Source organism: Plantactinospora endophytica (assembly GCF_016862915.1).
GTDB lineage: Bacteria > Actinomycetota > Actinomycetes > Mycobacteriales > Micromonosporaceae > Plantactinospora > Plantactinospora endophytica.
The window spans coordinates 346029-461371 of the sequence record NZ_BONW01000016.1; the positions used below are offsets into that span (position 1 = coordinate 346029).

A 115343-nucleotide genomic window follows, 5' to 3' on the forward strand; every position below is an offset into this window, starting at 1 on the left:
AGCTGACCCGGTCCACCGGCGCGGTGTCGGCGACCCGCTTCTACGACCTCGGCGAGGTGACCGCGGTCCGCACCAGCTCCAGCGGGCTCGCCTTCGAGGTCGCCGACCGGCTCGGCACCGCGCAACTCTCGATCGGCGCGGCCGACCTGGCGGTCACCCAGCGGCGCTACCTGCCGTTCGGCGAACTCCGGGGAGCGGGGAGCGGAAGCTGGCCGACCGAGCGGGGGTACGTCGGCGGCACCGTCGACTCCGCCACCGGGCTGACCCATCTCGGCGCCCGGGAGTACGACCCGGACCTCGGGCGGTTCCTCTCGGTGGACCCGCTCATCGACCCGGAACAGCCCCAGCAGATGAACGGGTACGCCTACGCCGACAACACCCCGGTGACGATGAGCGACCCGGACGGCGAGTGGCGGGTACTGCCCGGCGGGCACTACTGCGACGGCTGCGGCGGTTACAACAACCCGCCGCCGAAGAAAAAGAAGAAGGCGAAGAAGAAGTCCAGCGGGAAGAGGTCGAGCGCCGGCAAGAGCCCGGCCCGCAGCTACTACTGCGACAGCTGTCACTACAGCAAGCCGAAGCCCAAGGTGTACCCGGGTGACCTGCGCAAGCACGACCAGGCGATCGCGGCCGAGGCACGCCGGCTGGCCCGGGAGTACGCCGCGAAGCAGCAGCGGAAGGAGCAGGCGAAGAAGGCGCGGGAGGCGGCGGCCAAGCGGAAGAAGAGCAGTAGTTGCAAGTGGACGAGTTTCTGGAGCAGTGCCTGCCGTAAGTCCGCCGGCCGGGCGGTCAAGGCGGTCGGTCGGGGCGCGGCCAAGGTCGGCAAGTGGGCCTGGAAGAACAGGTCGACGCTGCTGGCCGCCTGCTCGGTGGTGGCGGTGGTGGTCTGCGGGGTCGGTGCGGCGATCAGCAGCGGCTTCGACGCGTACCGCGACTTCAAGGGCGGCAACTACCGCTCCGGGGTGATCAACCTGCTCTCCGCAGGTACCGGCGGCGCCGGTGCGGCCTTCGGCGCCGGGGCGAAACTGGCCGGCCGGGGCGCGAAGGCGGTGAGCAAGATCCGGAGTCCCAACCTGCCGACCCGGTTGGGTCATCGGGCCAGCGGCGCGATGAGCCGGGGACTGGGGCGGGCCGAGGCGGCGCTGAGCCGGGGTCACATCGGCGCCAGCTACCACTCCAACGCCTGGGGCGGCGCGAGCATGGGACTCACCCTCACCAACGGCACCTGGGGCATGTGGTGATGCGCTGACCTGGACCGCGATTCTCGGCCGACCCGACGACGGGGGCCACCGCCGAACCATCCGGCGGTGGCCCCCGGCGCATGTGCGGCTCCGATCACGACGACGCTGGTCCGGGTACGGTGACCTGATGTGCTTTTGGGCAGTAATATCCTGGTCCGGACACCCGGCCCGATTCGACCACCGGTGTGCTGGGTAGCGACCAGTCAGCAGACCGACAGAGGAAGGACAGACGTGTCCGACAAGAAAGATGCGACCCAGAGCGTCAGCGAGAGCGAGAATCCCGCAGTTCCCGCCCCCACCGTCAAGCAGACCCGGCCCAGGACCAACCGGGACTGGTGGCCGAACCAGCTCGACCTCTCGGTCCTGCACCAGCACTCACCCCGGTCCAACCCGATGGGCGCGGACTTCGACTACCCGGAGGAGTTCAAGAACCTCGACGTCGAGGCGCTCCGGCAGGACCTCTTCGCGCTGATGACGACCTCGCAGGACTGGTGGCCGGCCGACTACGGCCACTACGGACCGCTCTTCATCCGGCTGAGCTGGCACGCCGCGGGCACGTACCGGATCGCCGACGGCCGGGGTGGTGGCGGCAGCGGCTCGCAGCGGTTCGCGCCGCTGAACAGTTGGCCGGACAACGCGAGCCTGGACAAGGCGCGTCGGCTGCTCTGGCCGATCAAGCAGAAGTACGGCCAGCGCATCTCCTGGGCCGACCTGCTGGTCTTCGCCGGCAACTGCGCGTACGAGTCGATGGGGTTGCGGACCTTCGGGTTCGGGTTCGGGCGCGAGGACATCTGGGAGCCCGAGGAGATCTTCTGGGGACCGGAGGACACCTGGCTCGGCGACGAGCGCTACAGCGGGGACCGGGAGCTGACCGGCCCGCTCGGGGCCGTACAGATGGGCCTGATCTACGTGAACCCGGAGGGACCTGCTGGCCACCCGGACGCGTTGGCCTCGGCCCGGGACATCCGGGAGACCTTCGGGCGGATGGCGATGAACGACGAGGAGACGGTGGCGCTGATCGTCGGCGGCCACACGGTCGGCAAGGCACACGGTGCCGTCGACCCGCAGTACCTCGGTCCGGAGCCGGAGGGCGCCCCGGTCGAGCAGCAGGGCCTCGGCTGGCGGAACTCGTACGGCACCGGCAGCGGCGCCGACACCCTCACCAGCGGCCTGGAGGGTGCCTGGACCACCGAACCGATCCGGTGGGACAACGGCTACCTGGACAACCTGTTCCGGTACGACTGGGAGCTGACGACGAGCCCGGCCGGCGCGAAGCAGTGGAAGCCGAAGGACGCCTCGGCCGAGGGCACCGTGCCGGACGCGCACGATCCGTCGAAGCGGCACGCCCCGATGATGCTGACCTCGGATCTGGCGCTGAAGATCGACCCGATCTACGAGCCGATCGCGCGGCGCTTCTGGGAGAACCCGGACCAGCTCGCGGAGGCGTTCGCCAAGGCGTGGTTCAAGCTGCTGCACCGCGACATGGGGCCGGTCTCGCGTTACCTCGGCCCGTGGGTGCCCGAGCCCCAGCTCTGGCAGGACCCGGTTCCCGCCGTGGACCACGAGCTGATCACGGACGAGGACGTCGCCGCGCTCAAGGACACGATCCTCCAGTCGGGCCTCACCCTCGCCCAACTCGTCAGCACGGCTTGGGCGTCGGCGGCCAGCTTCCGGGGCACCGACAAGCGTGGCGGGGCCAACGGGGCCCGGGTCCGCCTCGCCCCGCAGCGGGACTGGGAGGTCAACAACCCGGCCGACCTGGCCGGCGTGCTGCGTACGCTCGAACGGATCCAGCGGGACTTCAACGACGCACAGTCGGGCGGCAAGAAGGTGTCGCTGGCCGACCTGATCGTGCTGGGCGGCTGCGCGGCGGTCGAGCAGGCGGCCAGGAACGCCGGGCACGACACCACGGTCCCGTTCAGGCCGGGGCGTACCGACGCGTCGCAGGAGCAGACCGACGTGGAGACGTTCGCCGTCCTCGAACCGAGGGCCGACGGGTTCCGCAACTACCTGCGCGCCGGGGAGAAGCTGTCCCCGGAGACCCTGCTGCTGGACCGGGCGTTCATGCTGAACCTGAGCGCACCGGAGATGACGGTGCTGATCGGCGGCATGCGGGCGCTGGACGCCAACGCGGGGCAGTCCCCGCACGGTGTCCTCACCGACCGCCCCGGCACGTTGACGAACGACTTCTTCGTCAACCTGCTCGACGCGCGCACCGAGTGGAAGCCGGCCGAGTCGGCGGAGAACGTGTACGAGGGTCGGGACCGGGCCACGGGTGAGGTCCGGTGGACGGCCACCGCCGTCGACCTCGTCTTCGGTTCGCACTCCCAGCTCCGGGCCAACTCGGAGGTCTACGCGACCTTCGACGCGCAGGAGAAGTTCGTCCGTGACTTCGTCGCCGCGTGGGACAAGGTCATGAACCTCGACCGGTACGACCTCCGCTGATCTCCCGGTCCGGGCCGGTCGCTGCGCGGCCGGCCCGGACCTGTGTCGCCCGGGTCATGCGCCCGTCTCGCCGGAGCCGGACTCCCGCCCTGGACGACCGGGTTTTCCTGGCCGCGCACGCCGGTCGCCAGGAGCAGGTCGCCCAGCCGCAGCGCCGGTGTCGGCGTCACCATCGGGCCGGGTTCTCCGGATCCGGCTGGAGGAACTCGAGGCGGTTGCCGAGGTTGTCGTAGGCGTAGCAGCGGCGGTGTCCCGGGAAGTTGTCGTCCCAGGTCACCTCGACGCCGTGCGTGCCGAGCCGGGCGGCCAGGGCGTCCAGGTCGCCCACCAGGATGCCCGGGTGTGCCTTACGGGCCGGCTGGAAGTCCTGCTCCACTCCGAGGTGGATCTCCAACCGGTCCCCGCGTACCCAGAGGCCGCCCCGGGCGGCGAGGGCCGGTGGCTTCCGCACCTCGACCAGGCCGAGTACCCCGACGTAGAACGCCCGGCAGGCGTCCTCGCTGCCCGGCGCGATGGCGAGTTGGACGTGGTGCAGGCCGAAACCGAGACCGGAGTCGCACTCGGGTCCGTAGCCGAAGGTCGAGGTCTCGGTCTCGGTCATCTGCGTGCCTCCCGTCGGTCGGGCCGGTGCGGCCCAGGTACCGGAGACTAGACGAGAAGGTCCGAAGTCCGGCCGGTGGTCGGGTCCCGGCGCGGCCCCAGTGCTGCTCGCGCTGCGACCGGCACACGGGGCGTGGTCGGCGGAAGGGCGCTAGCCGACCTGGCAGGGCAGGTCGTTGACGGTGAAGTCGGTCGGGGTCGGCGCGGGCAGGACGGTGAGGTAGCCGATGGTCACCGTGCCGCCCGGCGGGACCACGGCGTTGTACCCGAGATCCTGGGTGGTGACGGTCCCTCCGGCGCGGCTGACCAGCTCCGCTCCGATCATCCGCAGCGGCTGCCGGTCGGGAAAGGAGAAGCGCAGCGTCCAGCCGTTGATCTCGTTCTGGCCCAGGTTGCTGATCACCAACTGGGCCTGTACGGCGGGCGGGAACGATCCGGCGACCCGGTACCGCACGCCACAGGCGGGCTCCGCCGCCGCCGCGTACGCGACCGTGCCGGAGGCCCCGGCCAGGGCGGCGGCGAGCACGGGTACGAGCAGGATCCGGGCCCAGCGGGCCGGGCGGGATGGACGGCTGTGCATGACTGACCTCGCAAACGGCTCAAGCCGGCGGCGGGGTGCCCCCGACACCCAGACATCCATGATGGTCGGACGAACGCCGACCGTGGTACCGCCGATCAGTCAACGATGACCCGGACCGTGTTGTCGGTGCCGGGCGCCCGGCTCAGCCGGCGTCCTCAAGGTCGCCCTCGATCCGCAGGTACGTCTCCCGCAGCGCCGCCATCGTCGCCGGGTCGGGCTTCGCCCACAGTCCCCGGTCGGCCGCCTCGGAGAGCCGCTCGATGATGTTGCGCAGTGCCCACGGGTTGGACCGGCGCAGGAACTCCTGGTTCTCCGCGTCGAGCGCGTACGTCTTCGCCAGGTCCTCGTACATCCAGTCGGCGACGACTCCGGCGGTGGCGTCGTACCCGAAGAGGTAGTCGACGGTCGCGGCCAGCTCGAACGCGCCCTTGTAGCCGTGCCGGCGCATCGCGGTCAGCCAGCGCGGGTTGACCACCCGGGCCCGGAACACCCGGGCGGTCTCCTCGGTCAGCGACCGGGTCCGTACCGCGTCCGGAGTGGTGCTGTCCCCGATGTACGCCCTCGGCGCCTGCCCGGTCAGCGCCCGCACCGTGGCGATCATCCCGCCGTGGTACTGGAAGTAGTCGTCCGAGTCGGCGATGTCGTGTTCCCGGGTGTCGGTGTTCTTCGCCGCCACCGCGATCCGCCGGTACGCGTCCTCCATCTCCTCCCGGGCCGGCCGCCCGTCCAGCCCGCGCCCGTAGGCGAACCCGCCCCAGACCGTGTAGACCTCGGCGAGGTCGGCGTCGTCGCGCCAGTTCCCGCTGTCGATCAGCGGCAGCAGCCCGGCCCCGTACGCGCCCGGCTTCGAGCCGAAGATCCGGCTGGTGGCCCGCCGCTCGTCGCCGTGCCGGGCGGCGTCGGCCCGGGCGTGCGCCCGCAGGAAGTTCTGCTCGTCCGGCTCGTCGAGCGCGGCCACCGCCCGGATCGCGTCGTCGAGCAGCAGCACCACGTGCGGGAACGCGTCCCGGAAGAAGCCGCTGATCCGGACGGTCACGTCGATGCGCGGCCGGCCCAGCTCGGGCAGCGGGATCACCTCGAACCCGTTCACCCGGCGGGACGCCTCGTCCCAGGTCGGCGCCACGCCGATCAGTGCGAGCACCTCGGCGACGTCGTCCCCGGCGGTACGCATCGCCGAGGTGGCCCAGGCGGAGAGCCCGACCGAGCGGGGCCACTCGCCGGTGTCCCGCCGGTACCGCTCGACCAGCGAGGTCGCCATCGCCTGCCCGGTCGCGTACGCCAGTCGGCTCGGGATCGCCTTCGGGTCGACGGTGTAGAAGTTCCGGCCGGTGGGCAGCACGTTCACCAGTCCGCGCAGCGGCGACCCGCTCGGCCCCGCCGGCACGTACCCGCCGTCGAGCGCGTGCAGGAGGTTGGTCAGCTCGTCGGTGGTCCGGGCCAGCCGGGGCACCACCTCGGTCGCGGCGAACTCCAGCACCGGGCGTACCGCCGCCACGCGCGGGTCGTCGGCGTCGAGCAGGTCGCCCAGCACCGCCGGTACCGCGTCCACCACCCAGTCTCGCTGCTCCATCGCCTCCACCAGGGACCGGGCCACCGCCTCGACCCGGTCCACCTCGGCGGACTGCTCGGAGCCGGACTCGGTCAGGCCGAGCGCGGCGCGCAGCCCGTCGACGGCGCCGGCCTGCCCGCCCCAGACCTGCCGGGCGCGCAGGATCGCCAGTACCAGGTTGACCCGGGCCGGACCGGTCGGCGGCTCGCCGAGCACGTGCAGGCCGTCCCGGATCTGCGCGTCCTTCACCTCGCAGAGCCAGCCGTCCACGTGCAGCAGGAACTCGTCGAACTCGGCGTCGTGCGGGCGCTGGTCCAGACCCAGGTCGTGGTCGAGCCGGGCGGCCTGGATCAGCGTCCAGATCTGGCCCCGGATCGCCGGCAGCTTGGCCGGGTCCATCGCGGCGATGTTTGCGTACTCGTCGAGGAGCTGTTCCAGCCGGGCGATGTCGCCGTAGCTCTCCGCCCGGGCCATCGGCGGCACCAGGTGGTCCACGATCACCGCGTGCGCCCGCCGTTTGGCCTGGGCACCCTCGCCGGGATCGTTGACCAGGAACGGATAGACCAGCGGCAGCGAGCCGAGCACCGCGTCCGGCCCGCAGGAGGCGGAGAGCCCGACGGTCTTGCCGGGCAGCCACTCCAGCGAACCGTGCTTGCCCAGGTGTACCACCGCGTCCGCGCCGAACTCCTCGTCCAGCCACCGGTACGCCGCCAGGTAGTGGTGGGTCGGCGGCAGGTCGGGGTCGTGGTAGATGGCCACCGGGTTCTCGCCGAACCCGCGCGGCGGCTGGATCATGACGATCACGTTGCCGGCCCGCAGGCAGGCCAGCACGATCTCGCCCTCCGGGTCGCCCGAGGTGTCGACGTAGAGCTGTCCGGGCGGCGGACCCCAGTGCGCGATCATCGCCGCCCGCAGCTCCGCCGGAAGCGCCTCGAACCAGCGCCGGTAACGGGACAGCGGGACCCGCACCGGGTTGGCGGCGAGCTGCTCTTCGGTGAGAAACTCCTGGTCCTGGCCGCCAGCCGCGATCAGCGCGTGGATCAGCCGGTCACCGTCCGGCAACTCAGTGTCGGCGAGCAGCTTCGGGCCGGCTGCCAGCTCCGGGTCGGCGGGCAGCTTCGGGTCGGCGAGCAGCTTCGGGCCGGCTGCCAGCTCCGGGTCGGCGGGCAGCTTCGGGTCGGCGGTCAGGTCCGCGTCGGCCGGCGGTTTCGCGTCAGTCGGCGGTTTCGCGTCAGTCGGGGGTTTCGCGGCGGCCGTCGGTACCAGGCCCGGCAGCGCGTCCGGGCCGTCGACCGGCCCGACGTCGTAGCCGAGGTCGCGCAGGGCCCGGAGCAGGCGTACCGCGCTGGCCGGGGTGTCCAGCCCGACCGCGTTGCCGACCCGGGCGTGCTTGGTCGGATAGGCCGACAGCACCAGCGCGATCCGGCGCCGCTCGGCCGGGGTGTGCCGGAGCCGGGCCAGCCGGACGGCGACACCCGCCACCCGGGCGGCCCGTTCCGGATCCGCCACGTAACGCGGCAACCCGTCGACGTCGGTCTCCTTGAACGAGAACGGCACCGTGATCAGCCGCCCGTCGAACTCCGGCACCGCGACCTGGGTCGCCGCGTCCAGCGGGGAGAGGCCGTCGTCACTGTCCGACCAGGTCTGCCGGGTGGAGGTGAGACAGAGCGCCTGGAGGATCGGCACGTCCAGTGCGGCCAGCGCACCGACGTCCCAGGACTCCTCGGTGCCGCCCGCGCTGGCGTCCGCCGGTCGGGTGCCACCGGCCGCCAGCACCGTGACCAGCAACGCGTCGGCCGCACCGAGCGTCGCCAACAGCTCCGGTTCCGGGGTACGCAGACTCGCGCAGAAGACCGGCAGGGCCTGTCCACCGGCCTCCTCGACCGCCTCGGCCAGCGCGTCGACGAACCCGGTGTTCCCGCTGAGCTGGTGCGCCCGGTAGTAGAGGATGCCGACCACCGGCCCGGTCGTCGAGCGGGGCGCCCGGGGCAGCACGCCCCAGTTCGGCTGGGCGACCGGTGGGGCGAAGCCGTGCCCGGTCAGCAGCACCGTGTCGGAGAGGAAGGCGTGCAGCTCGCGCAGGTTCTCCGGCCCACCCTGGGCCAGGTACGCGTGCGCCTGGGCGGCGGTACCGGCCGGCACCGTGGACCGGGCCATCAGGTCGGCGTCCGGGGTCTGCTCGCCGCCGAGCGCCACCACCGGCCGGGTCCCGGAGCAGAGCGCCGTCAGCCCCTCCTCCCACATCCGGAAGCCGCCGAGGATCCGTACCACCACCAGGTCGACGCCGTCGAGCAGGTCGGGCAGTTCGGCCAGATCGATCCGGGCCGGGTTGGCCAGCCGGTACGCCGCTCCGCCGGCCCGGGCCGAGAGCAGATCGGTGTCCGATGTGGACAGCAGCAGGATGGTGGTGGCAGCGTCCGCCGCAGGCATGGGTGGCTCCTCCCCGGGTCCGCGCCCGTGGTCGTGGTCGAGTCCGACGGTGGTCCGGAGTGTCTGGCTCCCGACCCGCACGCAGGTCGGTGACAGTGGCGGGACCGCCCCGGACTCGCACCGGGTTCCTCCGGGTCCACCGCGTGATGCTTTTCTCGCCGCAGGGAGCGCCGAGGACCACGACTCTACGATGAGCCGGTGTCCGCCCTCGTCACCCCGTCCCCCCGGCCGCCGGAGGACCGCTGTCCCGGCGCGCTCCGGGCCCACCAGGCCGCCGACGGGCTGCTGGTGCGGGTACGGCTGCCGGGTGGCCAACTGCGCCCCGTCCAACTGCGCGTCCTCGCCGACCTCGCCCGTACCGACGGGGACGGCGCGCTGGAGTTGACCTCCCGGGCCAACCTCCAACTGCGCGGCCTCGCCGACGACACCGCCGTGCGCCGGGTCGCCGACCGGGTCGCCGCCGCCGGACTGCTGCCCACCGCCACCCACGAGCGGGTACGCAACCTGCTGGCCTCCCCGCTGAGCGGACGGGACCGGGCCGGGCGGCTCGACGTACGCCCGATGGTGCGGGACCTCGACGCGGCGCTGCGTGGCGCCCCCGACCTGGCGTCGCTCAGCGGCCGGTTCCTGTTCGCCCTCGACGACGGCCGGTACGACGTCGCCGCCCTCGGTGCCGACCTGTGCTGGACCGGCGGCTCCGGGATCCTCTTGCTCGCCGGCACCGACACCGGCCTGCGGGCCGGCCCGGACGACGCGGTCGAGCTGCTGATCGCGGCGGCCCGCGCCTTCCTCCGGGTACGCGCCGACCGGCGCGACCTGTGGCGGCTGGCGGACCTGCCGGACGGCCCGGCCCGGGTGACCGCCGCACTCGACCGCCCCACCGAAGCGGCCCCGCGACCGACAGCCCCGGCCACCGTCGGATCGCCGAGTGGGATGTCGACCGTCTCGCTGTCGACAGGGTCGACCACCGTCGGGCCGTCGAGTGGGATGTCCGGCGTCGGGCTGCCGCCAGGGATCTCCGATGTCCGTTCGCCGCATGGGACGTCCGACGACGGGTCGCCGGACCGGTCGGGGCCGGCACCGGTGGTGGGCGGTTACCCCGGCGGGGTCGTGGTGGCCGCCGCCCGGCTCGGCCGGCTGACCGCCGAGCAGGCCCACCTGCTGGCCGAGATGGCCAGCACGGACGAGATCATCATCACCCCGTGGCGCAGCCTGGTGCTCGACACCGGCGGACCCGATATCGTCGGCCGGCTGGCCACGGCCGGACTGCTGGTCGACCCGGCATCGCCGTGGCTCGGCGTGACCGCCTGCACCGGCCGGCCCGGCTGCGCCAGCGCTCTCGCCGACGTACGACGGGACGTCACCGACGCGCTGTCCGAAGTCGGTGTCGGCGTCGGTGTGGGTGTCGGTGCCGGCCCGGCGACCGGTGCCGTGCTTCCGGTGCACGTCGTCGGCTGCGAGCGACGGTGCGGCCGGCCAGTCGGGCCGGCGGTACTGGCGGTCGCCACCGGCGCCGGATACCGGATCGAGGCGCCTGGACACAGCGGGTCGGGTACCCCGTCGGCCGCCCTGGCCGCACGGGCAGAAAGGCAGACGTGAGCTACGAGTACATCCGCGACGGGGCGGAGATTTACCGCCGGTCGTTCGCGACCATCCGGGCCGAGGCCGACCTGTCCGGACTGCCGCCCGAGATCGCGCCGGTGGTGGTCCGGATGATCCACGCCTGCGGCAGTGTCGACCTGGTCGACGACGTCGAGGTGGCGCCCGACCTGGTATGCGCCGGTCGGGCCGCGCTGCGCGCCGGGGCGCCGATTCTCTGCGACGCGGCGATGGTCGCCGCCGGCATCACCAGGGCTCGGCTGCCCCGGGACAACGAGGTGCTCTGCACCCTGCGCGACCCGGCGGTGCCCGACCTCGCCCGGCGGCTCGGCACCACCCGCAGCGCGGCGGCGCTCGAACTGTGGCGGGACCGGCTCGGCGGTGCGGTGGTGGCGATCGGCAACGCGCCGACCGCACTGTTCCGGCTGCTGGAGATGCTCGACGAGGGCGCCCCTCGGCCGGCGGCGATCGTCGGCGTGCCGGTCGGCTTCATCGGTGCGGCCGAGTCGAAGCAGGCGCTGGCCGTGCACCACGCCGGCATTCCCTACCTGGTGGTGCACGGCCGGCGCGGCGGCAGCGCCATCACCGCCGCCGCGCTCAACGCGATCGCGAGCGAGGTCGAATGAGCGCGAACGTGGCCGCTCTGACGAGTGCGGACGATGCCGCTCTGACGAGTGCGGACGATGCCGCTCGGACGAGCGCGGACGATGCCGCTCGGACGAGTGCGGACGATGCCGCCCGGGTGAGCGCGGACGACGCCGCTCGGACGAGTGCGGACGACGCCGCCCGGGTGAGCGCGGACGTTGCCGGTCGGATGAGCGCGGACGATGCGGACGGTGCGGCTCGGAGGAGCGCGAACCTGCCCGACAGTGGATCGGTCCCGACCGGCGGAAAGCGGCCGGGCACCTTGCGCGGCGTCGGCGTCGGCCCCGGCGACCCCGAGCTGGTGACGGTCAAGGCGGCCCGGCTGATCGGCGCCGCCGACGTGGTCGCGTACTACTCGGCCCGGCACGGACGCAGCATCGCCCGGAGCATCGCCGAGCCGTACTTCCGGGATGGCCAGCGGTACGAGCCGCTGGTGTATCCCGTCACCACCGAGACGACCGACCATCCGGGCGGCTACGAGGCGGCGATCACCGAGTTCTACGACGCCAGCGCCGAGCGGCTGGCCGGGCACCTGTCCGCCGGCCGGGACGTGGTGGTGATCTGCGCCGGCGACCCGATGTTCTACGGCTCCTACATGTACCTGCACGAGCGGCTGGCGCACCGGTTCCCCGCCGAGGTGGTACCCGGGGTCACCTCGATCAGCGCCGCCACCGCCGTACTCGGTCGGCCGCTGGTCGAGCGGGACGAGGTGCTGACCGTGCTGCCCGGAACGCTGTCGCCGGACGAGCTGACCCGGCGGCTGGCCGACACCGACGCCGCCGCCGTACTCAAGTTGGGGCGGACGTTTCCGCAGGTACGGGCGGCGTTCGCCGATGCCGGACGGCTGGACGACGCCTGGTACGTCGAACGGGCCACCACCCGGACCGGCCGGGAACTGCCGCTGGCCGAGGTCGACCCGGACGGGGTGCCGTACTTCTCGCTGGCGGTGTTGACCAGCCCCACCGGCGCAGCCGTGGCGGCCGGCGTCGACGCGGCACCCGGCACCGACACCCCGACGGATAAGTCCGATCGCGCCGAGGCGGCAGTGGCGGTCGAGGCGGCCGTGCCGACCGAGGCGCCGACCGGCGGGGTGACCGTGGTCGGCCTCGGTCCTGCCGGCACGCGCTGGCTCACTCCGGAAACGAGCCAGGCGCTGCGCGAGGCGGAACACCTCGTCGGCTACGGCCCGTACGTCGACCGGGTGCCGCACCGGCCGGGACAGCACCGGCACACCTCCGGCAACCAGGTCGAGATCGACCGGGCCCGGCACGCCCTGGAACTCGCGCTCGGCGGCGCCCGGGTGGCCGTGGTCTCCTCCGGTGACCCGGGAGTCTTCGCGATGGCCACGGCGGTGCTCGAAGCGGCCACTTCCGACCAGCGCTTCGACGCGGTCCCGGTACGGGTACTGCCCGGCCTGACCGCCGCCCAGGCAGCGGCGAGCCGGATCGGTGCCCCGCTCGGCCACGACTTCGCGGTGCTCTCGCTCTCGGACCGGTTGAAGCCGTGGGCGGTGATCGAGCAGCGGCTGGCCGGCGCCGCCGCCGCCGACCTGGTGCTGGCGCTCTACAACCCGGCCTCGGCCAGCCGGCGCTGGCAGGTCGAGGCGGCCCGGAAGGTGCTGCTCCGGCACCGGGCGGCCGGGACGCCGGTGGTGATCGCCAGGGACGTCGGCCGGCCGGGGGAGCGGATCACCGTGGTACCGCTGGCCGACCTCGATCCCTCCGATGTGGACATGCGCTGCCTGCTGATCGTCGGTTCGTCCACCACCCGGGCGGACCGGCGGGCGGACGGCTCGACGGTGGTCTGGACGCCCCGCACCTATCCCGGCTGACCCGGAGGACGTCCGGCTACCGGGCGGAGCGGCGCGGTCGTCTGTCCGTCCGTCCGTTCGTTCGTCAGGATGACCGTGACGGCGGATGTCCGGACGAACGTGACGGCGGACGTCCGGACGAACGTGACGGCGGACGGGACGGTCACGTCGACGGCGTCAGCGTCGCGGCGGCGCAGTCTCCAGCCAGGCCAGCGCCGCCGCCACCTCGGTGACCGTCGCCGGCAGGGCGACCGGCGCGGGCCGGTCCACCAGCACCACGGGCAGCCCCAGGTCGCGGGCGGCGTCCAGCTTCGCCATCGTGTACGTGCCACCGCTGTCCTTGCTGACCAGCACGTCGATCCGGTGCGCCGTCAGCAGTTCCCGTTCCGCCGTCACCCGGTACGGTCCACGGTCGCGCAGTACCGTCACGTTCTCCGGCAACGGGATCGTCGGCTCGTCGACCACCCGGACCAGCAGGTGTGCCCCGGTCAGGTGCAGGAAGGCGGCCAGCCCCTGCCGGCCGGTGGTGACGAAGGCCCGCCGCCCCAACCGGGGTACCAGCTCGGCGGCGGCGTCGAGATCGGGTACCCGGTGCCACCGGTCGCCGGGACCTTCCGTCCAGCCGGGACGCTCCAACCGCAGGTACGGCACCCCGGTCTCGCCGGCCGCCCGTACCGCCGACGACCTCATCCGGGCCGCGTACGGGTGTGTGGCGTCGACGAGTACGTCGATCCGGTGGGTGTCCAGCCAGCGGGCCAGTCCGGCCGGACCGCCGAACCCGCCGATCCGCACCTCACCGACCGGCAGCCGAGGATCGGCGACCCGGCCGGCCAGCGAGGAGACCACGATCGTGTCGGGGCGGTCGACCAGCGCGGCGGCCAGTTCCCGCGCCTCGGCGGTACCGCCGAGCAGCAGCACCCGGGTCGTCACGGCGCGACGGTATCGGCCGGCCCCGGTCGACACAATCGGCCGGCCTCCGGCCGGTGACCTCCGACACCCCGCCCGGTACCGCCAAGTCCGGGCACCGCCGTCCGCCCGCCGTCCCGGTTGACCGGCGGGTACGGCCCGGTTACGGTCGACTGGCCATCTGCGGCGGTGCGAGGGAAGCCGGTGAGAATCCGGCGCGGTCGCGCCACTGTGAGCGGTCCCGACCCCGGTCGGGTGCCGCGAGCCAGGACGCTCGGTCGTCGCAGCCTGTCGAAGGGGACGCGTCATCCCCAAGGAGGTCCTACGCGCATGTCCAACCCCACCTCGGCCCGTCCGCTGCGCCAGCCGGCGGTCTCCGCCCGGCTACTGTGGACGGCCCTCGCCGTCGTCGCCGTGCTCGCCCTGCTGACCTACCTGGTCGCGTTCGACCAGGGGGCGGTCTCCCGCAACGGGATGTTCCTGCACGAGCTGATGCACGACGGCCGGCACCTGCTCGGCGTCCCCTGCCACTGAGCATCCCCGTTCCCGTGCCGACGTTTCCGTCAGTACTGCTGCGTGGCCTGCTCGCGGGCCTGGTCGCCGGCCTGGTCGCCGGGACCTTCGCCTACTTCGTCGGCGAGCCGCGGATCGACGCCGCGATCGCCATCGAGGAACGGGCGAGCCACTCCGCGCCGGAGGCCGACGCCGGCCACCACGAGGAGGAACTGGTCGGTCGGGACGGGCAGCGCGCCGGCCTGTTCCTGGCCACCGGGCTGTTCGGCGCCGCGATGGGCGGCCTGCTCGCCACCGGGTACGTCCTGCTGCGCCGCCGCCTCCGGACCGTGGACGACGGCCGGGCCGCCCTGCTGCTCGCGGGTGCGGCGCTGCTCGGCGCGGTGGTCGTACCGTTCGGGAAGTACCCGGCGAACCCACCGGCGGTCGGCAACCCGGACACGATCGACCAGCGGACCGGCAGCTATCTGCTGCTGGTGGTCCTCGGTCTGGTGGCCGTCTGGGCCGCCGCGCTCGGCCACCGATCGGTCCGCCCGGACGCGCCGTACGGGCTCCGGGCGGCAGCCTCGGTCGGTGGGTTCCTGCTGGTGACGGCGGTGGCGTACACGGTGTTGCCGTCGTTCGCGGAGGTGCCGGCGGACTTCCCGGCGACCCTGCTGTGGGAGTTCCGGCTCGCCTCCCTCGGTACCCAGGTGGTGCTCTGGACCGGGATCGGCCTGCTCTTCGCCGTCCTGCTCGGCATGTCCGGCGGCAACCGGCGCCCGACCGTGCAAGGTGGACCGGGGCGGTCCGCCGGGACACCGGACGGTGCCGACGCGCCGGCCGGACGGTGAGCCCGACCAGCCTCTACCTGGTCGCGCACGCGCACACCGCCGCCCTGCGGCGCGCGGTGTTCGGCGGTGGCGACGACGATCTCGACCCGGGCGGCCTACGGGCGGCCCGGGCGCTCGTACCGGCGGATCCGGGCCGGCGGGGACCGTTCGGCCGGGTCGACACCTGCCTGAGCAGCCCGGCTGCGGCGGGCCGACAGACCGCGTACGCGTTGGGCCTGCGACCGGTCGACGAGCCCGCGCTGGCCGACTGCGACTACGGCCGGTGGACCGGACTTTCCGTCGCCGAGGTCGGCGCCCGGGAACCTGACGCGCTGCGGGACTGGCTCGGTACGCCGGACGCCGCCCCGCACGGCGGCGAGTCCGTCGGGATGCTGCTCGACCGGGTCGACCGCTGGCTGACCGGGCAGCGCGACCGGGGCGGGCGGATCGTCGCCGTCACCCATCCGGTGGTGGTCCGGGCGGCGCTGGTCGGGGCGCTGCGGCTGCCGGCCGACACCTTCTGGCGGCTGGACGTGGCACCGCTGGCAGTGGTTCGCCTGCTCGGACGCGGCCCGGACTGGCAACTCCGGCTGCCCGCCCCGACACCGTCCGCCCCGACGCTATAGTTGACGCGTCAATGAAAAAGAGGCTGGGCCGGAGAATCATGACCGAATCGGACAGGATGCCCGGATCGTTGCCGTTGACGGTGCCCGGATCGCTGCCTCGGATCGCCGTGCTCGGCGCCGGGCACGTCGGCCCGGCGATCGCCCGGGTCGCGCTCGCCGCCGGCTACCCCGTGACGCTCGCCGCCTCCGGCGACCCGGAGAAGATCGCCCTGATCACCCAGATCCTGGTGCCGGGGGCCGAGCCGCGCTGGGCCGTCGACGCCGTCCGGGACGCCGACCTCGTGGTGCTGGCCATCCCGCTGCACCGCTTCCCGTACTTCGACGCCGGGCTGGTCGCCGGGAAGCTGGTCGTCGACACGATGAACTACTGGCCGCCGACCGACGGCGTACAGGAGATGTTCGAGGATCCCCGGTACGGCAGCAGCGAGATCGTCGCCCGGCGGCTCGCCGGGTCGGTGGTGGTGAAGACCTTCAACCACACCGGCTACCACGAGCTGGAGGAGCAGCGCCGGCCGACCGGTGACCCGCAGCGGCGGGCGCTCGGCGTCGCCGGCGACGACAAGGGCGCGACGGATCTGGTCGCCGAACTCGTCGAACGCGTCGGCTACGACGCCGTACGCGTGGACAGCCTGGCCGCCGGGCGCCTGTTCGAACCCGGGGGGCCCGTCTTCGGTGCCTCGCTGCGCCGACCCGACTTCGAGTCGGCCGTGGGCGCCGTACCGCTGCCCGACCCGATGCGTACCGACGACGGCCGGGACGACTCCGACTGACCGACCAACCGTCGCCAACCGCCGCGCCGTAGGCACCGGCGGCCCTACGGGGAACGGTGGCACTGCGGGCATCGGTGGCCCTGTGGGGGAACGGTGGCGCTGTGGGGGAACGGTGGCGCTGTGGGGAACGGTGGCACTGCGGGCGTCGGCGGTGCGGCGAGGGACGGCGGATCACCGGGTGCGGCACTCGCCACCCGCGACGTCGACCCGCCGGGTGCCGTCGATCATCTGACGGCTGCGGCGAGCAGGTCGGCCACGGCGGCGCGTACGGGGTCGGGGTCGGCCCAGCTCCAGTTCGGGTGGGCCCGGTTGGTGAGCAGCGCGAGGACGAGCCTGCGACCGGGGTGAACCAGGAGCGAAGGGCCGGCGAAGCCGGTGTGGCCGAAGGTGCGGGGCGAGGAGAGCCTGCCCATGAACCAGGGTTGGTCGAGGACGACGCCGAGGCCGTGCGCGGAGGTGCGCTGCGGCCGGTCGGGGTCGACGGCGGGTTTGCCGGCGTTGTGGTTGGTGAGCATCCGGGTCACGGTGTCGGCGGAGAGGATGCGCTTGCCCCGGTAGGTGCCGCCGTCGAGCAGCAGTTGGCCGATCGCGGCGAGGTCGGTGGCGGAGGCGAAGATGCCCGCGTGCCCGGCGATGCCGCCGAGATGGTTGGCGACGTCGTCGTGCACCGTGCCCCGGAGCAGCCCACGGGACGATCGGGCGTCGGTGGCGACGAGGCGGTCGGCCCGGGCCCCGGCGGAGAGCCAGGTGTTGGGGTTGAAGCCGGTGTCGCGTAGGCCGAGCGGACCGGTGAGGTTGATCTTGAGAGCCTGGTCGAGGCGTTGACCGGTGACCTTCTCCACGATCTTGCCGGCGACCATCAGGCCGACGCTGGAGTAGCGGAACGTGTCGCCGGGAGTGGCTCCCGCGAGCAGTGGGGTGGCCAGGACGGCGTTCCAGCGGGCGGTGTTGTCCGGCAGGCCGGTGACCTTGGCGCCGACCGGCAGACCACTGGTGTGGGTGAGCAGCATCTCGACGGTGACCCGGTCCTTGCCCGTGCCGGTGAACCCGGGCAGGTAGTCCCGGACCGGGGCGGCGAGGTCGACGCGGCCCTTCTCGACCTGCTGAAGCAGCAGGATGGTGGTGTAGACCTTGGTGACCGAGGCGAGGTCGAAGATCGAGTCGGGGCGCATCCGGACCCGCTGGGCGGCCGGCAGCAGCTTCGGTCCGGCGCCGTAGCGCAGCGCCTCGCCGACCGCGGTGTGCGCGGTCGTCACGCCTCTGACCAGGACCAGGGCGACCGCGCCGGGAAAGCCGCTGTGCTGGAACGTCGACGCGGTGGCCGGGAGGTGCCGGTCGAGCAGGGCGGTCACGTCGGCCGCGTACCGGAACCGGCTGCCCGGCACCGGATCGGGTACGGCCGCCGGACCGGCCGCGCCGGTGGCGGGCGCCGCGCCGGTAGGGCCCGTGCCGGGCGTACCGGCGGTGTTCCCGGCCGGGCTTCCGCCGGTGGTCACGCTCGCCGTCCCGCCGGGGCCGCCGGCCGCCTTGGAATGCCCGGGGTCGGGTCTGTCGCAGGCGGTGAGACCGGCGGTGGCGGCGGCGAGGCCGGCACTGACCAGGGTACGACGGGTGATGCCCATGGCGGTGATCCTGGCAGCCGCGTTCCGTTTACACCACCCGGCAGTCTCGCCCGGACGGCGCACCCCGGGTGCGGTCAGGCGTCCCGGTCGGTGTCGCGCCGCTCCGCCTCGTTCCACGGCACCGGGGTGGCAGCCACGGGTGGCAGCGAGAAGCGTGGATCGGTGGACTGGACCAGGCAGACGAGGTGTTCACCGGAGAGCAGGGCGTCCCGGGACCGCAGGGCGAAGATGTCGAGCAGGCCGTGCGCCAGCTCGGGAAACTCCCGGGCGAACGTGTCGTAGCCGGTGAGTACGAGGACGAGCCCGGTGGCATCGGAAGGGAATCCGTACGCCCGCTCGGCGACGTCGCCCAGACAGTCGTTGAACGCGTCGAGGTTCTCGCCGTAGTAGTCCGGAAAGTGCAGGAGGCGGGCGAGTTCCCGGTGCATGTCCTTCGGGGTCCGCCACTGCGTGGCCGATGCCCGTAGCACGTGGTAGCCGGCTTCCCGGAGCGTCGCGAGTGTCCGGTCGAGGACGTCGACGCGATGGAACAGGGTCACCGGAGAACTGCCCAGCAGGTGCTCACCCATGGCGCGGCGCGCATCCCGGTCACCGACCGTCATAGGTGATGATCTTAACGCAGGTGCTGGCCGCCGACCGGCCCACATCCCCGATCCCGCTCACCGATCACGGCGGAGGCGGCCGGTACGGCGACCAGCACGTCGGTTCAGCCGGCGTACCGTCCGGGGCCGGGTGGCAGCGCGATGGTCACCGCGTCGAGCCGGGCCCGGTCGCCGACCACCTCGATGATGGCGATCCGTCCCGCCTCGACGGTGAGCCGCAGCACGGCCATCAGCCGGCCACCCGGCGCGATGACGATCCCGGGACCGCCGTCGGCCCAGGCGACGCTGCCCATCCGGGCCCGGGCGGCGAAGTGCCGGGTCTCCTCGGCCACCGTCCGCGCCCCGCGCAGTTCCGTCGGCATGCCGGGCGGCAGCAGCACCGGGTCGGCCCGGCGGACGACGTCGGGCGCCAGCAGGTCGAGCAGGGTCTCCAGGTCACCGCCCCGGGACGCGGCAAGGAAGGCCGCCACCAGTGGAAGGTGCCGGGCGGCTGGCCGCCGGTCGGCCGGAGCGGCGCCGTGCACCTGGTTCCTTGCCCGGCTGGCCAGTTTCTTCGCCGCCACCGCCGAACGATCCAGCACCCGGCCCACCTCGTCGAACGGGACCGAGAAGAGGTCGTGCAGCACGAAGGCGACCCGCTGTGCCGGGGAGAGCCGGTCCAGCACCACCAGCAGCGCCAGCCCGACCGACTCGGCGAGGAGTACCTCCTCCTCCGCCGTCCGCACCGGCGTGCCCCCGGGACCCGCCTCGGGCGCCGGGAACTCCGGCTCGGGAAGGGCGACCTCGGCGCGGCGTCGCCGGGTCCGTAGCAGGTCCAGGCACTCCCGGGCCGTCACGGTGGTGAGCCAGCCGGTCAGGTTCCGCACCTCGCGCAGGTCGGCCCGACTGGCCTTCAGCCACGCCTGCTGGACGGCGTCCTCCGCGTCGGGCAGCGAACCGACCATGCGGTAGGCGACCGCCCTCAGATGCGGCCGGTCGCGGGCGAAACGGTCGGCGAGGAGTTCGTCGGCACTCATGGGTCACCTTCTGGAGGTATCGGACGTCATGGGGGTGACCAGCCCGAGACGACCGTACTCGCGAACCGAGGAGACCGACGCTGTGAGAGTACCGACGCTGTGCCGTCCCACCCACCCGAGCCTGCCGCCCCGGAACAGCCTGCCGCCCGGAGGTCTGCCGTGCTGACCGCGTACGTCGTGGTGGTCGTCGTGACCGCCGTCGCCTGCCTCTGGAGCGCCGCCGTCGACCTGGCCCGGACCCGGTCGGTGCTGGCCAACTCCGCCGAGGTGGGCGTGCCGCCGTCCTGGCTGCCGCCGCTCGCCGCGCTCAAGGCCGCCGGAGCGGCCGGCCTGCTGCTCGGTCTGCTCGGCGTGCCCCTGGTCGGGCTCGCCGCCGCGATCGGGCTGGTGCTGTTCTTCGTCGGCGCGGTCACCGTGCACCTGCGCGCCCGAGTCTTCCACAACGTCGGCTATGCCGGCGGTTTCCTGGCACTCGCTCTCGCCTGCCTGGTGCTGGACGCCGCCGCGACCGGCTGACGGCCGCCGCCACACCGGTCGGCCGCCCGGGGCGGGGTGCCCCGGGGCGGCACGGGACGCCGCGCAGGTAGTTCGGGCGGCACGGGACGCCGCGCAGATGGTCCGGGGCGACGTGCCTTGACAAGGCCATCGGGAATCCACAATCCTCAGTGGATTGTATCGTTTCAGCCCGGTCGGTTCGTCCCACCCGAGGATCGGGTCGCACCCACATTGGAGACCCATGAGATCTCGAACCAGGGGAGGCCGGACGCTCACCGTGCTGCCCCGGGCCGTCGTCGCGGGCGTCGCGGTGACCACGTTGCTGGTCGCCAGCCCGACGGCGGTCACCGCCCAGCCCGGCGGCGCAGGGAAGCCCGGACCAGGCCTCGAACAGCTCGACCGTGGCCTGGTCGCGGTCGCCACCGCCGACGGAGTGTTCCTGAGCTGGCGACTGCTCGGCACCGAGGCGACCGGACGGAGCGGCGCCGGCCTGACCGGCACCGACTTCTCCGTCTACCGGGACGGGCGGCGCATCGCCACCGTCACCGACAGCACCAACTACCTCGACCGGGCCGGCACGGGCACCGCCAGCTACCAGGTCGCGGCCGTGGTCCGGGGCCGGACCGCCGCCCGCAGCGCGCCCGCCGCCCCGTGGGCCGCCGGCCACCGCGACCTGCCGCTGCGCAGGCCGGCCGACGGCGTGACCCCGACCGGTGAGGCGTACACCTACTCGGCCTCGGACCTCAGCGTCGGGGACGTCGACGGCGACGGGCAGTACGAGTACGTCGTCAAGTGGGATCCGTCGAACTCCAAGGACGTCTCCCAGGTCGGCTACACCGGCGAGGTGTTCCTCGACACCTACGAACTCGACGGCACCCTGCTGCACCGGATCTCGCTGGGCGTCAACATCCGGGCCGGGGCGCACTACACGCAGTTCCTGGTCTACGACTTCGACGGCGACGGCCGGGCCGAGACGATGCTCAAGACCGCCCCCGGCACCAAGGTCACCCGGTACGACCGGCGCGGCGGGATCGTCTCGGAACGCTTCGTCACGATGCCCCGCGAGGACGTACGGGCCGGCTACGCGCACACCGACGACTACCGGCTGACCCCGGAGAAGTACCGGCAGAAGCTGGTCGACCTGTTCCTCGGCTGGCACCGCCACCCGGAGGTGCTGGCCGGACGCTGGCCGGCGACCCTGGAGCAGGCGTTCGGGATCACGCCGACCTACTCCTACCCGCTGTCCCGGGCCGACGCCGAGACGCTGGTCGACCACTTCGTCGACGTCTACGCCCCGGCCCGGAGCACCCGCAACGCGCTGCGGGCGTTCCAGGGCTTCGTCGTGGACGGACCGGAATACCTGACCGTCTTCGACGGCGCCACCGGCCGTGAGTTGCAGACCATCCACTACAAGCCCGGCCGGCACGACGACGGGCTGATGTGGGGCGACTACGCGATGAGCCGGATCGAGCCGGCCAACCGGGTCGACCGGTTCCTCTCCGGGGTGGCCTACCTGGACGGCCGGCACCCGTCGGCGATCTTCGCCCGGGGCTACTACACCCGGGCCACCCTGGTCGCGTACCGGTGGGACGGCCGGCGACTGCGCGAGGACTGGTACGTCGACAGCGGCTGGGTGCCGATGAGCAACCCGTTCAACGACGGACCGCACGGCCGGGAGGGTACCGACCCGGAGTACGGCACCCTGACCACGCAGGGCGCGCACTCGCTCAGCGTCGCCGACGTGGACGCCGACGGCAAGCAGGAGATCGTCTACGGCGGCGCCACCATCGACGACGACGGCAGCCTGCTCTACAGCTCCTACGGGATCCTGCCGCCGGGCAGCGCCAACCCGGGTGCCCGGGCGAAGGTCGGGCACGGCGACGCCATGCACGTCACCGACATCGACCCGGCCCGTCCCGGGTTGGAGATCTTCATGGTGCACGAGGGCGCGAGCGGTGCGCCCTACGGCTACGCGCTGCGGGACGCCGCGACCGGTGAGGTGATCTACGGTGGCTACACCGGCGTGGACACCGGGCGCGGCATGGTCGGCGACGTCGTACCCGCCGAGCCGGGGTTGGAGACCTGGGCGACGGTGGTCGGCGGCCAGCCGGACGGCCCCGGGCTGCGTACCGCCGACGGGGACCTGCTCGGCACCGTGATCCCGGGTACCAACCAGAGCATCAGGTGGGCGGCCGACATGACCACCCAGATTGTCAACGGTGCCGGGGAGGTGACCCCGAGCATCGACGACTGGCAGCGGGGTCGGCTGCTCACCGCCGACGGCACCCGGACCAACAACGGCACCAAGGGCAACCCGGGGCTGGTCGCCGACGTGCTCGGCGACTGGCGGGAGGAACTGCTGACCCGCACCGTGGACAGCTCGGCGATCCGGATCCACCTGAGCACCGAGCTGACCGACCGCAAGCTCTACACCCTGATGCACGATCCGCAGTACCGGGTCGAGGTGGCCCGACAGCAGACCACCTACAACCAGCCGTCGTACCCGAGCTTCTATCTCGGCTCGGACATCGACTGGGCCCGGGTGCCGCTACCCGGCCGCTGACCGGCGCCGACGGGCCTGGTGCCGCCTCCACGGCGCCGGGCCCGTCGGCGTGCTCGCGGCCACCCCGACCGGCCGGCGGATCGGCGCGGCCGTCCCGGGAACCGGGCGGCGGGTACGCGGCTCGTCCCCGGTGGAGGTGGTCAACCATGCGTACCCGTCGGATTCTCGCCGCCGTCGCCGCGATCCTCGTCGGACTGGCCGGCGCCCCGCTGCTGACGTCGGCACCGGCCCGGGCCGGCAACTTCGCCGTGACGCTGCTGGACCCGCTGCCGGAGCGACTGGAGCCGGGCCGGGGCTACACGGTCGGACTCTGGGTGCTCCAGCACGGCTTCCATCCCTACGAGGGTGACCTCGGTCGGGTGGCCCTGCGGCTGGTCGGCGCCGACGGCGAGTCGGTGTCGTTCCCGGCGTCGGCGCTGCCGGAGCCGGCGCACTACGCGGCGGCGGTCGCGGTGCCTCGCTCCGGGGTGTGGACGGTGGTCGCCGTGCAGGGCCGGTTCGCCGACTACCGGATCGGCACCCTCACCGCGCCCGGGAAGCTGACCGTGCTCGGCGTGCCGTCGCCGCTACAGTCGGCCGAGACCGAGAAGCACTGGCCCGGCGCGATCCGCCCGCCGACGGTGCCGGTCGACCTGGACCGTGACCCGTACAGCGAGGTGGCCGCCCCGGCACCGGTCGAGGAGAGCGGTGCCGCCGCCGCGCCGGCCGGATCCCGGGCGGCGCCGGACCCGGCCGAGGCGACGTCGCGGCGGACCTTCCTGGTCGGTGGCACGCTGCTGGTCGTGGCCCTCGTCGGGCTCGGCCTCGTCGCGGGCCGCCGCCGACTCCGACCCCGCCGCCCCGAGCGCCCCACCACCGCCTGACATCCGCGCCGGCCCGGCCATCCGGTCGGCTCGCCGGAATCGGGTACGTCGACAGGGCGGCCCGCCGCTGCTCAGTCCGGGTCGGGCAGCAGCCCCTGCTCCCGTAGTTGCTGGCAGTGCAGCTCCGGCGGCGGCTCAGGGTCCCAGTCGGACGGTCGGGGCCCCTCCGGACCGTCCGGGCCGACCCGGACGAACCGCTCCACCCGGGTCACCCGGCAGCGGACGCCCCGGATCTCGAACTCGTCCGTCCGGGGAGCCTCGAACTGCTCCAGCGCCCGGGTGTACGCGGCCCGGATCTCGTCCAGCGAGGCGTCCTCGTTCGGCACGATGTCGCTGAACCGGAAGGCAGCCGAGTCACGCGCGGCCTGCGGGGTCGGGTACGTGGTGAACGACCGGGGCTGCCAGGCCCGGTCGACGTACTCGCCGACGGTGAAGCCGACCGGCAGCAGTACCACGTTCGGATGGGTGGCCAGCGCTCGGCGGGAGTCGGCCCGTACCTCGTCCGGGACGATTCCGGCCTGGTAGCACGCGGGGACCATCTCCAGACGGAGCAGGCCGTCGGAGAGGCCGGTGGTCGCGGTCGGGTCGATGACGAAGCCCTCCTCCGGCGACCGGGCGCTCCGCGTCCGGCCCGGCGGGTACGGGTCCGGGTCGGTGGGCCGGGGCGGTTCGGGCCCGTCCGGTCCCATTCGGACGAACGGCTGGGCGCGGATGATCCGGTAGCGGCGGCCGTCGACGGTGAGGTCGTCGACCACCTCCCAGTCCAGCAGCCGGATCGCCGCCTGGTACTCCCTCCGCACGGCCGCGTGCCCGGCGGTCTCCGGTGTCTCGCCCAACAGGCGCCGGAAGTGCGAGCCGAGGGCGTCCCGGCTGCCCTGCGGCTGGTCGCCGCCGAGACCGAGGATTCGCCACCGGCCCGAAGCCGCCTCCTCGGCGTGGCCGAAGACCGGCGCACCCCACATCAGCTTCGGGTAGGCGACCGAGCGGCGCCGTGCGTCGTCCTCGGATACCGCCGACACCGGATCGTTCCGCTGGGTGATCCGGATCAGCAGATGATCCGGCACCTGCTCACCGTGATGACTCATGCACGCAGTGTGCCCCGACCGTTTTCGCTTCGCAGCCCTCCGCGCTCGTACAGTTCCGCACGACGGTGGTACAGATCCGCGGTGCGCGGTGGGTGCTCGCAGATCACCTGGATCGGCCGAGGTGCCGGTGCCGGGACGGTTGCGGGAGCCGGCTCCAGCCCCGAATCTCCTCACGAGGACAAGTCAGGGATGCGGCCGGTCCGCGTCGGCGGCCGGCCGGAGCTGAACCATACGGCCGCCCCGGACAGGTTCCCCGCGATTGACGGCGCGCTCGGACCAATATTGTCCTAGGACGCTCTACAGGTGGTGCGGGCACCCACATCCCAGGTCGGGTTGTCCTCACCGGGAACCTCCCCTGGGGGCGAACACCGATACCCCGACATAGACCGGTTTCTTAGGCTGGGAGCTGCCTGGTCGAAAGAGGAGGAGACCGATATGTCCGGCTCAATTGCCCGAGGTGTCCGGCGCCTGACGGTGGCGGCGTTGGTGGCCGCGATGCTCGGCGTCGCCGCCGCACCGCCCGCGTACGCGACCCCGACCGTCGACAGTGCAGGGTGGCTGCGTACCGGCGTGGCGGACCTGCACGCCCTCGGCATCACCGGGGTGCAGGCACTGGCCCGCGACGGCGTACGCGAGAACTATGCCCGGGCGGGGACGGCCGACCTGGCGACCGGAGCACCGGTACCCAGGGACGGCTACTTCCGGATGGGCAGCAACACCAAGACCTTTGCGGCGGTCGTCGTACTGCAACTGGTCGGCGAGGGGCGGCTCCGGCTCGACGACACCGTCGAGCGCTGGCTGCCCGGCCTGGTGACCGGGAACGGCAACGACGGCCGGCGGATCACCGTCCGGCAGCTTCTCCAGCACACCAGCGGCCTCTACAACTACACCTGGGACCTGCCCGGCCTCTCCTCCGCCGAGGGGTACGCCCGGCACCGGTTCGACCACTACGACCCCGAGGAGCTGGTGGCCCTCGCCCTGGCCCATCCGCCGAACTTCGCTCCGGGCACCAGCTGGGACTACTCGAACACCAACTACATCCTCGCCGGGATGCTCATCGAACGGGTGACCGGCCGGACCTGGGCGGTGGAACTGCGCAACCGCGTGCTGCGCCCGCTGGGCCTGACCGAGACGTCCAGCCCGGGGGACCGGGCGCACCTGCCCGAGCCGCATGCCAAGGGCTACCAGCAGTGGGAGCCGGGTGGGCCGCTGGACGACACGACCCGGTTCAACACCACCATGGCGTACGCGGCCGGTGACCTCGTCAGCACGCCGTCCGACCTGGTCCGCTTCTGGCAGGCACTGCACCAGGGCCGGCTGCTGGCCCCGGCCCAGTTGGCCGAGATGCGGCGTACCGTGCTCGCCGAGACCTTCCAGGAATACCAACCGGGCGCCCGGTACGGCCTCGGGATCATGTGGGCGCCGAACGCCTGCGGCGGGTACTGGAGCCACGGCGGCGACGTGCCCGGGACGAGCACCGTCAACGGCGTCACCGACGACGGTCGGCGGGCGGTCGTACTCTCCCTGACCACCCAGCTCGCCGAGGAGGAGGCCGCGTTGGCGGTGCTGCGCCGGTCCGACGAGGTGGTCGAGGACGCGCTGTGCGGTAGCGGCGGGTAGCGCCGACGTCCGGCCACCCGCACCGCGACCGACGGGCTGCGGTACGGGTGGCCGGCACGACGACCGGCGCACCCGGACCCCGGGCGGACCGGGTGCGGATGAGTACCGGCCACCAGAACGCCTGAGTTCACAGGGGGATTGCGCCCGGTCGTCCCGGGTGGCCTGCTAGTCGGTATGGCTGACGCGTACCTCACGGCTGCCGGCGCGTACCTGCCCGGCCAGCCCCTGGACAACGACGAGATGGCCGCACGACTGGGCAGCGACGGCACCGCGGCGGCGTGGCGGCGCCGGGTGCTCGCGGCCAACGGTATTCGTACCCGGCACTACGCGCTCGACGAGCGCGGCGAGCCGACGATGCTCAACGAGGAACTCGCCGCAGAGGCGGTACGGCGGGCGCTCAAGCACCGTGACCTGCCGCTGGAGTCACTGCGGATGCTCGCCGCCGGGACCACCCAGGGCGACCTGCTGGTACCCGGCTTCGCCTCGATGGTGCACGGCCGGCTCGGCGGTACCGAGCTGGAACTCCTGGCCGCCGGGGGAGTCTGCGCGTCGAGCATGGCGGCCCTGACGGCAGCCGTCCGGGCGGTGCGCCTCGGCGAGCACGACAACGCCGTGGTGGTCGGCTCGGAACTGGTCAGCCGGTCGCTGCGGCAGTGCCGGTACGACGGCGGCCGGTCGGACTTCGACGCGGAGTTCCTGCGCTGGACGCTCTCCGACGGTGCCGGTGCGGTCGTGGTGGAACCGGCACCCCGCCCGGACGGGTTGAGTCTGCGGGTCGACTGGACGCACCTGGTCTCGCACGCGCACCAGTACCCGGTCTGCATGTCGGCGGGCGGGAGCGGCGGTCGGAGCTGGCTGGACCTGCCCGACGCCGCCGAGGCCGACCGGAAGGGGATGCTGCGTCTGCGCCAGGACGTACGCGCACTGCCCCGGCTGTTCCGGTTGGGGCTGCGCGAGTTCGTGGGACTGGTGCGCCAGGGCCGGTTCCGGCCGGGCGACGTCGACCACGTGCTGTGCCACTACAGCGCGGAGCACTTCCGGGGCGAGATATTCGACCTGCTGCGGGGTGCCGACCTGATGATCCCGGAGGAGCGCTGGTTCACGAACCTGCACACCAGGGGGAACACCGGTGCGGCGAGCATCTTCGTGATGCTGGAGGAAGCCTGGCACGGCGGCCGGTTCCGGCCCGGTGACCGGATCCTGCTGATCGTGCCGGAGTCCGGCCGGTTCTCGTTCGCGTTCGCCCACCTGACCTGTGTCGGGGCCGCCCCGGCCGGGCGGACCGCGCCGACCGTCACCCCGTCGCCGCTCGGCGAGCCGGACACCGGGGACACCGACACGGTGCGCTGGACCGTGATGGAACTGGCCCGGGTCTGGTCCGATTTCGAACGCCGGGTCCGGCAGACTCCGCTGGTCAGCCGGATCGACGCCGGCACCGCGACCGTCGACGACTACCGGGCGCTGCTGCTGCACCTGCGGCAGCAGGTGGTGGAGGGCGGTCGGTGGATCAGCCGGGCCGCGTCGAACTTCTCGGTGGAGCTGTTCGACCTGCGCAGTGCGGCGATCCGGCACGCCGCCGAGGAGCATCGCGACTTCCGCCTGCTGGAACAGGACTTCTGCGCGGTCGGCGGAGACCTGGCCGAGATCCGGAACGGTCGCAAGAACCTGGGCTCCGAGGCGCTGTCGGCGTACCTGTTCCACCAGGCGAGCCAGCCGGACCCGGTGGACCTGCTCGGCGCGATGTTCGTCATCGAGGGTCTCGGCTCGGCGCTCGCCGCCGACTGGGCGGACCGGCTGCGCGAGCAGTTGGACCTGGGCGAGGACCAGACCCGGTTCCTCCGGTACCACGGTTCGGCCGACGACGGGCACTTCGCCGAGTTGGCCCGGATGCTGCGCTCCGACGTCGTCGACCGGGCCCGGGCGGAGCGCATCGTGCGTACCGCCGAGGTCGTGGCGCGGCTCTACGCCTGGCAGTTGGCGGAGGTGACCGGATGAGGGGGCCGGGCATCTGGACGGCGCTGCTGGCCGATCCGACCGTACCGTTCGACCGGGCCACCCTGGAACTGGTCGTCGCGGACCAGCGCCGGCCGTCCCGGCGCTGGCTCTATCCGGTGGTACGCCCGCTGTCCCGGCTGGCCGTCACGCTGATCCGGATCGGGAAGCGACTCCTTCCGGTGCCGGTGTCCGCGCACTCCACGATGGACACCCTGTGCGTCTGGTTCCTCCGCCGGTTCGTCTCGGCGACCGCCGGGACGCTGCTGATCCGGCACTTCGTCGTGGAGACCAACCTGCTCAACTTCGTCGTCCGCAACTCCGCCCCGCCCGGCGTCGACGAGGTCACGCTGCGCCCGACGACCCTTGCCGGACTCGGCGACTCCGCCGTCATCGAACACGACCTGAACGTCTACGCCGTGCTCACCGGGCTCGGCCTCGGCGGCCGGTCGGCCCGACCGGAGGTGCTCGACTTCTCCATGCTCACCGTGCCGGCGATCGACGCGTCGCCCGGGGTGCCCCGGCTGGCGCGGCTCGACATCCAGACGGCACTGTGCCTGATGAACATCCCGTTCGCGCTCTGCCTGACCGACGACGAGTACCGGCGCGCGGTGCACTCGCTGCGGCTGGACGACTCGCTGCTGGTCGTCCTCGCCGAGCTGACCGGCGACCCGACGTTCCTGCGCTGGTGCTCCGGCATCCCGGTGGTACGGGTGGACAGCGGCGTCGACGTACCGCAGGCGGTCTACCAGCACGCGGTCGTCTGCGAGTACGCCCACGAGCGACTCAGGCAACTCGCCGGACGGCAGGAGCCGGTGACCCGCCCCGACCCGGTGCCCCAGGTGTTCACCTCGGTGTCGGCCAGCCGTTCCACGGACTCCACTGCGCCCGTCGGCCACGGGCCGGCAACGTCGCAGTCGAGCGGAACCGCGGATTGACCGTGTTCGTACTCTCCACCTCGGGAGGTACCTGTGGCCGACATCCACCGCACCGAAGCCGAGTCCTTCGATTCCGACCTCACCTCCGACCCCGCCCCGGCGCAGCCGGGTGACACCGACGGGGGCGGGCTGGGCCGGCGGGCACTGCTCGCCGGTGCGGTCGCGGCCGGCGCCACCGCGCTCGTGCCGCTGGACGCGCTCGCCGCGCGGTCCGCGCGGGCCACGGCCGACCGGCGCGCCCGGCACCCGCACAGCCGCGACTACGGTCCGCTGGTCCCGGTCCGGGACCAGACGACCGGGCTGCCGCTGCTGATGCTGCCCCGTGGCTTCGAATACCTCAGCTACGGCTGGACCGGTGACCGGATGGGCGACGGGATCGCCACCCCGGCCCTGCACGACGGCATGGCGGCGTTCCGGATGGACCGCCAGGGCCAGCACGACCACGACCACGACGACGACCGGCGCCGTGGCGACGACGACCGGGGCCGGGGCCGGAACCGGGTCAACCTGGTCCGCAACCACGAGGTCAGCGGCTTCGGGGGCAGGTTCGCCACCCCCGCCTACGACCCGGACGCCGGAGGTGGCACCTCCACCGTCGTCTTCGACCTGGACGACGCGGAGTTCGTCGAGAGCTACGCCAGCCTCTCCGGCACCGTACGCAACTGTGCCGGTGGACCGACGCCGTGGGGGACCTGGCTGACCTGCGAGGAGACCTCGGACGTCAACCCGACCAGCGGCAGGCTGCACGGCTACGTCTTCGAGGTGCCGCGCAGCGGCAGGGGCGATCCTCGACCACTGACCGCAATGGGCCGCTTCGAGCACGAGGCCGTCGCCGTGGATCCGGCGACCGGGTACGTCTACGAGACCGAGGACGCCGGTTCGGCCGGGTTCTTCCGGTTCCGGCCACACCGGCGCGGTGACCTGCACCGGGGTGGCGTGCTGGAGATGCTCAAGATCGGCGACGCGTCGTACGACACCAGCGGCGACGCGATGGGGACCGCGTACCGGAACACGTCCTGGGTACGGATCGACGACCCCGACCCGGAGCCCGGCGCGCCCGGCCCGACCGACCAGGGCGTCGCCAGAGGCGGCGCGACGTTCTCCCGGCTCGAAGGCGCCTGGTACGGCAACGGCCTGGTCTACATCGTCTCGACCAGCGGTGGCCCGGCCGGACTCGGTCAGGTCTTCGAGTTCGACCCGCGCAACGGTCGGCTGCGGGTGCTGTTCGCGTCGCCCGGCCAGGACGTGCTCAGCAATCCCGACAACATCGGGGTCAGCCCGCGTGGCGGCATCGTGCTCTGCGAGGACGGCAGCGGCGTGCAGTTCATGCACGGGCTGACCACCGACGGCGAGATCTTCCCGTTCGCGGCCAACAACGTCGTGATCCCCGACGGTGTGCCGGGCAAGCCGGCGATCGCACCTGGCGACTACAGCACCCGGGAGTGGGCCGGCTCGACCTTCGAGCCGAGACGCGGCAACTGGCTGTTCGCGAACATCCAGACTCCGGGCATCACGTTCGCCATCACCGGCCCCTGGCACAACGGCTCGCTGTGACATCCCTCCGGGCAGGAGGTCGACGACACGTGCCCCGGGCGGAACGCGGTTGCTCGACGGCCGGTGCGACCGAGTAGTGTCTGCACCATGTCGAGCCCTGAGGCATCCAGGGTGGGGGCTTTCGGTCACGCCGTCAGCCCCCTGAACCGCTGAGTTCCAGTCCGCTTCGCAGCAGTCTTCGCTGCGTGGGGACATCTGCGCGCACCCTCGGGGCGCTGGCCGTGGTGACGAGACGCCTTTCCGTTCTTTCTCACCCCGGAGTCTTCGATGCCTCTTCCGCTGTACCTGCTTGCCGTGGCGGTCTTCGCCATGGGCACCTCTGAGTTCATGCTCGCCGGCCTGGTGCCGGACATCGCCGTAAGCCTCGACGTGTCGGTCGGGGCCGCCGGGCTTCTGACCTCGGCGTTCGCCGTCGGGATGATCGTCGGTGCGCCGCTGATGGCGGCGCTCGCGCGCCGGTGGCCTGCCCGGGCCAGCCTGCTGGGCTTCGTACTGCTCTTCGCCGTGGCCCACGTCGTGGGCGCGCTCACCACCAGTTTCGCGGTACTGCTTGTCACCCGGGTACTCGCCGCCCTGGCCAACGCGGGTTTCCTGGCTGTGGCACTGAGTACGGCGACCGTGCTCGTCCCGCCGGATCGGCAGGGGCGCGCGCTGGCGGTGCTGCTCTCGGGTACGACGGTGGCCACCATCGCCGGAGTTCCCGGCGGTGCGGTGCTGGGTACGGTGCTCGGCTGGCGGGTCACCTTCTGGGCGATCGTCCTACTCTGCCTTCCCGCCGCCCTCGGCGTCGCGAAAGGCATCCCGGCCCGTGTCGAACCGGCCCGGGTCGAAGGGACTCCTCGGGCGGCTCCGGTCGACCCGTCGTCCCTGCGGGACGAGATCGCCCAGCTCGCGATGCCCAGGCTGCTCCTGGTCATGCTGCTCGGTACCCTGGTCAATGGTGGCACCTTCGCCACGTTCACCTTCCTGGCACCGATCGTGACCGACGTCGCCGGCCTGGCGGAGTTGTGGGTCTCGGCCGTGTTGGCGCTGTTCGGTGTCGGGTCCTTTGTCGGCGTCACCCTGGCGGGACGGCTCTCCGACAAGCGTCCTGGCATCGTGATCGCCGTCGGCGGCCCGTTGCTGTCGCTCGGCTGGATCGCGTTGGCGACGCTGGCCGCCCGCCCGGCCGCGCTTCTGCTCCTCGTGTTCGTGCAGGGCGTGCTGTCGTTCGCGCTGGGCGGCACCCTGATCGCCAGGGTGCTCTACGAGGCGGCCGGCGCCCCCACCATGGGAGGCTCGTACGCGACGGTGGCGCTCAACATCGGTGCTGCCGGCGGCCCCGTCGTCGGGGCAGCCGCCCTCGGGACCGACGCTGGTGATCTCGGCCCGGTGTGGGTCAGCGGCCTCCTGGTGGCGATCGCACTGGTCGTCGCCCTGCCACTCCGGCGACTTCTCGCACCCGCCGGCCAGCCGATCCGATGATCCACGCGAACCCGCGGTCGAAGATCGAACCTGTCCGGTCGGTGCTGGTCGTGGTAGCCGGCGCTCAGCCGTCTACGAGTGCCGACCGGACCTCCTGCCGGGGTGGTTGGGCGGCTGGTCTCTAGGAGGCCTGGCGGATCGGCATGTCGGCCAGCCAGACGTCGGCCAGCTCGCCGAGCGGGACGTCGAGGGCCTGGCTGAGGCAGACGACGGTGCCGAACGCCGGTGCGGGAAGGCGGCCGGCCTCGATCTTGCGTAGCGTCTCGGGGGAGATGCCGGCCGCCAGGGCCACCTCGACGAGGCTGCGGCCGGCCCGGGCGGCCCGGAGGGCGACTCCGAGACGCTGACCCGCGGCGATCTGTTCGGCGGTGAGTGGCTGGCGAACCATGCCAGCAGGATATCCCTCCGGAACGCCCCCGCCCGGCGTGGTATAAAAATACCGCACACGGAAGGGGAGGCTTGTCGTGATCGAGTTCAAGTCCGCCGAGGAGATCGGCCGGATGGCGGTGACCGGCCAGTTCGTCGGCGAACTGCTCGCCGAACTGGCCGGTGTCGCCGAGGTCGGCGTCAACCTGATGGACCTCGAACACCACGCCCGCCGCCGGATCTCCGAACGCGGCGCCGAGTCCTGCTACTGGGACTACGCCCCGTCGTTCGGACGCGGTCCGTTCCGCAACGTGCTGTGCCTGTCGGTCAACGACGCGGTACTGCACGGCCTGCCGCACGACTACGTCCTGCGCGACGGTGACCTGCTCAGCATCGACATGGCGGCCGGCATCGACGGCTGGGTCGCCGACTCCGCGCTCTCCGTCGTCGTCGGCACCCCGGATCCGGCCGACCTGAAGCTGATCGAGGCCACCGAGGTCGCACTGGAGGCCGGCATCGCCGCCGCCCAGCCCGGCGGCCGACTCGGCGACATCTCCGCCGCGATCGGCGAGGTCGCCCACTCCTACGGTTACCGCGTCAACGCCGAGTTCGGCGGCCACGGCATCGGCCGCACCATGCACGAGGCCCCGCACGTCGCCAACAGCGGCCGCGCCCGCCGTGGCCTGAAACTCGACCCCGGCCTCACCATCGCCATCGAACCCTGGTTCTGCCGCTCCACCGACAAGATCAGATACGACAAGGACGGCTGGACGATCCGCTCCGCCGACGGTTCCCGTACCGCCCACTCCGAACACACCGTCGCGATCACGGCCGCCGGCCCCCAGGTCCTGACCCGTCGTCCGACCCAGAGCCCCACCCCGACCGAGTCCACCCGAAAGCCCGGCACGGCCTCCTGACCCACCGCCCGCCTCGGGCGTGATCCAGACCGTTCCGGGGGCCGGGCGAGTGTCGGTGAAGCGCCGGGTGCCGGAGCCGGCTCGCTGGAGCCGAGATGATGAGCCGGCGACGGCAAGTCCCGCCGGCCACCCGGCGGTGAGTTGCCCCGGCTGTGCGCCCAGCTCGACAGCGAGCCCGCGAGGTGGTCGATCCGCGCCGTCCGACCTGGACCGGTGATCCGGAGTCGGACCGCCACCGCGCATCGATCGCGGTGGAAGCGTTGACGTCCCGGTAGCACGCCGGTAACCTTTGGCCAACCTCCTGCAAGAACAGAACAGATCCATGCTCTGTTCATCACTATCAAGCGGAACTTCCGTACAGGTTGCTCTTTCCGCTGGTGGTCCTCCTCGGTCCAGAGAGGCCGGTGATGCGATCGGCTCGCGCCCACCGATCGACGGATGTCGGTGACGCCCCTGGTCACCCGCCTGTCCACGCCGCCGGCTTCGCACCTCCGCCGCGCCATCCGGCAACCAGCCGGCCGCCGCCGTCCTCCGGCCCCCGGCCGACGCCTGCCGACCCCCGCCGCCGCGCCCGTGGCCCCGCCACCCGCGGAACCGTCCCCCAGCGAAAAGGACAGTGATGAGACGCTCCGATCTGGTCCCGGCGACAGCGACGACGGTCGCCGCCGCCGTGATTGCCACCCTCGGGTTGTGGGTGCCCGCCGCGCACGCGGCCGGCCCCGCCGACCTCGCCCGCCAACAGACCGTCGCGGCCGACCTGGCCGCCGCGCTGGCCCCGGGGAACCTCGCCCAGGGCCGCCCCACCCAGGAGAGCGGCCACGCCGACGTCTACGACTCGGGTCGGGCCGTCGACGGCAACCAGGGGAGCTACTGGGAGAGCGTCAACAACGCCTTCCCGGAGTGGATCCAGGTCGACCTCGGCTCGGCCGTACTGGTCGACCGGGTCGTGCTGCGGCTGCCGACCGCCGGCTGGGGCACCCGTACGCAGACGCTCTCCGTGCAGGGCAGCACCAACGGGTCCTTCTTCGCCGACCTGGTCGGGTCCCGGACGTACACCTTCAACCCGGCGGTCGACGCCAACTCGGTGACCATCACCTTCGGGCAGGCCAGCACCCGCTACGTCCGGATCAACATCACCGCCAACAGCGGCTGGCCGGCCGGACAGGTCTCCGAGCTGGAGGTCTACGGCCCCGACGGTGGCGGCGGCACCGACACCACCCCGCCGAGCGTCCCCGGCACCCTCTCCTACAACCAGTCCGGTACGACGATCGCGCTGAACTGGGGTGCCTCCACCGACAACACCGGCGGCAGCGGCCTGGCCGGCTACAACGTCTACCGCAACGGCGCGCAGGTCGCCTCGCTCGGCAACGTGACCAGCTTCAGCGACACCCAGCCGACCAACACCACGGTCTCGTACTTCGTCCGGGCCCGGGACGTCGCCGGCAACCTCTCCGGCAACAGCAACACCGTCACCCGTACCGGTACCCAGCCGCCCGGCTGCACCAACGTGGCCCGGGGCAAGCCGGTCACCGCCAGCGGCTCCACCTTCAGCTTCGTACCGGCGAACGCCGTCGACGGGTCGCTGACGACGTACTGGGAGGGTGCGCCCAGCTATCCGCAGAACCTGACGGTGGCGCTCGGCGCCAACCACGCGATCACGGCGGTGCAGGTAAAGCTGAACCCGGATCCGGCCTGGGGCACCCGTACCCAGAACTTCCAGGTCCTCGGCCGGGACCAGGCCGCGACGACGTACACCAGTCTGGTACCGGCGGCGAGTTACCAGTTCGTGCAGGGTAACAACGTGGTGGTGGTCCCGGTCAGCGCGACCACCGCGGACGTGCAGCTCCGGTTCAACTCCAACACCGGCGCACCGTCCGGCCAGGTCGCCGAGCTGGAGGTCTGCGGCACCCCGGCGGCCAACCCGGACCTGGTGGTCACCGCGACCACCTGGACGCCGGCCGCGCCGACCGAGACGACCCCGGTCACCCTGTCGGCCACCGTCCGCAACGACGGCTCGGCGGCGGCTCCGGCGAGCACGGTCAACGTCAGCCTCGGCGGCACCGTCGCCGGCAGCGCGCCGGTGCCCGCCCTGGCCGCCGGAGCCTCGGCCACCGTCTCGGTGAGCGCCGGCACCCGGCCGCAGGGCAGCTACCCGGTCACCTCGGTGGTCGACCCGACCAACGCGATCATCGAACAGAACGACGCCAACAACAGCTTCACCGCGCCGTCCCCGCTGGTGGTCGGCCAGGCGCCCGGCCCCGACCTCCAGGTGCTCGGGATCACCACCAACCCGCCGAACCCGGCGGTCGGCGCGGCGGTGACCTTCACCGTCGCGGTGAACAACCGGGGTACCACCGCGACCGGGGCGACCACGGTCACCCGGGTCACCGTCGGCGGCACCACGCTGAACACCGACACCCCGTCGATCGCGGCCGGCGCGACCAGCAACGTGGCGATCAGCGGTAGCTGGACCGCCACCAGCGGCGGGGCCACCGTCACCGCCACCGCCGACGCCACCAACGTGGTCGCGGAGACCAACGAGGGCAACAACGTACGCACCCACTCGATCGTCGTCGGTCGCGGCGCGGCGGTGCCGTACACCTCGTACGAGGCGGAGGCCGGCCGTTACCAGGGCACCCTGCTGGAGGCGGACCCGCTGCGTACCTTCGGGCACACCAACTTCGCCACCGAGTCCTCGGGACGCCGGTCGGTACGGCTGAACAGCAGCGGCCAGTTCGTCGAGTTCACCTCGACCAACGCGGCGAACTCGATCGTGGTGCGCAACTCCATCCCGGACGCACCGGGCGGCGGCGGCATCGAGGCCACCATCAGCCTGTACGTCAACGACACCTTCCTGCGGAAGCTGACCCTCTCCTCCCGGCACAGTTGGCTGTACGGCAACACCGACGACCCGGAGGGGCTGTCGAACAGCCCGGGCGGTGACGCCCGACGGCTCTTCGACGAGTCGAACGCCCTGCTGGCCCAGTCGTACCCGCCGGGCACCCGGTTCAAGCTCCAGCGGGACAGCGGCGACAACGCGCCGTTCTACATCATCGACATGATCGACCTGGAGCAGGTGGCCCCGGCGACCAGCCAGCCGGCCGGCTGCACGTCGATCACGCAGTACGGTGCGGTGCCCAACGACGGGCTCGACGACACCGCCGCGATCCAGCGGGCGGTCACCGACGACCAGAACGGCGTGATCGGCTGTGTCTGGATCCCGCCGGGGCAGTGGCGGCAGGAGCAGAAGATCCTCACCGACGACCCGCTGAACCGGGGTCAGTGGAACCAGGTCGGGATCAGCAACGTCACCATCCGGGGCGCCGGGATGTGGCACTCGCAGCTCTACACGCTGACCGAGCCGCACCTGGTGGTCGGCGGGATCAACCATCCGCACGAGGGCAACTTCGGCTTCGACATCGACGCCAACACCCAGATCTCCGACATCGCGATCTTCGGCTCGGGCCGGATCCGGGGCGGGCCGGGCGGTGCCGAGGGCGGCGTCGGGCTCAACGGCCGGTTCGGCGTGGGTACCCGGATCAGCAACGTCTGGATCGAGCACGCCAACGTCGGCGTCTGGGTCGGCCGGGACTACGACAACATCCCGGCGCTCTGGGGTCCCGGCGACGGGCTGGAGTTCACCGGGATGCGGATCCGCAACACGTACGCCGACGGGATCAACTTCACCAACGGCACCCGGAACTCGCGGGTCTTCAACTCGTCGTTCCGGAACAACGGTGACGACGCCCTGGCGGTCTGGGCCAGCCGGTACGTCCGGGACACCTCGGTCGACATCGGCCACTCCAACGCCTTCGTCAACAACACGATCCAGCTTCCGTGGCGGGCCAACGGCGTCGCGATCTACGGCGGCTACGGCAACCGGATCGAGAACAACCTGATCTACGACACGATGAACTACCCGGGGATCATGTTGGCCACCGACCACGATCCGCTGCCGTTCTCCGGGCAGACGCTGATCGCCAACAACGGGCTCTACCGCACCGGTGGCGCCTTCTGGGGCGAGCAGCAGAAGTTCGGGGCGATCACACTCTTCCCGGCGACCCGGGACATCGTCGGGGTCACCATCCGGGACACCGAGATCGCCGACTCGACGTACGACGGCATCCAGTTCAAGACCGGCGGCGGCAACATGCCGAACGTGGCGATCAGCAACGTCCGGATCGACCGGTCCAACAACGGCGCCGGAATCCTGGCGATGAACGGGGCACGCGGCAGTGCGACGCTGTCGAACGTGACAATCACCAACTCGGCGACCGGCAACATCGTGGTCGAACCGGGGTCGAGCTTCACCATCACCGGCGGGCAGTCGGGCCTCCGGCAACCCCGCAAACCGGCCGTCGACTGAGTCGTCGGGTCCGGGCCTGACCGGCCACGGGCGTGCTTCCGGGTACCAGTCCCGGGAGCCGCTCGTGGCCGGTCGGCGTTGTCGCCCGGCCGGTCCGATCCGGTCGCCGCGCGTAACCTGGGCCGGCAGCCCGGCGTACGGGTGGTGAGCGTGGAGCGCGACGTCGAGCCGGCGGCCCGGGTGGCCCGGCTGTTCGCCGACGTGCCGGAGGTGGAGATCGTGGCCGGCGACTGGACCCTGATCGACGGCTACGGCCCGCTCGACCTCCTGGTCCTGGACGGTGGCGGCAACGGCAGGCAGGGTGTGGCGGCCGATCCGGAGCGGCTGCTCCGGCCGGCCGGCCGGTCGTCGAGCAGCAGAGGTTCGTTATCGACCGGGACGGGACGGCGGCGCAGCCAACCGGCCCAACCGACCATCACCACGGCCGCCAGCCCGTACGCCGTCGCCACCGCGAGCCAGCCGACCGGATAACTGTCGGTCGCGTCGACCAGTGCGCCGAACGCGACCGGCCCGGCGGCGAAGCCGAGGAACTGGCCGCCGCCCATCACCCCGCTGATCCGGCCGACGTTGCGGCCCGCCCGGCGGATCGCGGCGAGCATCACCACCAGGTTGGCGGCGAGGGCACCGCCGCCGTGCACGACGGCCGCCGCCCAGACCAGCGCGCCGATGCCGGTGGCCCCGGCCGCCAGCAGCAGCCCGATCCCGGCGATCCCGGCCAGGGCCAGTCCGAGCAGCAGCCAGTGTGCCGCCGCCACCCGCTCGAAGAGCCGGCCCCAGAACACCCGGCCGGCCAGCCCCACCATGCCGATCACCGCCGCGGTCAGCCCGGCGGTGTCGACCCCCAGTCCCACCTCACGGTGCGCGAAGATCGTGATGTGCACGTTGGTGGCCTGTAGCGACGCGCCGGTCAGGAGCCCGTAGCCGAGCAGGAACCGGACGTCGGTGGGCAGCGCCGGCCCGGGACCGGACCCGGCCCGTCCGGTCGACCTGGCCGTCGTCCGGGGCAGATACCGCCGCACCAGGAGTACGCAGAGCAGCGCCGTCCCGGCCGCCACGCCGATCGCCCACCGCCAGCCCGGCGAAGATCTGGCTCAGTTGGACGCCGCCCTGCTTGACCCCGGTGAGCGCACCCCGCCGGCCCTCCGGCACCTGCTCGGCGATCAACTGGTTGGTCACCGGGTTCGCCAGGGACTGGGCGACGCCGGAGACGGCGACCGCGACCAACAGCCACTCGTACGAGCGGGCGACGGCCAGCGCCGCCAGGGCCGACCCGGCGGTCAGGTAGACCGCCAGGAGGGGCGCTCGGGTGCCGAACCGGTCCACCGCCGCCCCGGCGACCCCGGACAGCAGGGCCGCGACCACGAAGACCAGGGTGGCGAGGAAACCGAACCGGGCGCCGGACAGGCCGAGATCGGCGACGACGAGCGGCCCGAGCGCGGTGAGCGAGTAGACCGTCAGCGGTCCGACCGCCATCGACACGGTCAGCGCGGCGGCGAAGCCGACCCGGCGGCGTACCGGGGGATCATCCAGCGCTGCTCCGGACACCGCGAACCGCATGGGGCTCGACCTCCCTCGTCGGCGCGGACGACCACCCGGTCCCGGTCGCCGGCCGGTGGACGGTCACCGGCCAGCGCGCAGCGCCTCGGGGGAGTATCCGGCCACCTCCTTGTAGGCGTCCGAGATGGCTGCCAGTTCGGCGGCGCTGATCACATCCTCGATCCGGCGGAACGGCCGGTCGCCGGTGCGCTGGTAGACCTCCCGGAGGATGGCGTCCGGCGGATTGCTGCGGTTGGCGCGTACGACCCGGGCGGTGGCCGGCAACCGGCGTGCCTCGTACGCCCGCAGCGCGGCGGTCACGTCGTCGGTCCGGTCCAGTTCCTCGCGTAGCGCGTGGGCGTCCAGGATCGCCTGGCCGGCCCCGTTGGAGCCGCGCGGCACCATCGGATGGGCCGCGTCGCCGAGCAGCGTCGTCCGGCCGAGCGTCCAGCGGTCCACCGGGTCCTGGTCGACCATCGGGTACTCCAGCACCAGGTCGGCCGCCCGGAGCAGCGCCGGCACGTCGAGCCAGTCGAAGTGCCAGTCCTCGAACGCGCCGAGGAAGTCGTCGAGGTTGCCGGTCCGGTTCCAGTCCCGCCGCGCGTACCGGGGCGTCTCGATCTCGGCGACCCAGTTGACCAACTGACGGCCGGCGTCGTCGACCGCGTTCCGGACCGGATAGGCCACCAGTTTGCCGGTACGCAGCCAGCCGGCCCGGACCATGCTGGCACCGGTGAGGAAGGGCGGCCAGCGGGTGACGCCACGCCACATGTTGACGCCGCTGTAGACCGGTTCTCCCTCGTCCGGATGGAGTTGCCGGCGCAGTACCGAGTGGACGCCGTCGCAGCCGACCACCACCGCCGCCCGCTCGTCGGGCCGGGCCGCGTCGTCGGGTACGCCCCGGAAGCCGACCCGTACGCCGTCGTCGTCCTGGGTCGCCCCGGTGCACCGGTACCCCAGTCGCACGGCTGCCGGGCCGAGCCGCTCGCGCACCGCGTCCAGCAGTACCCGGTGCAGGTCCGCGCGGTGCACGGAGAACTGCGCCGAGTCGTAGCCGGCGTGCCGGCCGGCCGGTTCCCGGTGGACGAGCTGCCCGAACCGGTTGTAGAAGACGGATTCCCGGGTGGTCACCGCGACCCGGGTCAGCGGCCCGGTCAGGCCCAGCCGGTCGAGGACGGCGCTCGCGTGCGGCAGTACGTTGACGCCCACCCCGACCGGGGCGATCGCCGGCACGGCCTCGTAGACCCGACAGGGAATGCCGGCGTCGTGCAGCTCCAGCGCCAGGGTGAGTCCGCCGATCCCGGCGCCGACGACGAGCACGTCGGGCCGGCGCCGCCCGCCCCGGCTCACCGCCACCCCGCAGGTCCCGGCGGCACGCGCCGCCGCGAGGGCGTCAACGCAGCTCCTGGTGTGCCGGCAGGGTCTCGGTGCGGGCCAACCGCATCGCCTCCAGCACGGGGGCGTCGGAGACGCTGAACAGGTCGGTCGGCTCGGTCGCGGCGAGGTCGAACGGCGCCCAGGACGGAACGGCGAGGACGTCGCCGGGTTCCAGGTCGAACCGGTGTCCGTCGACGACCGCGGTCGCCGCGCCGGAGTAGGCGACCCAGATCGACGATCCGGTGCGCCGGGTCGTCGGGGTGCGCAGGCCCGGCAGCAGGCGGTGCATGGCGCAGCGCAGCGTCGGCATCACGTCGGCACCGGAGGTCGGGTCGGCGAACCGCAGGGCCGCGTGCGGGCCACCACGTGCGGCGAGCAGCCGGGTCAGTGCCCGGTCGGTCTCCGCCCGCCGGTACGCCAGCAGCGGCGAGTGCGGCGCCGGTGGCTCGTCGTCCAGCGGCAGCAGGCCGGGGGCACCGGCGTAGCGCAGCTCGGCGCGGGAGACGGTGTCGACCGCCCGGTTGGTCATCCGGTCCGGACCGTCCTCGAAGAAGACCGCGTCCACCGCCCGGACCATCGGGATGTCGAGGCCGTCGAACCAGAGCATCGGCCCGGTGCCCGGGTTGTGGTGCTCGTGCCAACGCCAGCTCGGGGTGAGCACCAGGTCGCCCGGGTTCATCGCCACCGGGTCGCTGTCGACCAGGGTCCAGACCCCGCTGCCCTCCAGGACGAACCGCAGCGCGCCGGGGGTGTGGTGATGGGCCGGTGCCAGCTCGCCGGGGCCGAGGTACTGCACCGCGCCCCACAGGGTGCTGGTCGCGTACGGCAGTCCGCCGCCGCCGGGATTGGCGAACGCGAGGACCCGCCGGTCCCCGCCCCGGTCGATCGGCACGAGTTCGCCGGAGCGTTCGGCGAGCGCCCGCAGCCGCTTCCACTTCCACAGTGCCGGTACGTCGCGCAGCGGCGGCGTACGCGGCATCAGCCCCTGCTGTGCCCACAGTGGCTGTACGTCGGCCTCGGCCAGGGCGCCGTAGAACTCGTCGAGGGCGGCCGGCTCGGGGAAGTCGGCCGGCGCCGTGAAGCGTCTGGTGGCCATGATCCGTCCTCTCTGTCGTACCCCGCCCCCGGGGGCGACGACCGGCGGAAGACTCGTCCCGACCCGGCGTTCCCGGCAGCCGCTCGGGAGATCGGACGCCGGCCGTCACGATCGACCAGCCGGTCCGTGCTGTCGACTATAGAGACAGATATCGCTCTATAGCTCGGGATCGGCTGGCGATTCTGCTGGCCGGAAGCCGGTGCGCCATCGCTGGAAGCGGGTGTGTCGTTGTCGGACGACCGGGGGTGGGCAGCCTCCGTGTCTCTGTCAGCAGGACGTCGGGCGCGCTGCCATGGGGGTCGCCATCACTTCGATGTCCGGAAATGTGTGACCGCGCGCCATGTCAACACTTCGTCTTAGGGCCGTAACGTCGCGGCAACTTCAGCGTGATTCAGCCCACACACCGCCGCCGGAGGCTCCCATGCGCCGCAGACCCGTCCTGGCCCGCCTCGTGCGGGCCGCCCTCGTACCCCTCCTCGTCGCGGTGGGCGTACTCGCCGTCGCCGGGCCCGCCCGGGCCGCCACCTTCGGCCAGGTGACCGGCTTCGGCTCCAACCCCGGCAACCTCACCATGTACGCCTACCGGCCGGACAACCTGCCCGGCAACGCCGCCGCGGTGGTGCTGCTGCACGGGTGCGCGCAGAACGCCAACGGCTACTTCAGCAACTCCGGCTGGCGCAAGTACGCCGACCAGTGGGGATTCGCGCTGATCGTGCCGGAGCAGAAGTCTGCCAACAACTCGACCTCCTGCTTCAACTGGTTCGAGCCGGGTGACACCGCGCGCGGCCAGGGCGAGGCGCTGTCGATCAAGCAGATGGTCGACCACGCCCGGAGCAGCTTCGGCATCGCCGCCAACCGGGTCTACGTGAGCGGGCTCTCCGCCGGCGGTGCCATGGCGGCGGCGATGTTGGCAACCTATCCGGACACCTTCGCCGCCGGCTCGATCGTCGCCGGCATCCCGTACCGCTGCGCCACCAGCATGGTCAACGCGTTCAGTTGCATGAACCCGGGCGTCGACCGCAGCCCGGCCCAGTGGGGCGACCTGGTCCGGCAGGCGTACCCGGGCTACTCCGGCGCGCGGCCGAAGGTGGCGGTCTGGCACGGCACCGCCGACTACACGGTCGGCACGGCGAACGCGACGGAGTCCCGCGACCAGTGGACCAACGTGCTCGGGATCTCGCAGACCCCCACCGGCACCTCGACGCTGCCCGGCACCACTCTGGAGACGTACGGCGCCGACCAGGTGCGCGTCTACCGGGTGACCGGGATGGGCCACGGTACCCCGGTCGACCCGGGCTCCGGGGCCGAGCAGTGCGGCACCGCCGCCGCGTACTTCCTGGACACGATCTGCTCGGCGTACCGGGACGCGCTCTTCTTCGGCCTCGGCACCGGCAGCGACCCGGGCGACCCGGGCGACCCGGGTGATCCCGGCGACCCCGGCGATCCGGGTGACCCGGGCGAGGACCCGGTCTGCGTCACGGCGAGCAACTACGCGCACGTCCAGGCCGGCCGGGCCTACCAGTCCGGCGGCTACGCCTACGCGCTCGGCTCCGGTACCCGGATGGGTCTCTACAACGTCTTCGCCACCACCACCCTCAAGCAGACCGGCCCGGCGCACTGGGTCGTCGGCTGCTGACCGGCGGGCCGGCGCCGACCCCCTCGCGCGCCGGCCACCCGGTGGCTCCGGCCGGGCCGAGTCGCCCGCCGGAGCCACCGGGGCCGCCCGGCACCCGCCCGCTCAGGCTGATCGCTGCGCCCGACCGTTCAGGCTGACCCGTCGGCGTCGGTCAGGTTCTGGGTCAGGTTGACCGGGTTGCCGTCCGGATCGCGCAGGTGGACCACCCGCTGGCCCCACGGCATGTCGTTCGGCGGGCCCAGCACCTGCCCGCCGAGCGGCGCCACCCGGTCCAGCAGGGCGTCCACGTCTGGCACGGCCACGCTGAGCAGGATCCGCGGCGACGCCGACAGATCCGCGTCGGCCTCGCTGACCAGCCCGAGCGTGGAGTCGCCCAACCGCAACTCCACGAAGAAGACCGGCCCGTCGGCCGGAAACTGGCGCACCTGCACCGCGCCGAGCAACTGCTGGTAGAAGACCAGCAGCCGGGACACGTCGGGCGTGATGACGATCGGCTGGACGGTTGTCACGTCGGATTCCTTCGCTGTCGGCGTACCAGTGTCAGTGTCACCAAGAGGTACGGGCCGACGGGCCGGAACTCATCGGTCGGCGGGCCGCACCTCGACCGGCGGGCCGAACAGGGACACCAGCCGGTCGGCGTCGAGGAAGATCGTGGAACCGGCCACCAGCCCAGCCCGCACGTCGAGCAGGACCAGCCCGAACGGCAGGTACCGGCCGTCGGGGCCCGGCCGGAGCTGCCAGAACGCCGGGGACCCGTTCGCCGCCACCGGTACGAGCCGGGCACCGACGCACGACGCGCCCGGATCCCGCAGCACCAGCCGGATCTGGTCCCGGCCCCGCAGCCACCACCGGAACGGCGGCATCGACATCGTGGCGTCCTCGTGCAGCAACGCCACCAGCGCCTCGACGTCGTGCCGCTCGAACGCGGCGCAGTACCGGGCGAGCAGATCGCGCTGGGCGGGATCCGCCGGCCGCAGCGCCTCCCCGGGGGTCCGCTCGACTCCGCGCAGCGTCGCCCTCGCCCGCTGCAACGCGCTGGTCACCGACGCGGTCGTGGTCTCCAGCAGTTGGGCGACCTCCTCGGCCCGCCAACACAGCACGTCCCGCAGGATGAGTACCGCCCGCTGCCGGGGCGGCAGGTGCTGCAACGCGGCGACGAACGCCAGCCGGATCGTCTCCCGGCGTACCGCCATCTCCTGCGGGTCGCCGTGCGGAGGGAGTACCACGCCGTCCGGGATCGGCTGGACGAAGAACTGCTCCCCCGCCGGAGCACCGATGCCCGGCCCGTCGGCGGCGGGACCCAGGTCGACGGCGAGCGCCCGGCGCTGCGCGCTGCGCAGCATGTCGAGGCAGATGTTCGTCGCGATGCGGTAGAGCCAGGTCCGCAGGGAGCCGCGCCGCTCGTCGTACCGGTCGAACGACCGCCAGGCGCGTACCAGCGTCTCCTGCACGGCGTCCTCGGCCTCGAACCCGGAGCCGAGCATCCGGTAGCAGTAACCGGTCAACTCGGTCCGGAACGGCTCCAGCCGGGACATCTCCCCGCCCGGCCGGTACCGCTGCGCCGTCGTCTCCACCGCCCGACCATACCCAGCCGCCCCGACCAGCACCGTTGCCGCCGAGGCCGAGGCCGAGGCCGAGGCCGAGGACGGACGGACGGACGGACGGACCGACCGACCGACCGATGAGTTTCGGGCGCCCGCCCCGTACCACCCGAGGAGCCCTGTGAGAGGGCCGGTGGAACCAGACAGGAGAAGAGCATGAGTGAAGATCGTTTACGGGCCGAGGTACGGGCGGAACGCCAGGAGCAGGCGGACCTGCTCGCCGGGCTCGAACCCGGGCAGTGGGACGCGGCCACGCTCTGCGCCGGCTGGCGGGTACGCGAGGTCGTCGCACACACCACGCTGCCGTTCCGCGCCTCGCTCGGGAGTACTCTGCGGGACCTGCTCAGGGCGCGGGGGAACGTCAACCGGATGGCCGACCGGCGTGCCCGGCGCGACGCCGCCGAACTGTCCTCGGGACAACTCCTCGCGTCGTTGCGCGACAACATCGCGCACCCGTGGACGCCACCGGGCGGCGGGGTGCACGGCGCACTGTCGCACGACGTGATCCACGGACTCGACATCACCGTGGGGCTGGGGCTGGACCGTCGGGTACCACCGGACCGGGTCGGCCTGGTGGTGTCCAGAATCCGGCCCAGGCAGGCCGCGTACTTCGGGGTGGACCTCACCGGGGTCGCGCTGCACGCCACCGACCTCGACTGGCAGTACGGCACCGGTAGCCCGCTCCGGGGCCTCGCCCAGGACCTGTTGCTCGTGCTCTGCGGCCGTCGGCTGCCACCCGGTCGACTCGACGGCGAGGCGGCGGCACGGTTCTCCGGCCGACCCGTGCACTGAACCGCGCCGCCGCATCGCCGACCAGGGCCACGCGCACGGAATTGGCCCGGCCGAACGCCCGCCGACCGTCGATAGCATCGTGCCCCGTCGGCGCGTAGACCGTCGCCGGCCGTACCCGACCAGGAGGACCCGTGCGCGACGCCTTCGCCGAGTTGACCACGCCGCTGGTGGCGGACGCCTGCGTACGCCTCGGTGTGCCGCTGCGGATCGCGCCGCCGGGCATCGCCGCGGTCGTACCCGGGCAGCGGCTCGCCGGACGGGTCCTGCCGGCCCGGCACTACGGCAGCGTGGACGTGTTCCTGGAGGCGCTGGACGGTGCCGACCCGGGCGACGTCCTGGTCGTCGACAACGGTGGCCGCACCGACGAGGCGTGTGTCGGCGACCTGATCGTGCTGGAGTCCCGGGCGGCCGGGCTGGCCGGTCTGGTGGTGTGGGGCCTGCACCGGGACACGCCGGAACTGGTCGAGATCGGCCTCCCGGTGCTCAGCTACGGCAGCTACCCACCCGGCCCGGTACGCCTCGACGAGCGGGAGCCGGCGGCGCTGGTCAGCGCACGGTTCGGCCCGCACCTGGTCGGTACGGCGGACGTCGTCTTCGCCGACGACGACGGCGCGCTGTTCGTCGCCGCCGAGGCGACCGGAGAGGTGCTGGCGACCGCACACCGGATCCGGCGGACCGAGCGTGACCAGGCCGACCGGATCCGTGCCGGGGAGACGCTGCGCGAACAGACGGGCTTCGCGGACTACCTGCTCCGGCGCGCCGCCGACCCGGCGTACAGCTTCCGCCGGCACCTGCGCCGGACCGGTGGCGCCATCGAGGAGTGACCGCCCTGCCACGTCCCGGCACCGGTCGGACCGGAGCGGGACGGGGCGGGACGGAGGATCAGGACGGCTGGTCGAGGCTGGCCAACTGGTTCCGGGACTCGGCCACCTCCGGCACCCCGAGCATCCGGTAGAGCGCGTTGGCGGAACTCCAGTGCGTTACCGCCCGTCCGGTGTCGCCGCCCGTCTGGTACGCCCGGGCCAGCCCGGCGTGCGCGCGGGCCTGCTCGTAGGCGTCCCCGATCTCGGTGGCCAGGCTCAGCGCGGTGGCGTGCTGTGTCCGGGCCGGGGCGAGCCGGCCGAGCAGGTGCAGGGCCTCGCCCAGACTGTTCGTCGACGACGCCTCGCCGGCCCGTTCACCGACCCGGCGCAGCAGGGTGAGCGCCTGCTCGACGAGATCGAGCGCGGACGTGTGCTCGCCCTGCCGCAGGCGTACCCGGCCGAGGCCGTCCAGCGCGAGCGCCTTGCCGGCCTGGTCGCCGACGGCCTCGAAGAGTGCGAGCGCCCGGCGGTGCCGGCCGGCGGCGGTGAGCAGCCGTCCACCGCGCAGGTGCAGGTCGCCGAGACTGGTCAGCGCGTACGCCTCACCGGTCGCGTCGGCGATCCGCCGGCAGAGCAGCGTGGCGGTACGCAGGTGCACTCCCGCCTCGCGGTAGTTGCCCTGCCGCAGCAGTACGTGCCCGAGGTTGCCGCCGGCCCGTGCCTCGCTGGCCGGGTCACCGACCCGCCGACACAGCAACAGGGCGGCCCGCAGCGCCTCGGCGGCCTCGTCGTACCGGCCCTGGCGTTGCTGGACGTGACCGAGGTTGCCCAGCGCCCGGGCCTCCCCGGCACTGTCGCCGTTCTCCCGGCTGAGCGCCACCGCGTCCCGCAGCCGCGCGATGGACGGCGCGTAACGGCCCTGCTGGGCGTACATCACGGCGAGCCCGGTCAGCAGGTGTGCCTCGGTGACCCGGTCACCCGCCGCCCGGGCCGCCGCCAGGGCGTGCTCGTGCATCCGTTCGGCCTCGACGAAGTAGCCGCCGCTCTCCAGGTACCGCAGCAGGGTCAGGGTGAGCCGTACCGCGTGCGACGGCCGGCCGCGTTCGGCGGCCCGGACCACCGTGGCCACCAGGGTCGGCCGCTCGGCGTCCAGCCACTCCCGGGCGGCCTGCGCGTCCGGCATCGGCGGTGGCGGGACCGCTGCCCGGCCGGCCCGTGGCCGGCGGTGCCGTTCCGCCGGGTACAGCGTGTCGATGGCCGCCGTCGCGGCGGAGATCTCGTAGTCGAAGAGCCGGTCCAGGGCGGCGTCGGCCTCCGGTGCGGGCTCGTCGGCCGCCGAGCGTTCGGCCGCGTACGCGCGGAGCAGGTCGTGGAAGGTGTACCGGTGGTCGCCCGCCGGCTGCACCAGGTTCGCCCGGGCGAGCGTGTCGAGCAGTTGTCGGGCCGGCTCCGGTTCGGTGTCGAACAGCGCCGCGGCGGCGTACCGGTCGATGTCCGGTCCGGGATGTGGCCCCAGCATCCGGAAGGCCCGTGCCGCGGCGGCCGGCAGTTGCTGGTAGGACCAGGAGAGTACGGCCCGTACCCCGGTGCGCGGATCGCCACCGGCGTCGAGCAGCCGCAGCCGGTGCTGCTGGTCGGCCAGTTCGGCGACGAGTACCGCCAGTGGGGCGGTGGGGCGGGTGAGCACGAGTTCGGCGGCGACCCGCAGGGCCAGCGGCAGGTGGGCGCAGCGTTCGGCGAGCGCGGCGGCGGCGCTGGACTCGTGGGTGACCCGGTCGCCGAGGGTGCGCCAGAGCAGCTCGACCGCGTCGGCGCTGGACAGCAGCCCGAGTTCGATCCGTTCGGCGCCGTCCCGGGCGACCAGCCCGGCGAGGGTGTCCCGGCTGGTGACCAGTACCGCGCAGGAGGCGGTACCTGGCAGCAGCGGGCGGGCCTGTTCCACCGAGGCGGCGTTGTCCAGCACGATCAGCATCCGCCGGCCGTCCAGCTCGCTGCGGTACCGGGCCGCGCACTCGTCCAGCTCGAACGGCACCTCGGTACCGGGCACGCCGAGGGCGCGGAGGAATCCGCCCAGCGCCTCCTGCGGCGGCATCGGCCGGTCGACGTCGTAGCCGCGCAGGTTCACGTAGAGCTGCCCGTCGGGGAAGAGGTGCCGGGCCCGGTGTCCCCAGCGCAGCGCGAGGGCGGTCTTGCCGACCCCGGCGGTGCCGGCCAGTACGACCGTGGGGACGGTCGACCGTCTCGGCCGCCCGTCCTCGCCCGAGCGCAGCAGCATCCGGTCCATCCCGGACAGCTCGGCCGAGCGGCCGACGAACCCGGGTACGTCGGCGGGCAGTTGCGCGGGAGCGGCCGGTGGATCGTCGTCCGGGCCGGAGCGGGCAGCGGCCGGCGCGACCGGTACCACCGTCGCGGGTCCGGCGGTCTGCAACGCGGCCCGGTAGGCGGCGGTGAGTTCGGGGCCCGGTTCGACTCCCAGCTCCTCGACGAGCCGGCGCCGGGCGTCACGGAAGACGGCGACCGCCCGGTCCCGCCGGCCGAGCGCGTGGTAGGCCCGGATCAGCAGCCCTTGCGCGGTCTCGTCGAGCAGGCTGCTGCCGGCCACCTCCTCCAGCGCCGGCAGTACGTCGGCCGTCCGACCGATAGCGATCATGGCTTCGCCGTACCTGCGCACGGCCGCCCGGCGCTCCTCGACCAGCGCGACCACCTTCGGATGCCCGGCCAGCGACGGTACGTCGACCAGCGGCGCGGCCCGCCACAGCGCGAGGGCCCGTTGCCACAGCCGGACCGAGCCGGCCAGGTCGTCCCGGCGGTGCGCCTCGGCCGCCGCGCTGGCGAGTTCACGGAACAGACACAGGTCGACGTTGCGCGCGGGTATGCCGACGGCGTACCCGTCGCCGACCCGGGGCAGGACGACGCTGGCGGTGTGCGTACGGCGGTCGGGTTCGAGGAGTCGGCGGAGGTTCTTGACGTGCGTCTGGATCACGTTGGTGGCGGTCGTCGGCGCCCGGTCGTCGTCCCAGAGCGCGTCGATGATCTCCGCTCGGGGCATCGGTCGGCCGGCGGCCAGTGCCAGCAGGCCGAGTACGGCCCGTTGACCGGGTGAGGAGAAGGCGATCTGGTGCTCGCCGCGCCAGGCCCGGACGGAGCCGAGGATCTCCACCCGTACCGTCTCGACGCCGTCGCTCCAGTCACCGAAAGCGCTGACGCCAGAAGCGCTTTCGCGAGCTACGACCATGCCGCCCCCATGCCTAACAGGGTGGCCCGCGCCGGATTGCGAAACAAGGGCCGGATGACCGGTAGCGGTCATCCGACATTTGGCCCGCCGGGGCCTCCGACGCCGAGGCCGGGGCTGCGGAGTGGCCGGTCCGCCGTACCGGCCATCCGATGTTCAGCGGTAGAGGTGTACTGCGTCGGTCAGCGTTGCCCGTGTACTCCCTCGGTCAGCGGTAGACGCGGACGTAGTCGACGAGCATCCGGGACGGGAACGGCGTACTCGGATCGACCGGCCCCGGGAAGTCACCGCCGACGGCGAGGTTGAGGATCAGGTAGAAGGGGTGGTCGAAGACCCACGGGCCACGGGTCGACTCCACCGTCTCCTTGCTGGCGTAGAAGACCGTCTGGCCGTCCACCTTGAACGTGATGCCCCGACTGTCCCACTCGGCGGACCAGACGTGGAAGCCACCGGCGAAGTCGACCCCGCCCGGTGCCGGGTACTTCTGCCCGTAGCCGCCACCGCCGTTGTACTGCGGCGCGTGCAGCGTCGAGTACCCCTCCAGGGTGTTCCGGCCGAGCACCTCCATGATGTCGATCTCCCCGTTGTACGGCCACGGCCGCCCGGTGAGGAAGTCGGCGCCCATCATCCAGAACGCCGGCCACAGGCCGTTGCCCTTCGGCACCTGGATCCGGGCCTCGATCCGCCCGTACTGGACGTGGAACTTGTTGCCGGTGTTCATCCGGTGCGACGTGTAGTCGCGCCCGCCGGCGGTCTCCCGACGGGCCTCGATCACCAGCGCGCCGGTACCGTTCATCGAGGCGTTGTTGTTGTTCGTGTAGTACTGGATCTCGTTGTTCTGCCCGGTGCCCGGGTCGATCGTCCACTTCGCCGGGTCCGGCTTGCTGCCGGCGGCACCGTTGAACTCGTCGCTCCAGACGAGGTTGTTCGCCGGGAACGTCGGGTCGGGCGGCATCGCCGGTGGGGCGGTCGGGTTGCCCCCGGTGCCGTAGACCCTGAACTCGTAGAGCGAGTAGCCGTACGGGCCGACCCGGGCGGTGCCGTACATCCGGACGTACCGTCCGGTGCCGGTGGCGTTGATCGTCTCCTTGAAGCCCCGGCCGGTGGTGGTGGAGTAGATCGGGGTCCAGGTGGTGGCGTTCGGCGAGACCTGGATCTGGTACGACGTCGCGTAGGCCGGGTCCCACTGCAACACCACCTGGCTGATGGTGGCGGTGGCGCCGAGGTCGACGTAGATCCAGCCCGGGTCGACCCAGCCGGTGGTGCCGCTGGTCGCCCATCGGGTGGCCGGATCGTTGTCGAAGGCCCGCGCGGGTACGCACTCGAAGCAGGTGCCGTCGTTCTGGTTGCTGGAGGCGACCGCCGGCTTCTGGTACGACAGCAGCACACTGCCGCCCGGCGGTGGGGTGGTCGGTGGCGGAGTCGTCGGCGGGGGAGTGGTCGGCGGGGGAGTGGTCTGCGGCGGAGTGCTGGTCGGCGGGTTGGACGGCCCGCCGCCGGTGCGTACCGCGAACTCCCAGAGCGAGTAGCCCCAGGCGGTGGCCCGCGCGGTGCCGTACATCCGGACGTACCGGCCGGTGCCGGTGACGGTCAGGTTCTGCGTCCCGCCCGTGCCGGTGGTGGTGCTGTGCACGGTGGTCCAGGTGGTGCCGTCGGCCGAGGTCTGGATCTGGAACGCCGACGCGTAGGCCGCCTCCCAGACCAGGGTGACCCCGCAGATCGACTGACTGCTGCCGAGGTCGACCCGCAACCACTGCGGATCGGCGGCGAGGCTGGCCCAGCGGGTACCGGTGCTGCCGTCGACGGCGGCCGAGGCCGGGTAGGCGGCGGCGGACTCGGTGGACGAGGCGGTGGTCGGCCGGCCGAGTGCGGCGTTGGCGGTGCCGCAGCCGCTGCCGCCGGTCTCGCCGTACACCTGGAACTCCCAGAGCGAGATCCCGTAGGCGGTGGCCCGTTGGGTGGCGTGCAGCCGGACGTACCGGCCGCTGCCGGTGACGCCGATCTCCTGCGTGCCGCCGGCCCCGGTGGTGCTGGTGTGCACGGTCGTCCAGGTCGAGCCGTTCGTCGAGGTCTGGATCGTGAAGGCGCGGGCGTAGGCGCCCTCCCAGTTGAGTACGACCCGGCTGACCGGGGTGACGCTGCCGAGGTCGACCTGCAACCACTGCGGGTCGGCGAAGGCGCTGGACCACCGGGTGCCGGCGTTGCCGTCGACCGCGGCCGAGGCCGGGTAGGCGGCGGACTCGACGGACGAGGCGGTGGCCGGCCGGCCCTGGGACAGCAGCGTCTCGGCGGCTCCGGCGGAGGTGCCGGAGACGGCCAGATAGCCGGCGAGCAGGGCGGAGACCGCGACGACCGAGCTGGCGAGCGCGCGCCATCGGCGCGGCCGGGCTGGTCGGCGGTGGGGTGGGGACAGAGCGCTGTTCATCGGTGCTCCCATGAGGTGGGGCCCGCAACGGTTTTTCGGGTGGGTTGCGGGCTGGTGACGGTTCGATGAGAGAGCGCTCTCTCGACTACTTTGAATCAATCAGCGAGAGCTGTCAATGTCGGTCGCCGCCGGTCGCCGTGGTGTCGTAGGGCGCGCGGATCGGCGCCGCGCCGCGCTTCCGCCCACCCGGAGTGTAAGGACTCTTTACAGTACGACTGTCCGATCTCTATCATTCGGCGAACGTTCTTGCGTCGATGACCCAGATCCGTGGCGATCGACCGCCGTCCGCGCCCGCAACACCCCGGGCCTCCGGGACGAGCCGGTGCCCGGTGGGCGCCCGCCCCGGCCGGAGCAGGAGGGCGTGACAATGCAGACGCCGGACTTGTCGACATCGCAGCACGACAGACGTACGGCCCGGAGCGGTCGGGCCCGGCTCGGACGGGCGGCACTCGGCATCACCCTGGTGGTCCAGAGCGTGGTGCTGGCCGGGCAACTGGCCGCCCCGGCGGCCCCGGCAGCCGCCGCCCCGGGCGGGTTGACCCAGGTCGTCCCGGTACCGGCCAACGCGGTCACCGTGCCGGGCGAGACCTTCACCCTCACCCGGAGCAGCCGGATCGTCGTCGCCCCCGGCGGCGGCGCCGAGACCAGCAGGGTCGCCGACGAGCTGGCGGCGCTGCTGCGCCCGTCCACCGGCTACCCCGTCCCGATAGCCGCCGCCGCGCCGCGACCCGGCGACATCGAACTCCGGCTGGTGACCGCCGCCGAACTCGGCGACGAGGGATACCGGCTGGACGTCACCGGTGCCGGCGTACGCCTGTCGGCGGCCCGGCCGGCCGGACTCTTCTACGGCGTACAGACGTTGCGCCAGTTGCTGCCCCCGTGGATCGAGAGCCGCACCGTCCGACCCGGACCGTGGACGGTGGCCGGGGTGCGGATCGAGGACGTGCCGCGCTACGAGTACCGCGGGATCATGCTCGACATCGCCCGGCACTTCCAGCCGCCGGCCGTGGTCAAGCGGTACGTCGACCAGGCCGCCGCATACAAGATCAACACGTTGCACCTGCACGTCGGCGACGACCAGGGCTTCCGGATCGCCATCGACGGCCGACCCGAACTCACCGAGATCGGCGCACAGTTCTCCATCAACAACGACCCGGGCGGCTACTGGACCCAGGCGGAGTACGTCGACGTCGTCAACTACGCGGCGGAACGCTTCATGACCGTCATCCCCGAGGTGGACACACCCGGCCACACCAACGCGATCATCATGTCGTACGCCGGTCCCGAGGCGGACCCGGTGCTGCCGGACGTCAACTGCAGCAACCGTACGCCTCCGGTGTGGAACCTCACCACGGCCGTCGGCTACAGCGCGCTCTGCCCGGAGAGCCCCAACACCTGGGCCATCCTCACCGACATCGTGGCGCAGCTCAGCGCACTGACCCCCGGCCCGTACTACCACTTCGGCGGCGACGAGGTACCGGCGTCCATCCTCTCGCACGACCGGTTCGTCGACTTCGTCGACCGCAAGGCCGACCTCGTCACCGCACACGGCAAGACCTCGATCGGCTGGGCGGAGATCTCCCAGGCGAACTTCGACCGCCCCGGCGCCGCTCCGGCGGTCGCCCAGTTCTGGAGCAACGGCAACCCGGCCGGTGCCGGCGGCGACTCGGCCCGGCGGGCGGTGCAGAAGGGCATGAAGGTCGTCATGTCACCGGCCAACCACACCTACCTGGACATGCGGCAGTGGCCGACCAGTCCGCTCGGCCTCGCCTGGGCCGGCGTCCTGGACGTCTCGCACTTCTACCACTGGTCCGGCACCAGCAGCGACCCGGGCAGCTACATCCCGGCCCGGACGGTCGGCGGCGAGACCCTGCCGGCGGTGACCGACGCGGACATCCTCGGCGTCGAGGCGCCGATGTGGTCGGAGACGCTGATCACCGGCGCCGACATCGAGTTCCAGGCGTTCCCCCGGCTGCCGGCGACGGCGGAGATCGGCTGGTCGCCGAACGTCCACCCGGACCGCAACCTCGCCTCCTACGTCGACCGGGTGGCCGGGCACGGCCTGCGCTGGCAGCTCCGGGGCCAGAACTTCTACCCGTCGCCGCAGGTGCCGTGGCAGGTCGACGTGGCGGCCCCGGACGTCGACAGCGACACGCGTACGGTCGGCGGTGCGCTCGCCACCATCTCCGCGCCGGGTGTCGCGCCCGACCAGGTCACCGCGACCGTGGACTGGGGCGACGGCACCAGCTCCCCGGCCACGGTCGGCGGCACGGCCGGCACCGTCACCAGGATCAACGGCCTCTACACCGCCACCGCCAACCACCGGTACGCCCGTGACGGCGTCTACCGGGCCACCGTCACCGTCACCCGACCCGGCGGGGTGAGCAGCAGCTCCGAGTTCACCGTCACCGTCGACACCTGCACCAGCCGGGTCTCCGACCGACACCGCGGACCGCTGGTGGTCGACACCGGAGTCACCTGCCTGGCCGGGGCCACCGTCACCGGCCCGGTCACGATCCGGCCCGGCGGCTCGCTGATCGCCACGGCGGCCTCGGTCCAGGGACCGGTGCAGGCGACCGGTGCGGTGACCCTGGAACTGCTCGGCGGCTCGGTCGCCGGCCCGGTGACGGCCACCGGCACCACCGGGCAACTCGTCGTCGAGGGCGTACGCGTCGGCGGTCCGCTCGTCGTCACCGGTACCGACACCGAATCGGCACCGGTGCTCGCCGGCAACACCGTCGGCGGCCCACTGGTCTGCACCGGCAACACCCCGGCGCCGGTCGACAACGGCGTACCCAACACGGTGCGGGGTCCGGCCACCGGGCAGTGCCGGGAACTCTGAACCGCACTCCGGCCCCCGGGTACGACCTCCGGGGGCCGGAGTCTGTCCGGCCCGTACCATTCCGGACCGGCTGGGCCTGCGGGTCCGCCCGCCGTCGGCCGTACCTGTCGGATAACCGTCTCGGCTCCACACGTCGCGGACCAGAGCCGACGCATCAGAATGCACCTGCCGGAACTCTGATATTGGCGACGTGACAGATCAGAGGAGAGTCGAATGACCGCAGTGGAACGCGAGTGGATCCGGCGGCGCCGCCAGGCCGAACTCGACGTGCGCGACGGCCTGTCCCCGGTCAGGAGCACCGAACGATCGCTGTACCGCCCGGGCGAACTGCTGCTCAGCCTCGGCGCCGAGAACCAACTCGCCGACGTGCTCCGCGATCGGTACGCCGGCCGCCGCTACGAATGGGCCGGGCCGGACGGCTGGCGCAACACCGTCGGGATGCCCGTCGAGAGCGGTGACCTGAACGCCCGGCTGGAGACCGTTGACCGGGTGCTGTGGGAGGTGCCGCCCGAGACCGACCTGCCGGTGCTGGTCCGCGAGCTGCGTGCCCTGCTGCCGGCCGACGACCACACCGCCCGGGTGGACCTCAACCAGGTCTACTTCGGCGAGCCGCTCTACCAGGGCGGGCCGGGCGGCGAGCCGTACCCGATCGACCCGCTGGACCTGGCCGCCGTGCCGGCCGGGATCACGCCGGACGGCGTCGACCTCGCGGTGCTCGACACCGGTCTGCCGATCGACTGGATGTCCCTGCATCCGTCGCTGGCCACCTGGCTGACCCCCGACGTGAACAACCGGAACCTGCTCGTACCGCCCGGTGCCGGCGCCGCCGGTGTCCTCGCCACCCAGGCCGGGCACGGCCTGTTCATCAGTGGGCTGGTCCGCCGGGTGGCGCCCGGACTGGTCGTCGATCCCGGCCTGGTGCTCGACCCGACCGGGCTCGGCGACGACGCGTCCATCGCCGCCGAACTGGTCGAGACCGTCGCCCCGGTGATCTGCCTGTCCCTCGGCGGCTACACCGAGGACGACAACCCGCCGCCCGGACTGTCGGCGGCACTCGCCGCCAAGGGCCCGGACGTGGCCGTGGTCGCCGCCGCCGGCAACAACGACAGCAGCCGGCCGTTCTGGCCGGCAGCGCTGAAGCACGTCGTGGCCGTCGCCGGCTACGACTCCACCGGCGGCGGGCAGGCCCGCACCTCCTTCTCCAACCGGGGCGACTGGGTGGACGTCTGCGCCCCGGCGGTCCGGCTCGGCAGCACGTACGTCCGGGGCACCTGGGCCGCGCACGACGGCGATCGCGAGTTCGACGGCTGGGCCGGCTGGAGCGGTACCTCCTTTGCCGCACCGCTGGTCGCGGCCGAGATCGCCCGGCGGCTCGCCGCACCCGGCGGGCCCCGGACCGGCCGCCAGGCGGCACTTGAGCTGCTCGCCGAACTCGCCCCGTCGCCCTGGCCCGACCTGGGTCTGCTCTACCAGCCGCCGATCGACCTGACCACCTGACACCGAGCTGCCAGCACCTGCCGGTCGGCCGTGTTCAGCCGCCGAAACAGCTGAACGCGGCCGCCGAGGCCCAGGCGGCGGTGTCGGTCGGGTCGACGCCGGCCCGCACCCCGCTCAGCGCGGACTGCGGCGACTCGCCCGCGCGCAGCCGATGGTGCAGCGCGGCCATCAGCGCGGTGGTGGCCGCGTCGTGCACCGGGGTGACCGCCGCGACGACCGTCCGGGTACCGAGGGCCAGCAGGGCCGCCGCCAGGCCCATCAGCTCGTCGCCGGCGCGTACCGCCGACACCCCGGACCGGCAGGACGGCAGCACGACCAGTCTCGGCGGGTCGGTGAGCCGTTCGAGGTCGTAGACGGTCAGCGGCCCGTCGCCGAGTACGAGCGCGGAGAAGAGCGGATTGTCGGTACGCAGCCGCCCGTGCGCCGCCAGGTGGGCCAGTCCGACCCCGTCCAGTGCGTCGAGTACGGCGCCGGCCGTCGCGTACCCGTCGGTCAGCACCGTGACCTCCGGGTACGTCCCGGCGATGCCGAGTACCTCGTCGCGGGCGGCCGGCAGCCCCGGCCCGGCGGCGAACAGCGCGGCACCGGACGGGTCGAAGCCGGCGGACCGGCTCGCCCGCAGCCACACTCCGGCGGACGGGGCGACCCGGACCGGTCGGGTCGCCAGGTCGGGCAGCAGCCCCCACGGCACCGCGTGCAGCGCACCGGTCGGCACCACGACCGCCGGCCGGTCCGACAGCTCGGCCGACAGCGGTGTCAGCAGTACCTCCGCCAGCCGCCGGCCGGCGGTGACGGTGGCCTCCCGGACGAGCCGGGTGGAGCGTACGGTGCCGAGGCCCAGGGCCAGCCGGCGCAGTCCGAAGTGCGCCGCCTCGATCAGTGCGGCCACCCGCGCCGCCGCCCCGAGCCGGTGCAACCGGCACCGCCCGGCCCGTACCGTCACCGCCAACAGCTCGCCCCGGTGCAGCAGGTACTCGACGAGTACCGCGTCATCCAGTGTGGACACCAGCTCCGGTATCCCTGGCGGTGGACCGGCCGGCGCGTGCAGTGGGCTGCGGGCGGTCCGGCTGGCCTGCACCACCCGCTCCTCGGCGGCCCGCTGCCGCTGGGCGAGGCCGCTACCGGCCCGGCCGGCGAGCTGGTCCCGCAGCAGTTCCGCCGACAGCCGACGGGACTCGGCCAGCGCCTCCGCCAGGGCCGTGTCGGCGGGCGGACGGGCCGGCGGCAGGCGCAGCGACCGGGCCCTCATCCGCTCGGCCCAGCCGAGCACCAGCCGGGGATCGCCCCTGGCGACGGCCAGCTCCAGCCCGAGCCGGGCCAACTGCCCGCCATGCCCGGCCACGTGCACCCGGAACTCGGTCGCACCCACCGCCGCCTGCTGGCGCTCGACCCCGGCCAACCCGGCCCGGACCGCCGCCAGCGCCCGGGCCCGGCTTCCGTCGGCGACCCGCAGCAGCGCGCTCGCATACCAGGCACGGGTCCGTACGTCGAGCGAGGCCGCGCCCCGGGCGGTCGAGGCGAGGCGGAGCTGTTCCCGGGCCACCGCCGCCCGGCCGAGCCGGGTCGCGGCGGCGGCGGCGACCAGCCGCGCGTCGAGTTCGGCCGCGCGCCAGCCGACCGAGGCCAGCTCGGCGGCGCGGGCCAGCGCCGACCGGAGCAGGGCGCCGGGCGGCTCGTCGGCCAGTTCGGCGGCGCGCAGTTCGAGGACGCCCGCCTGCACCGCCCAGCCGGTACGACCCTGCCGGGTGAACTCGATCCGCGCCCGGTGGCTCGCCGACCGCGCCTGCTCCGGATCACCGTCGGCGAGCGCCGCCCGGGCCAGCAGCACCAGTCCCTCGGCCAGGTCGGCGCCGTGACCCGCCGCCCGCAGCCCGTCGATCGTCCGGCCCAGGATCCGCCGTGCCTCGCCGGCCAACCCCACCGTGAGCAGCACCTCGGCCCGGTCCAGATAGAGCTGTGGATGTACCGCGCCGTGCCGGACGAGCGCCGACTCCGCCGCGTCGAAGAGCGCCAGCGCGGCCGGTACGTCGCCCCGCCGGGCCGCCACGAAGCCCCGGTTCCAGTCCACGTCGGCGGCGAACTTGTCCAGGCCCAGCCCGAGGTGCAGGGCGCGGGCCCGGGCCAGGTCGGACTCGGCGGCGGCCAGGGCGCCCCGGTAGCCGTACAACAGGCCACGGTTGTTCAGCGCTCGGGCCTCCCACAGCGCGTCGCCGGAGCGGCGCAGCACCGGCAGTGCCTCGGCGAACGTCGCCAGCGCGTCGTCCAGCCGGCCGGTGCGTTGCAGGATCAGGGCCTTCTGGCACTTGAGTTGGGCGGCCGGCAGACCGCGCAGCGCCAGGGCGGCCCGGTCCGCCGCCGCCAGGGCGGCCCGGGTCCGGCCCTGGTCCAGCAGCACCAGCGCGAGGCTCATCCGCGCCTGCGCGGCGACCTGTTCCGCGCCGGCCCGCACCGCTGCCGCCACGGCGGCCCGAACCCGTCGTTCGGCGGCGGTCAGCTCGGCGAGTTCCCGCAGGGCCAGCCCGGCCGCCCGGTGCGCGATCGCCGTCGCGGTGCCGTCACCCTCCCGCCGAGCCGCCGCGACCGCCGCGTCCGCGCGGTCCAGCGCGGCTCGCGGCGCCCGGCCGACCAGCTCCAGCGCCTCGTCGGCGACCGCCCGCGCCGGCAGCGCGCCGTCGGCGACCGCCCGTGCTGTGAGCGCGCCGTCCGCGACCGCTCGCGCCGTACCGGCCGGCTGGGCACCCCCCATCGCGCGAAGCCTCCCGTCCCGTATCCAGCCCGGCCCCCCGGCCCGGTGCTATCCGCTCAGGGCGTGATCCAACTGGTGGTCACCGTCGTGTCGCCGGCCGGTACCCGCAGCCGCAGCACCCCGGTGGCCAGACCGTCCACGGTGAACCAGCCCTCCTCGTCGACCGGTGCCTCCCGCGAGCCGCGCGACGTTTCGACGGTGACGTCCCCGGTGGCCCCGTCGACCAGGCCACGGATCGACACCGTGCCGTCCACGGTGTGCACCTGGAGTTCGATCGACACCGCGCCGTGTTCGAAGGAGAGCAGGCGTAGCTGCTCGTCGTCGCTGCGGGCGAGGGCCGGCAGTTCCGTGGTCGAGTCGTGTACCAGCTCCGCCAGCACCTCGTCGATCCGGCGGGTCGACAGGGCGGCCCGGGCCAGTTCGGCCACGAAGTCCGGCGGCGGATCCACCCGTACGGCGATCGCCCGCAACCGGTCGACCAGCTCGTCGTCGGTCATCGCCGTACCTCCTTCCACCCGGCCCGCCGACGCCGCGCCGGGTCGCGCCGCCCGACGGCGTTGCTCCGCCTGGTCATGGTCGCTCCGGTGCGGCCGAGGCCCGGCCGCCGAGCAGTTCGTCGGCCTCGGCGAGCTGCCGGAGGCTTTCCAGGCAGCGCTGTCGGGCCGGTCCGACGGTGCCGACCGCCATCCCGAGCGCGGCGGCGACCTCGGTGTACCGGGGCGGAGGCGAGGCCATCAGGATCCGGAGCAGTTGGCGACACCGTTCCGACAGGCTCTCCAGGGCACGCCAGAGCGCCGCATCACGCTCGTCGCGCAGCAGGTCGGTGTCCAGCGGTGGCGCCGGGTCGGGCAGTTCGGTGAGGAGTTCCGGGGTGCCGGCGGTCGGCTGCCGGCCGGCCCGGCGGAGAAGTTGCAGACACTCCCGCCGCGCCGTGGTGCCGAGCCAGCTCGCGAGCCGCTCCGGATCGGCGATCCGGTCCAGGTTCTCCACCAGGCGCAGCCAGGTGTTCTGCACGGCGTCGGCCGCGTCGGCGACGTCGAGCCGGAAGCCGCGGGCGATGGACCACAGCAGATTGTTGTACCGGTCGACCAGCGCGTTCCAGGCGACCTGGTCGCCGTCGGCGGCGCGGACGAGCAGGTCGGCGTTGTCGTTGTCCGGGCTTCCCAGCATCCGGCCCCCTCGGTGCCAAGGGTCGTGACCAGTAGGCGCTGCGCCTATGACAAGTAGAGTCGAATTCGAGGAAGGTAATGCACAGCCGGTCTCGGGTCGTGGCGGTCCTCGACCGTCGACTCGGGCCGTACGGGATTCCGGGTTGACCGGTATCCGTCCCGGTGCATCAACGGCGCTCCGACCGTACTCGGACAGAGTATGACTGAGAGCGGTGTGCGGCGGGGAGCCGCACGGGTACTGCGTCCGATCCGTACGCCCCGGGCATGGCTCGCGGCGCTCGCCGTTGCCGGCGTCGTATTGGCCGGCTGCGAACCGACCCAGCAGGATCCGCCGGACCGGAACGTCGCGGGTGGATCGGAGTCCGAGCCGGAGTCCGGGGCCTGCCCGAAGGCCGGCAAGCTGACCGGCGCGCGGCTGCCGAAGTTCGACTCGGACCGGTACGTCACGGTGGAGAATCCCTGCCTGCCCCATGCCGGGCTGGTCGGTCAGGTGATCAGCATGATCCCGGCCGCCGAGCGGACCGGCGCGGGTCGGGCCACCGAGTTCGTCGGCCGGCTGGACCGGTTCGTCAACCGGCTCAGCGTGGTGAACGACGTCGCCGAGTGCGCGTACCGGAGGGACCGGCTGGCGATGCGGATCTTCCAGAGCCGGCAGGACCGGTGGGCGGTCGGGATCGCCGCCGTGGTCCGGGGCCGGCTGGGCGCGGCGGCGGAGGTGACCGCCTGCGCCCTCATCCAGCAGATCGCCTCGCTGGGCCTGGGCGTCCGGGGCGACGGTCCCGAGCGGGACAGCCCGACGTTCTGCTTCAACACCGCTCGGGACCGGCGTTCGGGCGAGGACTTCACCGTGATCTGGATCGGTTCCTCCACGCTGGTCTGCCGACAACTCCAGGACCAGCTCGTACCCGGGGACGGGCGCCTCGTCGCGGTCGAGGCCGAACCGGACGTCGCGCTGCGGTCCGGACCGTCCCGGGGCGATCCGGTACTCCGCCGGGTCCCGGACGGCACGCTCGGCCGGGTGAGTTGCTACCGCACCGGCGAGCCGACCGACGGAACCGACCTGTGGGGCCGGGTCGACATCCTGGGCGAGACCGGCTTCGTCTCGGCGGCCCACCTGGACGACCCGCTGCTGCTGGGCAGACCCGCCGAGTGCCCGGGCGGCTGAACACCGTCGACCCGGCCCCGCCCGCGCCGCCGGCTACTGCCCGCCGGGGCTGACCAGTCCGGTCTCGTACGCGACGACGACGGCCTGGACGCGGTCGCGGAGTCCGAGCTTGCCGAGGATGCGGGCGACGTGCGTCTTGACGGTCGCCTCGGACAGGTGCAGGTGGGCGGCGAGTTCGGCGTTGCTCAGGCCCTGGGCGAGCAGCCGCAGCACCTCCAGTTCGCGTGGCGTCAGGGTGGACAGGTCGCGGTGTGTCGCCGCCGGGTCGGCGCTGCGGCTGGCGAACCGTTCGACGAGCCGTCGGGTGATGGTGGGAGCCAGCAGCGCGTCGCCGGAGCGGACCATCCGGACGGCGGCGACCAGGTGCTCGGGGGTGACGTCCTTGAGCAGGAATCCGCTGGCGCCGGCGGAGAGCGCCGCGTACACGTAGTGGTCGAGGTCGAACGTGGTCAAAATGATCACCCGGGGATCGGTGGCGGCGCCGGTGAGGATGCGCCGGGTGGCTTCCAGTCCGTCCATCTCCGGCATCCGGACGTCCATCAGCACGACGTCCGGCAGGGTACGCCGGACCGCGTCGATCGCCTCGCTGCCGTTCGTCGCCTCGGCGACCACGTCGATGGCGTCGGCGGTGAGGATCATCCGGAAGCCGGTACGGACCAGCGCCTGGTCGTCCGCGACGACGACGCGCAGCGGCGGTGCGGTCATGGCGCCTCCAGCGGGATCCGCGCGGTGACCCGGTAGCCTCCGCTGAGCCGTCGTCCGGCTTCCAGGGTGCCGCCGTAGACGGCCAGCCGCTCGCGCAGGCCGATCAGGCCGTGCCCGGCACCGCTCGCGGCGGAGACGCCTGGGCTGCCGCCGGTGTCGGTGGCCTCGACCCGGAGTTCGTCGGTGCCGTACTCGACGAGGACCCGGGCGGTCGCGCCGGAGGCGTGCTTGACCGTGTTGGTCAGCGCCTCCTGGACCACCCGGTAGGCGGTCAGCTCGACTCCGCGCAGCAGCGGGCGGGGTTCGCCGGTCACGGTCAGCTCGACAGGTATCCCGGTGTCGCGTACCCGCCGCACCAGCGCCTCCAGCCGGTCGAGGCCCGGTTGGGGGGTCAGCCCGCTGGTGGCCGCCGGATCGTCACCGTCGCTGTCCATGGTCAGCAGCCCCATCACGTGGCGCAGCTCGGCCATCGCGGCCCGGCCGCCGGCCTCGACGGAGAGGAGTGCCTGCTGGGCCTGGTCGGGGTCGGCCCGCATCACCTTACGGGCGGCGCCGGCCTGGATGACCATGACGCTCACGTTGTGCGTCACCACGTCGTGCAGTTCGCGGGCGATCCGGGCGCGTTCGTGCTCGGCGGCCCGCCGCAGCGCCTCGGCCTGCTCCTGCTCCAGTGTGGACAGCCGGGCCCGGTCCTCGTCGGCCCGCCGTTTCCACCGGCGCAGCCCGTTGGCCGCGAGCACGATCGGGATGAGGATCAGGAACGGCACGGCGCTGTCCGGCACGGTGGGCACCGCCGGCTCCCGGAGCTGGGTGTAGATGAACGCCGCCACCGGCAGGCTGGCCAGCGCGGGCAGCCGGAAGGGGCTGTAGACGGCGGCCGTGTAGGCGGCGATGACGCAGGCGTAGAAGGAGACCCGCAACGCGGCGTTGAAGTCGCTCGCCAGCGGAGCCGTGAACAGCACGACCCAGAGCACCGCGAGCGGGTACCGGCGGCGGAGGACCAGCGGCAGCACCACCACGAGGAGCATGACGACCGTCGAGGCGATTTCGTAGTCCTCGATCGGCAGGAAGGGCTCGGGCACCTCCCGGGGCCGGAGCGGGGCGGGCGGCGCCGGTGGCGGGTACCCGTCGGGCGCCGGTGGCTGCGGAGCCGGCTCGGGGAAGTCCGCGTTGTCGAACGCGACGACCGACGTCCGCTCGCCCCGGTCCTGGCTGTCCCCCTCCACGATCGCGGCGAGGAGCAGGCTCAGCGCCAGGAGTCCGTCGAAGATCCGGCCGCGCCAGGTGAGGCTCGGCAGCGGACCGGACGGCTGCACCAGCAGCCTGACCCGGGCCCACAGTCGGCCGGTCAGCGCCCCGTTTCTCACCGGGCCATTCTCACCCACCGTGTCCGGCCCGCGATATCCGTCGAGTTGACCACCCGGCTACCTCCGTCGACTACGCCTCGGGGATGACGCCCGCCCGGCTCATCCCCGGGCGGTACCGGATTTGCCTCCGGCGGCCGACGCCCGCGATTCCGGGCCGGACCTAGCGTCGACCGGCCAGGAGGCGCAGGAGACCAGGAGGGAACCACCATGACCGCACCGGTGATCGAGTTGACCGACGTGAGCCGCAGGTATGACGAGGGGCCGCCCGCGCTGGACGGCGTGTCGCTGCGGATCGGGGCCGGGGAGGCGGTGGCCGTCCTCGGGCCCTCGGGCAGCGGCAAGTCCACCCTGCTGAACCTGGTCGCCGGCTTGGACCGGCCGAGCAGCGGCACGGTGACCGTGGACGGTGTCCGGGTCGACGGGTTGGGCGAGGCCGCCTCCGCCCGCTACCGCCGGGCGAAGATCGGCATGGTGTTCCAGTTCTTCAACCTGCTCGACGACCTGACCGTGGTCGACAACGTCATGCTGCCGGCCCAACTGGTCGGAACGGCCCGTGCCGTGGCGCGGCGCCGCGCGACGGAGCTGCTCGGCACGCTCGGCATCGAACGGCATGCCGCCGCCTACCCCGGCCGGCTCTCCGGCGGCGAGCGGCAGCGCGTCGCGGTGGCCAGAGCCCTGATGAACCGGCCGGCGCTGCTGCTCGCCGACGAACCGACCGGTGCGCTGGACACCGCCTCCGGCGAGGAGGTGCGGCAACTGCTCACCGACCTGCACGCGGAGGGTCAGACCATCGTCCTGGTCACCCACGACCTGACCCTGGCCGAGGCGTGCGCCACCCGCACGGTCCAGCTCGTCGACGGCCGGGTCGCCGCCGACAGCAGGTTGGAGTCGGTCCGATGAGCGCGCTGGGCGGGGTGGTCCGGTCCGGCGTGGGACGTCGGCGGGTACAGACGGTGGTGATCGGGCTGGTGGTGATGATCGCGGTGACCGCCGCCGTGCTCGGCGGATCGCTGATGGTGGCCGCGGAGGCGCCGTTCGACCGGGCTTTCGCCCAGCAGCACGGCGCGCATCTGACCGCACAGTTCGACGCGGCCAGGACGACGGCGGCGCAACTGGCGGCGTCCGCGACGGCGGCCGGGGTGACCGAGGCCGCCGGCCCGTTCCCGATCACGACGATCACTCCTGCCGAGGAGCGTGGACCGGTACGACCGATCACCGTGGTCGGGCGGGCCGATGCCGGCGGACCCGTCGACGCCGTCACGGTGACCGAGGGCCGGTGGGTGACCGGCCCCGGCGAGATCGTGCTGCACGGCGACATCCGGCTGCCGCCGAGCCTGCAACCGGGGGTGGGCGACGTGCTGTCGCTGCCGGACCTGCCCGGCGGACCGGCCCTGACGGTGGTCGGAGTGGCCCGGTCGGTCAGCGAGACCGCCGGCGGCTGGGTGGTGCCGGAACAGGTCGCGGCGTTGACCGCTCCGGGCGCCACCGCCGGATACCAGATGCTCTACCGGCTCGACGCGAGCGGCACGGCGGCGCAGGTCGACGCCGGCCGCGCGGCGGTGCAGGCGAGCGTACCCGCGGAGGCGCTGACCGGTGCCCGGTCCTGGCTCACCACCCGGACCAACAGCGCCGGCAACACGGTGCTGTTCGTGCCGTTCCTGATCGCGTTCGGGGTACTCGGCGTACTGATGGCGGTGCTCATCATCGGCAACGTCATCGCCGGGGCGGTCAGCACCGGTACGCACCGGATCGGTGTGCTGAAGGCGCTCGGCTTCACGCCCCGGCAGGTGGTCCGGGCGTACACGGTGCAGGCGCTGGTTCCCGCCGTGGTCGGTGCGCTGCTCGGCGTCGTCGCGGGCAACCTCCTGGTCCTGCCGGTGCTGGCGCAGACCAACGCGGTGTACGGCACCTCGGACAGTGGCGTCACCCCGTCGGTCAACGTCCTGGTGCTCGTCGGAGCGCTGGCTGTGGTCGCGGTGACCGCGTGGGCGGCGGCGTCCCGGGCCGGCCGGCTGCGTACCGTCGAGGTGCTGGCCGTCGGTCGTACGCCCGGGCCGGGGCGGGGCCAGTGGGCGGCGCGGCTGGCGGCCCGACTTCCGCTGCCCCGACCGGTGACCCTCGGGCTGGCCCAGCCGTTCGCCCGGGTCCTCCGGTCGGCGACCGTCGTCGCGGCGATCGCGTTCGGTGCCGCCGCCGCGACCTTCGCCGTCGGCCTAGGTGCCTCGCTGAACGAGGTCCGGGCCACCGAGAAGCACGGCGACGTCGTCATCTTCCCGGGCCGCCCGATGTCCGCGCCGCCGCCGGAGGGCGGGCCGCCGGTCGAGGGCAGCCCGAGGGTCGCGTCGGGGCCGCCGCCCGCGCCGGACCCGGTGGCGGTGGTCGAGGCGATCACCGCACAGGCCGGGACCGCCGGGTACAGCGGTGTCGCGCAGACCGAGGTGACCGCCGCCGGACTCACCAGTGCCGTCGAGGCCCTCGCCTTCACCGGCGACGGTGCCGCGTCGAGCTACGAGATGATCTCCGGTAGCTGGTTCCGCCAGCCCGGCGAGATCGTGGTCGCCAGACCGTTCCTCACCGCCACCGGTACCCGGGTCGGGGACAGCATCGTGCTTACCGACCACGGCAGGCAGATCCCGGTCCGCATCGTCGGCGAGGTCTTCAATCCCGAGTCCAGGGGGATGCAGGTGCTCACCGCCGTCGCGACCCTGGCGGCCGCCCAGCCGGACCTGCGGGCCGTGGAGTACTTCGTCACGCTCACCCCGGGCACCGATCCGGCCGCCTACGTGCAGGCGCTGAACACCGCACTGTCGTCGGTGGAGGCCACCGCGGAGGTCGTCGAGCAGGAGGCCGAGGAGGTCCTCATCGTCATCAACACGCTGACCACCCTGCTCACCCTGATGCTCGTCACGGTGGCCGCGCTGGGCGTACTCAACATGGTCGTGTTGGAGACCCGGGAACGGGTGCACGATCTCGGCGTACACAAGGCGCTGGGCATGACGCCACGGCAGACCATCACGATGGTCGTCGCCTCGGTGGTGGTGACGGGACTGATCGGTGGCGCCGTCGGCGCACCGGTCGGCGTGCTCATGCAGCGGCTGACCCTCGGCGAGATGGGCCGCGTCACGGGCTTCGAGCTGCCCGCCTCGGTCGTCGACGTCTACACACCCGTCACGCTGGCGCTGTTCGGTCTCGGTGGCCTCGGCATCGCCGTACTCGGTGCGCTGCTGCCGGCCGGCTGGGCGGCCCGTACCCGGACCGCCACCGCACTGCGCACGGAGTAGCCGGCGGGCCGGTGTGCCGCCCGCGACCTGACGGGGGGTGGGCGGCACACCGGCGCCGGACGTCGGATCGTCGGTGGACGCGCCGGGCGGTCGCGATCCGGGGCGGGCCGGGTGACCGGCGGCCGGCGTCAGTCGGGGACCGGTCCGGTCGAGTCGCGGATCACCAGCGTGTGGCCGGTCGGCCGCCGCCGGGGCCGCTTCGACCTCGGCTTGAGGGCGAGTTCCAGCGCCATCCGGCCCATGTCGGTCATCGGCAGCCGGACCGTGGTGAGCCCGGGTGCCAGGTCCGCGGCCACCGAGACGTCGTTGAAGCCGACCACGGAGATCCGATCCGGTACGCCGACCCGGCGCGCCCGCAGCGTCGCGAGTACGCCGATCGCCATCGAGTCGTTCAACGCCACGATCGCGGTGGTGTCGGGATGGTTGCGCAGGATCTCGTCGGCGGCGGCCCGACCGCCGTCCCGGGTGAAGTCGGTGTGCACGATCGGCAGCTCGTCGAGGGCGAGTCCGTGTCGGGCCAACGCGGTCGCCACCCCGGCGAGCCGGTCGATGACGGTGGTGAGTCCGCCGGTGGCGGCGGCGACGGCGATCCGGCGGTGGCCCAGTGCCAGCAGGTGTTCCCCGAGCGCGTGCCCGCCCGCCTCGTTGTCCGGCAGCACCGCGTCCACCCCGAGCGGGTGCCGGCCGATCACCGCGACCCGGCCGCCCACGTTCTGGTACGCGGCCAGCTCGCGGCGCGCCTCGGCCTGGATCCGTGGGTCGTCGTAGCCGGAGCCGGCGATCAGGATGATGCCGACCCGCTGGGCGATCAGGTGCCGCAACTGGCGCAACTCGTGCTCGGGATCGCGGCCGGAGTGGCAGATCTGCACCAGCAGCCCCTGCTCGTCGGCGACCTGGATGACCCCGCCGGCGATCTCGGAGAAGTACGGGTCGTCCACCTGGTGCACGACGAGCCCGACGGTCGAGCTGACGCCCCCGGCCAGCGTGCGGGCGTACGGGTTGGCGACGTAGCCGAGTTCCCGGGAGACCTGCCGGACCCGGTCGGCCACCTCGGCGCTGACCCCGTCCCGGCCGGCCAGCGCCCGGGAGGCGGTCGCCAGCGACACACCGGCCCGTTCGGCGACGTCGACGAGGCGCAGCCGCGCGCCAGGCTTGGGCATCCGCAACTCCCCGGAAACATCAACGACCATCGCCGTAACTATTGCGAGTGACGCAAGCCACAGCCTATGGTACGAAAGCGCTTCCGTAAGCGCTTTCGTTACCTCTGCGAAGGAGCGTCAGGAATGACATCCCGAGCGACACGGACATCCCGAGCGACACGCGGACGACGGGCCACGGCCCTCGGCGCGGCGGTGGCACTTCTGCTGGCGGGCTGCGGCGACGACGGCGGGTCGGGCTCCTCCGACGACCCGATCGTCGTCGGGATCTCGCTCCCGCTGACCGGCGACTTCTCCGAGCCCGGCAAGGGTGTGCAACGCGGCTACGAGGCGTGGGCCAAGATCACCAACGACAAGGGTGGCCTGCTCGGCCGGCAGGTCGAGCTGAAGATCCTCGACGACCAGTCCAACGCCGACCGGGTGGTGGCCGACTACGAGCAGTTGATCGGCAAGGACAACGTGGACATTGTGGTGGGTCCGTTCTCGACCCGCCTGGTCGTCCCGGCCGCCCGGGTCGCCGAGGAGTACGGCATGCTCTTCGTCGAGCCGGCCGGCGCGGCGAAGGAGGTCTTCACACAGGGCTTCAAGAACCTGTTCTACGCCGCACCGGCGGTCGCCGACGACCACTACAACCACCTCGCCGAATACCTGCTCGCCCTGCCACCCGGCCAGCGGCCGACCACGGTCGCGTACGCCGCCATGGACGACCCGTTCGCCCAGGGCACCGCGTACGGGCTGAAGGCGAAGCTGGAGGCGGGCGGGGTGCGCACCGTCGTCGACGAGGTGTACCCGCCGAACACCACCGACTTCAGCACCATCGCCGCCAAGATCGCAGCCTCCAGGGCGGACATGGTGGTCGGCGGCTCGCAGTACCAGGACGGGGTGAACCTGATCGTCGCCCTGCAACAGTTGAGGTACCAGCCGAAGCTGGCGGCCTTCTCCACCGCGCCGACCAGCCCGGAGTTCGCCGCCGCGATCGGCAACAAGACCGAGGGCATCCTCGCGCCGACCGGCTACACGCAGAAGGCGCCCTATCCGAGCAACGTCGAGTTCGTCGAGAAGTACACGGCGCAGTTCGGCTCGCCGCCGGAGGAGGACGAGGCGAACGCCTACACCACCGGCCAGGTGGTGGCCGCGGCCGTCACCGCCGCCGGCTGCGCCGAGCAGGGCGAGTGCCAGCAGAAGCTGGTCGACTGGATCCGGGGCAACAAGGTCGAGACGGTCGTCGGGCCGCTCACCTGGGACGCCACCGGCAAACCGCAGGGCGCGCACATGATCCAGCAGTGGGTCGGCGGGCAGATCCAGATCGTACTGCCCACCGAGGCGAAGGAAGTCGACATCGTCTACCCGAAGCCGGCCTGGTGAGGTAGCGGATGCCGTCCGGCGCCCTGCTCTTCCAGAGCGTCATCCTGGGCCTGCTGCTGGGTGGGCTGTACGCCCTCCTGGCAGCCGGCCTGACGCTCTACTTCGGCATCATGCGGGTGGTGATGATCGCCCACTCGGCGTTCCTCATCCTCGCCGCCTACCTCGCCTGGTGGTCGCACGCCAGGCTGGGCGTCGACCCGCTGCTGTCGATGGTGGTCACCATCCCGCTCTTCTTCGGCCTCGGCGTGCTGCTGCAACGGCTGCTGCTGGCCCGGCTGCGCCCGGTCACCCTCACGATGATGTCGGTGCTGCTCACCTTCGCCATCGCGGTGCTGATCGAGGGGCTGCTCGGGTACGCCTTCACCGGCACCCAGCGCCGGATCCAACTCGGTTACGGCTCGGCCAGCATCGGCCTGTTCGGGGCCCGGATCGCGGTGGTCAAGCTGATCGCGTTCGGGCTCGCCGCCGTCGCGCTGCTGACGCTCTATCTGCTGCTCAAGCGGACCAGGTTCGGTTGGGCGCTGCGGGCGACGATCCAGCACCCGGACGCCGCCCGGCTGATCGGGATCGACACCGACCGGATCGCCGGGTTCGGCTTCGGGGTGGGGTTGGCGACCGCCGCCGTCGGCGGTACGGCACTGGCCCTGGACACCACCATCTACCCGTCGCTGCACTGGCACTGGATCGGTCCACTGATGGCGATCATCGTGGTCGGCGGGCTGGGCAGCGTACCGGGGGCGGCGGTCGCGGCGATGCTGCTCGGGCTGGTACAGAGCCTGTTGCAGATTCCGCTCGGCACCACCTGGGCGCAGACGGTCTTCTATCTCGCGCTCTTCGCGACGCTGGCGTTCCGCCCGCAGGGATTCTTCGGAGGCCGCCTTGCCCAGCGCTTCTGACCCCACCCGGGCACACCGGCTCGGCGGACCGCTGCGGGCGGTCGCGATCCTGGCCCTGGCCGCCGCCGTACTCTCCTTCCCGTCCTGGGCACCGAACCCGTACATCCTGTCGGCCGGCGTCGTCGTGCTGAACTACGCGGTGCTGTCGACGTCGTGGAACTTCGTCGGCGGGTTCACCGGGTACATCTCGCTCGGGCACGGCGCGCTGGCCGGGCTCGGCGGCTACGCCACCGGCCTGCTGGTGGTCCGGGCCGGCCTGCCGAGCTTCGTCGCGCTGGCCGCGGCGACCCTGCTGGTCGCGGCCGTCGCGGTGCCGATCGGGTACGCGGCGCTGCGGGTGCGCGGTGCCTCGTTCGTGATCGTGTCGATCGCGCTGGTGCTGATCCTGCTCCTGGTGGCGCAGAGCTGGGCGTCGCTCACCGGCGGGTCGCGCGGGCTGGTCGTGCCGCGCCCGTTCCCGGGACTGCTCCGGCCCGAACACCATCGGATCTTCTTCTACCTCTTCGCCGCCCTGCTGGCGCTGGCGCTGCTGGTCTGGTGGCTGGTCGACCGGTCCCGCTTCGGGCTCGGGCTGAAGGCGATCCGGGAGGACGAGGACAAGGCGGAGTCGCTGGGTACGCCGACGTTCGCGTACAAGCTGGTGGTCTTCGTCGTCTCGGCCGGCTTCACCGGACTGGCCGGCGGCCTGTACGCGCTCTGGTTCGGCGACCTCGACCCGGTCTTCCAGTTCTCCATCCTGACCGGCTCCTACCTGGTGCTGATGGCGCTGCTCGGCGGCGTACGCCAGCTCTTCGGCCCGCTGGTCGGCGCGCTCGTCGTCGGCGTCGGACTGGAGTACTTCAAGGTGGAGTTCGGCAACACGCCGCTGCACCTGGCCGCCACCGGACTGCTGCTGGCCCTGGTGGTGCTCTTCATGCCGGACGGCGTACTGCCGGCGGTCGGCGCGCTGGCCGACCGGTTCCTGCGACCGGCGCAGAGTTCGATCCGCGAGGTCACCGCCGCCGAGCTGCGGGAGCAGCGCGACACCGCTCCGCCCGGCGCCGACCGGGCTGCCGACCCGCCGACCGAGCTGCCGGTCGGCGCCGTCGACGGCCGCTCGGGGAAGGAGGGCCCATGAGCGACGAGACGCGCGGGACCGGCACCCCGGTCACCAGCGACCCGGCCATCAGCGACCCGGCCACGGAAGGCGCGGCGGCCCCGGCTGCGGACGGCACGGGGAGCCTGGCGACGACCGGGCTGACGAAGGCGTTCGGTGGGGTGACGGCGCTGGACGCGGCCACCGTGACGTTCCGGCACGGCCTGGTCAACGCGCTTATCGGGCCGAACGGCTCCGGCAAGACCACCTTCTTCAACTGTGTCACCGGGATGATCCGGCCGGACAGCGGCCGGACGTCGTACCGGGGCGCGGACATCACCCGTCGGGCGCCGCACGCGATCGCCCGGGCCGGGATCGGCCGTACCTTCCAGCTCTGCCGGGTCTTCCCCCGGATGTCGGCCCTGGACAACGTCCTCGCGGCGGCCCGGCCCGGCGGCCTCTGGCGCGGCCTGCGGGGCGCCCGGAGCCGCGCCGAGGTGGACCTGGCCCGGGGCTGGCTGACCCGGCTCGGCATCGAGCACCTCGCCGACGTCGAGGCCCGGAACATGTCCTGGGGGCAGCAGAAGCTGCTGGAACTCGCCGGGGTGCTGATGAGCGGCCCGGAGACCGTGCTGCTGGACGAGCCGGCCGGCGGGGTCAACCCGGCCCTGCTGGACCGGATCGGCAGCTTGGTGCGCGAGCTCAACGCCGAGGGGAGGACCTTCGTGATCGTCGAGCACAACATGGACCTGGTGATGAGCATCAGCGACCACGTCGTGGTGTTCGACCGGGGACGGCCGATCGCCGAGGGGCCGCCGTCGGTGATCCGGTCCGACGAGCGGGTACTGGGGGCGTACCTTGGCGTCTGAGCTGGAACTCGTCGACGTCCAGGCCGGGTACGGGCGGGCCGCACCGGTGTTGCGCGGGCTCTCCGTCTCGGTCGAGGCCGGCTCGATCGTCTGCCTCGTCGGGCCCAACGGCGCCGGAAAGTCCACCGTGCTCAAGGTGGCCAGCGGGCTGCTCCGGCCGCGCTCCGGCCGGATCCTCGTCGACGGGGTCGACGTCACCGGCCAGGGACCGCAGCGGATGCTCGCCGCCGGGGTGGCGCACGTGCTCCAGGGGCACAGCGTGTTCCGGGAGATGACGGTGGCCGAGAACGTGATGCTCGGCGGCTACACCCTGCGGGACAAGACGCTGCTGGCCCGCCGGGCCGACTTCGTCCGGGACGTCTTCCCGGTGGTCGCGCAGCGCTGGGACACCCTCGCCGGGCTGCTCTCCGGCGGACAGCAGAAACAGGTGGAGTTCGCCCGGTCGCTGATGGTCGAACCCCGGGTGGTGCTGCTGGACGAGCCGTCGATGGGGCTGGACCCGAAGGCGACCAGCACGGTGTTCGAGCAGGTGGTCCGGATGCGCGACGCCGGTACGGCCGTGCTGCTGGTCGAGCAGAACGCCCGCCGGGCGCTGGAGACCGCCGACCTCGGCTGCGTACTCGACCTCGGTCGGGTGCACATCTCCGGACCGGCGGCGGACCTGCTGGCCGACCCGCAGCTCGGCGACCTCTATCTCGGCGGCCGGCCCGGCCGGTCGTCGACCGCCGTCGCCACGGCCAGCCGGTCCACCACCGACCGGACGGGTGACGACGGCACCGGCGACACCACCGGATAGTTCCGCGCGGCGGGTCACCCGCCCCCGGCGCCACTCGCCGCGAACGCACAGAGAGGTGTACGCGATGTCGAGACCCAGACGCGCCGTCGTCACCGTTGCCGCTGCCGCGCTGGCCGCACTCCTGGTGACCACCGGTACGCCGACACCGGCCCATGGACACGGCGACCGCCACCGGGCCGTCCACCCGGAACTGCGCCGCCACCTCGTCGCGCACTATGACTTCGACCATCCGCTGTGGAGCGATCCCGCCCGGGAACGCGACCTGGGCCGTTCCGGTACCACGCTCGACCTGGTCAACGGCGGCGCCGCGATGCGGGTGCCGGACCGGGCACACCGGGGCAGCGGTCGGGCGGTACAGACCCGGCAGGTCGATCCGGCGGTGGCCGGCAACGACGACTGGAAGGCCGGCGTCTACGCGCCGACCGGGCTGCCGAGCCTGCACGCGTTCAACGCCACCGCCGGAGCGAGCCTGCTCGGCTGGTTCAAGGTGCTCGGCGACGGGCCGGCACCGAACTCCAACAGCGCGAACCCGGCCGACCGGTACAACGCGATCGGGCTGGCCGGGCTGCTGACCGGCGACTCCGACGGGCACGGCGTACGGGCGCTGCTCGAACTGATCAACGTGGACGGCGAGCTGCGGCTGGTCGCCCTCGGCCGGCGGCTGGACGGCGGCGAGTCGCAGACCTTCGCGGCGGTCGAGGACTGGCGGACGCTGCTGCCGCCGGGGGAGTGGGTCTTCCTCGCCGCCACCTTCGACTTCACCGACGGCAGCATGGCGCTCTACCGCAACGGTCGGCCGCTCGACGGCTTCTACACCCGTACCGACGACCCGTGGCTGGTCGCCGGGCCGGGGCGGCACCGCAGCACCGCCACCGACCCCCGGGGCATCAAGATCGGCGGGAGTTTCCCGCAGGACACCCGGGAGCAGAACCCGTGCGACTGCCGGATGGACTCGCTGATGTTCCTCGACCGGGCCGTCTCGGCACGCCAGATCGGCAAGCAGTACCAGTACGTGACCGGAGGACGTTGACCCCCAACCCACGAACCCCTCCCGTACCGAGAACGGAGTGACCCCGCGTGCGTACACCCACCCGTCGGCTCCGCAGAACCCTGACCACCGCCTCGCTCACCGTCGCCGCCGTCGTCCTCTCCAGCCTGGTCGCCGCCGTACCGGCCCGGGCCGCCGACGCGGTCTACGATCCCGTACCCGAACAGCAGATCCAGTCCCGGCTCGGGCTGGTCCTCACCGAGTACGCGGCGTTCCCGAAGTCGAATCCGACGCCGACCCCGACCGACCAGCGCCTGATGCGACACGCCCGGATCAACACCATCATGGAGCTGCCGGACGGCTCCGGCCGGCGGGCGGTACCCGACCTCAACGGCAGCCTCTACCTGGTGCGCGACGGGCTGCCGCACGTCTACCTCGACGTGGCCGGCACCTTCGCCCCACGGTTCTTCTCCGGTCAGGGGCTCGGCCAGGGCTTCGGCTACGTCGCCTTCCATCCTGACTTCGGGCGCAACGGCCGGTTCTACACCGTGCACACCGAGTCGCCCCCGTTTACCGCGACGCCGGACTACAGCCAGCCGAACACCGTCTTCCACGGCATCATCACCGAGTGGACCGCCACCGACCCGGCGGCCGACACCTTCGCCGGCTCCCGCCGCGAGGTGCTGCGGATCGGGTTCGGCGGCCGGGTGCACGGCATCCAGGAAATCAACTTCAACCCGACCGCCCGGCCCGGCACCGCCGACTACGGGCTGCTCTACATCGCCGCCGGCGACGGCGGGGTCGGGGTCCGGAACACCGATCCGCAGAACCTGGCGATGCCGCACGGCAAGCTGCTCCGGATCGACCCGGCCGGCAGCAACGCCCCGAACGGCCGGTACGGCATCCCGCCGTCGAACCCGTTCGTCGGCCGGGCCGGCGCGCTCGGCGAGATCTACGCGGTCGGGATGCGCGACCCGCACCGGTTCAGTTGGGACCGGGCCACCGGCCGGATGTACCTCGGGCACATCGGCGAACACGCCATCGAGGCGATCTACGAGGTGCGGCCCGGGGACAACTTCGGCTGGAGCGAGCGCGAGGGCGCCTTCGTCTTCGACAAGACGTCGACGAACCCGTGCGACCGGATCTTCCCGCTGCCGCCCGACGACGCCGGCTTCGGCTACACCTACCCGGTGGCCGCGTACGACCACGAACCCGCGCCGGGCTGGGACTGCACCTCCGACGTCGGGGTCGCGGTGGCCGGCGGCTTCGTCTACCGGGGTCGGGACGTACCGGCGCTGCGCGGCAAGTACGTCTTCGGCGACCTCGTCGACGGGCGGGTGCTCTACACCGAGGTCGACCAGATGCGGCGGGGCCGCGACCTCGCCCCGATCCACCGGCTCGCCCTGTTCGACCCGGCCGGCAACCCGGTGCGGATGCAGGACCTCTCCGGTCCCGGCGCACCGGGCGACCCCAACCGGGTGGACCTGCGGTTCGGCACCGACGCCCAGGGTGAGCTGTACGTCCTGGCCAAGGCGAACGGAAAGATCTGGAAGGTGACCGGCACCCGGGAGTACGCCGCCGGGCCGGTCGGCACCACCCGGGTCCGGGACACCATGCACCCGACGAGCTGGCAGCCGGTCACCCCGGAGAAGTGGCAGTTCACCGGTAAGCAGGTGATCCTCGCCGAGGCCGGCGTGCAGCGCCCCGGCCCGCGCCGCCCGTTCGAGTACGCGGTGCTGACCGCCGGACCCGCGTTCGGCGCGGTGGAGGTCGAGGCGGAGGTACGGCTCGACACGCCGGTCGAGGAGACCAACCGGGACGTGATCGTCGTCTTCGGCTGGCAGTCGGACACGCAGTTCTACTACGCGCACCTGTCGACCGACAACACCATCTACCCGCACAACGGCATCTTCAAGGTGGACGACGCCGACCGGGAACGCCTCGACTACCAGTGGAACGGCCGGTCCGAAGGCGCGGCCCCGGCGGTCACCGACGACCGCTGGCACCGGGTACGGCTGGTGCACCGGCCGGCGACCGGAGAGATCGCGGTCTACCTCGACGGTTCCCGGGACCCGTTGATGACCGCCGCCGACCCCACGTTCACCTCGGGCCGGGTCGGCTTCGGCTCGTTCGACAACGTGGGACGGCTGCGCGGCCTGACCGTTCGCGGCACACCCGCCTGACCCGCCGGTCGGGCCTCCTCCGGTCGTTTCGCAGTGCCGGAGGGGGCCCGACGGCCCGGCGGAACGGGCCGCACCGGCCTAGACTGCCGGGATGACCGAGCCGTGGACGCCGTCCGGCCCCGGTGTGCTGCGCCTGCCCTCCGGCCGGCTGGTGCGGGGGCGCGGGCTGCGTAAGCCGCTGCCGTCCGGACCGGTGCCGACGTTCGGGGTGTACCTGCTGGGCCGGACCCCGCCGGAGACGCCGTGGCAGAGCCGTTGGGTGCACTGGCCGGACTTCTGGCTGCCCCGCGACGCCTCCGGTTTCCAGGCGATCCTCCGGGAGGCCTGGGAGCGGGCGGCGGACGAGCGGGTGGAGTTCGCCTGCGGCGGCGGCAAGGGCCGCACCGGTACCGCACTGGCCTGCCTCGCCGTCCTCGACGGCGTACCGGCGGACCGGGCGGTCGCCTTCGTCCGCGAGCACTACGCCAGGGGTGCGGTCGAGACGCCCTGGCAGCGCCGCTACGTCGCCCGGTTCACCCCGGTCCCGGCCTGACCGGGGGCTCGCGCCCCGGCATCCGGCTCCGGGCATCCGGCGTTCCGGTCACTCCGGGCATCCGACGTTCCGGTCCGTCCGCCGGGCTGGAGATCGAGGTCGGCTCGGGCCACCGCCGGCCACGGCTGCGGGCATCCGGCGTCCGTCTGCGCCGGGCGCGGCGACTCAGATCAGGCCGGCGTCGTGGGCGAGCATCGCGACCTGGGTACGGTTGCTCAGGTCGAGCTTGGTCAGGATGTGCGTGAGGTGCGCCTTCACGGTGGCCACGCTCATCCCGAGACTGGCCGCGATCTCCGCGTTCGTCCGCCCCTGGGCGACCGCCAGCGCGACGTCCCGCTCCCGTGGGCTCAGCGACGCCAGCGCCGACCGGGCCCGCTCGTAGGCGTCGGCGCCGGTGGTCACCCGCTCCATCAACCGTCGGGTCACCGCGGGCGACAGGATCGGTTCACCGGCTGCCACCTTCCGGATCGCGTCGACGATCCGGTCCGGCGGGGTGTCCTTGAGCAGGAAGCCGCTCGCCCCGGCGCGCAGCGCGCGTACGACGTGGTCGTCGGTGTCGAAGGTGGTCAGCATGATCACCTCGGGCGGGTCGCGCCGGGCCCGCAGCCGTCGGGTGGCGAGGATGCCGTTGACCCGGGGCATCCGGATGTCCATCAGCACCACGTCGACCCGGTGCCGGTCGACGGCACCCGGCAGTTCGTCGCCGTCGGCCAGCGCGGCGACCACCGCGAGCCCCGGCGCCCCGTCCAGCATCATCGTCAGGGCGGTCCGGACCAGCGGGTCGTCGTCGACGATCACCACCCGCAGCAGGGGCGGGGTGGTCAGGTCCGCCACGGCAACTCCGCCCGGAGGTGGAACTCGCCGGCCGCGTCCACCGCGTGGTCGAGCCGCCCGCCGGCCAGGCTCAGCCGCTCGGTCAGGCCGACCAGTCCGACGCCGGCCCCGGGCAGTTCCGGCAGCTCGTACGAGAGCGGGTTGCGTACGTCGACGGCCAGCGTCCCGCCGGGTGCGCCGCTGAGGCGTACCCGTACCGGCTGGCCCGCCGCGTGTTTCCGGGCGTTGGTCAGCGCCTCCTGCACCACCCGGTACGCCGTCCGCCCGGTCACCGGTGCCACCGCCGCCTCCTCGATGCCGCCGTCGGTCCCGTCCTCGAACGACACGGTCAGCCCGGCCTCCCGCGCCTCGGAGACCAGGCGCGGCACGTCCCGCAGTTCCGGTCCGGGCGGGCTGTCCGGGTCGGGGCCCGGTTCCTCCCGCCGGAGCACCGTGACCACCTCGCGGAGTTCCTCCAGCGCCTGGTGCACCCCGCCACGGATCACCCCGGCCGCCTCCGCGAGCCGTTGCGGTGACGAGTCGGGGCGGTATTCCAGCGCGCCCGCGTAGACGGCCAGCAGCGAGAGCCGGTGCGCCAGTACGTCGTGCATCTCCTGGGCGATCCGGGTCCGCTCGGCGATCCGGGCCTCGGCGACCCGGCGTCCCTGCTCGGCCTCGGCCCGGTGGGCGCGCTCGCGCAAGGAGATCACCAACGCCTGCCGGGCCCGGGCCCAGGTGCCCCAGCCGAGCAGCGCGGCGTAGGCGGCGGCCATCAGCAGCAGCCACCAGCCGTAGGAGAGCCCGGCGAACGGCCGCAGCCGGCCCTGCACGGCGTGCCCGGCCACCCCGGCGAGCGCCACCGCGACCGCGACCGGGAATCGTCGCTGCCGGGCGGCGTTGATCGCGGCGAAGGTGGCCGCCGGGGTCGCGACCGGGGAGACCGCCGCCAGCGCGGCCAGCGCCAGCCCACCGGCGACCGGCCAGGTCATGGCCACCGGGACGAGCGCGCAGGCCAGTACGGCGGCCAGGACGTCGAGCCGGAGGTGCGGCACCGGCCCCGACACGACCATGGACCACAGCACCGTGCCGACGAGCAGACCGATGGCGATCGTGGAGCCGAGCACGGCCAGCCGGGGTGGGCGCGGCACCGCCGCCCCGACCCCACAGTCCGTCCCGGTCAGCGCCATGCGGCCCAGGCTAGAGCCGGTCGGGGATCTTGGCCACCGACCAAAGTCGTAGGGCGGCGTGCGGGCAGACCGATGCCGGCGCCCCCGGTCCGCTCCGAAACTCGACGGCATGACACACACCAGTACGGACCACAGCACACCTCCGGCCGCCACCCGCACCCGAGTACGCCGGCTCGGGGTGGTGGGCGCCACCCTCCTCGCCGCCGAGGCCACCTTCTTCGTACTGCGCGACGGCGCCGGCATCGACCTCGCGGCCGGCGGCGGCGACACGCTCACCCGGGTGGGTCCGGTCGCGGTGGCGGTCACCGCCGTGCTCGCCGGGCTGGCCGGCTGGGGCCTGCTGGCCCTGTTGGAGCGGTTCACCTCGCGGGGACGGTTGCTCTGGACGGTCGTCGCGGTGCTCGCCTTCGGCGTCTCGCTGCTCGGTCCGGCCGGTGGCGTCGATGCGGACGCGCGGCTCGGGCTGGCCGCCCTGCACCTGGTGACGGCGGCGGTGCTGGTCGTCGGCCTGTCCTGGACGGCCCGAACCGTGCCTCCGCGGAGGGGCCGATCGACGGCGAGCGGTTCCGGTGGGCCGGCGGTGGCCCGATGACCGCGCTGCGGCTACGCCGGAAGGCCGGTGCGTACCACCTGGAGGGCTACTCCGCGACGCTGCGGACCGGCGGGTCGATGCGACGCGGCGAGATCCGTACCGGCGCCGGCGGGTTCCAGCTCGACGTGACCGATGCCCGCCGGTGCGGCGTGGTCGCCCGGATCGGCGGACGGCCGGTACTGCGGCTGCACCCGGACGGCTGCCAGCTTCCCGGACCCGGTGGACCGGCCCGCTGGTCGCCGAGCCGGGGCGGTGGGGTACTGGTCCGGGAGGGCGGCCGGATCGAGGTGCACCAGGCCGGGCGTCCCGGCGCACCGGTCCGGGTCGAGGTCACCGGCTCCTGGCCGGAGCTGGAGCTGGTGGCCCTGGCGGCGTGCTTCGCCACGCTGAGCCGCCGACGGCGGCGGATCCTGTTGACGGTGGCGATCCTCGGCGCCACCGGCAACGGCTGAGTCGTTGCGGACCCGGGCCCCGTACCAGGTGGCCCGGGTCCGGTGTGGTGAGCGCCAACCGGGTGCGGCATCGCCGGTGCGGCACCGGGTGGATGCGGTCAACCCAGCACCACCGGCAGCAGACTGAGTGAGTTGACCGCGGTGTGTGCCGCGACGATGGCCCAGACGTTGCGGTAGCGGGCCCACAGGTAGCCCATCAGGAGCCCGAATCCGCCGTTCCAGGCGAGCATCACCGCGACCATCTCCCACAGTGGACCGTCGCCGATCCGGTGTACGTGCATGACGGCGAAGAGCATCGTGCTGGCGACGATGGCGGGCCAGCGCCCGTACAGCGCCTCCAGTCGGGTCTGCAACAGCACCCGGTAGAAGATCTCCTCGGTGAGGCTGGCCGTGACGAAGGTGAACAGCATGGCGCTGAGCAGGTAGATCCGGTCGTACTCGCGGTATCCGGAGACGTCCTCGCTGCCGGCCAGCGGACTGTAGTAGAGCAGGTACGCCCAGCCGAGCAGGGCGGGCAGCGGTCCGAGCCGGTACCACCGGGTCGGCAGGGAGCGCCGGTGTGTCGGGCCGCCCCGCCAGCCGGTCCGCCAGATCCGCAGCACCAGCGCCGCGCCGCCGAGGAAGAGGGCGAGCTTGATCGGCCCGTACCAGATGCCGGGGTCGACGGCGAGCACCAGCGCGGGCAGCAGCAGGGCGAGTACGACCAGCCCGAGCGCCTGCCGGGTGAGCGCGGGCCGGTCGGCGGCGTCGGCCGGCGCGATGGCCGGCAGCCGGAGCGGAACGAGCCGGACCAGCAGCAGGCCGACGACGAGGGCCGCGACGATCCCGGCCAGGGGCTTGGCCGGCGCCTCGGCGTCGGCGGAGGTCCGCACGTCGGGGCCGGCGAACAGGGCCAGGGCCACGGGGGCGACGAGCAGCAGGGCCAGGCCGACACCGGTGAAGATCCGTTTCCGCATCGTCCCAGCGTGTCGATCGATGTCGGGCTTTCCGTCGCCCGCCGTGACGATTCGGCGGTACATCCTTCGGTGCATGGCGCCGGGCCGAAAACGGCCTGAGCAGCGGGGATGCCCCGGGTGGCGCAATGTGGCTTGCGCTTGGCAGCATCATGGTGCCACTATGGCACCATGATGGCGCCACCCAGTGCCCCCACCCACACCCTGATCAGGAGAGAAGAGCGGACATGACCACGCCCTCATCGGCGATCGCCGTGACCGGACTGCGCAAGTCGTTCAGTACGCACGTCGTGCTCGACGGCATCGACCTGGACGTGCCGGAGGGGACGGTCTTCGCCCTGCTCGGCCCGAACGGCGCCGGCAAGACGACCACGGTGCAGATCCTTTCCACCCTGCTGGCCGCCGACGGCGGCGAACTGCGGATCGCCGGGCACGACCCGACCCGGCACCCCGACCGGGTACGCGCGGCGATCGGCGTCACCGGTCAGTTCTCGGCGGTGGACAACCTGCTCACCGGCGAGGAGAACCTCCGGCTGATGGCCCACCTGCGGCATCTCGGGCGTCGCGCGGCCCGGGACCGGGTCACCGAACTGCTCGACCGGTTCGACCTGGTCGACGCGGCCCGGAAGCTGGTCTCGACGTACTCCGGCGGGATGCGCCGTCGCCTCGACCTGGCGATGACCCTGGTCGGCGAGCCCCGGATCATCTTCCTCGACGAGCCGACCACCGGGCTCGACCCGCGCAGCCGGCGCACCATGTGGCGGATCGTCCGCGACCTGGTGGCGGACGGCGTCACCATCTTCCTCACCACGCAGTACCTGGAGGAGGCGGACCAGCTCGCCAACCGGATCGCCGTGCTCGACGGCGGCCGGCTGGTCGCCGAGGGGACGGCGGACGAACTCAAGCGGATGATCCCCGGCGGACACGTCCGGCTGCGCTTCGCCGACCTGTTCCTCCTCGACGCCGCCGCGCGGCGGCTGGTCGGATCGGTGCGGGACGACGACGCGCTCGCCCTCCAGGTGCCGACCGACGGCAGCGTACGGGACCTGCGGGCGCTACTGGCCCGGCTCGACGGCGAGTCGATCGAGGTCGACACGCTCTCGGTGCACACCCCCGACCTCGACGACGTCTTCCTGGCGCTCACCGGCCAGGCCAAGCAGGAGCAGGAGACCGTACGATGAGCAGCCTCGCCCACACCACCAGCGACTCGTGGACCATGCTGCGGCGCAACCTGCTGCACATGCTGCGCTATCCGTCGGTCACGGTGATCCTCGCCGGGATGCCAGTGATCTTCCTGCTGCTCTTCGTCTACGTCTTCGGTGGCACCCTCGGTGCCGGCCTCGGCGGCGTGTCCGGCGGCCGGGCCCAGTACGTCGAGTACGTCACCCCCGGCATCGTCCTGATGGCGGTGGCCGCCGCCGCCCAGGGTGCGGCGCTCTCCGTCGCGATGGACATGACCGAGGGGATCGTCGCGCGGTTCCGGACGATGGCGATCTCCCGTGCCGCGGTGCTGACCGGACACGTCGTCGGCTCCATCGTGCAGACCATGATCGCGGTCGGGATCGTGCTCGGCGTCGCGGTACTGGTCGGCTTCCGGCCGACCGCCGGCCCGGTGGAATGGCTCGGTACGGTCGGCATGGTCGCGCTGGTCGCCCTCGCGCTCACCTGGCTCTGCGTCGCGCTCGGCATGGCGTCCGGCAGCGTCGAGAACGCCAGCAACGTACCGATGCCGCTGGTGCTGCTGCCCTTCTTCGGCAGCGGGTTCGTACCGACCGAGTCGCTGCCGGGCGGCCTGCGCTGGTTCGCCGAGTACCAGCCGTTCACCCCGGTCACCGAGACGCTGCGAGGGCTGCTCACCGGCACCCCGATCGGCAACAGCGGTCTGGTCGCCGTGCTCTGGTGCGTCGGGATCGCCACGGTCGGCTACTTCTGGGCCCGGGCGGCGTACCACCGCGCCTCCGTACGCTGACCAGCCCGGACCTGGGAGCTGCCGGGGCGAGCGACAGGGTATTCCAGTGGTGACGGAGGTGGAGCCGACCGTGGTTGCCGCCAGCCGGCCGCCCGGACGCGGAATCGCCGTGCCGACGAGCAGGTGCGTCGGAATCCACGGCGCGGGTCTGGTCCGGGTGGCCGGGTGAGCGTGTGCAGGCTCGGGGGAGACGGCGGGCCATCGCCGTCCGGGTGTCACAGGTCCGTGTCATCATCGGGCGCCGTCGCGACACGAGGGGGACGAACTGATGACCGGCAGCAGAGACGAGCAGGGCCCGGGTTGGCTGCGCGGACCGCTGCGCCCGTTCCGCAGCGGGCAGTACCAGCTCCTGGCCGGCGCGCTGACCATGTCGCTGTTCGCCGCCGGGGTGTGGATGATCGCCGTGGTCTGGCAGATCATCGAGATGGGCGGCGGGCCCGGCGAGCTGTCGTTCGTCTCGGCAGCGGCGGCGGCCGGCATGCTGGCCACCACTCTGCTCGGCGGGGTCCTGGCGGACCGGGTTCCGCAGCGCCGGATCCTGCTGCTGGTGGCCGGTGTCCGGAGCGTCACCGTCGGCCTGGTCGCGGCGCTGGCCCTGACCGACCGGCTGCAACTGTGGCAGCTCGCGGCGGTGTCGCTGCTGATCGGCGTCGGCAACGGCTTCCACTACCCGGCATACTCGGCGCTGCTGCCGTCGATCCTGTCGCCGGAGGACCTGCTGCCGGCCAACGGCGTCGAGGGGATGCTCCGGCCCACCATCATGCAGGCCGCCGGTCCCGCGTTGGCCAGCGTGCTGGTCGCCGCCTGGTCACCCGGTGCCGCGCTGCTGGTGGTGACCGTGCTGGAGGTCGCCGGGGTGCTGTTCCTGGTGGCCCTGCGCCCGGTGCCGCTGCGGCACGACCGGGCGGCACCGGCGGCCCATCCGATCCGGTCGACCCTGACCGACCTGCGCGACGGCTTCGTCTACATGGGCCGTACGCCGTGGCTGCTCGCCACGCTGCTCTACGCCTCGGTGCTCATCCTGCTGATCATGGGGCCGATCGAGGTGCTGATCCCCTTCGTGGTCAAGGACCGCGCGGGTGGCGGCCCCGGGGACCACGCCCTGGTGATGGCGGCGTTCGGCGTCGGCGGCGCGATCGGCTCGCTGGGCATGGCCGCGTTCCGGATGCCCCGGCGCTACCTGACGGTCATGAACCTCTTCTGGGGCCTCGGCTGCCTGCCGCTGGCCGTGGTCGGCGTCGCCGGCCAGGTCTGGGTGATCGCCGTGGCGGTCTTCGCCGTCGGCATCTGCTTCTCGGCCCCGATGGTCATCTGGGGCACCCTGCTCCAGCGGCGGGTGCCGCCGCACATGCTCGGGCGGGTCTCCAGCCTCGACTTCTTCGTCTCGCTGGTCTTCATGCCGGTGTCGATGGCGGTCGCCGGCCCGGTCAGCACCGGCATCGGCCTCGGCGCCACGTTCGCGCTCGCCGGCCTGCTGCCCGCCCTGCTCGCGATACTGGCGATCGGGCTGGCCCGGATGCCGCAGGACGAACTGGCACACCCGCTCGACCCACCGGCAGAACCGGCCGACCCGCCTACGTCGGCGGACGGACCGGCCGACCCGCCCGCGTCGGCGGAGGGCCCGGTCGAGCCGCCGGTGTCGGCGGAGGGACCGGCCGACTCGGCGGCGTCGGGGGAGGGCCAAACCGTGCCCGTCGGCCCGGAGCCGGCCGTCCGCGTCTGACGTGACGCGCCGAGGCCGGCAGGCGGGCGGGGGCGGTGGAAACCCGCCACCCCCGCCGAGCCGCTGACGGCCGCCCGGTGCGGCCCGCCGGGAGTCGGTCGGCCTCAGCCGGACCAGACACCGGTCGCGGCGGCGGCACGGGCGAAGTCGCGGAAGTCCCGGGCCTCCCGACCGAGCGCCCGCCGGACCCCGTCGGCCGGGTGCGCGTTGCGCCCGTCCAGCACCTCCACGAAGAGGTACGTCAGCAGTGCCGCCACGTCCGCCGGCAACCTCTGCTCCGCCAGCGTGGCGGCGTACCGCTCGACCGGGATCGTCCGGAACCGGATGTCCCGGCCGGCCGCCTCGGCGATCTCGGCAACCGCCTCGGCGAAGGTCAGCAGCCGGGGACCGGTCAGCTCGTAGAGCTGGCCGACGTGTCCGTCCTCGGTCAGCGCCACCTCGGCCACCTCTGCGATGTCGTCGACGTCGACGAAGGGCTCACCGACGTCACCGACCGGCAGGGCCAGTTCGCCGTCCAGCAGTGGCGCCAGCAGTTGGCCCTCGCTGAAGTTCTGGTCGAACCAGCTCGCCCGCAGGATCGTCCACTCCGCGCCGGAGTCCTGCACCATCTTCTCGGCCCGCTGCGCCTCCTCCTCGCCCCGGCCGGAGAGCAGGACCAGCCGGCGTACGCCGCCGCGTACGGCGAGTTCGGCGAAGGAGCGTACGGTCTCGGCGGCTCCCGGCACCGCCACGTCCGGATAGAACGACAGGTATGCGCTGGTCACCCCGTGCAGCGCGCCGGCCCAGGTGGCCCGGTCCCACCAGTCGAACGGCGGCGCGCCGGAGCGGGATCCGACCCGGACCGGTACGTTCCGCGCGGCGAGTCGCTCCACCACCCGGCGCCCGGTCTTGCCGGTACCGCCGAGGACCAGGATCGGTGCTGTCGTCTGGGCTTCGTGTTCTGTCATGCCTACGAGTCAAGCCCGCTCGGCTGCGACTTCCCATAGTCCAGAATCGCAATCGCATGTTCCAGCGTCTAACCTGGCGGCATGGACGCGCTGACCGGCCTACTCGACGGGCCCCGGGCCCGGGGCGCCTTCCTGCTCCGCTCGGTGCTCGAACCGCCCTGGTCGCTACGGATCCAGGACGAGGCGCCGCTGACGCTGGTGGTGATGGTCCGGGGCAGCGCCGTCGTGCTGCCCGACGTCGGCGACGTCCGGTCGCTCGGGGTGGGGGACGTGGCGATCATCCGTGGCCCGGAGCCGTACACCGTCGCCGACGATCCGGGGACCGCACCGCAGGTGGTGATCCACCCGGGCCAGCGCTGTACGACGGTCCAGGGCGAGAGCCTGGCCCAGGCGATGGACCTGGGCGTCCGCACCTGGGGCAACCGCCCGGACGGCTCGACGGTGCTGCTCACCGGCACGTACCAGTTGGACGGCGAGATCGGCCGGCGGCTGCTCACGGCCCTGCCGCCGCTGCTGGTGCTGCCCGAGCACGGGCGGCTCAGCCCGCTGCTGACGTTGATCGGCGACGAGATCGTCAAGGACGAGCCCGGGCAGGAGGCGATCCTCGACCGGCTCCTCGACCTGCTGCTGGTGGCGGTGCTCCGGACCTGGTTCGCCCGCCCCGAGGTCGAGGCGCCGGCCTGGTTCCGGGCGTACGGCGATCCGGTGGTGGGGCGGGCGCTGCGGATGCTGCACCACAACCCGTCGTACGCCTGGACGGTCGCGTCACTGGCCGCCGCGACCGGCGTCTCCCGGGCCGGCCTGTCCCGCAGGTTCACCGATCTGGTCGGCGAGCCGCCGATGACGTACCTGACCGGCTGGCGGCTGGCGCTCGCGGCCGACCTGCTACGCGAGCCGGACAGTACGGTCGCCTCGGTCGCCCGACAGGTCGGCTACGGCAGTCCGTTCGCGCTGAGCACCGCCTTCAAGCGGGAACGGGGCGTCAGCCCGCACCAGTACCGGATCGGCGCCCCGCGCGGATAGCGGCGGCGAGCCGGGGTGGCCGTCGGCGGTCGTCGGGTCGGCTACGGATAGCGGCGGCGAGCCGGGGCGGCCGTCAGCGGTCGTCGGGTCGGCTGCGGCTCGCGGCGGCGGGCCGGGGTGGCCGTCAGCGGTCGTCGAGTTGGCCGTCGAACGGGTCGTGGCCGAGCAGGTCGAGGAACGCCTCCCGCAGGTCGATCCGGATCGACTCGCCGGCCGCGGCATGCTCCCGGACGTGTTGGAACAGCGGCGTCAACCGGCGGATCTCGTCGGCGGAGACCACCGCCACCAGCGGGACGAGGCCGTCTCCCCGGTCGATCTCGACGCTGACGATGCCGGTGGCGGGGATCGCGGAGAACCGGAACGGGCCCAGTCGGTCCACGGTCACCGCCGGGGTACCGGTGCCGTGCCGTGCCGCCCGCAGCGCCGCGACCCGTTCGAGCTGGTACTGGGCCAACTCCCGCAACGTCGTCGACTTCTCCGGATCGTCCCTGATCGCCCGTAGTCGGCGCTCGACGTCGTCGAGGTCGGCCGAACCGTCGTCTTCCCGCGAGCCTCGCATCACCGAAGGCTATCGATCCAGCCTCCGTGCTTGTCGCACAGGCAGTGCGAAGGGATTCACAAGGGAAAAGGTTTGCCTATGGCACTCTCGCCCTTCCCGAGCCGACGGCACGCCGCTGGAGATCAGGGTTGGCGAGGGGCTCGGCACCGTACCCGTGGTCATCGGCCGACGCCGGGCTCACCGACCTGGTCGAGGCTCGCCACGATCCGTTCGCTGGTGATCGGCAGGTCGCGTACCCGGACCGACAGCGCGTCCGCGACGGCGTTGGCGATGGCGGCGGCCGTCGGGCCCTGTGCCGCCTCGCCGGCGCCGACCGAGGGCTCCGCCGGCCGCTCCACCAGGTGTACGTCCACCTGCGGCACCTCGCTGAACCGCAGGATCGGATAGCTCTCCCAGTCCGCGCTGGTGACCCGCCACCTGTCGAACCGGACCCGTTCCTTCAGGGTCCAACTCGCTGCCTGCACCGCGCCGCCCTCGATCTGGTTGCGTACCCCGTCGGGGTTCACCACCCGTCCCACGTCGACGACCAGCGTCAGCCGGCGCAGCCGTACCTCGTGCACCGCCTCCACCTCGGCCAGCACCGCGCAGTACGCCCCACGGTCCTTGTAGCGGGCGAAGCCGATGCCGTGGCCGACGTTCTCCTCGGTCCCGCGCCGCGCCCAGCCGCCCAGCTCGGCGGCGGTGCCAACCACCTCCCGGGCCCGGGGATCGGCGAGCTGCGCCAGCCGGTAGGCCACCGGGTCCGCCCCGGCGGCCAGCGCGAGTTCGTCCATGAAGGACTCGATCGCGAAGACGTTGGTGAACGCGCCGAGGGAGCGCAGCGAGGAGGAACGCAGTGCGGTCCGCAGCGCCCGGTGGCCGGTGATCCGCCGCTGCGGGAAGGTGTAGATCGGCCAGGCGTTGCGGGTCGTCCCGCCACCGCCCCAGGCCGGCGGATCGGCCGCCGGTGGCGTCGGGCCGGACCGGTCCCGGTGGGTGGCGGCGAGCAGCCCCGGGCTGCCGGCGTAACCGGGCCGGGCGGTGTGCCCCTGGCTCCACACGTCGTAGTCCCAGGTGAGCACCGCTCCGGTGGCGTCGACGCCGGCCTCGATCTCGGCCACCATCGCCGAGCCGAAGGGTGCCCAGGTCAGCTCGTCGCGGCGGCTCCACCGTACGTGCACCGGCCGGCCGGGGACGGCGCGGGCCAGCAGTACCGCGTCGAAGGCAGCGTCGTCCGCGCCGTTGTGCCCGTAGCTGCCGGCGCTCTCCACGTGCCGTACCCCGACCCGGTCCGCGTCGAGTTCCAGGACCGTCGCGATCGCCCGTTGCAGCCCGTGGATGCCCTGGCTGTGGCTCCACACGCTGACCGCCGACCCGTCCTCGGCCCACCGGGCGGCGCCGCAGCTCGGCGCCATCGACGCGTGCGCCAGGAACGGCCGGCTGTAGCTCGCCGACAACCGTCGGACCACCTGACCGACGACGTCGGCCCTCACGTCGCCCTCGACGGTCGACGGTGCCGTACCGCCCGGCGCAGCAGTGCCCGGCACGGCACCGCCCGACGAAGCACCGCCCGCACCGCCCGGCGCAGCACCGTTCGGCGATGCACCGCCCGGCGCGACACCGTTCGGCCCCGGCCCCGGCCCCGGCCCCGGCCCCGGCCCCGGCCCCGGCCCCGGCCCCGGCCCCGGCCCCGGCCCCGGTGCCGGGGACGGGGACGGCCGGCCCGGCTCCGCGACCTCGACGGACTCGACCGGTCCCGCCCGGAGGAAGCCGGCGATGTCGTCCTCGTCCGGCAGAGTCGGCTCCTCGTGCCAGCGGGCGGCGGCGGCCAACGCCGAGGCGGCCCGTTCGGCGTTCTGCTCGCCCTCGGCGACGACGCCGAGGAAGTCGCCGTCCCGGACCACCGCCTGCACTCCGGGCAGCGCACGCGCTGCGGCGGTGTCGACCTCGACCAGGGTCGCCGCCGGAGACGGTGGCCGGACCACCCGTCCGGAGAGCTGTCCGGGCAGCGCGAGATCCTGGATGAAGCGGGGTCGGCCGGTGACCTTGTCGGGCAGGTCCAGCCGGGGCACGCTGGTGCCCGACCAGCGCGCCTCGTGCACCGGCCTGGGCCGGACCGTGCCGGTCACCGCCCGGTCGAGGTCGACCCGGTCGGCCAGTTCGCCGTACGACGTCTGCCGCGCACCGGACGCGTCGCCGATCACCCCGTCCCGGACGGTGACGGTACCCGGATCGAGGGCCAACGCCGCCACCGCCTCGGCGACGAACAGCGCCCGTACCTCGGCACACACCTGGCGGACCGCCGCCCCGGAGTCGCTGACGGACAGGCTGCCGGCGGTCAGCCCCTCGTCGGGCCCCTCGGTGGTGCTGGCCGCCGCCATCCGCACGGCGGCGAGGTCGACGTCGAGTTCGTCGGCGGCGAGCTGGGCGAGGGCGGTCAGGATGCCCTGGCCCAACTCCACCTTGCCGACCCGCACCGTGATGGTGTTGTCCCGGTGCACCGTGACCCAGCGGCCGAGCCGGGGGTTGGCGACCAGTCCTCGGGGCAGCGGCGGCGGAGCCGGTGCGACCTCCTGGTGGTGCACGCTCACCGTCCCGCCCCTGTTCCGGCCCCGCCCACGCCGGTCGCGGCGCCGTTCGTCCCGCTTCCGTCCATGCCGTCGGCGGTGCCGGTCGCGCCGCCGTGGTCACCGCGCGTCCCGTCCCCGGCCCTGCCCACGCCGGTCGCCGCACCGCCTCCGTCACCGCAGATGCCGGGCCCGGTGTCGGTGTCGGTGTCGGTGGATCGTCCGGCCCGGACCACCGCCCGGATCATCCGCCGCTGGGCGCCGCACCGACAGAGGTGCCGGTCGAGCGCGGCGGCGACCGTCGACTCGTCCGGTCGTGGCTGCTCGGCCAGCAACGCGGCGGCACTGACCAGGATTCCGGAGACGCAGTAGCCGCACTGCGCCGCCTGCTCGTCGAGGAAGGCCCGCTGGACCGGATGCGGCTCGTCGCCGTCGGCGAGCCCCTCGACGGTGGTCACCGTCCGACCCGCGACCGACCACATCGGAACGTCACAGGAGGGCGCGGGCCGGCCGTCCAGCAGGACGAAGCAGGCGCCGCAGAGGCCGAGGCCGCAGCCGAACCGGGAACCCCTGAGGTCGAGCACCTCCCGGAGTACGTGCAGCAGCGTGCTGTCGCCGTCGGCGTCGACCTGCCGCCGCTCGCCGTTGACGGTCAACTCGAATGTCTGTTCCATGTTTGGTTTCCCGGCATCCCAGGCGCCCCGGCCACGCACTCGGGGTCGAAGATCCACAATCGGCTGCCACAGCCTCGCCTACGCCGGACCCGGCGTCAACTCGGCGAGGTGGGCGTACCGCCGGGCGCCCGTCCTCTGGTCGCGGTGGCGTACCGGCGACCAGTCTCGGCAGCCTGCGCGGTGCAGGTGCGCCCCGGGCGAGGCATGGACCGGCCGTTCCGCTCGCCCACCACGACTTCGTCCTCCAGGCCGAACCTCCGGCGACCCGATGGCCCGCACCGAATCGTCGTCAACCCGAGGCGCCGGTCCCGTCGGTCGGGCCACCCGCTCCCGCACCCGGCCCGGCGGTCGCGGTGGCCCGGGCGAACCGTTCACTCCACTCCTGGAGCTGGTCGACGAGTTCGGGCGGGGAGAGCACCTCGAACTCCGCGCCGAGCGAACCGAGCGCCATCACCGGCCAGTCCAGCGTGTCGGTCGTCATCACGATCCGGCAGCTCCGCTCATCGACGTACTCGACGGTGGCCCAGCGGGCCAGCCGCTGTTCGACGACGGCCGGCGGCGCCTGGACCAGGACGTCCACCCGGTACGGCATGGCCAGGTTCTCGATCCCGTCCCGGACGAACGTGGCGGCGTCCTCGGCCGGCAGTTGCCGGGGATGGAACCGCGCTCCGGTGCCCTGCGGATCGTGCAGGCGGTCGAGCCGGAAGCTGCGCCAGTCGTGCCGGGTCAGGTCGTAGCCGACCAGATACCACCGCCGGCCGAGCGAGACCAGCCGGTACGGCTCGACGTGCCGCTCGGTGCGCTGCGTGTCCCGGGCGGTGTAGCCGAACCGCAGGCGTTCGGCGTCCCGGCAGGCCTGCGCGACGGTGGTGAGTACGGCGGCTTCCACGGTCGGCCCGCCGCCGTCGCCCCAGAACGCCGGTACGGTCATCGCGCGCAGCGCGTCGACCCGGCGCCGCAGCCGGGCCGGCATCACCTGGACGACCTTGGTGAACGCGCGGATCGACGACTCCTGGATGCCGGCGACCGCACCGTGCGCCGCCGCCTGTAGTCCGACGGCGAGCGCGACCGCCTCCTCGTCGTCGACCACCAGTGGTGGCAGGGCGGCGCCGGGGGCGAGCTGGTAGCCGCCGTCGACGCCCCGGTGCGCGTCGACCGGGTAGCCCAGCTCGCGCAGCCGGTCGACGTCGCGGCGGAGGGTGCGTACCGAGACGCCGAGCCGGTCGGCCAGTTCGGTGCCGGGCCAGTAGCGATGGGTCTGCAGGAGGGAGAGCAGGCGGAGGGTCCGGGAGCTGGTGTTCGCCATGCCGGCAAGTGTGCCCGACATTCAGGCCAGAAAGTGGCCGCTATGCCGCCTAGCGTTTCCGGCATGACACGAACGACCCGCCGACCCTGGCCACCCGACGCTTCCGGCGGCACGCGACGCGCTGCCGGCGCAGCTCGCCGGCTCCGGACTCGACCGACCCGCCGACCCAGCCGACCGGGGAGCCACCGATGATCGACGCCCGCTCGCTCACCCGGGACTTCGTGGTGAGCCGCAGCCAGACCGTGCACGCCGTCCGGGGCATCAGCCTGCGGATCGAGCCCGGCGAACTGGTCGCGCTGCTCGGCCCGAACGGCGCCGGCAAGACGACCACGATGCGGATGCTCACCACGCTGATCGCGCCGACCTCCGGCACCGCCACCGTCGCCGGCCACGACGTCGTACGCGCACCCGGCCAGGTGCGCCGGCACATCGGGTACGTCGGCCAGGGCAACGGGGCCGGGCACACCCAGCGGGTCCGGGACGAACTGCGTACCCAGGGGGCGATCTACGGCCTGGACCGGCGCGCCGCCCGGCGGCGGGCCGACGACCTGCTGGACTCCCTCGACCTCACCGACCTCGCCGGCCGGAAGGTCTCGGCGCTCTCCGGCGGCCAGCGTCGCCGGCTCGACGTGGCGATGGGCCTGGTGCACGCGCCGCCGCTGCTCTTCCTCGACGAGCCCTCGACCGGGCTCGACCCGCAGAACCGGGCCAACCTGTGGGACCACATCCTGCGGATGCGCGCCGAGGCGGCGATGACGGTGGTGCTCACCACGCACTACCTGGACGAGGCGGACTCGATGGCCGAGCGGGTGGTGATCGTCGACCACGGCGAGATCATCGCCGACGACTCGGCGGCGGCGCTGAAGGCGAAACTCGCCGGGGACCGGATCGTGGTCACCGCCGCCGGGGACGACGCCCGACCGCTGGCCCGGCTGGTCGACCGGCTGCCCGGCGCCCGCGACGTGTCGTGCGACGGCTCCCGGGTCGAGGCACACGTCGCGGACGGGCCGGCGGCGCTGCCGGAGCTGCTCCGGGCGGCGGTCGAGGCCGGGGTACGGGTCGGCACCGCCCAGGCCCATCAGCCCACCCTCGACGACGTGTTCCTCACCCTCACCGGCCGCAGCCTGCGCGAGGCCGAGCAGGAGACCCCGGTACCGCAGGACCCGCAGACCCGGAAGGACGTTCCGTGACCACCATCAGCGCCACCGCGCCGTCGCCGACCCCCGCACCGCAGGGCACCCGGAGCGGCCCGCTCGGTCTGCTCCGGGACACCGGCATCGTGCTGACCCGCGAACTGCGCCCGTTGCTGCACGACCCGTTCTCGGTGATCTTCGGAATGATCCAGCCGCTGGTCTTCCTCGGGTTGTTCGGGCCGCTGCTGGTCGGCTCGCTCGGCGGCCAGGCCGGTACGACGCTGGGCGACGGCGGCGTGTGGCAGTGGTTCGTGCCGGCGATCCTGGTGATGACCGCCCTGTTCGGCACCTCGACCACCGGGGCGAACCTGCTCTTCGAGTTCCAGACCGGTGCACACGAGCGGATGCTGGTCGCCCCGCTGTCCCGCCCGTCGCTGCTGGTCGGCCGCGCACTGAAGGAGATGGTGCCGCTGGCCGGACAGGCGGTGATCATCGTACTGGTGATGATCCCGTTCGGCTTCCGGCTGTACCCGGTCGGCGCGCTGGTCGGATTGGCGTTGCTGGCGGTCTTCGGCGTCGGGCTGGGCGCGCTGAGCTACGCGCTGGCGATCGCCGTACGCAAGCAGGACTGGATGTTCTGGGTCGTGCAGCAGACCCTGATCTTCCCGCTGATGCTGCTCTCCGGGATGCTGCTGCCGCTGGATACCGGCCCGGGCTGGATGCGGGTGGCGGCGCACTTCAACCCGCTGGCCTATCTCGTCGACGCCGAGCGCGCACTGTTCGCCGGTGACCTCGGCTCCACCACCGTGCTCTGGGGCTGGGTCGCGGCCCTGGTCACCGCCGCCGTCGGGCTGACCGTCGGCGTACGCGCGATGGCCCGCAGCGCCGACTGACCGTCGACGGGCCACCGGGGCGGGCGGCACTGACCCGCCCGTCCCGGTGGCCGCCGGTCCGCCGTGGATCCACCCGTGGCCTCCGGTCCGGCGTGGGTCCGCCCGCACACCGGACGGTCGCGCGGGTCGGCACGGGCGGAAATCGGGACGACGAGCCGTCTCCCACGACCCTGACCAGCCGCGCGGGAAAATGTCGCCGCGCCCGTCTATCTTCTCGGGGCATCGAACGAGAAGGGCGGGGGTCGTGGGAACGATCGAGGTCGGTTGGGAGCGGCGTAGCGCCGCCCGGGTGCTGCCGGCGGTGCAGCCCCGCAAGCTGGCGAAGGTACCCTTCGTCGAGCTTGCCGACGGGCGGTTGCAGGGCGTCGTGTCGAGCGGGTCGGACATCGAGCGGGTCTACGTCTCGTCGGTCGTCGCCGGCAGCCACGCCTTCAACTGCAGCACCAACAACAACCGCCCCTGCGGCGGCCTGCGTGGCGCCCCCTGCAAACACCTGCACGCCCTGGTGGACGAGGCCATCTTGCAGTACGGCGTCGAGCGGGTCGCCCGCTATCTGCGAATCGACGTGTCCGACGGGGCGTCGTCCGGCTCCGACCTACTGGTCCGGCTGAACGGCAGTCACGAACCGACGCCGGCAGCGGTGGTCTTCAGCCGCTTCCTGCGGCACCTGGCGTACCTCGAGGTGCCGGGCAGCACCGAGCCGCTGCCCGAACTGCACTGGTTTCCGGCGACGGGGGCGGTCGACTGATGCTCGCTACCCAACTGGCCGGCCTGACGGCTCCGGACCCCGCCGTCGATCCCGGCATCGAGGAGGCGCTCGACCTGGTCGGCGGCTTCGACGACGCTTTCACCCACGGCTTCGCCCGACTGGGCGAGCAACCCCGGGCGGCACTGGCCGCGCTGGCCGGAGCCGTCGCGGTGACCCCGCTCGGTGAGCGGGTGCGGGAGGGTGTGGAGAAGATCGTCGCGGGGTCGCTCGCCGACGAGCACCTGACGGCGCTGGCCGGCGGGCGGGCGGCGCTGCTCGGTGCCGTACACGACGCACTGCTGGCCCGGCTCGACGGCGTGCTCGGCCGGTCGCGGGCGAGTTGGGCGGTGGCCGGGCCGGCCGACCCGGCAACGCCGCCGGACAACGTCCTCGCCGGATGCCGGTCCTGGCTGCGTGAGCTGGCCATCGCCGGCTGGCGTGGCGTCGACCACGACCTGGTCGCCGCCTCGGCGCAGACCCTCGACGCGGTGCTGGCGGCACCGTCGTCGCGCCGGCTGGCGGTGCTGCTCGACGGGCTGGCCGCCGAGCTGCGCGCCTGCTGCCCGGTGGCGACGATGGACCGGCTGCCGACCCGGCGGTGGGCCGACCTGTGGTCGCGCGCACTGCTGCTGGCCCAGCCCGGCGGCTGGCCGGTCGCCACCGCCACCGCCACCGCGGTCTCCGGGCGGCTGCTGCCACTCGGCGCCGACGTGCACGAGCACGGCACCGCGATCCAGATACAGGTGCACGCCGTGCTCGAACCGGCCGGTGACGCCGCACCCCGACTGGTCCGGACCAGCGTCTCCGCCGCCAAGGTGGAGACCATCACCGGCCCGGCGGTCTGGCGCCTGCTCGCCGACCATCCGGTGCTGCTCGGCGCGCTTGCCAAACGGCACGCCGTCGAGATCACCGACCTGCCGCTGCTGCCAAGCGGCGACCTGCTGTGGCGCGACGACCAGGCCCGGCCGGACGCGCCGGCCGACCCCTTCGCGACCGCCCGGCTCCGGCTGCCCGAGGCGGTCGCTCCGGCGGTGCCGCCGCTGGACCGCCATCCGGTACGCCTCGCCGAGCCGGTCCTGTTGGAGGACTATTCGACCACCGTCGACGACAGTGGCGGGATCACCCTGGAACTCGGCGGAAACTCCCTTCCGGTCGACGTGTCCCGGCTGCCGACCTGCGCGCCGCTGACCCCGGAGTCGGTGGCCCGCTCGTCGGCGTGCCTGGGCCTGCTCCGCTGGGACGCCGGTCGCTGGCGGCTGCAACCGCTCGCCGTGCAGTACACGGTGAAACGTGCGACGGCGGAGGCGCACACCGGAGACTGGGCACTCGGTCCCACCGACCCCAAGGTGGTCAAGGCCGAGGCGAAGGCCGGCGACGCGGTGGCCGTACTCCGCGAGCGGGCGGGACGGTTGCTGCGCCGATGAACGAGCGAAGTGGACAGTCCGACGGCACCGTACGCGCCCCGGAGAACCGGAGGCAGGTGCTCTACTGGCGGCTGCTGGCGCGGCTGTTCGACGCGGACGAGCAGCCGGCGCTGGAGTCGGCCAGCGTGGCGATCGTCGACGACCTCGGCCTGCCGGCGGCGCTGCTGGACCCGACGGTCTCGGTGGACACCATCGTGCAGCGCTTCCCGGAGCTGGCCGCCGATCTGCGGAACCTGATGGCACCGCCAGCCGCCGACACCGACACCGACGACGCCGACACGATCGACGCCATCGACGCCGAGACCGGCGATGCCGACACCGTCGACGTCAACGTCGACACCGGTACTGGTTCCGTCGATGCCCCTGATGCTGTCGACGGTGGCGGTGGCGGTGGCGGTGGCGGTGGCGGTGGCGGTGGCGGTGACGGCGATGGTGACGGTGACGCCGGTTCGGCCGACGCCGAGCTGGACGAGCGGGTCGGCACCGCCGAGGTGCGCCGGGCCGCTCTGGTGTCGAAACTGCTGCTCAACATCTTCGCGACCGGCTCCGGCAACGTCACCGCCACGCAGTTGGCCCGATGGCAGTCCGATGCCGGCTGGTTCGAGCAGGGGCTCGGACTGGCGCCCGGACAACTGCGCAGCGGCCGGCCCGGTGCCGGCGGCGGGTCCGGTGTGGGCAACCAGCCCGGCAACGGTGAGCTGGCCGGCGTACTCGCCGGGATCGAGGGCGACCTGGTGCGTCGGATGCAACTGCGCGAGGTGCTCGGCAACAACGCCCTGGCCAGCAAGTTGACCCCGAGCATGTCGCTCATCGAACAACTGTTGCGGGACAAGCACAACCTGTCGGGCGTGGCACTGGCCAACGCCAAGGCGCTGATCCGGCGGTTCGTCGACGAGGTCGCCGAGGTGCTGCGTACCCAGGTGGAGAAGGCCAGTGTGGGCACCATCGACCGGTCGGTGCCGCCGAAGCGGGTGTTCCGCAACCTCGACCTGGAACGGACCATCTGGAAGAACCTGACCAACTGGAGCCCGGAGGACCAGCGGCTCTACGTCGACCGGCTCTACTACCGGCAGACCGCCCGGCGTACCACCCCGGCCCGGTTGGTGGTGGTGGTCGACCAGTCCGGGTCGATGGTCGACGCGATGGTGAACTGCACCATCCTGGCCTCGATCTTCGCCGGGCTGCCGAAGGTCGACGTGCACCTGGTGGCGTACGACACCAGGGCGCTGGACCTGACGCCGTGGGTGCACGACCCGTTCGAGGTGCTGCTGCGGACGAAGTTGGGTGGCGGTACGGACGGCACGGCCGCGCTCACCCTGGTCCGCCCGAAGATCGCCGAGCCGCGCAACACCGTGGTCGTCTGGATTTCCGACTACTACGAGTCGGATCCGCAGGGCGTCTTCGACGGGCTGGCGGCGATGCACCGCAGCGGCGCCCGGGTGATCCCGGTCGGCTCCGTCAACAGCGGCGGCCAGCAGAGCGTCAACCCGTGGTTCCGGCAGCGTTTCAAGGATCTCGGTACGCCGGTCCTCTCCGGCCACATCCGCAAGCTCGTCTTCGAACTCAAGAACTTCCTCAGCTAGGAGACCCACCGAATGACCGACATGTTGCGTGCCCCCGCCGAGGTGAAGTACGCCGAGGAACTCGACTGGCTGGAGTCGGTCGACGACGGCCCGAAGCCGTTCTCCTGGCGGCTCAGCCCCCGGATGGTCCGGCTGTTCGTGCTCGGCTCCGAGCGGGCCGACGGGTTGGACCGGGAGATCTCGCAGAAGTGGTTCGGCGACCGGAGTTTCGTCGAGCGCAGCATCGTGACCCTGGCGTCGGACCGGGGCCTGCTGCTGATCGGTGACCCCGGCACCGGCAAGAGCTGGCTCGCCGAGCTGCTCGCCGCCGCGATCTGCCGTAACTCGACGCTCGTGGTGCAGGGCACCGCCGGCACCACCGAGGACCACATTAAGTACTCGTGGAACGTCTCGATGGTGATCGCCCGGGGCCAGTCCCGGGAGTCGATGATCCCCTCGCCGATCATGACGGCGATGGAGCAGGGCGTGGTCGGGCGGTTCGAGGAGCTGACCCGGTCGACCAGCGACGTGCAGGACGCGTTGATCTCCATCCTCTCCGAGAAGTACGTCTCCATCCCCGAACTCGACGACGACAACATCGTCTTCGCCCAACCCGGATTCTCGATCATCGCCACCGCCAACAGTCGGGACCGGGGCGTGAACGACCTCTCCTCGGCGCTCAAGCGCCGGTTCAACTTCGTCCGCATCCCGGTGGTGACCAACAAGCGCAGCGAGGCGGAGATCGTCCGGTTCCGCACCAGCGAACTGCTGCGCCGGCACCGGATCGAGCTGGACGTACCGCCGACGCTGCTGGACATCCTGTTGCAGAGCTTCGCGGACCTGCGGGCGGCGGCTGCCGCGGCCGGCAGCGACGACGAGAAGCTGGAGTCGGCGCTCTCCACCGCCGAACAGATCGGTGTACTGGAGGACGCGATCCTGCACAGCCACTTCTTCGGCGACCGTACGCTGCGGGCCGGAACGCTGGCCGGGTCGCTGGTCGGCTCGCTGGCCCGGCGTGCGCCGGAGGACCTGGCGATCCTCAACAAGTACTGGCACGGCGTGGTCGAGCCGCGCAGCAAGTCCGACGGCGGATCGTGGCCGGAGTTCCTCGAAGGCGGTCGTGAGGCGATCGCCACGCTCTCATGAGTGGCTCGGCAGGCACGTTCGCCCCGCTGCGGGCGCAACTGGAGGCGGCGGCGACGGCGTTCGCCGGTGGTCCGGACGCGCTGGCCGACATCCTCACCGGCATCGTCGACGACGTCGACCGGGCGCTGGGGGAGGAGCTGGAGATCTTCCCGGTCTGCCATCACTCGCCCGCCTCCGCGCTGGCGATGGCCCGCCGGTTGCGCGAGAAGCAGCCAACCGTCATCTACCTGGAACTCTGCGAGGACCTCCGGCCGCTGCTGGAGGAACTGCGCAACTGCCGGCTGCCGGTCGCCCTCCAGGCGTTCGCCTCCGACCTCGACGGCTTCCCGCCGGCCTGGGCACCGCTGAACATCGTCGCACCGATCAGCGAGGCGTCGGCCGAATACCAGGCCATCGCGTACGCGCTGGAGACCCCGGGCGTCGAGTTGGTCCTGGTGGACCGCTCGGCGGACCACGTCTTCCAGTGGCTACCGGCCGAGTCGTCCGATCCGGCCGCCGATGCCGGGCCGGAGTCGAGCGACACCGAGGACGACGACGCCGTACCCGACGACACCGGTGGGCAGCCGCCGGAGGAGTCGGCGCTGCACGGCGAGGCGGTCGGGATCGGCATCGGCGACCTGCGACCACGGTTCGCCGAACTCCGCTCCCACCTGCTGCACCACGGCAAGGTGCGGCACTGGTCGGAGTGGTGGGACCAGTACGTCGAACAGCCGCTCGCCGACGCCGACTACGACACGTACCGGCAGGTCATGGTGTTGATCGGCAGCCTGTTCCGGCGCCTGCGCCCGCCCGCCGACGCGCACGACGACGACCGGGACGCCGACCGCGAGCGCTACATGTGGACCCGGATGCGGCAGCACATGGCCACCTCCGGCGTCGACCGTTCCCGCTGTCTGTACGTCTGCGGTGCCTTCCACGCGGCCAGCCCGGTGGCGGAGTTCGGCACCGCACCCGGCACACCCGACTGGGAGATCAGCCCGCCCACCGGCACCCGCTGGCTCTACGGGCTCATCCCGTCCAGCCAGTCGGCGATCGAGCGCCAGTTCGGCCTCGCGCCCGGTTCGGTGTCGATCGCCCAGGCGGGCTGGGCCAAGGCGGTCGGCCGGGGTGGCGTCACGCCGTACCGGTTGTCCGGGCAGCAGGAGGGCCGTAAGCGGGGCAGGTCGAAGAAGCAGGCACCGGTGCCGGCCGCACCGGCGCCGGTCACCGACCGGCTCTCCGGGTTCCTGTCCCGGCCGCCGGTGCTGGACGAGGTCGACGAGGCGGAACTGCTCGGCTGGTGCGTCGACATCGTGCGGCTGGCCCGGCGCAACGGCTACCTGGCCAGCACCGCCGACGCGATCGCGGTCTTCGAGACGTCGATCCTGCTGGCCGGCATCCGCAACCGGGCCCGACCGACGCCGTACGACTTCGCCGACGCGGCGGTCACCTGCATCGAGAAGGACGTGGTGCCCGGCCGCCGGGACGTACGTCGGCTCTGCGAGATCCTGCTCGGCGGTGACCGGATCGGCCAGGTGGGCTACGACGCGCTGCCGCCGCTGGCCCGGGACGTCTTCGACCGGCTCGCGCCGCTCGGGCTCGCCCTGGAGACCCGCACCATCCAGCGGGCCCTGCTGGACCTGACCGCCCGCCCGGAGCTGGTACCCTGCTCGGACCTGCTCTGGGTGCTGCACCGGCTGCTGCCGGACGGAATCGTACGGCCGATCATGGGGGAGCGGCGGCTCGGCGAGCGGTCCATCCAGGAGAGCTGGGACCTCGGCCTCGGCCGGCACCAACGCGCGGTGATCGAGCTGGGGTACGAGGGCATCACCGTCGAGCAGGTTTTGGAGAAGCGGCTCCGTCGCTCGGTCTGGGCACCGGACGCGACCGCCGCGATCGCGTTGGCGGCGGTGGAGGACGCGATCCTGTTCCTGCCCAGCCGGCGGTTCGTCGACGAACTCGGTACGCGGGCGGTCGAGCTGCTCGCCGCCGAGCGCACCGTGGACGACGCACCCGAGGTGCTGCGCCGGATCCGCCGGTTGCTGGCCCACTACCGCAACACCGAACCGGAGTTGCCGGCCTGGTGCGAGGCGTTCGTGACCACCGGGTACGCCCACTACTGCACCCTGCTGCCGACGGCGTTCGTGGAGGAGGAGACCGGCGTACGCCAGGTCGCCGCGATGCTCGGCTTCCTCTTCTCCATGGAGAGCCTCGCGTTGTCCCTCGGCTGCGACCGTGCCCAACTGGAGTTGGCGGTACGGCAGTCGCATCCGGAGGCTCCGGCGAAGGTGGCACTGCTCTGGGCCGCCCAGTCGCACCTGGGGCTGCTTCCGCTGGCACAGCTTCGGACCCGGTGTGCGGAGCTGTTGACGAATCCGCTCGTGGTCCCGGCGTTCCCGCACTATCTGAGCGGCTTCGTCCAGGCGCTGGAGGCGGTGCCGTCGCTGGCCCCGTTCGTCGTGGAGGTGATCTCGGAGGCGTTCGCCCGGCTGCCGGATCCGGTACTGCTGCCCTGGCTGCCCAAGCTGATCACGACACTGCGGGAAGGGGCGCCGGATCTCGTTCCGCTGCTGGTCAGGGAGGCGGGCCGGACCTTCCCGGCCGGTCTCGCCGCGCTCGACGCCTGGGTACCGCCGTGGTCGGCCGACGCGCCCGCGCCCGTCGCGGCGGTATCGGGCGACGGGGTGGCTGCCGCGTCGACCGGGCCGGTGGTCGGATTGCTGCGCGCCCATCCGGGCGCCTGCGACGCCGTGGCGGAACTGCTCGGCTGCGACGCCGGCTGGCGGCCGGATGAACCGCCTGCCGACGAGTCGCGGGCGAGCGAGGCGGCGTTGCTGCTCACCGCCCAACCGACGACCGCCTCCGCCGTCGCCGACCTGCTCGCCGGGGCGGCCGGCGCCCGTTGAACCGGCTGGCCCCGGCGTCCCTGGTCCGCGACGGCCGACGCCGGGGCCAGCCGAATCGTGACGCCCGTTCGCCGCCAGGCCGGGGCGGACGGTTCGACCGCCTCGCCTGCGTCCGGTGGTTCCACGTTCGGCCATGACGCCTGTGCGTGGCGGGCCGGCGGTCGACCACGATGCCGGTGCGTGGTGGAACCATGTTCGACCACAGTGCCGGTGCGTGGTGGATCCACGTTCGACCACGATGCCTGTCTGTGGTGGACCGGCGGTCGACCACGATGCGTGCATGTGACGGATCGGTTGTCGAGCGGTCGCGGCCGGCGTCATCCGGACGGTTCCGGAACGACACCGGTCGTGGTGGACCGGTTCGGGCATCGACGTGTCCGTGGCGGCAGCGCAGGATGGAACCGGCTCAGGCGTCGATGATCTCGACGAGGGTGCCGTCCGGTCCCATGCTGTAGCGGCGCAGAGTGTGGGTACGGCGGAACTGTTCGAGCAGAGCCTGCCGGGTGGCCTGTTCCGCGCCGGTCGGGTCGGCGGTGCGGAAGCCGTACACCGGGATGTCGTCCGGGTCGATCTGGTTGCGGCTGATCTCGCCCTCCAGCGCGAACCCGAACCAGGCGCGTAGCGCGGCCTCGCCGAGGTCGAGTGGTCGGATCGGCACCGACGTGGTCTCGCCGTCCGCGTCGTGGTGTCGCCAGTACGGTGCCTCGAACGGCAGCAGCGGGCCGACGTTCTCGACAACCGTTCCCGACCGCACGCCGAGTGCACGTCGGAGCTGACCGGCCTCCCACACGCCGATGGCGAGGGCGTCGCTGCCGGAGTGCATCGTGTGCAGCAGCACCCGTCGGCCGGCCGCCAGATCGAACAGGTGCGGGGCGAGCTGCGACGGACGTTCGACGGCGAACCGCTGGTCGCAGACCAGGTACACCCCGGCGAACGCGGCGACGTAGGTGTGGTCGTCCGACGGCCAGACCTCGTCGGCAAGGGTCGCGTCCGGAAGCTGCTCGGCGGGGCGGTCCGGATGAATCCGGTTGACCAACTGCCGGGCGACCTCGACTGTCAACCGCTCGGAGCGGCCGAGCTGCTGGCCCGCGTTCCCGTCGATGTACGCGAGGATCGCTGTCTTCGCCCCCATGACACCTCCAGGTCGAGACCCGTCACCGGCCAGGTCCACGGCACCCTACAACGGCGGTCGGACACCAGGCAGCAGGTCAGGATGCCCGCGCCTCGACCCCGGCGACCTCGACGCTGTCAAGATCGATGCCTGGCGAAACGGTCGGTGGCCACCGGCACCGTACGACCGCTCGCCCCTCCCGCCTCTGCTTAGATCGTTGCGACGATCGAGGAAGGGAACGGTACGCCGTGACGCCAGAGCTTCAGGAGCAGGAAGAACGTCTCCAGTTCGACCGATTCGACCATGACGACGCCTGGGGGCTGGGCAGTCGCCTGGTCGGGCTGGCCAGAGAGCGCGGCTACGCCGTCACCGTCGACATCCGCCTCGGTGACCAGCAGGTCTTCCACTACGCGCTGCCCGGTACCTCCGCCGACAACGACGACTGGATCGAACGCAAGATCCGGGTGGTCCGTCGGTTCGGGCACAGCTCCTACCTCGTCGGTCAGGGGTACCGGGACGCCGGCACCACCTTCGAGGAACGGCAACCGCACCTCGATCCGGCGCTGTACGCGGCGCACGGCGGCTGCTTCCCGATCATCCTGCGGGGCACCGGCCCGGTAGGTACCGTCACCGTCTCCGGCCTGCCACAACTCGAAGACCACCGCCTCGTCGTCGAGGCCCTCGGACTTCTCCTGGAGTCCAAGCGCACCGGGTAGTGACGCGATCCGACCGTGTGGCAACGGTGGTCGCGGTCACGCTCAGCGGGTGGCGGAGGCCAGGAACATCGGGACGGCGACCAGCAGCCGGCCGTCCCGGGCGCGGCGGCCCTGCTCGGCGAGCCACTGCTCGGCCTGCGCGTCACTGACGGCTCCCGCCTCGCGGGCGGCGGTGACGTGCCCGGTCAGCAGCGACAGCATCGTGGCGTCGGTGAACACTGCGGTGTGCACCTCGACCTCGACCTCCTGGAATCCCGTGTCGAGGAGCAGGGCGCGACAGGCGCGGGCGATGCGCGGGTGCGGCACGGTGTCGGCACGGGCGTGCACGATGCGGCGGGTCAGTTCGGGCAGGTCGGAGTCGATCACCACGATGTCCCAGTCCTGGCCGAGCAGCACGATCCGGCCACCGGGGGCGAGGACCCGGCGGGCCTCGGCCAGTGCGGCGTGCGGGTCGGGCAGCACGTGGTAGACCTTGTCCGCCCGGTACCCGTGTGTCTGCCCGTCCGGCAGCGGCAGGTCGGCGGCGTCCGCCTCGCGTACGTCGATGTCGGGGAACCGGGCCTGCGCGGCGGCCAGCATCGCCGGATCGAGGTCCACGCCGACGGCGCTGGCGCCCTGTCCGGTCAGTTCGGCGACCGCCCGTCCGGCGCCGCAGCCGACGTCGACCACGGTCGCGCCCGGCGCCAGCCGCAGCAACTCGTAGCTACGGGCGCGGAGCTGGGCCGCACCGGCCAGGGCGTCGGCGGCGTCGAGCAGCCGGATCAGCGTGTCGGTGTCGGTGTAGGCGGTGTGCGTCTCGGTCATGGCCCGAGTCTGCGACTTCAGGTTGACCTGAAGTCAACCCGACTGCTGTTAAGGTCAACCTGAACTGGGATGGTGGTCGGTGGAGTACACGATCGGCGAGCTGGCGGCCCGGTTCGGGCTGGCCACGCACGTGCTGCGGCCCTGGGAGGACATGGGCCTGCTCTCCCCGGCCCGACGCGTCGCCGGCCGGCGGGTCTACGGTCCGGCGCACCTGACCCGGGTGGCCGAGATCCTGCTGGGCAAGGATGCCGGTTTCAGCCTGGAGCAGTTGCGTGAACTGTTCACCGCGCCGGACCGCGACCGCCGACGTGAGGTGCTACGCGGCCAACTGGCCCAGGTACGGGAGCGGTTGGCCCGGCTGACACTGTCGCAGACGTTGCTGGAACACGGGTTGCGCTGCCGGCACGAGGACTACCAGTCGTGCCCGCGTTTCCAGGAAATGGTGCTGGCCCGGCTGGACGGGGTGGAATTGGCCGACGCCCTCGACCACCCCTGACTCCGGCGGCGCCAACGTGACGCTGCGCGAGTTCGCCCTCGGCCGGGCCGAACGCGGCGACGGGTCGTGGTGCTCGGCCTCAACCCGCGAACGCGGCGAGGCGCTGACCAGCGGTCGTGACTTCCGAAACAAAGGCGGACCAGGCGTACGGAGTAAAGGTCAGGACCGGTCCCGCCGGCTCTTTACTGTCGCGTACGGCGACGATGCCGGTCAGGTTGTCGGCGACCTCGATGCACTCGCCACCGTTGCTTCCGCTGCGAGTGCTCTTCCGCCACCGGGCGCCCGTCAGGTCAACCATGGTGAACCTCCCCGATGATCTTGTTGATCATGCGCTTCGATTGTCCCTCATCAAGTGCCAGGACAGTCAGGCTGTCCCAGATCGTCTCGTAGGCGGCTACCTCGTCGGGTCGGTCAAGATAGAGGGCGCCGGTCCAGGACTCGCTGTAGATGACGGGCGGCTCTGGGGTGTTCCGGTTGCCGGTCGGGAAGTCAAGCATGACGAAGGTTCCTGCCTCCACTCCGCGATGCAGCCCCGCAGACAGCGGTAGCACCCGGATCGAGGTGGAGGGCAGGTCGTTCACCTCGATCAGGTGGCTTAGTTGCTCGGCCATAGCGGCCCGGCTTCCTACCGTGCGTAGCAGGGCTGCCTCGTGGACGATTACCTCAAGCCTGGGCGCCGGTGGCAGTCGCCGAGTCAGCAGGGCTTGCCGTTGCAGCCGGAGTTCGACCAGGCGTTCGCGTTCCTCGTAGGTCACCTCGGACCGGTGATCATAGACAGCTCGTGCGTAGTCTCTGGTTTGCAGCAGACCCGGCACCATCGCCTCGTAGTAGAAACGCAGTCGGGAGGCGCCGGACTCCAGGCCGACGTACAGCTCGAACCACTCGGGGATGGCGTCGCCGTACGCGTGCCACCAGCCCTTGGCCTTCGTCTGGCTGGCCAGCCCGACCAGCGCGCCGACCAGGTCCGGCCGGACGTCGTAGAGCCCACACATCGCCTTGACGTCGAGCGAGCGGACGACACCGAGTCCACTTTCGATCCGCCAGACCTTCTGCCGGCTGCACTCCAGGGCGACGGCCGCCGCGTCCAGGGTCACCCCGGCCTCGGTACGGAGCTGCTTGAGGGTTCGGCCGAGCTGGCGGCGGGGCACTGTCGAACCCATGTCCTCGGTCATGTGATCACTCCCCACGGTCGATTCTGCAACATGCTGCCGCCTCCGCTGAAACATCAATCCGTTCCGTATGAATGAATTGGTGACTGACGACCATATTTCTCGCGCCTATTGATCGGCAGCGACCCGGCACAGGCTACAAGATGATCCGCGAAGATTGTCTGTCCAATCTGGATCGCGTCGTCAGTCGAGGTATCAAGATTCATGGAGACTTATGGTTCGTGGCGAGCCACAAGTCGCCAAGAATCATGAGGACTGTTCCATATTGTGGGCGCTGTCCGGGGGCGGGGCCGGGGTTGGGCATCCGGTGGACGGGGCGGCACAAACCCGGGCAAGTTCGAGGGGTTGCCGCGATGCCGTCGCTCCGATCTCGACAAGTGAACGATCCTCATGACATCGTCGGTGATCGCCACCATCCGGGGCTCCCGAAGAGACGGAGAGACCGATGTCCGTGCTCAGTTTCCTCGCCCGCCGTCGGCGTACCGCTGACCGCAGCGATCATGTCGGCCAGCGCGACCGACGGACCCGCCCGGCGGCGCGCGGCGCAGCCGACAGCGTGCCGCTCGCACCCCGCCTCCGGCCGGCGCTCACCGGCGGACTCGGGATCGTCCTGACCGTCGCACTCACCGTCGGTGCGGCGACGCCGGCCGCCGCCTGGACCGGCACCGCAGCCGGGCAACGGCTCGACATCGAGATCCTCTCCAGCCGCCCCGACCAGGTCAGCGGCGGCGACGCGCTGGTCCAGGTGACGCTCACCGGTCGGATCGACCCGCGTTCGGTCCGGGTCACCCGCAACGGCACCGACGTCACCCGGGCGTTCCAGGTCGACGGCCGCGCTCTCCGAGGCGTGGTCGACGGGCTGCGCGACGGCGCCAACCAGCTCCGGGCGAGCGCCCGGCAGGCCCGTACCGCGACCCTCGCGGTGCGCAACCATCCCGGCTCGGGGCCGGTCTTCTCCGGGCCGCGGCAGTACCCGTTCCTCTGCCGCACCGAACAGAACGGGCTCGGCGCCCCGACCGTCGACAACCAGGACGGGCAGGGCATGCGGGTACGCGGCCCGGACGGCACGGTCGTCGGCTGGAGCCGGGACTGTGCCGCCCCGACCGTCGTCGACCGGCTCTACCGGGCCGCCGACGGCACCTACAAGCCGATGCCGTCCGACGGCACCCGGCCGGCCGACCTGACCACCACCCGCACCCTCGACGGCCGGACCGTCGACTACGTCGTACGCCGCGAGCGCGGCACCATCAACCGCTTCGTCTACTCGATCGCCGTGCTGGAGGCGAACTGGAACCGGCGGGTCATCTACCGCTTCGACGGCGGCGTGGCGATCGGGCACGACCAGGGCCGACTGCCCGGCGCCCATCTCTACCACGAGGGACTCTCGCTCGGCTACGCCGTGCTCTTCTCCACCGGCACCCGCACCGCCACCCACTACAACCTGGTACTCGGCGGCGAGACCGCGCTGATGCTCAAGGAGCACTTCGTCGAGGAGTACGGCGTCCCGCTCTACACGGTCGGGGTCGGCGGCTCCGGCGGCGGCCTCCAGCAGTACGTCTACGGCCAGAACTACGGCAACCGGGTGATCGACGCGGCGATCCCGCAGTACTCCTACCCGGACATGGCGACCCAGACGATCCACGTGGGCGACTGCGAGTTGCTGGAGCACTACATGGACGTCACCGACCGGGCGAACCCGAAGTGGCGGAACTGGGAGAACCGGACCTGGCTGATCGGGATGAACGCCAGCGCGACGGTGCCGAACCCGTACCTCGGCGGCGCGCCCGGTTCCACCGAGTGCATCGAGGGCTGGCGCGGGCTGACCCCGCTGGCGTTGAACCCGCGCTGGTTCCCCGGTGACCCGCTCTGGGCCCAGATGGACCCGCCCGGCGTGGAGCGGACGGTGCAGTGGTCGCACTGGGGCGACCTGGTCAACATCTACGGCACCGGCTCGGACGGCTACGCCCGGTCCACCTGGGACAACGTCGGCGTCCAGTACGGCCTCTCGGCGCTCACCTCGGGCCGGATCACCCCGGCCGAGTTCCTGGACCTGAACGCCCGGGTCGGCTCCTGGAAGCCACAGCCGGAGATGGTGCAGGAGGGCTGCCCGTTCACTCCGACGGCGTGTGCCGACCCGGCCCAGTTCGACCCCTGGTCCGCCCGGAACATGCGACTCTCCCCGGACGGCGGCGTGACGCCGGCACCGCGTACCACCGGTGACCGGCAGGCGATCCGGGCCGCGTACGAGTCGGGGATCGTCTTCACCGGGGACATCGACATCCCCATCGTCGACTGGCGGCACTACCTCGAAGAGCAGCTCGACATGCACAACTCGCACCAGTCGTTCGCGTCTCGGCAGCGGATGCGCGACCACGACCGGAATGCCGGCAACCAGGTCATCTGGTTCACCGACGCCCGCCCGGCCGAGGCGTTCGACCAGACCCCGGAGGCGCTGGCGGTGATCGACGACTGGATGGCGAATCTGCGTACCCGGCCGTGGCGGGGTGTGCAGGGCAACAAGCCGGCACTCGCCGTGGACCGCTGTTTCCGGACCGACGGTACGGAGATTGCCCGGGGCGAGCACGTCTGGGACGGCATCCTCGACAGCCGTCCCGACGGCGCCTGCACCCGGGAGTTCCCGCTCTACGGCACGTCGCGCACGGTCGCCGGGGGTCCGATCGAGGGCGGCGTCTACGCCTGCGACCGGCAGCCGGTCCGATCGGCGATCGCCCGGGGCCTCTACGGCGAGTGGCGACCGACCGACGCCGAGCGGCGGCGCCTCGAAAAAGTTTTCCCGACCGGAGTCTGCGACTACCGCTGACCGACCCCGCCCCCGACCTCGACCCCGACCCCGACGCCGACCCCGACCGGCGCCCGGCCGTCCGAACTCCCGGACGGCCGGGCACCGGGTGCACCGGCTCGGCCGGGCGGTGTGGCCGGGCCGGCGCACCCCGGCGGCACGATCACATTGACCGGCCTCGACCGGTGGTTTGACCGGGGCCACGCCGCCGCGCGTCGCGCCGTCCGTACCGAAATCGGTGGATTCCGCTGGATCGGGCGCTCCGCACGCGGTATGGGCTATACGGTGGAAAGCGTTCTGGCCGAGTGGCCAGGTTGGTGCGGCTATCGGTTGACCAGTCATCGATAACGCAGTCGGCCCTCGAAGAGCAGTCACATATCTGGATGCCGAGTCGTCGGCAATGCAAGCGTTGAGTCGGCAATCCAACCAATTGACATTGCCGGCCAATTTCGCCGTGTCCCGAGCGCCGTCTTCCGGTTGGACCTACCGACATTCCACTGTCCCGGTCCTGGTCAACGGCTGCGGTTGGCTGGGTCGTCGGGCGCGTCTCAGAAGGAGCGATGACAGTGCGCGGATCGGCGGGCGCGGATGAAGTCCTGATTTTTGAACGTCGGGAATCGGCGGTGCGGAGCTACTGCCGTCGATTCGACTCCGTATTCGACACGGCGGAGGGAAGCGTGGTGCGGGACGTGTCCGGCCGTGAGTATCTCGACTTCGTCGCCGGCGCGGGCTCGCTGAACTACGGACATAACGACCCCGACATGCGGGACGCCCTGATCTCCCATCTGGAACAGCGGGGGATGTCACACAGCCTGGACCTGTCCAGTTCGAGCAAGAGCGCGTTCCTCCGGGCGTTCGAGTCGCTCGTACTGCTGCCCCGGGACCTCGACTACCGGGTGCAGTTCACCGGTCCGACCGGAGCGAACGCGGTCGAGGCGGCCCTCAAGCTCGCCCGGAAGGTCACCGGGCGGACCAACGTCGTCGCCTTCACCAACGGCTTCCACGGCGTCTCGCTGGGAGCGCTGGCGGCGACCGGGAACCGGCACCACCGGGGCGGCCCACAGATCCCGCTGCCCGGGGTGACCCGGATGCCGTACGACGGTTACCAGGGTGCCGGCGTCGACACCGCCGACCTGCTGGCGCGGATGTTGCAGGACCCGTCCAGCGGGCTGGACGCGCCGGCCGCGATCCTGTTGGAGACCGTGCAGGGTGAGGGCGGCCTGAACGTCGCCTCGGCGGGTTGGCTGCGGCGGATCGCCGAGCTGGCCCGGAGCAGCGGTGCGTTGCTGGTGGTCGACGACATCCAGGCAGGCTGCGGGCGTACCGGATCGTTCTTCAGCTTCGAGCCGTACGGGATCGTCCCGGACCTGGTCGTGCTGTCGAAGTCGATCTCCGGGTACGGCCTGCCGATGGCCCTGCTGCTGATCCGGCCCGAGTTCGACGTCTGGCAGCCCGGCGAGCACAACGGCACGTTCCGGGGCAACGTCCACGCCTTCGTCACCGCCCAGGTGGCGCTGACCAAGTTCTGGTCCGATCCCACCTTCACCGACGAGGTGGCCCGCCGCGCCGACCTGCTCGCCGTCCGGCTGGCCGAGGTGGCCGACGTGGTACCCGACGCGGTGGTGAAGGGGCGCGGGATGATGCGCGGCGTCGACGTCGGCTCGGAGGAACTCGCCTCGGCCATCAGCCGGCGCTGCTTCGGCAACGGCCTGATGCTGGAGACCGCCGGCTCGCACGACCAGGTGGTCAAGGTGATGGCGCCGCTGACCACCTCCGACGAGCTGCTCAACAGGGGCATGGACATCCTGCTGGCGGCGGCCCAGTCCGTCGGTACCGGACAGTCCGTCGGGGCGAGGCGCTCCGTCGGACCGGCGCGGGACGTCCTGGGCGCCTCCGGCCTGGTGCCCGCGTGACCGGGCAGGCTCCGGTGGCGCCGAGCCTGGCGCCACCGGTGGTCCCGCGCACTCCGGTGCAGGCCACCCGCTCCGGCGCCGGCCTGGTGCTGACCGCCGAGGGCGTCGACAACCGGGTCCGCTGGCGGCCGGGTGAGCGCCTGCACCACCTGTTCGAGCAGCGCTGCGACCGGTTCGCCGCCGAGGGCGACCCGGGACACCTGGCCGTCGACGACGGCGAACGCCGGCTGACCTTCGCCGAACTGGATGCCCGGGCGAACCAGTTCGCCCGGCTGCTGCTGGCCCGGGGAGTGGCGCCGGGAGACCGGGTCGGACTGCTGCTCGACCGGTCCGCCTTCGCCTATCTGGCCATCCTCGCCGTTTCCAAGATCCATGCGGTGTACGTGCCGGTCGACGCCAACTTCCCGGCCGACCGGATCGCCTTCGTGGTCGCCGACGCCGAGGTCCGGACGATCGTCACGCTGTCGACGTTGGCCGACCGGCTCGACGGCATCGACGGCACGGTGATCCGGATCGACACCGACCCCGAGTTCGACCGGCAGGCCACCGCCCGGATCGACCCGGCCGACCTGCCGGCGTCCTCGGACGAGGACGAACTGGCCTACCTGATCTACACCTCCGGCAGCACCGGCCGGCCCAAGGGCGTCGCGATCGACCAGGCGAACATCTGCAACTTCGTCCGGGTCGCCGTCGAGGTCTACGGACTGCGCGAGGACGATCGGGTCTACCAGGGGATGACGATCGCCTTCGACTTCTCGGTCGAGGAGATCTGGGTGCCGCTGGTCTCCGGCGCGACGCTGGTACCGAGTACCGCGCCGGGGGCGTTGGTCGGCAGCGACCTGGCCGGCTTCCTGGCCCGGCACCGGGTCACCGCGCTCTGCTGCGTACCGACGCTGCTGGCCACGATCGAGGAGGAGTTGCCGAGGCTGCGGTTCGTGCTGGTCTCCGGTGAGGCGTGCCCGGCGCACCTGGTGAACCGGTGGCACCGGCCGGGACGCGTCCTGCTCAACGTCTACGGGCCGACCGAGACGTCGGTGACCGCCACCTGGACCCGGCTGGAGCCGGACCGGCCGGTGACGATCGGAGTGCCGCTGCCGACGTACTCGGTGGTGATCCTGGACCCGGACGACCGGATCCTGCCGGCGGGGCGGACCGGGGAGATCGGCGTCGCCGGGATCGGCCTCTCCCCGGGGTACGTCAACCGGCCCGACCTGACCGCCCGGGCCTTCATCCCCGACCGGACCGGGATCCCGAACAATCCGTCGGGGCGGATCTACCGGACCGGGGACCTCGGCCGGATCACCGACGACGGGCAGATCGAGTATCTGGGGCGGATCGACAGCCAGGTCAAGGTGCGTGGGTACCGGATCGAGCTGACCGAGATCGAGTCGGTGCTGCTGCGGCTGCCGGAGGTGGCCCAGGCGGCGGTCACCACGTACCAGCCGGAGCCCGGCGTCGTCGAACTCGCCGCCTTCTACACCCGGCGGCCCGGTGCGGCGGCGCTGGACCACACGGCGGCGCTGGCGGCGCTGCGGACCCGGCTGCCCAGCTACATGGTCCCGGCCTACCTGGAGGAGTTGCCGGAGCTGCCGACCCTGCCCAGCGACAAGGTGGACCGCAAGCGGCTGCCGGAGCCGTCCGGGCCGCGCGCGCTGCCGACGACACCGGTGGTCGCCCCGGTCGGCCCCACCGAGTCGGCGTTGGCGGAGGTTCTCGCCGAGCTGCTGCGGGTGGACCGGGTGTCGGTCCGGGACGACTTCTTCACCGACCTGGGCGCCGACTCGCTGGTGATGTCCCGGTACTGCACCCGGCTGCGGGAACGGCTCGGTGCCGACGTCCCGATCAAGGACGTGTACCTGAACCCGACCGTCCGTGCCCTGGCCACGGTGGTCGGCGGCGAGGCGGCGGAGACACCGGCCGAACCGCCGCACCCGACGCCCCGCACCCCCAGCAACCTCGAGTGGTACGGCTGTGCGGTGGTGCAGACCCTGTTCGGCCTGGGGTACATCCTGCTGCTCGCCCTGGTGGCGCTCACCGGCTACAACTTCATCACCGACGGGGCCGGCGCGGTCGACACCGTGCTGCGCTCGATGACCTTCGGGATGGGCTGGTTCGTCGTGCTGTCGGTGCTGCCGGTCGCGGTGAAATGGCTGCTGGTCGGGCGATGGCGGGCCGAGACCTTCCCGATCTGGGGCCTGCGCTATCTCCGGTTCTGGGTCGTCAAACGGATGGTCCGGGCCAACCCGCTGGTGCTCTTCGCCGGCTCGCCGGTCTACAACCTCTACCTGCGCGCACTGGGCGTGAAGGTCGGCCGGGGGGCGCTGGTGCTGTCCCGGTCGGTGCCGGTCTGCACCGACCTGGTGGAGATCGGTGCCGGGGCGGTGGTCGGGAAGAGCGTGACCGTACTCGGCTACCGCGCCGAAGCCGGCTGGATCACCACCGGCCCGGTCCGGATCGGCCGCGACGTCCACATCGGCGAGGCGAGTGTGCTCGACATCGACACCGTACTCGGCGACGGGTCGCAACTCGGGCACGTCTCGTCGCCCCGGTCCGGGCAGGTCGTACCGGCCGGTGCGGTCTGGCACGGCTCGCCGGCCGTACCCGGCGGGAGCGGGAACCCGGAGGCGGAGCCCCGACGCTGCTCGGGAGTGCGCCGGGGCGCCTACGGGGCGTACCAGCTCCTCAGCCGGGTGCTGCTGGACACCCAGTTGATGGTGGTCTTCGTCGCGGTGGCCTTCGCGCTGGACGTCAGCACGGTTTCCGGGTCGGTGCTGATGTTCGTCGGCGGCCTGCTGCTCGGCCTGCTGCTGGTCCTCGTCGTGCCGAGGGTGGCCAGTCTGTTCCTGGCCGCCGACCGGTCGTACCCGCTCTACGGCTGGCGCTGGATGTGCTACCAGACCGTCTCCCGGTTCAGCAACGTGACGTCCTTCAACATGCTCTTCGGGGACAGTTCCTACATCGTCGGCTACCTCCGGGCGATCGGCTGGCGGTTCCGGCAGGTGCGGCAGACCGGCTCGAACTTCGGCTGCGGGCAGAAGCACGACACCCCGTTCCTCTGCGAGGTGCACGGCGGGGTGCTGGTCTCCGACGGGCTCTCCATGGGCAACGCCCGGTACTCCGCCAGCTCGTTCGCGCTGTCCCGGGTGACCATCGGCGCGGAGAACTTCCTCGGCAACCGGATCGTCTTCCCGGCCGAGGCGCGGCTGGGCGACAACTGTCTGCTGGCGACGAAGGTGATGGTGCCGATCGACGGCCCGGTCCGGTCCGACGTCGGGCTGCTCGGCTCGCCGCCGTTCGAGATCCCCCGCTCGGTACGCCGGGACGCCGGGTTCGACGACCTGAAGACCGGCGAGGAGTTCCGTCGCCGGCTGTCCCGGAAAAACCGGTCGAACCTGTTCACGATGGGCTGTTACCTGCTCAGCAACTGGCTGATCTTCTACCTCTCGATCCAGATCGTGGTACGGGTCGAGGGGATCCACGACGGCCACCGGCCGAACCTCTACACGTTCAGCGCCGGGATCGTGGTGGCCCTGCTACTGATGATCAGCTATTCGGTGCTGCTGGACTGGCTCTGCCTCGGCTTCCGCCGGCTCCGGCCGCTCTGCTGCTCGATCTACGACCCCAGGTACTGGCGGCACGAGCGCTACTGGAAGCTCGCCGGAGTCGGGCACCTCGGCCTGTTCAACGGCACACCGCTCAAGCCGGTGCTGATGCGCCTGCACGGCATCCGCGTCGGCCGCCGGGTCTTCGACGACGGCTGCGGCATGCCGGAGCGCACTCTGGTGGAAATCGGTGACCACTGCACCCTGAGCGAGGGGTCGACGCTGCACTCGCACTCGCTGGAGGACGGGACGTTCAAGATGGACCGGATCCGGCTCGGTAGCGGCTGCACGGTCGGCGTCGGTGCGCTGGTGCACTACGGCGTCGAGGTGGCCGACGGGGTGGTGGTGGCGCCCGACTCGTTCGTGATGAAGGGCAGCAGCCCGCCGGCCGGCACGGTCTGGCGGGGCAACCCGGCCCGCCAGGTCCAGGCGGTGGAGTAGTCCGGGGTACCGACCCTCGACCGGCCACGGTGGCGTCCACCGTGGCCGGTCGTTCGTCTTCCGGTGCTGGTCGAAGCGTGTTGACAGTCGATACCTAACGGTTAAGCTCTAACCGTTATGTATCGGCGGAACGGTCCCGCGTTCGCGGGTGCTCGGCCCCGCCGCCAGGGGAGGGACGATCCATGACCGAACAAGCCGTCCGGCCGGCCGCGACAGTCGCGCCGCCGGGCGTACCCGGAAGGAGCCCGACCGACGACGGCGGGCGCGCCGCGCTCGCCCCGATCGCCTGGCGTCCGCTCGGCGTCGTCGCCGGGCTGGTCGCCGCGCTGCTGCTGACGACCAACAGCGGCTACGGCTACCACCGCGACGAGCTCTACTTCCTGATGCTCCGACCGGACTGGGGCTACCGGGACCAGCCGCCGCTCACCCCGGCGATCGCCCGGCTGGCCGACACCCTCTTCGGCGGTTCGCTCTGGGGCCTGCGGGTGCCGGCCACCCTCTTCGTGCTGGCGGCCCTGCTGCTGGCCGCCCTGCTCGCCCGCGAACTCGGCGGCGGCGCGCTGGCGCAGACGCTCGCCGCGCTCGGCCTCGGCACCGGCGCGGCCACCCTGATCTTCGGGCACGTGCTGCTGACCG

General features: G+C 72.6%; 85 protein-coding genes, 5 pseudogenes and 2 riboswitches (2 of these 92 cut by a window edge). Of the genes and pseudogenes, 55 read left to right on the forward strand and 35 right to left on the reverse strand.

Features of this window, described 5'->3' with window-relative positions; all coding sequences use genetic code 11:
* Both Pen02_RS17430 and katG read left to right on the forward strand, forming a co-directional pair.
* On the forward strand, positions 1–1241 hold the end of the coding sequence (locus tag Pen02_RS17430) for an RHS repeat-associated core domain-containing protein (protein WP_203867104.1). It extends 4990 nt beyond the left edge of the window; the window shows 1241 of its 6231 coding nt (coding positions 4991–6231); its start codon lies beyond the left edge, outside the window; the stop codon is at positions 1239–1241.
* 231 nt (positions 1242–1472) lie between these two features.
* Positions 1473–3686, forward strand: coding sequence for a catalase/peroxidase HPI (gene katG / locus Pen02_RS17435; RefSeq protein WP_203867105.1), 2214 nt, complete (start codon positions 1473–1475; stop codon positions 3684–3686).
* 166 nt (positions 3687–3852) lie between these two features.
* Here the strand turns inward: katG and Pen02_RS17440 are convergent, their stop codons facing one another.
* The 4 genes and pseudogenes from Pen02_RS17440 to Pen02_RS42820 form a co-directional block, all read right to left on the reverse strand.
* A complete protein-coding gene (locus tag Pen02_RS17440; RefSeq protein ID WP_239140879.1) occupies positions 3853–4287 on the reverse strand; it encodes a VOC family protein in 435 nt (144 codons plus the stop codon).
* A gap of 150 nt (positions 4288–4437) precedes the next feature.
* Positions 4438–4866 (reverse strand): cellulose binding domain-containing protein, encoded by a 429-nt coding sequence (locus tag Pen02_RS17445; RefSeq protein WP_203867106.1) that lies wholly within the window; start codon positions 4864–4866, stop codon positions 4438–4440.
* A gap of 142 nt (positions 4867–5008) precedes the next feature.
* A pseudogene (gene cobN / locus Pen02_RS42815) lies at positions 5009–7513 on the reverse strand (cobaltochelatase subunit CobN); the annotation flags it as partial.
* Positions 7514–7693: 180 nt separating this feature from the next.
* Positions 7694–8845, reverse strand: a pseudogene (locus Pen02_RS42820) (cobaltochelatase subunit CobN); the annotation flags it as partial.
* Positions 8846–8902: 57 nt separating this feature from the next.
* Positions 8903–8976, reverse strand: a riboswitch (cobalamin riboswitch).
* Positions 8977–9043: 67 nt separating this feature from the next.
* Here Pen02_RS42820 and Pen02_RS17455 point away from each other — a divergent pair.
* From Pen02_RS17455 to Pen02_RS17465, 3 genes are all read left to right on the forward strand, one after another.
* Positions 9044–10444, forward strand: coding sequence for a ferredoxin-like domain-containing protein (locus Pen02_RS17455; protein WP_203867107.1), 1401 nt, complete (start codon positions 9044–9046; stop codon positions 10442–10444).
* The gene (locus Pen02_RS17460; RefSeq protein WP_203867108.1) at positions 10441–11070 is read left to right on the forward strand and encodes a precorrin-8X methylmutase; all 630 of its coding nucleotides are present in this window, start codon (positions 10441–10443) and stop codon (positions 11068–11070) included. Before Pen02_RS17455 ends, Pen02_RS17460 begins: the two co-directional genes overlap by 4 nt.
* A gap of 116 nt (positions 11071–11186) precedes the next feature.
* Entirely contained in the window at positions 11187–12920 is a 1734-nt protein-coding gene (locus tag Pen02_RS17465; RefSeq protein WP_307837719.1) for a precorrin-2 C(20)-methyltransferase, read from the forward strand.
* Positions 12921–13076: 156 nt separating this feature from the next.
* Here Pen02_RS17465 and Pen02_RS17470 read toward each other — a convergent pair whose 3' ends face one another.
* Positions 13077–13829, reverse strand: a complete 753-nt coding sequence (locus tag Pen02_RS17470; RefSeq protein WP_203867109.1) for a cobalt-precorrin-6A reductase — start codon at positions 13827–13829, stop codon at positions 13077–13079.
* A 172-nt stretch (positions 13830–14001) separates the two neighbouring features.
* Positions 14002–14079: riboswitch (cobalamin riboswitch) on the forward strand.
* A 56-nt stretch (positions 14080–14135) separates the two neighbouring features.
* On the opposite strand from Pen02_RS17470, the gene Pen02_RS17475 reads away from it, so the two are divergent.
* The 4 genes from Pen02_RS17475 to Pen02_RS17490 are packed head-to-tail and all read left to right on the forward strand — an operon-like array spanning position 14136 to position 16526.
* On the forward strand, positions 14136–14339 hold the full coding sequence (locus Pen02_RS17475; protein ID WP_203867110.1) for a CbtB domain-containing protein: 204 nt from the start codon (positions 14136–14138) through the stop codon (positions 14337–14339).
* A gap of 14 nt (positions 14340–14353) precedes the next feature.
* Positions 14354–15151, forward strand: coding sequence for a CbtA family protein (locus Pen02_RS17480; RefSeq protein WP_239140883.1), 798 nt, complete (start codon positions 14354–14356; stop codon positions 15149–15151).
* Positions 15148–15756 (forward strand): histidine phosphatase family protein, encoded by a 609-nt coding sequence (locus tag Pen02_RS17485; protein WP_203867111.1) that lies wholly within the window; start codon positions 15148–15150, stop codon positions 15754–15756. Before Pen02_RS17480 ends, Pen02_RS17485 begins: the two co-directional genes overlap by 4 nt.
* Positions 15757–15794: 38 nt before the next feature.
* Positions 15795–16526 carry an NADPH-dependent F420 reductase gene (locus Pen02_RS17490; protein ID WP_239140884.1) on the forward strand — a complete coding sequence of 244 codons (732 nt, stop codon included), beginning with the start codon at positions 15795–15797 and terminating at the stop codon, positions 16524–16526.
* Between the two features lie 224 nt (positions 16527–16750).
* On the opposite strand, the gene Pen02_RS17495 is transcribed toward Pen02_RS17490, so the two are convergent.
* From Pen02_RS17495 to Pen02_RS17505, 3 genes are all read right to left on the reverse strand, one after another.
* A complete protein-coding gene (locus tag Pen02_RS17495) occupies positions 16751–18148 on the reverse strand; it encodes a serine hydrolase domain-containing protein (RefSeq protein ID WP_203867112.1) in 1398 nt (465 codons plus the stop codon).
* Positions 18149–18222: 74 nt separating this feature from the next.
* On the reverse strand, positions 18223–18750 hold the full coding sequence (locus Pen02_RS17500) for a barstar family protein (protein ID WP_203867113.1): 528 nt from the start codon (positions 18748–18750) through the stop codon (positions 18223–18225).
* 104 nt (positions 18751–18854) lie between these two features.
* The gene (locus Pen02_RS17505) at positions 18855–19766 is read right to left on the reverse strand and encodes a sigma-70 family RNA polymerase sigma factor (protein ID WP_203867114.1); all 912 of its coding nucleotides are present in this window, start codon (positions 19764–19766) and stop codon (positions 18855–18857) included.
* A 159-nt stretch (positions 19767–19925) separates the two neighbouring features.
* Between Pen02_RS17505 and Pen02_RS41830 the strand changes: the two genes are divergently transcribed.
* The 3 genes from Pen02_RS41830 to Pen02_RS17520 all read left to right on the forward strand — a co-directional run bounded on the left by Pen02_RS41830 (position 19926) and on the right by Pen02_RS17520 (position 23687).
* Positions 19926–20282 (forward strand): DoxX family protein, encoded by a 357-nt coding sequence (locus Pen02_RS41830; protein ID WP_239140886.1) that lies wholly within the window; start codon positions 19926–19928, stop codon positions 20280–20282.
* Positions 20283–20502: 220 nt separating this feature from the next.
* Complete coding sequence (locus Pen02_RS42570) at positions 20503–22824, forward strand: rhamnogalacturonan lyase (RefSeq protein WP_203867116.1); 2322 nt, start codon at positions 20503–20505, stop codon at positions 22822–22824.
* A 146-nt stretch (positions 22825–22970) separates the two neighbouring features.
* Positions 22971–23687, forward strand: coding sequence for a hypothetical protein (locus Pen02_RS17520; RefSeq protein ID WP_203867117.1), 717 nt, complete (start codon positions 22971–22973; stop codon positions 23685–23687).
* A 71-nt stretch (positions 23688–23758) separates the two neighbouring features.
* Here Pen02_RS17520 and Pen02_RS17525 read toward each other — a convergent pair whose 3' ends face one another.
* Complete coding sequence (locus Pen02_RS17525) at positions 23759–24772, reverse strand: DUF5954 family protein (protein ID WP_203867118.1); 1014 nt, start codon at positions 24770–24772, stop codon at positions 23759–23761.
* 435 nt (positions 24773–25207) lie between these two features.
* On the opposite strand from Pen02_RS17525, the gene Pen02_RS17530 reads away from it, so the two are divergent.
* From Pen02_RS17530 to Pen02_RS17550, 5 genes are all read left to right on the forward strand, one after another.
* Positions 25208–26392, forward strand: coding sequence for a serine hydrolase domain-containing protein (locus Pen02_RS17530; RefSeq protein WP_239140888.1), 1185 nt, complete (start codon positions 25208–25210; stop codon positions 26390–26392).
* Between the two features lie 174 nt (positions 26393–26566).
* The gene (locus tag Pen02_RS17535) at positions 26567–28387 is read left to right on the forward strand and encodes a 3-oxoacyl-[acyl-carrier-protein] synthase III C-terminal domain-containing protein (protein WP_203867119.1); all 1821 of its coding nucleotides are present in this window, start codon (positions 26567–26569) and stop codon (positions 28385–28387) included.
* A complete protein-coding gene (locus tag Pen02_RS17540; RefSeq protein ID WP_203867120.1) occupies positions 28384–29322 on the forward strand; it encodes a DUF6999 family protein in 939 nt (312 codons plus the stop codon). Before Pen02_RS17535 ends, Pen02_RS17540 begins: the two co-directional genes overlap by 4 nt.
* Before the next feature lie 33 nt (positions 29323–29355).
* Complete coding sequence (locus tag Pen02_RS17545) at positions 29356–30876, forward strand: alkaline phosphatase PhoX (RefSeq protein WP_203867121.1); 1521 nt, start codon at positions 29356–29358, stop codon at positions 30874–30876.
* Positions 30877–31143: 267 nt separating this feature from the next.
* Positions 31144–32340, forward strand: a complete 1197-nt coding sequence (locus Pen02_RS17550) for a Cmx/CmrA family chloramphenicol efflux MFS transporter (RefSeq protein ID WP_203867122.1) — start codon at positions 31144–31146, stop codon at positions 32338–32340.
* A gap of 121 nt (positions 32341–32461) precedes the next feature.
* Here the strand turns inward: Pen02_RS17550 and Pen02_RS17555 are convergent, their stop codons facing one another.
* A complete protein-coding gene (locus tag Pen02_RS17555; RefSeq protein WP_203867123.1) occupies positions 32462–32728 on the reverse strand; it encodes a helix-turn-helix domain-containing protein in 267 nt (88 codons plus the stop codon).
* A gap of 76 nt (positions 32729–32804) precedes the next feature.
* Here Pen02_RS17555 and map point away from each other — a divergent pair, with 76 nt between their 5' ends.
* Together map and Pen02_RS17565 are read left to right on the forward strand one after the other, a co-directional pair.
* Positions 32805–33623, forward strand: a complete 819-nt coding sequence (gene map / locus Pen02_RS17560; RefSeq protein ID WP_203867124.1) for a type I methionyl aminopeptidase — start codon at positions 32805–32807, stop codon at positions 33621–33623.
* A 619-nt stretch (positions 33624–34242) separates the two neighbouring features.
* The gene (locus Pen02_RS17565; protein ID WP_203867125.1) at positions 34243–37989 is read left to right on the forward strand and encodes a CARDB domain-containing protein; all 3747 of its coding nucleotides are present in this window, start codon (positions 34243–34245) and stop codon (positions 37987–37989) included.
* A gap of 248 nt (positions 37990–38237) precedes the next feature.
* Here Pen02_RS17565 and Pen02_RS41840 read toward each other — a convergent pair.
* The 3 genes and pseudogenes from Pen02_RS41840 to Pen02_RS17585 form a co-directional block, all read right to left on the reverse strand.
* Positions 38238–39546, reverse strand: a pseudogene (locus Pen02_RS41840) (MFS transporter).
* A gap of 63 nt (positions 39547–39609) precedes the next feature.
* Positions 39610–40881, reverse strand: a complete 1272-nt coding sequence (locus tag Pen02_RS17580) for a flavin-dependent oxidoreductase (RefSeq protein WP_203867127.1) — start codon at positions 40879–40881, stop codon at positions 39610–39612.
* Positions 40882–40918: 37 nt separating this feature from the next.
* Complete coding sequence (locus Pen02_RS17585; protein WP_203867128.1) at positions 40919–41998, reverse strand: cupin domain-containing protein; 1080 nt, start codon at positions 41996–41998, stop codon at positions 40919–40921.
* Between the two features lie 421 nt (positions 41999–42419).
* Between Pen02_RS17585 and Pen02_RS17590 the strand changes: the two genes are divergently transcribed.
* On the forward strand, positions 42420–43634 hold the full coding sequence (locus Pen02_RS17590) for an extracellular catalytic domain type 1 short-chain-length polyhydroxyalkanoate depolymerase (RefSeq protein ID WP_203867129.1): 1215 nt from the start codon (positions 42420–42422) through the stop codon (positions 43632–43634).
* Positions 43635–43762: 128 nt separating this feature from the next.
* Here the strand turns inward: Pen02_RS17590 and Pen02_RS17595 are convergent, their stop codons facing one another.
* The gene (locus Pen02_RS17595) at positions 43763–44143 is read right to left on the reverse strand and encodes a VOC family protein (RefSeq protein WP_203867130.1); all 381 of its coding nucleotides are present in this window, start codon (positions 44141–44143) and stop codon (positions 43763–43765) included.
* 69 nt (positions 44144–44212) lie between these two features.
* Positions 44213–45169 carry a sigma-70 family RNA polymerase sigma factor gene (locus Pen02_RS17600; protein ID WP_203867306.1) on the reverse strand — a complete coding sequence of 319 codons (957 nt, stop codon included), beginning with the start codon at positions 45167–45169 and terminating at the stop codon, positions 44213–44215.
* 222 nt (positions 45170–45391) lie between these two features.
* On the opposite strand from Pen02_RS17600, the gene Pen02_RS17605 reads away from it, so the two are divergent.
* Both Pen02_RS17605 and Pen02_RS17610 read left to right on the forward strand, forming a co-directional pair.
* Positions 45392–46027 (forward strand): maleylpyruvate isomerase family mycothiol-dependent enzyme, encoded by a 636-nt coding sequence (locus Pen02_RS17605; RefSeq protein ID WP_203867131.1) that lies wholly within the window; start codon positions 45392–45394, stop codon positions 46025–46027.
* Positions 46028–46158: 131 nt separating this feature from the next.
* The gene (locus Pen02_RS17610; RefSeq protein WP_203867132.1) at positions 46159–46851 is read left to right on the forward strand and encodes an RraA family protein; all 693 of its coding nucleotides are present in this window, start codon (positions 46159–46161) and stop codon (positions 46849–46851) included.
* A 58-nt stretch (positions 46852–46909) separates the two neighbouring features.
* Here the strand turns inward: Pen02_RS17610 and Pen02_RS17615 are convergent, their stop codons facing one another.
* Both Pen02_RS17615 and Pen02_RS17620 read right to left on the reverse strand, forming a co-directional pair.
* Positions 46910–50065 carry an AfsR/SARP family transcriptional regulator gene (locus Pen02_RS17615; RefSeq protein ID WP_203867133.1) on the reverse strand — a complete coding sequence of 1052 codons (3156 nt, stop codon included), beginning with the start codon at positions 50063–50065 and terminating at the stop codon, positions 46910–46912.
* 205 nt (positions 50066–50270) lie between these two features.
* On the reverse strand, positions 50271–52487 hold the full coding sequence (locus tag Pen02_RS17620) for a discoidin domain-containing protein (RefSeq protein ID WP_203867134.1): 2217 nt from the start codon (positions 52485–52487) through the stop codon (positions 50271–50273).
* 367 nt (positions 52488–52854) lie between these two features.
* Between Pen02_RS17620 and Pen02_RS17625 the strand changes: the two genes are divergently transcribed.
* Together Pen02_RS17625 and Pen02_RS17630 are read left to right on the forward strand one after the other, a co-directional pair.
* Positions 52855–55329, forward strand: coding sequence for a family 20 glycosylhydrolase (locus tag Pen02_RS17625; protein ID WP_203867135.1), 2475 nt, complete (start codon positions 52855–52857; stop codon positions 55327–55329).
* A gap of 213 nt (positions 55330–55542) precedes the next feature.
* A complete protein-coding gene (locus Pen02_RS17630; RefSeq protein ID WP_203867136.1) occupies positions 55543–56826 on the forward strand; it encodes a S8 family peptidase in 1284 nt (427 codons plus the stop codon).
* Positions 56827–56860: 34 nt separating this feature from the next.
* On the opposite strand, the gene Pen02_RS17635 is transcribed toward Pen02_RS17630, so the two are convergent.
* From Pen02_RS17635 to Pen02_RS17645, 3 genes are all read right to left on the reverse strand, one after another.
* Positions 56861–59572, reverse strand: a complete 2712-nt coding sequence (locus Pen02_RS17635) for a CHAT domain-containing protein (RefSeq protein ID WP_203867137.1) — start codon at positions 59570–59572, stop codon at positions 56861–56863.
* 56 nt (positions 59573–59628) lie between these two features.
* Positions 59629–60069: a hypothetical protein gene (locus Pen02_RS17640; protein WP_203867138.1), complete on the reverse strand. Its 441-nt coding sequence runs from the start codon at positions 60067–60069 to the stop codon at positions 59629–59631.
* Between the two features lie 73 nt (positions 60070–60142).
* Complete coding sequence (locus tag Pen02_RS17645; RefSeq protein ID WP_203867139.1) at positions 60143–60742, reverse strand: RNA polymerase sigma factor; 600 nt, start codon at positions 60740–60742, stop codon at positions 60143–60145.
* A gap of 198 nt (positions 60743–60940) precedes the next feature.
* Here Pen02_RS17645 and Pen02_RS17650 point away from each other — a divergent pair, with 198 nt between their 5' ends.
* Positions 60941–61906, forward strand: coding sequence for an SH3 domain-containing protein (locus Pen02_RS17650; protein ID WP_203867140.1), 966 nt, complete (start codon positions 60941–60943; stop codon positions 61904–61906).
* Between the two features lie 33 nt (positions 61907–61939).
* Here Pen02_RS17650 and Pen02_RS17655 read toward each other — a convergent pair whose 3' ends face one another.
* Positions 61940–62611 carry a response regulator gene (locus Pen02_RS17655; protein WP_203867141.1) on the reverse strand — a complete coding sequence of 224 codons (672 nt, stop codon included), beginning with the start codon at positions 62609–62611 and terminating at the stop codon, positions 61940–61942.
* Positions 62608–63978 carry a sensor histidine kinase gene (locus Pen02_RS17660; protein WP_203867142.1) on the reverse strand — a complete coding sequence of 457 codons (1371 nt, stop codon included), beginning with the start codon at positions 63976–63978 and terminating at the stop codon, positions 62608–62610. The genes Pen02_RS17655 and Pen02_RS17660 overlap by 4 nt, the downstream gene beginning before the upstream one ends.
* Before the next feature lie 207 nt (positions 63979–64185).
* Between Pen02_RS17660 and Pen02_RS17665 the strand changes: the two genes are divergently transcribed.
* Together Pen02_RS17665 and Pen02_RS17670 are read left to right on the forward strand one after the other, a co-directional pair.
* Complete coding sequence (locus Pen02_RS17665) at positions 64186–64878, forward strand: ABC transporter ATP-binding protein (protein WP_203867143.1); 693 nt, start codon at positions 64186–64188, stop codon at positions 64876–64878.
* Entirely contained in the window at positions 64875–67259 is a 2385-nt protein-coding gene (locus Pen02_RS17670; protein ID WP_203867144.1) for an ABC transporter permease, read from the forward strand. The genes Pen02_RS17665 and Pen02_RS17670 overlap by 4 nt, the downstream gene beginning before the upstream one ends.
* A gap of 128 nt (positions 67260–67387) precedes the next feature.
* On the opposite strand, the gene Pen02_RS17675 is transcribed toward Pen02_RS17670, so the two are convergent.
* Positions 67388–68419 (reverse strand): LacI family DNA-binding transcriptional regulator, encoded by a 1032-nt coding sequence (locus tag Pen02_RS17675; RefSeq protein ID WP_203867145.1) that lies wholly within the window; start codon positions 68417–68419, stop codon positions 67388–67390.
* A 192-nt stretch (positions 68420–68611) separates the two neighbouring features.
* Between Pen02_RS17675 and Pen02_RS17680 the strand changes: the two genes are divergently transcribed.
* The 8 genes from Pen02_RS17680 (at position 68612) to Pen02_RS17715 (ending at position 77120) form a co-directional block, all read left to right on the forward strand.
* The gene (locus tag Pen02_RS17680) at positions 68612–69781 is read left to right on the forward strand and encodes an amino acid ABC transporter substrate-binding protein (RefSeq protein ID WP_239140890.1); all 1170 of its coding nucleotides are present in this window, start codon (positions 68612–68614) and stop codon (positions 69779–69781) included.
* Positions 69782–69789: 8 nt separating this feature from the next.
* A complete protein-coding gene (locus Pen02_RS17685) occupies positions 69790–70677 on the forward strand; it encodes a branched-chain amino acid ABC transporter permease (protein ID WP_203867147.1) in 888 nt (295 codons plus the stop codon).
* The gene (locus Pen02_RS17690; RefSeq protein WP_239140892.1) at positions 70661–71794 is read left to right on the forward strand and encodes a branched-chain amino acid ABC transporter permease; all 1134 of its coding nucleotides are present in this window, start codon (positions 70661–70663) and stop codon (positions 71792–71794) included. The genes Pen02_RS17685 and Pen02_RS17690 overlap by 17 nt, the downstream gene beginning before the upstream one ends.
* Positions 71791–72621, forward strand: coding sequence for an ABC transporter ATP-binding protein (locus Pen02_RS17695; RefSeq protein ID WP_203867148.1), 831 nt, complete (start codon positions 71791–71793; stop codon positions 72619–72621). Before Pen02_RS17690 ends, Pen02_RS17695 begins: the two co-directional genes overlap by 4 nt.
* Positions 72611–73417, forward strand: coding sequence for an ABC transporter ATP-binding protein (locus tag Pen02_RS17700; RefSeq protein ID WP_203867149.1), 807 nt, complete (start codon positions 72611–72613; stop codon positions 73415–73417). Before Pen02_RS17695 ends, Pen02_RS17700 begins: the two co-directional genes overlap by 11 nt.
* 64 nt (positions 73418–73481) lie before the next feature.
* Positions 73482–74447 carry a LamG-like jellyroll fold domain-containing protein gene (locus tag Pen02_RS17705; protein ID WP_203867150.1) on the forward strand — a complete coding sequence of 322 codons (966 nt, stop codon included), beginning with the start codon at positions 73482–73484 and terminating at the stop codon, positions 74445–74447.
* Positions 74448–74494: 47 nt separating this feature from the next.
* A complete protein-coding gene (locus Pen02_RS17710) occupies positions 74495–76588 on the forward strand; it encodes a PQQ-dependent sugar dehydrogenase (RefSeq protein WP_203867151.1) in 2094 nt (697 codons plus the stop codon).
* 91 nt (positions 76589–76679) lie between these two features.
* Positions 76680–77120, forward strand: a complete 441-nt coding sequence (locus Pen02_RS17715) for a protein-tyrosine phosphatase family protein (RefSeq protein WP_203867152.1) — start codon at positions 76680–76682, stop codon at positions 77118–77120.
* Positions 77121–77285: 165 nt separating this feature from the next.
* Here Pen02_RS17715 and Pen02_RS17720 read toward each other — a convergent pair whose 3' ends face one another.
* Complete coding sequence (locus tag Pen02_RS17720) at positions 77286–77954, reverse strand: response regulator (RefSeq protein ID WP_372445616.1); 669 nt, start codon at positions 77952–77954, stop codon at positions 77286–77288.
* Entirely contained in the window at positions 77942–79120 is a 1179-nt protein-coding gene (locus Pen02_RS17725) for a sensor histidine kinase (RefSeq protein WP_239140894.1), read from the reverse strand. The genes Pen02_RS17720 and Pen02_RS17725 overlap by 13 nt, the downstream gene beginning before the upstream one ends.
* A gap of 109 nt (positions 79121–79229) precedes the next feature.
* Here Pen02_RS17725 and Pen02_RS17730 point away from each other — a divergent pair, with 109 nt between their 5' ends.
* On the forward strand, positions 79230–79712 hold the full coding sequence (locus tag Pen02_RS17730) for a DUF6069 family protein (RefSeq protein ID WP_203867153.1): 483 nt from the start codon (positions 79230–79232) through the stop codon (positions 79710–79712).
* Entirely contained in the window at positions 79709–80164 is a 456-nt protein-coding gene (locus tag Pen02_RS17735; protein WP_203867154.1) for a hypothetical protein, read from the forward strand. The genes Pen02_RS17730 and Pen02_RS17735 overlap by 4 nt, the downstream gene beginning before the upstream one ends.
* Positions 80165–80262: 98 nt before the next feature.
* On the opposite strand, the gene Pen02_RS17740 is transcribed toward Pen02_RS17735, so the two are convergent.
* The gene (locus tag Pen02_RS17740; protein WP_203867155.1) at positions 80263–81120 is read right to left on the reverse strand and encodes a CPBP family intramembrane glutamic endopeptidase; all 858 of its coding nucleotides are present in this window, start codon (positions 81118–81120) and stop codon (positions 80263–80265) included.
* Positions 81121–81344: 224 nt separating this feature from the next.
* On the opposite strand from Pen02_RS17740, the gene Pen02_RS17745 reads away from it, so the two are divergent.
* The 3 genes from Pen02_RS17745 (at position 81345) to Pen02_RS17755 (ending at position 84809) form a co-directional block, all read left to right on the forward strand.
* Positions 81345–82298, forward strand: coding sequence for an ATP-binding cassette domain-containing protein (locus Pen02_RS17745; RefSeq protein WP_203867156.1), 954 nt, complete (start codon positions 81345–81347; stop codon positions 82296–82298).
* Positions 82295–83086 carry an ABC transporter permease gene (locus Pen02_RS17750; protein ID WP_203867157.1) on the forward strand — a complete coding sequence of 264 codons (792 nt, stop codon included), beginning with the start codon at positions 82295–82297 and terminating at the stop codon, positions 83084–83086. Before Pen02_RS17745 ends, Pen02_RS17750 begins: the two co-directional genes overlap by 4 nt.
* A gap of 268 nt (positions 83087–83354) precedes the next feature.
* Entirely contained in the window at positions 83355–84809 is a 1455-nt protein-coding gene (locus tag Pen02_RS17755) for an MFS transporter (RefSeq protein ID WP_203867158.1), read from the forward strand.
* Between the two features lie 104 nt (positions 84810–84913).
* On the opposite strand, the gene Pen02_RS17760 is transcribed toward Pen02_RS17755, so the two are convergent.
* Positions 84914–85756, reverse strand: coding sequence for a Rossmann-fold NAD(P)-binding domain-containing protein (locus Pen02_RS17760; RefSeq protein WP_203867159.1), 843 nt, complete (start codon positions 85754–85756; stop codon positions 84914–84916).
* A gap of 81 nt (positions 85757–85837) precedes the next feature.
* Between Pen02_RS17760 and Pen02_RS17765 the strand changes: the two genes are divergently transcribed.
* Positions 85838–86779 (forward strand): AraC family transcriptional regulator, encoded by a 942-nt coding sequence (locus Pen02_RS17765; RefSeq protein WP_203867160.1) that lies wholly within the window; start codon positions 85838–85840, stop codon positions 86777–86779.
* Positions 86780–86903: 124 nt separating this feature from the next.
* On the opposite strand, the gene Pen02_RS17770 is transcribed toward Pen02_RS17765, so the two are convergent.
* The 4 genes from Pen02_RS17770 to Pen02_RS17790 form a co-directional block, all read right to left on the reverse strand.
* Positions 86904–87338: a hypothetical protein gene (locus Pen02_RS17770; RefSeq protein ID WP_203867161.1), complete on the reverse strand. Its 435-nt coding sequence runs from the start codon at positions 87336–87338 to the stop codon at positions 86904–86906.
* 158 nt (positions 87339–87496) lie between these two features.
* Positions 87497–89908, reverse strand: a complete 2412-nt coding sequence (locus tag Pen02_RS41850; RefSeq protein WP_239140895.1) for a xanthine dehydrogenase family protein molybdopterin-binding subunit — start codon at positions 89906–89908, stop codon at positions 87497–87499.
* Positions 89905–90558, reverse strand: a complete 654-nt coding sequence (locus tag Pen02_RS17785) for a (2Fe-2S)-binding protein (RefSeq protein WP_203867162.1) — start codon at positions 90556–90558, stop codon at positions 89905–89907. The genes Pen02_RS41850 and Pen02_RS17785 overlap by 4 nt, the downstream gene beginning before the upstream one ends.
* 289 nt (positions 90559–90847) lie before the next feature.
* Entirely contained in the window at positions 90848–91864 is a 1017-nt protein-coding gene (locus Pen02_RS17790; RefSeq protein ID WP_203867163.1) for a helix-turn-helix transcriptional regulator, read from the reverse strand.
* 188 nt (positions 91865–92052) lie between these two features.
* On the opposite strand from Pen02_RS17790, the gene Pen02_RS17795 reads away from it, so the two are divergent.
* The 8 genes and pseudogenes from Pen02_RS17795 (at position 92053) to Pen02_RS17825 (ending at position 101655) form a co-directional block, all read left to right on the forward strand.
* Positions 92053–93054 carry an ATP-binding cassette domain-containing protein gene (locus tag Pen02_RS17795; RefSeq protein ID WP_203867164.1) on the forward strand — a complete coding sequence of 334 codons (1002 nt, stop codon included), beginning with the start codon at positions 92053–92055 and terminating at the stop codon, positions 93052–93054.
* Positions 93051–93890 (forward strand): ABC transporter permease, encoded by an 840-nt coding sequence (locus Pen02_RS17800; RefSeq protein WP_239140897.1) that lies wholly within the window; start codon positions 93051–93053, stop codon positions 93888–93890. The genes Pen02_RS17795 and Pen02_RS17800 overlap by 4 nt, the downstream gene beginning before the upstream one ends.
* 244 nt (positions 93891–94134) lie before the next feature.
* Positions 94135–94638: a hypothetical protein gene (locus Pen02_RS17805; protein ID WP_372445617.1), complete on the forward strand. Its 504-nt coding sequence runs from the start codon at positions 94135–94137 to the stop codon at positions 94636–94638.
* A complete protein-coding gene (locus Pen02_RS17810) occupies positions 94638–96062 on the forward strand; it encodes a hypothetical protein (protein WP_203867165.1) in 1425 nt (474 codons plus the stop codon). Before Pen02_RS17805 ends, Pen02_RS17810 begins: the two co-directional genes overlap by 1 nt.
* Positions 96059–96299 (forward strand): annotated as a pseudogene (locus Pen02_RS42825) (hypothetical protein); the annotation flags it as partial. The gene Pen02_RS17810 and the pseudogene Pen02_RS42825, both read left to right, overlap by 4 nt.
* A gap of 242 nt (positions 96300–96541) precedes the next feature.
* A pseudogene (locus tag Pen02_RS17815) lies at positions 96542–97645 on the forward strand (VWA domain-containing protein); the annotation flags it as partial.
* Positions 97646–97657: 12 nt separating this feature from the next.
* Positions 97658–98770 carry an ATP-binding protein gene (locus Pen02_RS17820; protein WP_203867167.1) on the forward strand — a complete coding sequence of 371 codons (1113 nt, stop codon included), beginning with the start codon at positions 97658–97660 and terminating at the stop codon, positions 98768–98770.
* Positions 98767–101655 (forward strand): DUF5682 family protein, encoded by a 2889-nt coding sequence (locus tag Pen02_RS17825; RefSeq protein ID WP_203867168.1) that lies wholly within the window; start codon positions 98767–98769, stop codon positions 101653–101655. The genes Pen02_RS17820 and Pen02_RS17825 overlap by 4 nt, the downstream gene beginning before the upstream one ends.
* A gap of 406 nt (positions 101656–102061) precedes the next feature.
* On the opposite strand, the gene Pen02_RS17830 is transcribed toward Pen02_RS17825, so the two are convergent.
* Positions 102062–102787, reverse strand: coding sequence for a DUF6928 family protein (locus tag Pen02_RS17830; protein ID WP_203867169.1), 726 nt, complete (start codon positions 102785–102787; stop codon positions 102062–102064).
* 227 nt (positions 102788–103014) lie between these two features.
* On the opposite strand from Pen02_RS17830, the gene Pen02_RS17835 reads away from it, so the two are divergent.
* Positions 103015–103482, forward strand: a complete 468-nt coding sequence (locus Pen02_RS17835) for a heme-degrading domain-containing protein (protein WP_239140899.1) — start codon at positions 103015–103017, stop codon at positions 103480–103482.
* 42 nt (positions 103483–103524) lie between these two features.
* Here the strand turns inward: Pen02_RS17835 and Pen02_RS17840 are convergent, their stop codons facing one another.
* Entirely contained in the window at positions 103525–104286 is a 762-nt protein-coding gene (locus tag Pen02_RS17840; protein ID WP_203867171.1) for a methyltransferase domain-containing protein, read from the reverse strand.
* Between the two features lie 79 nt (positions 104287–104365).
* On the opposite strand from Pen02_RS17840, the gene Pen02_RS17845 reads away from it, so the two are divergent.
* Positions 104366–104782: a MerR family transcriptional regulator gene (locus Pen02_RS17845; RefSeq protein WP_203867172.1), complete on the forward strand. Its 417-nt coding sequence runs from the start codon at positions 104366–104368 to the stop codon at positions 104780–104782.
* 79 nt (positions 104783–104861) lie between these two features.
* On the opposite strand, the gene Pen02_RS17850 is transcribed toward Pen02_RS17845, so the two are convergent.
* The gene (locus Pen02_RS17850; RefSeq protein ID WP_203867173.1) at positions 104862–105080 is read right to left on the reverse strand and encodes a DUF397 domain-containing protein; all 219 of its coding nucleotides are present in this window, start codon (positions 105078–105080) and stop codon (positions 104862–104864) included.
* Positions 105073–105954, reverse strand: coding sequence for a helix-turn-helix domain-containing protein (locus tag Pen02_RS17855; protein ID WP_203867174.1), 882 nt, complete (start codon positions 105952–105954; stop codon positions 105073–105075). Before Pen02_RS17855 ends, Pen02_RS17850 begins: the two co-directional genes overlap by 8 nt.
* Positions 105955–106396: 442 nt before the next feature.
* On the opposite strand from Pen02_RS17855, the gene Pen02_RS17860 reads away from it, so the two are divergent.
* The 4 genes from Pen02_RS17860 to Pen02_RS17875 form a co-directional block, all read left to right on the forward strand.
* Positions 106397–108772 carry a DUF6351 family protein gene (locus tag Pen02_RS17860; protein WP_203867175.1) on the forward strand — a complete coding sequence of 792 codons (2376 nt, stop codon included), beginning with the start codon at positions 106397–106399 and terminating at the stop codon, positions 108770–108772.
* A gap of 539 nt (positions 108773–109311) precedes the next feature.
* Positions 109312–110664, forward strand: a complete 1353-nt coding sequence (gene ectB / locus Pen02_RS17865) for a diaminobutyrate--2-oxoglutarate transaminase (RefSeq protein ID WP_203867176.1) — start codon at positions 109312–109314, stop codon at positions 110662–110664.
* Complete coding sequence (locus Pen02_RS17870) at positions 110661–114707, forward strand: Pls/PosA family non-ribosomal peptide synthetase (protein ID WP_203867177.1); 4047 nt, start codon at positions 110661–110663, stop codon at positions 114705–114707. The genes ectB and Pen02_RS17870 overlap by 4 nt, the downstream gene beginning before the upstream one ends.
* 182 nt (positions 114708–114889) lie before the next feature.
* A protein-coding gene (locus Pen02_RS17875) for a glycosyltransferase family 39 protein (RefSeq protein WP_203867178.1) crosses the window boundary here: on the forward strand, positions 114890–115343 show its beginning. Its footprint extends 1106 nt past the window's final position; only the first 454 of its 1560 coding nucleotides appear in the window; the start codon lies at positions 114890–114892; its stop codon lies beyond the right edge, outside the window.

Excerpts from the sequence above, each read along its gene's own strand:
- Pen02_RS17790 (WP_203867163.1), bottom strand. The coding sequence starts at position 91,864 with ATGGCGAACACCAGCTCCCGGACCCTCCGCCTGCTCTCCCTCCTGCAG.
- Pen02_RS17505 (WP_203867114.1), bottom strand. The coding sequence starts at position 19,766 with ATGAGTGCCGACGAACTCCTCGCCGACCGTTTCGCCCGCGACCGGCCG.
- Pen02_RS17615 (WP_203867133.1), bottom strand. The coding sequence starts at position 50,065 with ATGGTCGTAGCTCGCGAAAGCGCTTCTGGCGTCAGCGCTTTCGGTGAC.
- Pen02_RS17840 (WP_203867171.1), bottom strand. The coding sequence starts at position 104,286 with ATGACCGAGACGCACACCGCCTACACCGACACCGACACGCTGATCCGG.
- Pen02_RS17755 (WP_203867158.1), top strand. The coding sequence starts at position 83,355 with ATGACCGGCAGCAGAGACGAGCAGGGCCCGGGTTGGCTGCGCGGACCG.
- Pen02_RS17695 (WP_203867148.1), top strand. The coding sequence starts at position 71,791 with ATGAGCGACGAGACGCGCGGGACCGGCACCCCGGTCACCAGCGACCCG.
- Pen02_RS17685 (WP_203867147.1), top strand. The coding sequence starts at position 69,790 with ATGCCGTCCGGCGCCCTGCTCTTCCAGAGCGTCATCCTGGGCCTGCTG.
- Pen02_RS17745 (WP_203867156.1), top strand. The coding sequence starts at position 81,345 with ATGACCACGCCCTCATCGGCGATCGCCGTGACCGGACTGCGCAAGTCG.
- Pen02_RS17725 (WP_239140894.1), bottom strand. The coding sequence starts at position 79,120 with ATGGCGCTGACCGGGACGGACTGTGGGGTCGGGGCGGCGGTGCCGCGC.
- Pen02_RS17495 (WP_203867112.1), bottom strand. The coding sequence starts at position 18,148 with ATGGGCATCACCCGTCGTACCCTGGTCAGTGCCGGCCTCGCCGCCGCC.
- Pen02_RS17600 (WP_203867306.1), bottom strand. The coding sequence starts at position 45,169 with ATGTCCCGGCTGGAGCCGTTCCGGACCGAGTTGACCGGTTACTGCTAC.
- Pen02_RS17650 (WP_203867140.1), top strand. The coding sequence starts at position 60,941 with ATGACTGAGAGCGGTGTGCGGCGGGGAGCCGCACGGGTACTGCGTCCG.
- Pen02_RS17520 (WP_203867117.1), top strand. The coding sequence starts at position 22,971 with ATGCGTACCCGTCGGATTCTCGCCGCCGTCGCCGCGATCCTCGTCGGA.
- Pen02_RS17605 (WP_203867131.1), top strand. The coding sequence starts at position 45,392 with ATGAGTGAAGATCGTTTACGGGCCGAGGTACGGGCGGAACGCCAGGAG.
- Pen02_RS17565 (WP_203867125.1), top strand. The coding sequence starts at position 34,243 with ATGAGACGCTCCGATCTGGTCCCGGCGACAGCGACGACGGTCGCCGCC.
- Pen02_RS17555 (WP_203867123.1), bottom strand. The coding sequence starts at position 32,728 with ATGGTTCGCCAGCCACTCACCGCCGAACAGATCGCCGCGGGTCAGCGT.
- Pen02_RS42570 (WP_203867116.1), top strand. The coding sequence starts at position 20,503 with ATGAGATCTCGAACCAGGGGAGGCCGGACGCTCACCGTGCTGCCCCGG.
- Pen02_RS17620 (WP_203867134.1), bottom strand. The coding sequence starts at position 52,487 with ATGAACAGCGCTCTGTCCCCACCCCACCGCCGACCAGCCCGGCCGCGC.
- Pen02_RS17535 (WP_203867119.1), top strand. The coding sequence starts at position 26,567 with ATGGCTGACGCGTACCTCACGGCTGCCGGCGCGTACCTGCCCGGCCAG.
- Pen02_RS17820 (WP_203867167.1), top strand. The coding sequence starts at position 97,658 with ATGACCGACATGTTGCGTGCCCCCGCCGAGGTGAAGTACGCCGAGGAA.
- Pen02_RS17770 (WP_203867161.1), bottom strand. The coding sequence starts at position 87,338 with ATGCGAGGCTCGCGGGAAGACGACGGTTCGGCCGACCTCGACGACGTC.
- Pen02_RS17810 (WP_203867165.1), top strand. The coding sequence starts at position 94,638 with ATGCTCGCTACCCAACTGGCCGGCCTGACGGCTCCGGACCCCGCCGTC.
- Pen02_RS17750 (WP_203867157.1), top strand. The coding sequence starts at position 82,295 with ATGAGCAGCCTCGCCCACACCACCAGCGACTCGTGGACCATGCTGCGG.
- Pen02_RS17860 (WP_203867175.1), top strand. The coding sequence starts at position 106,397 with ATGTCCGTGCTCAGTTTCCTCGCCCGCCGTCGGCGTACCGCTGACCGC.
- Pen02_RS17540 (WP_203867120.1), top strand. The coding sequence starts at position 28,384 with ATGAGGGGGCCGGGCATCTGGACGGCGCTGCTGGCCGATCCGACCGTA.
- Pen02_RS17590 (WP_203867129.1), top strand. The coding sequence starts at position 42,420 with ATGCGCCGCAGACCCGTCCTGGCCCGCCTCGTGCGGGCCGCCCTCGTA.
- Pen02_RS17635 (WP_203867137.1), bottom strand. The coding sequence starts at position 59,572 with ATGGGGGGTGCCCAGCCGGCCGGTACGGCGCGAGCGGTCGCGGACGGC.
- Pen02_RS17850 (WP_203867173.1), bottom strand. The coding sequence starts at position 105,080 with ATGGTTGACCTGACGGGCGCCCGGTGGCGGAAGAGCACTCGCAGCGGA.
- Pen02_RS17760 (WP_203867159.1), bottom strand. The coding sequence starts at position 85,756 with ATGACAGAACACGAAGCCCAGACGACAGCACCGATCCTGGTCCTCGGC.
- Pen02_RS17830 (WP_203867169.1), bottom strand. The coding sequence starts at position 102,787 with ATGGGGGCGAAGACAGCGATCCTCGCGTACATCGACGGGAACGCGGGC.
- Pen02_RS17640 (WP_203867138.1), bottom strand. The coding sequence starts at position 60,069 with ATGACCGACGACGAGCTGGTCGACCGGTTGCGGGCGATCGCCGTACGG.
- Pen02_RS17645 (WP_203867139.1), bottom strand. The coding sequence starts at position 60,742 with ATGCTGGGAAGCCCGGACAACGACAACGCCGACCTGCTCGTCCGCGCC.
- Pen02_RS17475 (WP_203867110.1), top strand. The coding sequence starts at position 14,136 with ATGTCCAACCCCACCTCGGCCCGTCCGCTGCGCCAGCCGGCGGTCTCC.
- Pen02_RS17765 (WP_203867160.1), top strand. The coding sequence starts at position 85,838 with ATGGACGCGCTGACCGGCCTACTCGACGGGCCCCGGGCCCGGGGCGCC.
- ectB (WP_203867176.1), top strand. The coding sequence starts at position 109,312 with ATGACAGTGCGCGGATCGGCGGGCGCGGATGAAGTCCTGATTTTTGAA.
- Pen02_RS17525 (WP_203867118.1), bottom strand. The coding sequence starts at position 24,772 with ATGAGTCATCACGGTGAGCAGGTGCCGGATCATCTGCTGATCCGGATC.
- Pen02_RS17655 (WP_203867141.1), bottom strand. The coding sequence starts at position 62,611 with ATGACCGCACCGCCGCTGCGCGTCGTCGTCGCGGACGACCAGGCGCTG.
- Pen02_RS17735 (WP_203867154.1), top strand. The coding sequence starts at position 79,709 with ATGACCGCGCTGCGGCTACGCCGGAAGGCCGGTGCGTACCACCTGGAG.
- Pen02_RS17500 (WP_203867113.1), bottom strand. The coding sequence starts at position 18,750 with ATGACGGTCGGTGACCGGGATGCGCGCCGCGCCATGGGTGAGCACCTG.
- Pen02_RS17715 (WP_203867152.1), top strand. The coding sequence starts at position 76,680 with ATGACCGAGCCGTGGACGCCGTCCGGCCCCGGTGTGCTGCGCCTGCCC.
- Pen02_RS17825 (WP_203867168.1), top strand. The coding sequence starts at position 98,767 with ATGAGTGGCTCGGCAGGCACGTTCGCCCCGCTGCGGGCGCAACTGGAG.
- Pen02_RS17490 (WP_239140884.1), top strand. The coding sequence starts at position 15,795 with ATGACCGAATCGGACAGGATGCCCGGATCGTTGCCGTTGACGGTGCCC.
- Pen02_RS17785 (WP_203867162.1), bottom strand. The coding sequence starts at position 90,558 with ATGGAACAGACATTCGAGTTGACCGTCAACGGCGAGCGGCGGCAGGTC.
- Pen02_RS17675 (WP_203867145.1), bottom strand. The coding sequence starts at position 68,419 with ATGCCCAAGCCTGGCGCGCGGCTGCGCCTCGTCGACGTCGCCGAACGG.
- Pen02_RS17705 (WP_203867150.1), top strand. The coding sequence starts at position 73,482 with ATGTCGAGACCCAGACGCGCCGTCGTCACCGTTGCCGCTGCCGCGCTG.
- Pen02_RS17445 (WP_203867106.1), bottom strand. The coding sequence starts at position 4,866 with ATGCACAGCCGTCCATCCCGCCCGGCCCGCTGGGCCCGGATCCTGCTC.
- Pen02_RS17550 (WP_203867122.1), top strand. The coding sequence starts at position 31,144 with ATGCCTCTTCCGCTGTACCTGCTTGCCGTGGCGGTCTTCGCCATGGGC.
- Pen02_RS17585 (WP_203867128.1), bottom strand. The coding sequence starts at position 41,998 with ATGGCCACCAGACGCTTCACGGCGCCGGCCGACTTCCCCGAGCCGGCC.
- Pen02_RS17855 (WP_203867174.1), bottom strand. The coding sequence starts at position 105,954 with ATGACCGAGGACATGGGTTCGACAGTGCCCCGCCGCCAGCTCGGCCGA.
- Pen02_RS17665 (WP_203867143.1), top strand. The coding sequence starts at position 64,186 with ATGACCGCACCGGTGATCGAGTTGACCGACGTGAGCCGCAGGTATGAC.
- Pen02_RS17440 (WP_239140879.1), bottom strand. The coding sequence starts at position 4,287 with ATGACCGAGACCGAGACCTCGACCTTCGGCTACGGACCCGAGTGCGAC.
- Pen02_RS17530 (WP_239140888.1), top strand. The coding sequence starts at position 25,208 with ATGTCCGGCTCAATTGCCCGAGGTGTCCGGCGCCTGACGGTGGCGGCG.
- Pen02_RS17795 (WP_203867164.1), top strand. The coding sequence starts at position 92,053 with ATGATCGACGCCCGCTCGCTCACCCGGGACTTCGTGGTGAGCCGCAGC.
- Pen02_RS17740 (WP_203867155.1), bottom strand. The coding sequence starts at position 81,120 with ATGCGGAAACGGATCTTCACCGGTGTCGGCCTGGCCCTGCTGCTCGTC.
- Pen02_RS17625 (WP_203867135.1), top strand. The coding sequence starts at position 52,855 with ATGCAGACGCCGGACTTGTCGACATCGCAGCACGACAGACGTACGGCC.
- Pen02_RS17670 (WP_203867144.1), top strand. The coding sequence starts at position 64,875 with ATGAGCGCGCTGGGCGGGGTGGTCCGGTCCGGCGTGGGACGTCGGCGG.
- Pen02_RS17730 (WP_203867153.1), top strand. The coding sequence starts at position 79,230 with ATGACACACACCAGTACGGACCACAGCACACCTCCGGCCGCCACCCGC.
- Pen02_RS17630 (WP_203867136.1), top strand. The coding sequence starts at position 55,543 with ATGACCGCAGTGGAACGCGAGTGGATCCGGCGGCGCCGCCAGGCCGAA.